A 115,343-nucleotide genomic window follows, 5' to 3' on the forward strand; every position below is an offset into this window, starting at 1 on the left:
TTCAGCACCGTTTTCGGCGGCGGCAAGCACGTCATCGGTGACTTCAAGTCCGGCACCGACCTCATCGCGGTCCAGGGCTACGGCCTCACCGCGGCCCAGGCGGCGGCGAAGGTCACGGTGTCGGGCGGCAGCTCGGTCATCTCCCTGTCGGATGGCACGCAGATCACGGTTGCCGGCGTCACCAACCTGACCTCCAGCAACTTCGCTGTCTGATCAGGCAGCCCCTGCAACACCCGGATAGACCTGCCGAGCGATCGGCAGGTCTATTTTTATGCCGTGCATTTCCCTCGGGCTTCTCCATCATGGGGCGCCCCGAGGGGGCACGGCAGGCGCAGCCCGCCGACACGACCCGGCTGCCCGGCCACGGCCCATCCCGTGCCCGTAAGGGTGATCCGCACGCATGAGTTCCTCGAAAAAGCCGAAACCCGATCCGGGACCTCTGGAGCGCGCCATCGCCGACGGCCGCTGGGCTGAGGCGGAGCGCGAAGCCCGCGCCCTGCTGCGCGATGACCGCAGCCACATACACGGCGCCACTGGCCTGGCCCGCTGCGCCGTCGCCCGCGGCGACCTCGACGAGGCCCTGCGCTGGGCCGAACGCAGCGCCCGCTTCGCACCCAATGACATCGCGCTCAAAGCCTTTTTCGGCGCCCTGCTAATCGCGGCGGACCGCCCCGGTGACGTGCCACCCCTGCTGGAGACGATGGCCGAGCGGGCGGCCACCCCGACCGCGTCGATCGTGCTCGGCCAGGCTCTGGGGCGGCTCGGCGCGATGGACCGCTTCGTCCCGCTCGTCGAACAGCTGCTGCACCGTTTCCCCGTGGGTGTGGCGCCGCTGCTGGCGGACCTCGCCGACCACGCCTTGCGGTCCGGCGACGCCACGGGATGGGCATCGGCCGACCTCGGCCTACGAATCGTCGGCGCCCTGCGCCCGGACCGGGTCCGGGCGGACAGCATCCTGCACGTGGAGTCCGGCCGAGGGGCCCTCCTCGCCCTCGACGGCCCGTCCTTTCTGCACCGCTACGGCCAGCCCGACCCGGCGGCCGGCATCGTCCGCTTCGCCCTGCCCCTGGGACCGGAGGTGGAAAGCGAGACTCTGTCCGTCACGCTGGACGGCCGCCCTTTGCTCGGCACGCCGCTGCACCCGCGCCGTCACGCCGCTGTCGAGGGCAGCGCCGTCATCGAGGGTATCGTGGACGGGGGCTCGCGCCTGTCCGGCTGGGCTTGGTGCCCGGGCGACCCGCCGCAGCGGGTGACGGTGCGGGTCAGCGACTCCGCCGGCCGCTCTGTCACGCTGGCCACCGATCAACCCATGGAGGCCGCCCAGGCCTTCGGGATCGAGGACGGCGACTATGCCTTCGCGTTCGACCTGGACGGCAGCGGGTTCGAACCCGGCCCCCTGTGGGTGACCGCCGGACCGGGGGACGTGCCGCTCGCCGGCAGCCCTCTGCCCTGGCCCGGGCCGGGCCGTCCAGAGCGCCGGACAACACCGGTCGAGCCCCCGCCGGCCCGTCGGCCGGAACAGAGGATTCCTTCCCCCGTCGTGGACGTCATCGTCCCGGTCTACCGCGGCCGGGAGGAAACGCTGGCCTGCCTGCGCTCGGTCTTCGCGGCCGCGCGGGAGGACCGCACGCCACATGAGATCATCGTCATCGACGACGCCGGCCCGGAGCCGGAGCTGGCCCGCGACCTCGCGGCGCTTGCCGCCGAGGGGCGCATCACCCTGCTGCGCAACGAACGCAACCGCGGCTTCCCGGCGACGGTCAACCGGGGCCTCAGCCTGAACCCGGACCGTGACGTGGTCCTGCTGAACGCCGACACTCTGGTCGCCGGGGACTGGCTGGCCCGCCTGCGCGCCGCCGCCCACAGTTCGCACGACGCCGGCACGGTCACGCCCCTGTCCAACGACGCCACCATCCTCAGCTACCCCTCCGGCAACGCCCGCTCGCTCGCCCCGACCCTCGACGAGACCGCGCGTCTCGACCGGACGGCCCGCGCGGTGAACGCCGGCGGCCGAGTCGACCTGCCGGTGGCCGTCGGCTTTTGCATGTACATCCGCCGCGACTGCCTGGAGGAAACCGGCCCCTTCGAGGAACGCCTGTTCGGCCGCGGCTACGGCGAGGAGAACGACTTCTGCCTGCGCGCGCGCCGCTTGGGCTGGCGCCACCTGGGAGCGGCCGACGTCTTCGTCGCCCATGTCGGCGGCCGGTCCTTCGGCCGGCAGAAGGCCATCCTGGCCGCGCGCAACGGCCGCCTGCTGGAACGGCTGCACCCCGGCTACGACGCGCTGGTGCAGGATTTCATCGCCGCCGACCCGCTGCTGGCGGCACGGCGGCGACTGGATCTCTCCCGTTGGATGGCCAGTGAACCGGAGCCGCGCCCTCCGGCCCTCCTGCTGGTTACGCTATCCGGCCGGGGCGGCGTCGCGCGCTTCGTCGCCGAGCGCATCGCGACATTGCGCGCGGAGGGCTGGCGCGTCCTGCGCCTTACCCCGGAGACCGGCGAGGATCCGGACGCCCCGCCCGACGACGAGGACGATGAGGACGGCGGCGACAAGGACGGTCAGACCGGCGCCGCGGCGGAACCGCCGGAGCGGCGCTGCCGGATCGAGGTGGCGGACCGGCCCGAGCTGCGCGACCTGGTGTTCCGCACGCGGGCCGAGTTCGACGAGCTGGTCGCGGTGCTGCGGCAAGCCGGGACGGCGGCGGTGGAGATCCACCACACGCTCGGCCACGATCCCGCTGTGCTCGACCTAGCGGGGCGGCTCGGCGTGCCCTATGACGTCACCGTCCACGACTACGGGCTGATCTGCCCGCGCGTGAATCTGGTAGACGGGGCAGGACGCTATTGCGGAGAGCCGGACCTGGCCGCCTGCGAGCGCTGCACCGCCGACCCGGACGACCGCGCCGACCCGGACCTGACGGTGACTGCGCTGCGTCGGCGCACACGCGCCTTGGTCGCCGGCGCCCGCCGAGTGACGGCCCCGACGCAGGACGTGGCCGCCCGCCTGGCCCGCCACACGGACCCGCGCCCCATCGACGTCCGGCCCTGGGAAGCGGTAGAGCCACCCCGTCAACCCCGGCCGACGCGCCTGCCGGGACGCTGCTGGCGCGTCTGCATCATTGGCGCCGTCGGCATCCAGAAGGGCTACGAGGTCCTGCTCGCCTGCGCGCGGGACGCCGCCGCGCGCGACCTGCCGCTGGAGTTCGTGGTCGTCGGCTTCAGCGAAGAGGATCCACCGCTCTTCGAGACCGGGCGCATCTTCGTGACCGGCCGTTTTGCGGAAGATGAAGCCGTCGACTTGGTGCGGGCGCAGCAGGCCCATCTCGCCTTCCTGCCCTCCATCTCGCCGGAGACTTGGTGCTACGCGCTGTCCACCGCTTGGCGCGCCGGACTGGAGGTCGCCGCCTTCGACCTGGGCGCGCTGGGCGAGCGGATCCGCCGTGCGGGTGGCGGTCATCTGCTGCCATCCGAACTTGAGCCTGCGACAATCAACGACACGCTCCTGGGTATCCTTGACGCTCACACAGTGCATAGCGTAGCAATCGAAAGGCCTACTTCCTTTCGGCCTGATTACAGGCCTTCCGGTCCGATGACGGATTTGGAAGCGCCTGTTCACGATTTTTCAACCTTTCACGCCCGCGGGGGGTCGTCGATGATCGGTAGCGTTGCGTCCGCAGAAGCCACTCAGTCCAGCCAAATCAAGGCCACGGCGCAGACCCTGCCTCTGGCGCCCGGCTTCTATTCCCTCATGGTCACCGCTGGCGGTGCTACCGCGGCGCCGGGCGAGTTCCCGCTGCCGAGCGTGCAGCTGGCCGCCGCGCCCAACAGCCCGGCCGGCGTCACCGTTGAGATGATGTCCAGCGTCCCGGGCAACTGGCTGGCCAAGCCGGGCGACACGATCATCATCAAGGTCGCGGGCGGTACCGCCAACGTGATTCTCAGCTCCTACAAGCACATCGACCGGACGAACGCGCTGCTGTCGCTCCAGTTCGCTCGCATCGACGATGTGCCGGCCGGAGCCGCCCAGCCGTCGGTCGCGGCCCCCGTTGTTGGAGTTCCCGTCGCCGCTCCCGTGGCTATGGCCCCCGCACCGGCCGCCGCCGTCCGTGCGCCGCGCGCGGAGCTCCTGGCCCACGTCCAGCGCCAGGGCGACCTGCGCTTTGCGGATTCCAACTGGGCCGGCGCCGTCGGGCAGCGTCTGTGGATCGAGGCGTTCTCCATCACTCCAGTGGAAGGCCTGTCGCCCGAGGACATCGAGTACAAAGGCCTGACCGCCAACGGCTGGGAAACCCCTTGGATCACCGGCGGCAACATGTGTGGTAGCCGCGGCCTCGGCACGCCGCTGATCGGCTTCTCGATCCGCCTGCGCGGCGCGGCGGCCGAGCGGTTCGACTGCGTCTACGAGGGCGCTTTCGTCAGCGGGTACCGCTCGCCCGCGGGGCAGAACGGCAGCCCCTGCCGGTCGGATGCCATTGGTGATCCGCTGGAAGGCATCCTGCTGCGCCTGGTCGAGAAGCAGGGCGCCTTCGCCCAGCCGCGCTCCTTCTGATCCAGGACGGATCCAGGCCGATGCCCCAGCCTTCCGCGGACCTGACCGGCCTGGAAGCCGCCGGACGGCCGGCGGCGCCCATGCCCCCTCGCAGGACTGTGCTCAACGTCGGGTGCGGTCCGCGGACCATCACCGTCATCGGCACGGTCTTCCCAGCGGAGGAGTGGCAGGAGCTGCGGCTCGACATCGACCCGGCGGCCAGGCCCGACATTGTCGCGTCGATGACCGACATGCCTGCCGTCCCCGACGGGTCGGTGGACGCCGTGTGGTCGTCACACAACTTGGAGCACCTCGACCCGCACGAGGTGCCGCGGGCGCTGCGGGAGTTCCTGCGTGTGCTGCGGCCGGGCGGCCATCTCCTGCTGGCCGTACCCGATATCCAGACGGTGGCGAAGCTGGTGGCAGAGGACCGGGTCGACGAGCCGCTTTACCAGTCCGGCGTCGGCCCGATCTACCCTCTGGACGTCCTCTACGGCTTTGGGCCGGCGCTTGCCGCCGGCAACCGCTTCATGGCCCACCGCACCGGCTTCACGCCGCGGATGCTAGGAGCGCTGCTGCAGGAGGCGGGCTTCAAACCCGCCGCGATCTGGCGCCGGGCCGAAGCGTACGAGCTGCAGGTCAGAGCATACCGGCCGCCGGCGCCCGCCAACGCCCTGGACGGAATCGCCCGGGAATTCCCCACGGCCTGACGGGCCGCTGACAAACGACGACACGGCCCGCAGCGGGCCCCCTGCGGAAGCGACGACGCGCAATGAATTACCTTTTCGTCCATCAGAACTTCCCGGGCCAGTACCAGCACATCGTCCAGCATCTGGCGGCGCAGCCCGACAACCGCGTGGTCTTCATCTCGCACGACAACCCCGTCCAGATCCCCGGGGTGGAGCGCGCGACCTACCAGCCCTTCCGCACAGCGCGGCCGTCGACCCACCACTATCTCCAGGAGCTGGAGCAGGCAGTCGTCTACGGGCAGGGCGTCTACGAGGTCTGCCGGCGCTTGAAGGCTGAGGGCTTCCGCCCCGACATCATGATCGGCCATAACGGCTGGGGCGAGACGCTGTACATGAAGGACGTCTGGCCGGACGTACCGCTGCTCGCCTACTTCGAGTTCTTCTACCACCTGACCGGGGCCGACATCGGATTCGACCCGTCGCTGCCGGTCAACCTGAACGACGGCCCGCGGGTGCGGACCAAGAACGCGATCAACACGCTGGGCTTTGACGCTGCCGACTGGGGCCACACCCCGACCGGCTGGCAGTGGTCGCTCTACCCCGACTACATGCGCTCCCGCATCAGCGTCGTCCACGAAGGCGTGGACACCACCATCGTACGGCCGGAGCCGGACGCCTGGCTGCGCCTGCCCTCGGGCCTGACGCTGACGCGCAAGGACGAGGTGATTACCTACGTCGCCCGCAACCTGGAGCCCTACCGCGGCTTCCACGTCTTCATGCGCGCCCTGCCGGACATCCTGAAGCGACGCCCCAAGGCCCATGTGCTGGTCGTCGGCGGCGACGAGGTCAGCTACGGCCAGGCGGCCCCCGGCGGCCGGCCCTTCCGCGACATCATGCTGGACGAGGTCGGGGCGGGTATCGACCGGGAGCGGGTGCATTTCCTTGGCAAGGTGCCCTACTCCAGCTTCCTGACGATCCTGCGGATCTCCTCGGCCCACATCTATCTCACCTACCCCTTCGTGCTGTCCTGGTCCTTCCTAGAGGCGATGGCGGCCGGCTGCCTGGTCATTGGCTCCTCGACCATCCCGGTCGAGGAGGTGCTGCGCGATCGGCAGAACGGGCTGCTGGTCGACTTCTTCGATGGCGCCGGGCTGACTGACCGCATCGACGAGGTGTTCGAGCATCCCAACCGCATGCAGGCGCTGCGCGACCGGGCGCGACAGACGGCAGTGGAGAACTACGACCTGCGCACCGTCACCCTGCCCCGCTTCCTCGCCCTGACCGACGACCTGATCGCCGGCCGGACGCCGGCCCAGGGAACGTTGGCGAACGAAAGACTTGTCGAAAGGACCCCGGCATGAGCGCGTGGAGCGACGGCTACAACGCCGACATCGCCTACACCCACGGTGCCTACCGGGAATTGGCTCCCGGCTATCTCTCCTACGTCTGTCTGCTGAAGGGCATCCGGCCGCCGCGCACCGACCGGCCTTTCCGCTATTGCGAGCTGGGTTGCGGCCAGGGGATGACCCTGAACATCCTGGCCGCGACGCACCCGCAGGGGCGCTTCACCGGCATCGACTTCAATCCGCTGCACATCGCGGGCGCCCGCCGGCTGGCCGAGGAGGCAGAGCTTCCCAACGTCGCCTTCCACGAGCGCAGCTTTCAGCAGGTCGCTGCGGACGGGTTGCCCGCCGAGGACGCCGGGGACGGGTTCGACATCATCGCCCTGCACGGCGTCTACAGCTGGATCAGTCCGGAGAACCGCCGGGCGGTCGTGGACATCCTGGAACGGATGCTGAAGCCGGGCGGGCTGGTCTACCTCAGTTACAACAGCCAGCCGGGCTGGGCGCCGCTGATGCCCTTGCAGAAGCTGATCCTGGCCCACGCGGCGGCCAACCCGGCGCGCAGCGATCGCCAGTTCGACGCGGCGCTGGGCTTCCTCCACCGGCTGAACGAGGCCGGTGCCGGCTATTTCGCGGTGAACAGCGCGGCCGGGCAGCATCTCGGCATGATGGCGACGCAGGACCGCCGCTATCTGAGCCACGAATACCTGAACACCCATTGGGAGCCGCTGGGCCACGCCCAGGTGGCGAAGGATCTGGCGCGGGCCAAGCTCGGCTACGCCGGCTCGGCGACCATCCCGCAGAATTTCGACGACCTCGCGGTGCGCGCGGAGCTGCGCCCTATCCTGACGGAGATCGCCGACCCCACGCTGGCCGAGACGGTGCGCGACTTCGCGGTGAACCAGGTGTTCCGCCGCGACGTCTTCGTGCGCGGTCCGGAAACGATGCCCCAGGCGGAGGCGGAAGCAGAGATGAGGCGGCTGCGCTTCACCCTGCTGGTCCCGCGCGAGGACGCCAGCTTGGCCGTCCCGGTTCCACTGGGCGAGTTGCGCCACGATCCGGGGCTCGGCCTGCCGATCCTCGACGCGCTCGCCGCCGGCGCACCGAGCTTGGGCGAGATCGCCGCGATGCCGGAGATGGCCCGGCATGACTTCGGCACGCTATCGCGCTTCCTGGCATTGCTGGTGGCCTCCAACCAGGCGCACCCCCTGGTGGACTCGTCGGAGGAGGGCCGCGCGGCGACCGGCCGGCTGAACCGGGCCGTGGCCAGGCGCATGGAACTCGATGAATCGCTGTTCTATCTGGCCGCACCAGCCATCGGGCAGGGTGTGGCGGCGGACTCGTTGGATCGCCTCGTCCTGGCCGGCTTGCTGACCGGCGACCGGAACGGGCAGCCGACGGACGCTCAGGCGCTCAGCGGTTTTGTAGCGAAGGCGCTCACGGGATTTGGGCGGTCCGTGCTGGCCGAGGACGGCAGCCCGGTCACCGACTTTGCGGCCATGCGGGACCGGCTCGCCGTGGTGTTGCCGGACCTGCTGGACCGGAAGCTGCCCGCGTGGCGGCGCACCGGAATTCTTTGACCCCGGGGCTGTCGGAAGGGACTTCAGAAGAGCACGGTGACAACTCCGCCCGCTGAAGCAGGCGGCTTCTCGGTCAAGCTATGCGGCAACCCGCTGGCTTGGCGACCGAAGGCCGTGTCCCGGCCCCTTTCCGTGGACTGCCCGATGCAGAATGACCTTCGCCGCCGCCACATCCCGATCCAGCACGCAGCCGCAGTCACAGCGGTGCGTGCGGTTGGACAGCGTTTTGGCAACGACGGCCCCGCAGTCCGGGCAGGTTTGCGAGGTTCCGCGCGGATCGACGGCGACCAGCATCGTACCGGCGCTTTCAGCCTTGTACGCGATGAACGGCCGAAGTTGGCCCGGCGGATTCAAGCGGTCGTCGCAACAGCCTGCCGAAGGAGGCTGCGATGAAGATATGGAAGCGGCAATCGGATCGATCTGGACGAGCTCCTCTGCGGTCACCTGGCCGGCCTCCCTCAGCACAGCGTGAGGATCGTCGGCAGTTCTGGTCGGCGATTGCAACGGGACAATCGAGCGAGGATGCGGCATCCATAGCAGGCGTGTCGCCCGCGGTGGGGGGACGTTGGTTCCGAGAGGCCGGGGGTATGCCACCAGCGAAGTTTGCGTCATCGGCGAAGCCGCCGTCGGGACGGTACTTGCAGTTTGCGGAGCGGGAGGAGATCGCGCTGCGGCGGGCCCAGGGGCTCGGCGTGCGGGAGATCGCTCGCCAGCTGGGGCGGGCGGCCTCGACCATTTCCCGCGAGCTGCGGCGCAATGCCGCCACTCGCTCGGGCGGGTTGGAGTATCGGGCAACGACCGCGCAGTGGCACGCCGACCGCTCGGCGCGCCGGCCCAAGCCGGCCAAGCTGGTGGTCAATCCGGTTCTGCGCGCCTACGTGCAGGAGCGTCTGGCCGGCACGGTGGTTGCTCCGAACGGAGCGGCGATCCCCGGACCGGCCGTGGCCTGGAAGGCTCGCCGACACGGACCTCGGCAGGACCGGCGGTGGGGCAAGGCGTGGAGCCCCGAGCAGATCGCGCGGCGCCTGCGGCTCGACTTCCCGGAGGACCCGACGATGCGCATCAGCCATGAGGCCATCTATCAGGCGCTGTTCATTCAGGGCCGCGGAGCGTTGCGCCGCGAGTTGACCGCCTGCCTGCGGACCGGGCGGACGCTGCGCGTTCCGATGGCGCGGACCCGCAAGCGGGGCAAGTCCTTCATCACCCCGGAAGTCATGATCAGCCAACGCCCGGCGGAGGTGGCGGACCGGGCGGTGCCGGGGCACTGGGAGGGGGATCTCATCATCGGCTTGGGCGGGTCGGCGATCGGCACCCTTGTGGAGCGGACGACGCGGTTCACGATGCTGCTTCATCTGCCCCCGATGCCGGGGCACGCCAGCGGACCGCGTGTCAAGAACGGGCCGGCGCTGGCCGGCCATGGTGCCGAGGCCGTCCGCGACGCCATTGCGCGCACCATCGCAACCTTGCCCGCCCAGCTCCGCCGGTCGCTGACCTGGGATCAGGGGGCGGAGATGGCCCAACACGCCCATATCCGGATCGACACCGGGCTTTGCGTCTACTTCTGCGATCCGCGCAGTCCGTGGCAGCGCGGCACGAACGAGAATACCAACGGCCTGTTACGCCAGTACTTCCCCAAGGGGACCGACCTCACCGTGCATGACGCCGATACCCTGGCGGCCGTTGCCCTCGCCCTGAACACAAGACCGCGCAAAACCCTCGGCTGGAAAACTCCGGCCGAGGCGCTGGACGAACTGTTCCAATCCATCGATAAGGGAGAGCACCAAGAGGCTGTTGCGACGACCGCTTGAATCCGCCCCCCACGCGGCGTTGTGAACAGCCTTGGCGAGCATCGACCGGGCCAGACGCTCCACGCTCAGGTCTTCCAGGGCGATGACGGCGTAGCGGTCCACCAACGACCGCGAGAGCTTGTGCAGGAAGTCGCGGCGCCGGTTGGCCGTGGCCGCACTGTGGCGCGCTAAGTTCCGCCGCACCGTCGCGCGGCGCTTGGAGCTGCGTTTGCCCCGAGCGAGCGCCCGCTGAAGGCGGCGCTGTTTCCGGGCCGCACGCTTCGTCCACTGCGGCGTCTCGACCGCCTCGCCATCCAACGTGGCGATGAGCGAGGACAGGCCAACGTCAATACCGACCGACGCGCCGTCCTTGTGCGGGATTGCCGCATCGGGAAGCGTGACCTGGAAGCAGGCGAACCACTTGCCGGCGGAACGGGACAGCACGGCGGCGCCGACCGTCGCGCCGGCCGGAAGGTCGCGGTGCCACGTCACCTTGATGTCGCCCGGAATGCCAACGATGCCGAGGCGCTTGCTCTTGCGGAGGGTCAGGCCGTCGCCGACGCGGAACTCCGCGCTGTCGAACATGCTCTTGGCGCGAAAGCGCGGGAACCCGGCTTTCGCGTTGGTCTTCCGGCGACGGAAGAAGGCGGCGAACGCCTTGTCCAACCGACGCAACACCTGCTGTTCGGCGGAGTAGCTGTAGCTGGACAGCCGCTCGTCACCGGCGCGCACCGCCTTCAGTTCGGCCGCCTGATCGACATACCGCAGCGTCCTTCCTTGCCGGCGGTACGCCTCGATGCGCTGCTGGAGGCCGGCGTTGTACAGGTCGCAGAACGCGCCAAGCATCGCCTCCAGCCCGGCGACTTGCGCGCGGTTGGGGTAAAGGCGGTGCTTGTCGCTCAGGACCGGCATCGGTCACTTGCCCTTCTGGCTTTCGATGTAGCGGCGGATCGTCTCGTCCGAGACGCCTCCGACCGTTGCCGCGAAGTAGCTGCGGGACCACAGTGTCGGCAGCCGGGAGCGGAGCGCCGGGAACTCGTCACGAAGGGCTCGACTGGATTTCCCCTTCAGGCGATTGACCATCTCTGCAACGCCAAGCGTCGGATCGGCTTCAACAAAGACATGAACGTGATCCGGCCTGACGTCCAAGGCGTGGAGCGTCATACCGTACTCTTCGGCAACGTCGCAAAGAACCTCCTTCAGCCGATCATCGACCGGCGGTGTCAGGACGGAGCGGCGGTACTTCGGGCACCACACGATGTGGTACTTCAAGGAAAACACCGCTCCGGCGTTTTTGGCGTAGCGCGTTGTCATACGAAGAAGCATGCATCTGGCAGACACATAACACAAGCAGTCTTGGCCTGCGGCCAACCGCGTTTCCTCCGCCGCCTCAAGGCGGCGGTCCCCACGCGGAGGATTTGATGGCTTCGCCGGGTGCCGCCATCGTATGGTGCGGGCCAAAGGACCCGCCTTCTCGACGTTTCCAGGAAGCCTCTATGACCCATCCCGCTGCCCGCGTCCGCGACGCCCTGCTTGAGGCGTCCCGCAACTTTGCCGCCTTCGCCGAGCAGGCAGACTCCGTCGCGGCCGCGGCCGCGCTGATGATCGACGGCCTCAGGGCGGGCGGCAAGGTGCTGTTCTGCGGCAACGGCGGTTCGGCTGCTGATTCCCAGCACCTCGCAGCGGAGTTGACCGGGCGCTACCTGCGCGACCGCCCCCCGCTGGCGGCGGTGGCGCTGACGGTCGACACCTCCGCCCTGACGGCGATTGCCAACGACTACTCCTATGACGAGGTGTTCGCGCGGCAGGTGCGCGGGCTCGGCCGGGCGGGCGACGTCCTCGTCGGCATCTCGACCAGCGGCAACAGCCGCAACGTGGTTGCCGCCCTGGAGGCGGCGCGCGCCATCGGCCTGCGCACCATCGGACTGACCGGCGCCGGCGGTGGGCGGATGAAGGAACTGTGCGACGTCTGCCTGTGCGTGCCCTCCTCCGACACCCCGCGCATCCAGGAAATGCACATCGCCGCCGGCCACATGCTGTGCGAGTTGGTCGAGAACGCCTTCGTCTGACGCGGACTCGCCACCCGCCCGGGCGCAACGGCCAGGGCACCGCGAAAATCCGGGTGGAATGCCAAGCGGATGATGAATAAGGGAGACGTCCCGGCTCCGACCGGGGCGCCGCCTTCATGCGCAACTCATCCGATCCGCTGTTCCGTTTGCGCCCCAATGCCCGGCCGGTTGCGCCCACAGACAACCCGGCGCACCCCTATGGCTTTCGGAATCCGGCAGAGTTACGCCCGCAAACTGGCGCTCTTTCCAAAAGAATAGAAACCGAACCCCCTTAAACACTCCCATCTGGAGGCGAATGCTTCCGGATAGCCTTTCTCTCGAATAATTGTTCTCCTCGAATTCATTCTGAAATAAAGAGCCATCCGCTCCGCGCGGCCCATCTTTGTTTCGGAATACCGAGCGATGAGCGCAATTGATTACACGTATCCCGTATCCGGGGTTACCGCGAGCGGCAACATCACAAGCGATTCCTTGTTGTCGGGCTACAAATGGGGGACAGACGGCACCCCCGGCACGGGCGTTTCCCTGACCTATTCTTTCGGCGTGGCCGGGCTCTCCGCCTACCGCGACGGCTACGCCACGCCGGATCCCAGCAGCGCTTGGACCTTGTCCGGCGCGGCCGAGGCGGCAATCCGCCAGGCGATCGGCGCCTGGAGCACGGTGGCGAACATCAACTGCACCGAGGTCGCCGACACGGCCACCTCCTGCGGCGATCTCCGCATCGGCGGCAGCGCGTCGCCGGCAGTCGCCTACACGGTCATGCCGGGAGCCGACCTGCCCGAAGGGGGGGACGTCTGGTTCGGCACCACCTTCGCCGATCCTTCTCTGTCCTGGAGCGGCGGCTCCTACGCCTACCTCACCGCCCTGCACGAGGTCGGGCACGCGCTCGGCCTGAAGCACACGCACGAGGACGGCGGGGCCGCCTTTCCAGCGGCCCCCACGGCCATCGACAGCCAGCTCTACAGTGTGATGAGCTACAAGTCCTTCGTCGGGGCGTCGCCGACAACGGGTTATTGGCAGGACCGCTTCGCCACCACGCCGATGATCGACGACATCCAGGCGATGCAATACCTGTACGGCGCCAACATGGCGACCAACGCCGGCGACACCGTCTATTCCTGGGCGCCGGGCCAGGCGATCTTCGAGACCATCTGGGACGGCGGCGGGAACGACACCATCAGCTGGGCCAACCAGACGACCGCCGCCCAGATCGACCTGCGCCCCGGCCATTACAGCGACTTAGGACCCGCTTGGTCGTCGGGATTCCTCCTGGAGCCGAGGACGCTCGGCATCGCCTACGATTGCTGGATCGAGAACGCGGTCGGCGGAGCGGGCGACGACCTCCTGATCGGCAACGAGCGCGACAACCTCCTGGTCGGCGGCGCCGGCAACGACACGCTGACCGGCGGCGGCGGCAACGACACGCTGGACGGCGGCGACGGGATCGACATGGCCGTGTTCGAAAACCCGCCCGAGGCCTACAGCATTATGCATAACGGCGCCGGCGAGGTGACCGTCGCGAATTCGCAGGGCACGGTCACCCTGCGCAGCATCGAGCGGCTGTCCTTCGGCGACATGACACTCGCCCTCAACCCCGACGCCCAGGCCGGGACCGTGCCCACCACCTTCTACGCGGTGGCCGACGGCGCGACCGGCAAGGGCATCCTGCAGGAAGCCTCGTCCTATTCCGGTCCCCTGTCGTCCCTGCAATGGCAATGGATCGGCAGCGGCGCCGGCGAGGTGATCGCCGGCAGCGCCGGCAACGACTTTATCAACGGCCTGGGTGGCGACGACGCCATCGACGGCGGGGCCGGCGACGACGTGCTCGACGGCGGCACGGGGTCGAACTTCCTCACCGGCGGCGCGGGCAAGGACACCTTCTTCGTCGACGGCCGCACCGGGCTGCCGGTCTGGTCCACCGTGACGGACCTGGAGGCGGGCGAGACGGTCACCGTCTGGGGCTGGCAGGACGGCCGGTCGACCCTCTCCTGGGCGGAGATGAACGGGGCCGACGGCTACAAGGGCGCCACCGCCCAGATTGACATCGACGGGGACGGGCGCATCGACGCCAGCCTGACGCTGGCCGGCAAGGCGGTCGGCGCGGTCGCGGCGCTGCCTGGCACCGTGCAGGGCAACGGCTATCTCGGGCTTTGGCTGCAAGGATAACCGCGGCACGGGACATTCAGACGCGTTGCCCGGGACGGGCGGTCCCGCTACTCTCCGGCCCGCGCTCCCGCCCTCTTGCAACGTCCAGGACGTCCGCCGCCCGTGCCCAACGCCGCGATCTATTTCCACCCCGAAGGCTATGAAACCGCACGGACGGACCTGAAAGGCCGCCACGTGGCCGGCGAGTCCTTTCTCATCGGCTTCTTCCGGCATTCGGGCCTGGATCGCTTCGCCTGCCACGTCGACCAGCCGGAGCTGGCGCGCCTGTTCGCGGATCTCGCCGCCCGCCACGCGCCGGGGCGGCAGGTCGCGCTCTACCCCACGTCCGAGCCGTCGAAGCTCGCCGCGGTGGGGTGCCTGTTCGTGCCGGGGCCGAGCATCGACCATTTCGCCTGGCGCAGGCGCTCCCGCGATCAGCGTGGCTACAGCCTGTGTGGCATCACCCACACCACGTCAGAATCCCCGGACAACCTAGGCGCCTTGGCGACTGCGCCGCTGCAGCCGTGGGACGCGGTGATCTGCACCTCCCAGGCGGCGCGCGCGTCGGTGGAGGCGGTCCTGCACCCCTACGCGGAGTATCTGCGCGACCGGCTGGGCGCCGCCGAGGTGCCGCTGCCGAACCTGCCGGTGGTGCCGCTCGGCGTGGACACAGACGTCTTCCGCTTCGACCCGGCGGTACGCGCGGCGGAGCGCGCGGCGCTCGGCATCGGCGAGGGCGAGGTGGCGGTGCTGTTCATGGGCCGCCTCAGCTTCCACGCCAAGGCGCACCCGCTTCCCATGTATTTGGCGCTGGAACGCGCCGCCCGCCTGACGGGCAAGCGCATCCACCTGATCCAGGCGGGCTGGTTCGGCAACGACGCCATCGCCGCCGCCTTCACCGAAGGGGCCCGGCGCTACTGCCCCAGCGTCAACGCGATCTTCCTGGACGGTCGCAAGCCCGAGGTGCGGACCCGTGTCTGGGCCGCAGCCGACCTGTTCACCTCGCTGGTGGACAACATCCAGGAAACCTTCGGCATCACCCCGGTGGAGGCGATGGCCGCCGGCTTGCCCTGCGTCGTAACCGACTGGAACGGCTACCGCGAGACCGTGCGCCACGGCGTGGACGGTTTCCGCGTGCCCACCGTCCTGCCGCCGCCGGGCGCCGCCGCCGACTTCGCCGACCGCTACGCCGCCGGGCTGGACAACTACGACCACTACATCGGCCGCACCTCCCAGGTCACCGCCGTGGACGTGCAGGCGGCGGCCGAGGCCTACGCCCGGCTGGTTGCCGACGAGAGCCTGCGTCGCCGGATGGGCGAATCCGGGCGCGCCCGCGCCGCCCTGTTCGACTGGCGGGCGATCATCCCGCAGTACCTGGAGATCTGGCGCCAGCTGGCCGACATCCGCCGCCACGCGCAGGAGCGCGCGCCGCGCGCGCCCGGGGAGGACGGCAACCCGCTGCGCCCCGACCCGCTGCGGATGTTCCAGGCCTACCCGACGCGCGTGCTGGAACCGGGGCTCCGGCTGGTGCGCGCCGACGGCGCCACGCGGGCGGCCGTCGGCAACGCCCTGGCGGCGCTGCAGGCCGACGCGCTGAACTCCCCGGCGCGCGGCATCCTGTCGCCGGGCGCCGACCTCGTCCTGGCGCTGGACGCCCTGGACCCTCCCGGGCGCGCGGTGGGGGATCTCATCGCCCTGGTGCCGGAGGAACGCCGGCTGCTGCTGCTGCGCAGCCTCGTCCACCTGATGAAGTTTGGCCTCATCCGCACGGTCGACCCGCTCGCCGTCCGAGAGGTTTGACGTCGGGCATCCCGGAGAGCGCCTTCGCATGACAACCGACCCGGAAGGCTTCCTCGACACGGTCGGCCGCATGGTGACGGGCTGGGCCTGGTTGCCGGCGGATCCGGGCCGGCGGCTGCGCGTCGAGGTCCTGTTCGGCGCCTCCTCTATGCGGCGGGCCAAGCCGGTGGAGACACTGGCCGACCGGCACCGCTCCGACCTGGAGGCCGCCGGCAAGGGCGATGGGCGCTGCGGCTTCGCCGTGCCGGTCCCCGCAGCCTTGGCCGAGCGGGAGCATGTGGTGGACGTGCGCCTGCCGGACTTTCCCGATGTCCGGCTGCGGGGCACCCCGCGGCGGGCCATCGTCACGCTCGGCCTCGTCACCCTGCGCGCCGTCCACCCGACGGATGCGGATGTGGAACGCTTGCGCGCGTTCCTGGTCGGCATGGTCCAGCTGAACGACGGTTCCGCCGACACTGCTGTTCCCGCCGCGGCGGACCTCCGCGCTTGGCTGGCCGGAGAGGATCGCTGCTGGCTGGTCGCGGAGCGGGACGGCCACATCGTCGGGCACTGCCGGATCGACCCGGACTGGCCCGCGCGCCCCGGCTCGGGGACCCTCGCCCTCGGCATCGAGCTGCACCCGGACGTCCGCGGACTCGGGCTGGGCCGGCAGCTCATGCTGGCGGCGCACCGCTGGGCCACCGGACGCTGCGCGCGGCTGGAGCTGGCGGTCCTGCCGCACAACGCGCACGCCCTGGCACTCTACCGCGGTTTGGGCTACGTCGACCTGGGTCCGGCCGCCCTGCCCGAAACGGGAGAAATCCACCGCCGCATGGGCATAAAGCTGCCCGGGATGTGCGGGCCCGACCGGGCAGTCACTCTGGTGAGCTGAACCCGCCGGGCGGGCTTCACCCCTCCCCAGCCGCGCGGAGTTGGCTGGGAGGCTGGTCGTCGAGCGCGCCGGGCGGCTGGGCGGGCGCCACCCGCTGCAGCAGCATCTTGGCCCGCTCGTCGCCGAGGGCCGCCGCGCGCTCCAGCCAGTTGCGGGCGCGGGCGAAATCCTTCTGGTCGCTCCAATGGCCGTGCAGCTCGCCGAGCGCCGTCATGGCCGACGGCTCCTTATGCTCCGCCGCGGCGGTCAGCCAGCGGAGCGCCTCCTCGATGTTCTTTTCCACGCCCAGCCCCTGCATGCAGAAGCGGCCGAGATTGATCATGGCGCCGACATGCCCCTGCTCGGCGGCCTTGCGCGACCAGAAAGCGGCGCGGGCGTAGTCCTGCGGCACTCCGTCGCCGGCGGCGAGCATGGTGCCGAGCCGGAACTGGGCCAGCACGCTGCCCTGCTCGGCCGCCCGCTCGTACCAGGTCAGGGCGCCCGCCGGGTCGCGCGGCACGCCGAGGCCGAGGCTGTGCAGCGTGCCGATGTTGTAGACCGCGTCGCTGTTGCCCTGCTCAGCCGCGCGGCGGAACCAGTCGAGCGCCCGGTCGTAGTCGCGGGTCACCCCGCGCCCCTCGGCGTACAGCGCGCCGATGCGCAGCTGGGCCTGCGGGTCGCCCTGGCCGGCCGCCCGCTCCAACCAGCGGACCGCCTCCATCTCGTCGCGCGGCACGCCGGATCCGGCGAAATACATCTGAGCGATGATCTTCTGCGCCTCGCGGTGGCCCATCTCGGCCGCCGCCCGGTACCAGGTCGCGGCGTCGAACAGGTTGGGCTGCATCCCGGCCCCCCGGCTGTTCAGGTGGCCGAGCTGCATCATGGCCTCGGTGTCGCCCTGGACCGCCGCCTTGCGCAGCCAAGTTTCGGCGGTGTGCGGGTCGGCCGCCACGCCGATGCCCCGCGCGTGCATCAGGCCGAGCGCCCGCTGAGCGGCGGCGGCGCCGGCCTCGGCGGCGCGGTGGAAGCAGGCGAGCGCCTCGGCCTGGTCCTGCGCCACCCCTACCCCGGAGGCGTACTGGGTGCCGAGATAGTACCAGGCCATGACGTTCTTCTGCTCGGCCGCCTTGCAGAACCACTGGTGCGCGGCTTCCGGGTCGGACGTGCCCCCGTAGCCGCCGGCGAGCAGCGTCCCCAGCCCGAGCTGGGCCGCTGCATTGCCCTGTTCGGCGGCGACGCAGTACCAGCGCTTCGCCTCGGCGTAGTCGGGAGTGATCCCGAAGCCGGACGCGTGCATGTAGCCGAGCATGGCCTGCGCGCCGACGACGCCCTGTTCGGCGGCGGCACGCGCCCAGCGCAGCGCTTCCTTGTAGTCCTGCTCGATCTTCAGGCCGTTGGGGAAGAGGACCGACAGGGCCTCGTCGGTCGGCGTGATGCCCTTCGGCGCGTCGCAACCGTAATAATAGATTTCGGCTAGCCGCGCCTGCGCGTCGCCATGGCCGTTCTCGGCCGCCTGTCGGTACCAGCCGACCGCGTCGACCGCGTTGCGCACCACGCCCTTGCCTTGGTCGTACAGGCGGCCGATCTGGTACTGGGCACCGGCATGGCCGGCGCGCGCCGCCGAAAGCCAGGATTCCAGGGCCGCCTTGTGGTCCTCGCGCTCGTGCGCCTTCAAGCCCCTGGCGTACTCGTCGTCCGGCGAAGCGGCGCCGAACAGCCGCCCGGCTGCCTTGATGAGCTTGCGCATCGGCATCAACACCCTTTCCTTAACTCTTGCCGGAACCAGCCAACCAGCGGCCTTCGGGGAAGCACCGGACCACGTCCTCCGGTCCGGTGTCGGAACCCCGCCGGCGTCTTACGGTTCGCGCATGCCTTCCGAACCATTCCTCAAGGCCCCTTCGACCAGATAGGCCATGATGGTCCTTTCGCCGACCACGATGTCGGCCGTCAGCGGCATGCCGGGAACCAACCGGAAATCGCTCGGCACATCCCGCAGCTTCACGTCGGTCATCTGGATCCGCGCCCGGAAGAAGGGACGCTGCGCCTGGGTCTGGTCCTCGCGCTTGGTGAAGGAATCCTCGCTGATCGTCTTCACCACGCCCTTCGCCATTCCGTGCTCGACGAAACGGTAGGCGTCGAACTTGATCTGCACTTGGTCGCCCGGCTTGACGAAGCCCTGATCGATGCCGGCGATCTCCGCCTCCACTTCCAGCGTCGCGTTCAGCGGCATCAGAGTGTAGATCGGCTGGGCCTGCTCGACCACCGAACCGACGGAGTACTTCCCGACTTCCAGGACCACGGCGTCATCCACAGCGCGCAGCTCGACCAGATCCCGGCGCTTCTGAGCCTTGGCCAGCTCTTCGCGGGCGCGCTCCAGGTCGATCTGCCGGGTCGACAGATCGGTCAGCAGCGTGCTGCGCCATTGCTGGATGTAGACCTCGCGTTCGGCGCGCAGCGCCTCCAGGTCGTGGGTGGCGGTGCGGATGGTGTTCTCGCTGTTGCCGAGGTTGCGCTCGGTCTCCACGCGGGTGTCGCTGGCGATGAGCGAGTTGAGGCGGCTGCCGGTCTGGTTCTTCTCCAGCGTCTGCCGCATCGTCTCGATCTCGCCGACGATCTTCAGGCGCGAGCGGTAATGCTCGGCGTCCGTCTGGTTGCTCTTGATCGTCGCCTGGAGGGTGGCCATGCGCTGCTCGAAGTTCGCCAGCTTGGCCGTGTACTCCGCCTGGCGGTAGCGCCAGATCGATTCCTGCAGCAGCCGGTCCGGATCGTTGCCGCCGGCCGCAAAGGCCTCGTTCCGGGACTCCGCCTGCATGCGGGCGATCTCGGCCGTCAGCTTGCCGACCTGTCGCCCGAGTTGGGCGACGTCGGCCGACGAGAAGGTCGGGTCGAGCGTCGCCAGAACCTGCCCGCGGCGCACGGTGTCACCCGCCCGCACGTTCATGTTGCGGATGATCGAGATCTCCAGCGGCTGCACGACGATGGTGGGCGACTGGGACACCACACGTCCCGTCGTGCTCACCACCCGGTCGAGCTTGGTCACCGAGGCCAGCACGATGAACAGGGCCAGCATGCCCGCCAGGGTCCAGACGACGGCCCGCGCCAGGACGGGCTCGGGCTGGCCGGTGATCTCCGCGGTTTCGCCCTGGAAATCGTTGATGGCCTGCTCGGCGGCCTGATCAGGTGTTTGCTGCCGGCGTAAGAGGAGCGCGCTCATGAGTGCTTCCCGGGGAAAGGTGGCGGTTCTGCTGGAACCAGAGATGCCGATAGACGTCGCAACGCTGGAGCAGCTCGTCATGCTTGCCCATGTCGTAGAGCTTGCCGCGTTCCATCACGATGATCTGGTCGCAGTTCACCAGCGAGGCGAGGCGGTGGGAAATGACGATCATCGTCCGGCCCTGGGCGATGCGCGTCAGGTTGTTGTTGATGATGGCTTCGCTGTCGGGGTCGAGCGCGCTGGTCGCCTCGTCCAGGATCAGGACGCTGGGATCGACCAGCAGGGCGCGGGCGATGGCGATGCGCTGACGCTGGCCGCCCGACAGGTTGGCCGAGCCTTCCTCGATCATCGTCTCGTAGCCGCGCGGCAGGCGCTCGATGAATTCCTCGGCACCCGCGAGCCGGGCCGCCCGCATCACCTCCTCCAGGGAGGCGCTGCGGTTGGCCGCCATGATGTTCTCGCGGATGGTGCCGTTGAACAGGAAGTTATCCTGCAGCACGACGCCCAGGTTGGAGCGCAGGTGGCTGAGGTCGATCTCGCGCAGGTCGACGCCGTCGATCTTGATCAGGCCCTCGTAGTTCTGATGGAGGCCCTGCAGCACGCGCGTGACGGTGGTCTTGCCCGAGCCGGACCGCCCCATGATGCCGATGACGTTGCCGGCCTTAATGGAGAAGGAGATGTTGTCGAGCGCCGGGTTCTGCGAGCCCGAATAGCGGAAACGCACCTCGTTGAAGGCGATGTCGCCCTTGATCTCCGGGCGCACGCCGTGGCGGCCCAGCCCCTGCTCCGGCGCCTGGTTGACCACGGAGGCCACCTGCGCGACGGCGCCGCGGACTTCCTGGAACTGCTGCATCAGGGCGGCGATCTGGACGAAGGGCGCCGTCGCGCGGCTGGCGATCATGCTGAAGGCGACCAGCATGCCGCTGTAGGCGGACCCGCCATCGCTCAGAGCGAGGTAGGCGCCGACCACCAGGGTGCCGGCGTAGATCGACTTCTCCAACGGCTGCAGGATGGTCTGCGGCTGGTTGGACAGGTGCTGCATGGCGGTGTTGGCCCGCACGGCGTCGGCCACGCGGATGTCCCAGTCAAGCCGCTTGCGCCCTTCGAGCGCCAGCGACTTGACCGTGCGGGCGCCGTGCAGGACCTCAATGAGGAAGGACCCCTTGCGCTGCTCCGCCGCGACGACCTTGCCGTAAGCCCGCGACAGCGGGCCGATGTAGACGGCCACCACCACGCACATCAGCAGGGCCACGCCCAGCACCAGGAAGGCGAGGATCGGGCTCATCACGAACATCGCCGGGATCAGCACGACGAGCGTCATGCTGTCGAGCACGGTCCCGAACAGCTGGCCGGTCAGGAAACCGCGGATGCGCCAGACTTCGTTGATCTTGTGGGCGATCACGCCGGTCGGCGTGCGTTCGAAGAAGTCGATCGGCAGGCCGATCATGCGATCGAAGATGTAGGTGTTGATCCGCGCATCCACCTTCGCCGTGCCGACCGCGACCAGATAGCGCCGCAGATAGCCGAAGATGGTGTCGAACAGCAGGAAGAACCCGATGGCCCCGATCAGCACGTAAAGCGTGGACAGGCGCTGGTGGACGAGCACGCGGTCCAGGATGATCATGTAGACCATCGGCGGGACCAGGGCGAACAGGCTGAGGATGAGGGCGGAGACGCCGACGTCGCGGAAGATCCGCTTCTCGCGCAGGATCTGCCCCACTACCCAGCCGAAGCCGAACGGCCGCTCCTCGTCGTTGACGCGGTAGCGCCGCTTGACGAAGATCGCCTCACCGTCCCAGACGGAGGTAAGGCGCAGTTCGTCCACGGCGATGCAAGCCTGGTCGGGGCTCAGCGGATCCTGCAGCATCGCGGCGGGCGCCCCGCCGTCTTGGCGGAAGGCGACCAGCACCATGGTGCTTCCGTCGCGCAGGCGGATCAGGAGCGGCAGGGCCTTGCCCATGCGCGACAGATGCTTCCAGCGCAGCTTCGCCGACCGGGCGGTCAGGCCGTTGTCGTCGGCGATCTTCAGGAGCAGGCTTACCGGTGGCTCGCCGGACTCAACGGCATAGTCACGCTTCAGCTGCTCGACCGAAAGATGAAGCCCATGGTGGCGCGCAACAACGGCAAGCGCATGGAGGCTGGTGGTCCGTGCGGCCTCGGCAGAGGCATTTTGCGGATCTGTGGCGGTCTTGCTCTGCATCTGGCCCCTGTGTTCCAGTCGCTCTTCCGGTGGCGTCCCAATGGCGCGACTGTACGTTACTACCTTCATCGGACACAAGCGCCACGCCGGGGAGCCTCAATTTGGGCGAGCTTTAAAAGGTCATTGGAGCGACGGTATCAGTTGTGACGTATTGTGGGTACTCCGAAAAAATAACCCTTCCCGAGGCCGCCACGCGGCAGGCGTGCGCCAGCGGCCTGGCGCCCGGGCCCATGCACCCGGAAGGGTTACCCCAGGCCGCGCAAGGAGCCGGAACCCAGCTTGTCCACATACCAGCGGTAGGTCCGCGCGAACCCCTCGCGCAGCGGGGTCTGCGCGGTCCATCCCATGGCGGCGAGCCGGCTGTTGTCCATGATCTTGCGCGGCGTCCCATTGGGTTTGGAGGTGTCGAAGCGGAATCCGCCCCGGTAGCCGATCACGCCGGCCAGCAGCTCGGCAAGGTTGCGGATGGAGATCTCATGGCCGGAGCCGAGGTTGACGTGGGGCTCGCCCGAATAGGCCTTCGCCAGGAAGACCAGCCCGTCCGCCAGATCGTCGACGAACAGGAACTCACGCAGCGGGCTGCCGTCGCCCCACAGTTCAACGCTGTCGGTCCCCTCCTCCTTGGCCCGGTGGATCCGGACCATCAGCGCGGCGGCGACATGCCCCTGCTGGACGTCGAAGTTGTCGCCATAGCCGTAGAGGTTGGTCGGCATCGCTGCGATGAAGTCGCAGCCGTACTGCCGGCGGTAGGCCTGGCACATCTTGATGCCGGCGATCTTGGCGACGGCGTACCACTCGTTGGTCGGTTCCAGCGGGCCGGTCAACAGCGCCTCCTCGCGCATCGGCTGCGGCGCCAGCCGCGGGTAGATGCAGGAGGAGCCCAGGAACACCAGCTTGTGCACGCCCACGCGGTGGGCGGCGTGGATGACGTTGGTCTCGATCGCCAGGTTCTCGTACAGGAATTCGGCCGGGCGGCTGTTGTTGGCGTGGATGCCGCCGACCAACGCCGCGGCGAGGAACACGACGTCCGGCCGGGCCTCGGCCATCCAGTCCTCCACCTCCGCCTGCCGGCGCAGGTCGACGCTCTCGCGGCCGACCGTGAGGATCTCGCACGGCTCCCGTTCGAGCCGGCGGACAATCGCCGATCCCGCCATGCCGCGGTGTCCTGCGACCCAAACGCGCTTGCCGTCCAAGGAAAATGCCGTCTCGGCCGTCATGCGTCCCTCCACTACCATCGCGCCAGGATGCCCCTCAGCGGAGCGGAGCGTCCAGGGTCTGTGCATGGTATTCGTCCAGCACCTCGTCCACCGGCCCAAACCGCTGCACCGTGCCCCGTTCGAGCCAGAGAACCTTGTTGCACAGGCGCCGCAGCACGTCCTCGACGTGGGAGGCGACGACCATGATGCTGGAGCGGTTCACGAAGCCCTCGGCCCGGCGCTGGGCCTTTTCGAGGAACTTGTTGTCGCTGACGGCGAGCCATTCGTCCATCAGCAGGATCTCCGGGTCGACCGAGGTCGCCGCAGCGAAGGCGAGACGGAGCGTCATGCCCGCCGAATAGGTGCGGACCGGCAGGTCGAGGTAGTCGCCAAGCTCGGTGAAGGCGGCGATGTCGTCCATCTTCCGCTCCACCTCATTGGCGTCGATGCCGAAATAGGCGGCGCGCATCCGGATGTTGTCGTAGCCCGACGCGTCCATGTCGAGGCCGAGGCCGAGGTCGAACAGCGGCGTGACGCGCCCTTCGACGCGGATCCGCCCGGCCGTCGGCTCGTACACGCCGGCCAGCACGCGCAGCAGCGTCGTCTTGCCGGCGCCGTTGCCCCCGATCAGCCCCACCCGGTCGCCGTGCTCCAGGGTCAACGAAAAGTTGCTCAACGCCTTCACGGTGACGCGGTGATGGGCGTCGTGCTTCAGCACGCCGCTGGTGGAGGTGCGCAGCAGGGTCTTCTTCAGGGAGCGCGCGCTTCCCTGGTAAAGGACGAAATCGACCGAAACGTCGTTCAGGTGGATCGAAGCCATCAGAGCCAGTAGGCGATGCGTTTGCGGAAACGGGCGAAGAAGGCGAAGGTGAACGCCCAGCCGGCCACGGCGAACAGCAGGCCGACCGCCCAGTTCTCCCAATGGGGAAGCTGGCCGAGCAGCGGCGCCCGGATGGCCTCGATCAGGTGGTAGAAGGGGTTGAGCATCATCAGGTAGCGCCGGTCCCCCAGCAGCTCCGGCTTCCACATGACCGGCGTCACGAAGAACAGCAGTTGGATCACGCTGGCGACGATGGGCGGCACGTCGCGGAAGCGCGTGCAGATCATGCCGCACAGGAGCATGATCCAGCCGGCGTTCACCAGCAGGAGCCCGAGCCCCGCAAGGGCCAGCAGAACGCCCGTCACCCCCGGCCACACCCCGAAGATCACCGCCACCACCGCGAAGATAACTATGTTGTGGGCGTAGATGATCAGGTTCCGCCACAGCGCGCGCAGGATGTGCAGCGACATCGGGATGCGCACATTCTTGATCAGCGGCTCCAGGTCGATGAAGCTCGTGCAGCCTTCGTTCAGGAAGGACGCGACGAAGTTCCAGGTGGCCAGGCCGATGGCGAGGAACGGCAGGTAGTTTTCCAGGTCGAGCCGGAACAGCGTCCCGTAGATGAGGCCGAGGCTGGCGACCATGACCGCCATGCTGAGCGTCAGCCAGAAGGGCCCGAGCACCGAACGGCGGTAGCGCTTGCGGATGTCGTGCCAGCCGAGCTTGCTCCACAGCCGCCAACGCCGGCCGCCTTCCAGCAGGTCGTCCCAGGCCCGATCTACCTGGCTGCGGTCGCCGGAATCGTAGACGTCCTTGCTTTGCCGGCGGAACAGGGTGCCGGTCATGCTCTCACTCGTCATTGCAGGCGCTCTGGTTGCAAGCCGCGACCGCACACAGGCGATGCCACGGCGAAGAGGCTCTGGACAACACCACGCGAACTCCGGGGCGAAACAAACCGAACGGCGGTTTGTATACTCCGTTCGTCAGTGGCTTCACAGCCTTAACGCGCGGATGCCAGTCCTCCCGAGGTAGGGAGTCCTTCAGGCGCGGCATCCGGCGTCCCGCCCAAGGCGGGCAAGGTCACTGTCCATCATCTCGCGGACGAGGTCGGGAAAGCTGGTGGTGTGCGCCCAGCCCAGCCTGGCGCGGGCCTTGGACGGATCGCCCAGAAGCACGTCCACCTCGGTCGGACGGAAGTAGCGCGGATCGACCTCGACCAGTACGTCGCCGCTCTCGGCGTCGACGCCCTGCTCGTCCACGCCCGTGCCCCGCCATTCGATCCGGCGCCCGACATGGCCGAAGGCCAACTCCACGAATTCGCGGATGGAGTGGGTCTCGCCGGTGGCGAGCACATAGTCGTCCGGCCGGTCCTGCTGGACGATGCGCCACATCCCCTCGACGTAGTCGCGGGCGTGCCCCCAGTCGCGCTTGGCGTCCAGATTGCCGAGGTACAGCGTCTTCTGCAGACCGAACTGGATGGCGGCGACCGCGCGGGTGATCTTGCGGGTCACGAAGGTCTCGCCGCGGGTCGGGCCTTCGTGGTTGAACAGGATTCCGTTGGAGGCGTGCATGCCGTACGCCTCCCGGTAATTCACCGTGATCCAGTAGGCGTAGAGCTTGGCCGCTGCGTAGGGGCTGCGCGGGTAAAAGGGGGTCGTTTCCGTCTGCGGGATCTCCCGCGCCTTGCCGAACAGCTCGGAGGTGGAGGCCTGGTAGAAGCGCGTCTTGCTCTCCAGCTTCAGGATCCGGATGGCTTCCAGCAGGCGCAGGGTGCCCAGTCCGTCGGAGTTCGCCGTGTATTCCGACGTTTCGAAGCTCACCTGCACATGGCTTTGGGCGGCAAGGTTGTAGATTTCGTCCGGCTGGACCTCCTGGACGATGCGGATCAGGTTGGTCGCGTCGGTCAGGTCGCCGTAATGCATCCGGAAGCGCACGTCCTCCTCGTGAACGTCGCGGTACAGATGCTCCACCCGTTCCGTGTTGAAAGAGGACGAACGGCGCTTGACCCCATGGACCACATAGCCCTTTGCCAGCAGAAGCTCGGCCAGAAAGGCGCCATCCTGTCCCGTAACGCCGGTGATCAACGCAACCTTGCTCAACGCTTGCTCCTGTTTCCGAGGCCCGGCCACACCTTCGTCCGGCCGGTCGGGCCCTGCCCATGAGGCTGCAGCGGTGCTGCGCCCCCGGCAACGCCGCCATGGCGGGAACGCGCGTCCGCATCCCCTCCCAAAGCCGTGCACAAGTGCACCGTGGAACGGTGGACTTCAACATATTTGCTGAGCGTGCCGGTCGGCGCCCATCGATTTATCACCCGCTCTGGGCGTGAACGGTGGCATTCCAAGGCGGCATCCCACGGCCGAAAGCCCACAGGACAAGGCGCCGCAAACCGCACCCCGGCGCTGCGGGTTCGGACGGGTGTGTCTTTTTTCCCGCGCCGGCCGAGGTCGGTAGACACGCTGTCGGGCGTTGGATTACAGGATGCCCGAAGGTTGGAGCCTAGAAACGCTCTTTGACGCAGGACCAAGCAGAGGCGCCATGCACCATGCCCGCGATGGACACGTTTGAGCGGCCACGCCGACGGCCCGACGGCATCACGCCGGACCATCCGGGCCGCAGGCGGACTTCCACCCATCGCAACCATGCGGACAAGCGTTTGGAAGGCTGGTATGCTCCCCCCCCATTCCCCGCGCCTCCAAAGGCCGATGCCCAGCTCCATGAATCCGCTTTTGGCATAAAAGCCAAGCAATGGCCCTATAGACCAAAACCAATAACAAGCCTCGGAAACGAAGCGATCCCGCACCGAAGCCACCCAAGACGCTTTAAATTACATATAAGAGAAACGCTATGCCCGGAGCAGTTGACTTTCTGTCCGTCACGCGAGTTACCGGATGGGTGATCAATTCTGAATATCAGATGGTCGATGTTTTTCTTGGTGACAAGATTTTAGCCAGATTGTCTCTGGAAATCGACAGGCATGACGTCAGCGCGCAATACCAATGGAAGACGGATCGCGTCGGCTTCGAGTATTTTTTCCCGCGCCCTTTGTCCGTCGAGGAAGTGCCGCAGGTGAGCGTGCGGCTCGCATCCGGAGAAGAACTCAAGATTATTCGTGTGCCGTATGTGCAGATGGGCGGGTACACCGAGGTGTGCGACGCCGCCGACCGCACTGACCTCTTTCCAGCCAAGGCAACCGAGCTGCCGGCACCGCCCCTGGCGTTCGGGAGCGCGCTCGGCGACGATGACCGGAAGGCGGCTGAACAAGCCTTCCCACCCGAGATCATCAATGTTGGCGCGGCGCTTTGCCGCTTGGAGAACTGTTTCGTCCTGGGTTCGAAGGGTTGCCTGCTCAAGGGCGACCGCATCATCGGCGACAGCCTATACCTGGTCCATCCACACTTCGACGCCCCTGGGATATTCGTCTCCCAGGATGGCACAACAATGATGTTTGATGAAGGAAAGCGGCAGGTCTATCATCACGCTGGCCCGGTTCTCGCCGTCCTTTCCGGTGGCCATGAAGGATATTACCATTGGATGGTCGATATTCTTCCGCGCCTTTCTATCGGTCTAAAGTTGCTCGCAGGCAAAAATTGTAAAATTATTCTGCCGTATATTGAGCATCGCTTCCAGAGCGAAAGCTTGGCGCTCATGGGCATTCCGATGGACAGGGTTATTTTCTGCCGAAGCCGCGATATTCTTCATTGCAGTGAGCTTTATTACGTCTCATCGCTTTTGCACCAATATGGTGGGGTCGGCGCTTATTACGATGCGCCGGAGGAGACGCTTGTCGCGACCTTGCGGAGTCCGGATCTGTTTCCGATGATGGCCCGAGAGGAGTGCACGGCGCAGCCTTCGGAACGGTGCGTTTACATCTCGCGGGCCGATGCGACAAAGCGGCGCATGACCAACGAACGGGAGCTGGAGCAGCGGCTCGAGGCGCAAGGGGTGGAAATCCTGCGCATGACCGGCGTCCCCCTGGAGCAGCAAATCAAGCTGGTGGAAGACGTGCGCCTGATCATCGCGCCGCACGGCGCCGGCCTGACGAACATCATGTTTACGCAGAAGCCGGCAAACATCGTCGAACTGCACATGAACAACTGGATCAATCCTTGCTACTATCGTCTGGCCGCGGCCTCCGGTCACACGTATCACGCCTTTATCTGCAGTGGGGAGGAAGTCTCAAGGAATGAGCATGAGTCCACATACACGTGCGACATCGATCGGCTGATGGAGTTCGTTGCTCCCCTTATTTCCGATGCACGCTCCGCGCGCTGAAGGGCGCGCAAGACGAGCCCATCGCGCCGCTATCGGCGGCGGCGCCCGGAAGGCTTGAGCGTGCGAAACCGCGGACTCTGGTCCGCCGAGAGCGCCACCGCCAAACCCATGGGCGCTAACACTGCGAGCGTGGTTGAGGCTGGCGGCCCGCCCGCCCGCTCCGAAATGTGAGCCGCCACCGCAACACCACGATGGTTCTGGCCCCAGATCGTTCTGGGCGGCGGCTCCCCAGTGTCTGTATTTTTCTACAACACCCGTCTCTTCGGATGAACAATAGTGCGGCTCGTCCGGGAGCCGGCATTAATCACATTTTTAAGATAACCTTAATCTTATCCGGAGCGTCGTATTAAGCGGCCTCGCGGCTCAGTTCCCTCACGCACGGATTTGTTGAGATTTTTGTTTAAATTTAAGGCTGACACCATACAGTGATTGGGGTAAATAGGCGCGTTGGGCTTCGCTTCGGTATATAGCTATTAACGTATGACACTCGGCAGGATTGCATCAATGCTACATCGGATTTCGCGCCACCATTAGACCTCCGGCCTCCGTTCGCGAAGCTGGACAGCCGCTCTTTTCATAGGAAACGTTATGCGCATAGCGATGATCGGTACAGGCTATGTCGGTCTGGTATCCGGAACCTGTTTCTCGGAATTCGGCGTCCATGTGACATGCGTGGACAAGGACGCGGACAAGATCGCGCAGTTGCAGCGGGGTGAAATCCCGATCTATGAACCCGGCTTGGATGAACTGGTCGCCAAGAATGTCCGTGCGGGACGGCTGACCTTCACCACAAGCCTGGCCCAGGCCATGGAGAACGTGGACGCGGTGTTCATCGCCGTCGGAACGCCCACCCGGCGCGGGGATGGCCACGCGGACCTCAGCTACGTCTATGCCGCCGCCGAAGAGATTGCCCAGCATCTGGATCACTACGCCGTGGTGGTAACCAAGTCGACCGTGCCGGTCGGCACCGGCCGCGAAGTCGAGGCGATCATCCGCCGCGTCCGCCCCGACGCCGATTTCGACGTGGCGAGCAACCCGGAGTTCCTGCGCGAGGGTTCGGCCATCGGCGACTTCATGCGGCCTGACCGCGTGGTCATCGGTGCGCAGTCGGAGCGTGCGCGCAATGTCCTGCGGCAGTTGTACCGGCCGCTTTACCTGATCGAAACCCCGATTCTGGTGACCACGCTGGAGACGGCGGAGCTGACCAAATACGCCGCCAACGCGTTCCTGGCCACCAAGATCACCTTCATTAACGAAATCGCCAACCTGTGCGAAATGGTCGGCGGCGACGTGCACGACGTTGCCAAGGGCATTGGGCTTGACGGCCGCATTGGGAAAAAGTTCCTGCATGCCGGCCCCGGCTATGGCGGGTCCTGCTTCCCAAAGGACACGCTGGCGTTGGCTCAGACCGCCCGGAAGTACGACAGCCCGGTGCGCATCGTGGAGGCGGTGATCAACATCAACCACCGCCGCAAGAAGGACATGGCCACACGCATCGTGGCATCCTGCGGCGGTTCCGTGGCCGGCAAGACCATCGCCATCCTGGGCGTGACGTTCAAGCCGAACACCGACGACATGCGGGACGCCCCTGCCCTGGACATCATTCCGGCGCTCCAGGAAGCCGGCGCCACCGTGCGCGCCTATGATCCGGCCGGCATGCATGAGGCGGAGAAGCTGCTGACGAACGTGTCGTGGTGCTCCGACGCTTACGGCGTGCTGGATGGCGCCGACTGCGTCGTCATCCTGACGGAATGGAACGAGTTCCGCGCGCTCAACCTGACGCGCGTGAAGGCCCTGCTGAAGCAGCCCGTCATGGTTGACCTTCGCAACGTCTACGAACCGGCTGAGATGGTTGCGGCCGGCTTTTCCTACACCTGCATTGGCCGGCCCACCAAGGCTTCCGCCCTCTAGCCTCCTCACGCAGCCAACTTTTCTCTGGCACGTTCAGCCTTTCTGGAGACAGCATGTCGACTTTCCGTGGATACAACAAGCGTGTTCTGGTGACCGGCGGCGCCGGATTCCTCGGCTCACACCTGTGCGAACGGCTGCTCCAGAAAGGCTGCGAGGTCATTTGCGTCGATAATTACTTCACCGGTGCGCGCAGGAACATCACGCACCTGCTGGGCAATCCGCATTTCGAGGTGATCCGGCACGACGTCACCTTCCCGCTCTATGTGGAGGTGGACGAGATCTACAACCTCGCCTGCCCGGCCTCCCCGGTGCACTACCAGCACGACCCCGTGCAGACGACCAAGACCAGCGTCCACGGCGCCATCAACATGCTGGGACTGGCCAAGCGCCTGAACGCCCGCATCCTCCAGGCCTCGACCAGCGAGGTCTACGGCGACCCCGTCGTCCACCCGCAGCCGGAGGAATACTGGGGCAACGTCAACCCGATCGGCCCGCGCTCCTGCTACGACGAGGGCAAGCGCTGCGCCGAGACGCTGTTCTTCGACTACCACCGCCAGCACCGGCTGGCGATCAAGGTGATGCGCATCTTCAACACCTACGGGCCGCGCATGCACCCCAACGACGGCCGCGTCGTCTCCAACTTCATCATGCAGGCGCTGCGGGGCGAACCGATCACGGTCTACGGCGACGGCGCGCAGACCCGCTCCTTCTGCTACGTCGACGACCTGATCGACGGCATGGTGCGGCTGATGGACAGCGACCCCGCGATCACCGGCCCCATCAACATCGGCAACCCCGGCGAATTCACCATGCTGGAACTGGCCGAGCAGGTGATCGCGCTGACCGGCTCGCGCTCGGTGATCGAGCACCGCCCGCTGCCCCAGGACGATCCCCGGCAGCGCCGCCCGGACATCGCCAAGGCCAAGACCCTGCTGAACTGGGAGCCGCAAATCAAGCTTGAGGAAGGCCTCCGCAAGACCATCGAATATTTCAAGAACTTCGTCGGATAAAAATCGCAAAGACGAAATAGAAAGCACAGCGAAAATATTTGCAAAGCAGCAACCGCTTGTTTTCGTAATGCGTACGTGAATTGGAACCAGGGAACCCGTGAGTCTCTCATGAGAAACCAGCTGATTGGCCAAGTTGATGAACATCAATTCGGTTTCATCCGGGGATGGATTTCCTGTCCAGATTCAACAGATAGCGTCGAAATCGACCTCTTCGTTGATGGCGTCCTCACCGGAAGCGTCGTTGCCAACGAGTTTCGGGCCGACCTTCTTCATGGCGGATTGAAGCATGGCTATCACGGCTTCTCCTGGCCAATGCCTTTGGATTGCTATGACGGTAAGCAGCACACCATCCAGATAAGGCCCAAGCACCAGTTCGACATCGTCTTTGCCGAACTCATGTTCACCGCATCGCCCAACGCGGCGATCGGCTGCCTGGAATCCAAGACCGACACGGATCTGGTCGGCTGGATCTTTTTCCCCCGCAAGCGGCAGGAACCGGTCGCCTTGGACGTGTGGGTCGATGGGGAGTTGGTGAAGCAGGTGGTGGCTGACGAGAGCCGGCCGGACGTCAGCGCCAAGATGGATTCCGACGTCCGCTGCGGTTTCCGCGTCCAGTTTACCAACGTGCTGCCCCCCGAGGGCGGTCGCCACAAGGTCGAGATCGCGCCGTCGGGGAATGGCGACCTCAAGTTCACGACCGACGTCGACACCAGCGCGAACGCGCTTTTCGACGATTTCCGCCATGCCGTCCAGCTGGAGAGCCAGGGCAAGGTCGACGAAGCGCTGTCGGCGCAGGAGCATTTGGGCAACGTCTTCGGCGACAATCTGCATTTCCTGCGTCACCAGGCCAGCTGCGTCCGAGCCAGTGCCAGCAACGGCGATAGCAAGGTCGTTTCGGATCTGCTGGACGCCTTGTCCAGCGGCCAGATGTTCAAAGAGAAGCCGCTATTCGAAGCGGCGCTGATCAAACACGCCCTTTCCGCAAAGTGGATGGCCGTTGCCGGCTGCATTCTCAAGCATCGTGAGAAGCTGCGCCACACGGGCACCCTGGCCCTCCTCCATGCTTTGTCCGCGAAGCTGGCCACCGAGTTGAAGGGCGTCCATTCCGACGATCCCGGTTTTGTCGTTCGCCTCACGATGGTTTTCGATGAGGAATATTACACCGAACATTACACCGATGTCGCCCTTTCCTCAGTCGAGCCGCTCGAGCATTTCCTCAATCATGGCTTGATCGAGAAGCGCAATCCGAACGAATATTTTGACACCAATTTCTATTGGTCGACCTATGGAGATGTTGCGGGAAACAGCATCAATCCTCTGTTCCATTATCTTTCCTGGGGCTATCTGGAATCCCGAAAAATCTCCAACAAGTTCAATGTTGGATGGTATTTTCGGAAGTTCATGCAGCATGACGAGGCCACGCAGGTTCTGTTCTCCCCGCTGGAGCATTTCCTGCTGAAGGGCCGCTACGAGGGCGCGTCGCCGACCCGGAAGCTTACGACGCAGGAACTGTTCGTGACCTCGGCGGCAACGCCGGTGCCCGCATCCCTGCCGGCCGCCATCGCCGTGATCGTGCCAGTTTACCGCGACGTTCAGATCACCCTCAACTGTCTGCGCTCGATCATCGCGGCGCCCTCCCGCACACGGATCAAGCTCATCGTCATCAACGACTGTTCGCCCGAGCCGGACATGGCCGCCCAGCTGCAACTGGCTGGCGAAGAGTGGCTGCGCCAGCGTGACCGGTCGTCCGTCAGCGAGTTCCTTCTCTACCGGAACGAGGTCAACAAGGGCTTCGTCGAGACGGCGAACCTCGGCTTCGCCCTGGCGGAGGGCCTCGATCTCATCATCCTGAACAGTGACACGGAGGTCGCCAACGATTGGGTCGACCGGATGCTGTGGCACGCTTACTCAAGGCCGGAGGTCGGCACCGTCACGCCGTTCTCCAACAACGCCACGATCTGCAGTTTCCCGCATTTCCCCGGTGGCAGCGAGTTGCCGGAAGGACTGTCGGTGACCGAAATCGACCAGGTTTTCGCCACGGCCAACCGCGGCCGACAGCTGGATCTGCCGACAGGCCACGGCTTCTGCATGTTCATCAAGCGCACCTGCTTGTCCGAAACCGGCGTGTTCGACCACGAGCGCTTCCATAAGGGCTACGGCGAGGAAACCGATTTCTGCGTGCGCGCCGGCAATCTCGGCTGGAAGCACATCCAGGCTGCGGACGTGTTCGTCCACCATGTTGGCGAGGTCAGCTTCGGCGCCGACGGCGCCAAGCAGCGTTCGGCCGCGGCCGAGATTATGCGCAGCACGCACGCGCAATACGAACGGGAAGTCGCCTATTTCGTTGCCGCGGACGAGGGTCTGCCGTTCCGCGTGACCGCCGCGGCCGAACTGTACCGGCGGTCCGGCAAGCCCTGCATCCTGATCATCACGCACCACCTGGGCGGCGGCATCGCGCGCCACATCAACGACCTTGAGAAGCGGTTCGGCCGCGCGGCCAACTTCCTAATTCTCGCCCCGCAGGCTAACGGGCTTTCGATCAAGACGCTGACTCCATTCTCCGGCCTGGAGATTGCCCTGCCGTCCAACGTGGCGCTCGAAGATCTTGCCGATCTGCTTCGGCAGTTCGGGGTGTCGCGGCTGCATGTGCACAGCCTTCTGCATCAGCCCATCGACGCCCAACGGCTCATCCGCACCATCGGCCTTCCCTACGACGTCACTATCCACGACTATTTCTTTGTGTGTCCGTTCCTGTTCCTAATGAGCGAGCGCGGCACCTATTGCGGGGAGCCTGACGCCCAGGGCTGCAACGAGTGCCTGGATCGCCGCCAGATGTTCGAGACCAACACGATCGAGGCGTGGCGCGGCGCGCACAAGCTGCTGCTCGACAGGGCCGAACGCGTGCTCTGCCCCAGCATGGACGCGATGCGCCGCCTTTCCGGCTACTTCCCGCAAGCGAAGCTCGTCCTGGCCTCCCATGACGAGCTGATCGAGTCGAATTGGACGGCGCAGCGCGTCCAGCATCTGCTGCCGCACGAGAAGCTGCGGGTCGCCGTAATCGGCCATATGGCCCTGCATAAAGGCCAGCAGCTTCTGTTGGACACCTGCCGGGAAATCGACCGGAAGGGAATCGACGCCAAGGTGGTAGTGTTCGGCACCCTCGAAGCCGGCGATTCCGAAAGCCTGGAGGTGCGCGGCGAGTTCAAGGAAGGTGAGCTCCCGGCCCTGCTGGACGAGTTCCGGCCTCATGTCGCGTGGTTCCCCAGCCAGGTTCCCGAAACCTACTCGTACGCGCTCAACCACGCGTTGGCCCGCGGCTTGCCGGTGATCAGCCCCAACATCGGCGCGTTCCCGGAACGGATGGTCGGCACGTTGCTGTCGTGGCAGATTCCGGTGGCCGCGTCCGCGCAGGAGATGGCGGGCCTGATCGACCGCATTCGCGACGTCTTCCTGAACAGCCCGTCTAATGAAGGGGGGGCGCCCCTGCGACTGGCCAGCAACTTCTACAGCACCTATCTCTCGCCGCCGCCCGTGGAGGAAACTCCGCGCCAGGCGCCCGTCAAGCTCGCTCCACACCTGCGCCGTCGTCTCAACGTCGCGGCGGTCCCGTCGCGCTTGCGGCCGACGCTGATCGACGCCTGTGGCTTCATCCGCATGGTCCGTCCGCTCAACCATCCTCCGTTCCAGCACAGGATCTCCAGCCAATTCCTGCCCGCTGAAGCGGCGATGGACGTCGTCAGCGACATCCTATGGCTGCAGCGGAACGCGCTCAAGAACCTGGAGCAGGCGGAACGCGTCATGGCGCGGGCGCGCCGCATCGGCATGAAGGTCGGCTTCGACCTCGATGACGATTTGCCGGCCATGGAAACCAGCCATATCGACGCCGCCGAGCATGACAAGACTCGGGACGCGCTGCTGTACGTCATCGACAATTGCGACTTCATGACGGTGTCGACCGAAGTTCTGCTGGATCGCTATCGCGCGCGGTGCAGGAACATCCATCTCGTGCCCAACGCGCTGGATGAGAACCTGTGGCGAAAGGACATAACGCAGCCCGAAATCACCAGCGGGAACCCGATCCGCATCCTCTACATGGGGACCCTCACCCACGCCGCGGATTTGGACATGATCGCGCCGGCGCTCCAGCATGTCCTGGCGAACGCCCCCGGCCGCGTGGCCTTCGACGTGATCGGCGTGTCGAACAACTTCAAGCGCTATCCTTGGCTGAACATGGTCGAATTGCCGCCGGGCATCGCCACCTCCTATCCGAGGTTCGTCAAGTGGCTGCAGAGCCAGAACCGCTGGCACATCGGTGTAGCACCGCTGGTGAACAATCACTTCAACCGCGCCAAGAGCCACTTGAAGTATCTTGAATACGCGGCTCTCGGCATGGCGCCCGTGGTCAGCAAGCTTGCGCCCTATGATCACATCATCGACCACAACATTAACGGCCTCAAGGTGCTGGGTGCCGTGGACCAGTGGACCGAAACCGTGAGCAGCTTGGTTGCGCGGCCGGAGCAGATCATGAGCCTTGGTTTGCAGGCCCAGAAATTCGTGCACAGGGAATGGACGCTGCACAGCAAGGCGGGAATTCTGTACGACGCACTGGTATCCGCCTGACGCGGATTTGCATTCGCTTCCGATTCACATGGCCGCATTCCCCAACGCGCATCGTCGGGGAATGCGGCGTGCTCGCGATCGGCACGGTGATCGCCGCGTCGATGGGGCGGCCGGCATTCAATTGACGGCCGTTCCGACGGCGGCGCGGCGGGAGCGATGATGCCGGCGGGCGGCCGATCCCGCCTTCAGCGCCGCAGTTCGCCGTTCCGGCAAGGCGCCCTCGGACAGGCTTCCGGACGGTCCCTGTCGGACGCTGAAAGCCGTGTCCATCCCGGTGATGAAATGCCGTTCAAGGCCCGGCGCTGATTGCATTCAGCGGCCGGCCGTGCGTCCGTCATCCCACCAGACGCATCATCGCCTCGTCGTCCTTGGACGCCGCTCCGCTTCCCGGCGCGATCTTCAGCATGTTGCGTATCATCGCCGCCGAGATCGTCTCGTAGTTGAACGCCGCAAAGTTGACGTCTTCCCAGCCGGACGACAGCATTCTCTCCGTGAAGACGGAGCAAGCGAAGTCCGGCCTGACGATGTCGACCAGATCGAAGTCGAAGTCATTCGACCAGACATGGATTACCTTGCGGAAGGACATTGCCAGAAACTTTGACATGACGTGGGCCGAGGACGTACCGAAAAGAACGCAGCTTCCATACTCAGCCTTGCTGTTCTCCGTGCAGGTTACGCGGCCGGTGGCGGTCGACATCACCTTGAGGGACTGGCGCTGGTTGGAGAAAACCACCTTCGGTGCCTGGTCGGGATGGCAGAGCCGTTTGACCTTGGCCATAGCGATGGGACGGACCTTCACCCCCAGGTCTCCGGTGATCTCGTCCGCCACCTCCTTCAGCGCATGACGGGGAACGGGCGCAAAGGTCCGGGTTGCTTCCATCATCAGCGTGTAGAGCAGGAAAAGCGATTCCTCGCTCAAATGGGTATCGTTCGGCCAGCAGACGTCGAAGCTTTGCTTGCTTTCAAAAAGCTCCTGCACCGGGTAAAGGAGCGAGTCCACCCCGAACTGTGCACTGTGGCGGCTCAACTCAACCGCGTAGCGCGCCTCTGTAACATAAAAATCCTTGTCGATCTTCTCCGGATACAAGACGCCACGTTCCGGAGCGATCAGCGAAATATGAGGGATTCCGTAGGACAGGCAGTATTTCTGGCGTAGACGCAAATTTCTCAGCTTACGGATGACCGCTCCATGATCAGGAACAACGGTTCCGTTGAGTTGGTCCATCACCTGGTTGTAGTCGTTGTCGAGGAACAACCAGCCATCCAGGCCTCCAAAACACTTGGCGCCTTCGGGAATATTGTTCAACTTGAACTTTCCGTTGGGAAGGATGTCTCGAGTTCCACTGTAGGTGATTTCGACTTCGTTCTCGCCGTCAATCAAGAATGGAGAGATGTCGCAGATAAAACCGTGCTTTGTATTGCCGAAGGTCGATTTCAGATCCGGACGCTCGTGAGCGCACGGAATCGTCAGACAATGACTTCCACCCACATAAATGTCCAAAGGTACAATTTCAGCTGCATCTTCACTGTTACCAGCCCACCCACTGACAATGCTGGATGCTGAATCGACATAACCAACAAGCATTTTTGCCTCCATTCTCCGCCATACGGATCCGATTACCGCACAACCGCGACCATTCATGGATATACGAAAAACGGTGGAAGCTTTGTCAACAAGCAGAGATTGTCACCGCTTTTACGGGGCGGATGCGTGCCGTCCCTGATGGGGTGATTGCTCACGGGGCTGACGGAGGGGAAAGCGGTCAGGCGACGACCGGTGCAGGCTGGTTGCGGAGCTTCGGAGCGCCCACAGTGTCATACGGCCGGCGCATGAAGAGTTCTATGATCGGCCGGCCGTATGACCCTTTCGCACATGGCGCAGCCATGTGCTGTCGGGTTTGAAACGAAGGTGGAAGTCATCAAACGCCTTCGGTATCACCGCGGTCGATGGCGTATTGCGGCGCTCCTCGGCGGAGCGGCTGGGGAAAGCTTCGTAGAGGTCCCGCAAGGCAGGTTCGTTGAAGCGCTTGGGCCGGACCACTTGCGGCTCGGCCCCATTTCGCAACAATCTCCGGCGCACCCAATAGTTTGCCACGCCTGAAGGCGGGGTGGCTTGGTGCAAAGCCCTTCACCCCACGAGGGGAGAGGGGCTTTCGACAACCACCAAGCCCCTCTCCATAAAGGGGCGTGGCAGAGCAGGGCTAAAGCGAATCGCAACCCGCTTCAAGAATTTGCCTTTTTCAAAACCGCAATATTCTCGCTGTCATTGTGAACGAACAGGGCAACCTCAAAGGGAATCAAGAAAGAGTTGATGCTGCGTGACAGGAACTCGAGTATCCCAACGTCAGACCAAACATGGAAGTGAATTGATACATTGTTTTCAATCATGCCACGGACACGATCGGCGGCCTCCTCAGCAGTCGCGCTCTGCGACAAGGCCGTTTCATAAAAATGCTCGTAATCCTTTACGGGATGTCCGCTGATATGGTCAAGCTGAGTATGTTCGAACGGCGTCATCCGTCTCGTTCGATCAAACGTGTTGCGCATATCGGGAATGGTCAGGAAGAGAACACCCCCTGGCTTGATCACACGTGCGCATGATTTTACAAACCCAATCGGGTCAGGAAGATGCTCGATAACATGATTGGCAATGACAAAATCCTGACTTGAATCATCAACATTCTCCATATATTGAGCATTGCCAACAATATCCGGAGCTTTGATGTTCTTTCCTTGAAGTTCAGGGTAAATACGGCGAAGTTCTTCTATGGAGTATCGATCATAATAACGAACATCAACGCCTGTACGGAGTTGCAGAGGTGAATTCAACCCACCAACTTCGATCCCAGTTCCAGAAAGATAGAAATCAGCAATCTTTCGGCGCAAATACAGAATATTTTCAAAATCTAGATTAAGAGACTGGTCGTCAAACAGCATCGGCGAGTTCCCCAAACTCGTGCCGTTGCGAAACTTTGCTTCAATGATATGTCGTCCGGACAAACGACATGGCAGATCGACAGAAAATCCGCTTTTCTGATGAACGTCCAAAGATTGAATATCTGGCCGCTCTTTGTTCGGCACAGCAGAAGCCACACAATTTCCGTCCACAAAAATGTCGACTGGCCAAACATCTTCGCTCTCCCCTCCAGCCGCCCAGCCAAGGACAACCACTCCATCACAGTAGTCTATTTGACCGAGCATATTTTCCTCTTCAGTTCCACGGAGCGGATCGAAATGTTAGGAGGTTACATCCTTTAAGGCTAAAAGGTTAAAATTCTATTCAATCGTCTTAACGTCTGCCCGAAAGCAGAATAGAGAACTGCGCTTTTCACGGCAAAATCACTCTCCCTCCTGTGGCCCTCCTGTGAAAGGCGCGAGGATACATCTCGACGATGTCTCCCGTCCCTATCCACACAAAGTCAGCAGCGGGCCGCTCCGCCCACCCCACCAACCACGCGCAGCAAGGCCGACAGCGCCGCTTCGGGCGTGACCGGCGCGACGACGAAGCCGTTCGACCAGCAGCGCAGCCGCTCGGCCGGGGCGCCGATGTCGAAGGCCCCCACCGGCAACCCCAACCCGATGACCTCGTCCAGCACGTAGCAGTGGGTTTCCGGCCAGATCGAGGGCAGGAAAACCGCATGGCACCCCCGCTCGGCCAGGAGCCGGGAAAGCTGCTCCGGCTCGTAGCAGCCATTGTCGTGGAAATGCGCTGAGGTCAACAGCCGGTCGATGTTGCCGAACAGTTCGAAGTGGATCGGCAGCCGGTGCGCCTCGGCCAAGCGCACCATGTCCTCCAGGATCCGCGCGCCCTTGGCGACGTTGATCCCGCCGACGACGGCCACGCGGGCGACCAGGCCCGGCACCGGCAAAGGCAGAGGCGCTACGGTCGCGTGGTCGGCCAGATGCGGGATGATCCGCACCCGGTCGTCGCGCAACGTGAAGGCACGGCGCAGGACGGCAAGCGCGCTGCGCGAAAAGACGACATGGCGGTCGGCCAAGTCGAACAGGTCCTGCCACGCCCGGCGGTGGCCGGCCACATCGACGTCGGCGGCCCCGATCGCCGTCCCGGCGGCGCTTCCGTCCCGCCACCGGACATGTACGTTCGCTGGGGCGCAGGTCCGGCAACGCTCCAGCGCCGGAACGCCGCAGAAGCGGTCCTCCGCGTCGATCAGGTTCAGGGACGGGCAGACGGAGAAATAGTCGTGGTGCAGCAGGCGCAGGGGCACCTCCCTGCCGGCATTCCCACCTTGCCGGAGCTCCCGGATGAAGGCCATGACCTTGCCCATATCCGCGTAGCCGACCAGGGAGCTGACCACGACCTCCGCCAACGGTAGGGCAGCCACCAGAGCAGCGAGGTCGGCGAGGTCGTTCACAGGGAAGCGGAAGGCGGCCTCCCGGTGCAGAAGCTCGACGTCCAGCGCTCCCTCGGGCATGCCGAGGACCGGCTGCACCGTCGGCCGCACCAGCAGGACGGTCTGTCCCTGCGCCTGCAGGCGCGCGATCTCCTTGGTGCGGAAGGTGGCGGCCCCGCCCGTGCCCGGGTGGTCGAACAGCAGCACCGTCCGCGGCCGGCCGGGCAGGTCCCGCGCCGACAGGATGCGGAGGGCTGCGGCAGCCCGGGCGGGGCGCAGCGGATCGGCGCGGATAAAGTCCTGCACCTCCGCGTCGAACTCCGGATAGCGCTCCCGAATGACGGCGCCGGCCGCCTCGATCAGGGCTGCCTTCTCCGCGCTGGGAAAACTGCCGCCGTGGCGGTGATGGACGTAGAGGTTGGGCACGATCACATTCGTGAAGCCCCGCCGCATGGCGCGCCGGCACCAGTCCACCTCCTCGCCATAGCCGCGCCCGAAGGCCACCTCGTCGAAGAAGCCGATCTCCCGCAGCGCCCGGCGGTTCAGGGCCATGCAGAAGCCGACGCCGGTCGGCGCCTCGACCGGCGGCAGGCCGGCCATGGCCGCGAAGGCGGCGTCGATCTCCCCGACCGGGGCGTCCAGGAAGGGCGCGTTGTCCTCCGGCATCGCGGGAAAGCCGCAGATGGTGCCGGCGTTGGTGAAGGGGGTGGTGCTGGCGATCGATGGGCTCCGCTCGATCGCCCCGACCAGCCGCTCCAGCCAGCCGGCCGGCACCTCCACGTCGGTGTTCAGCAGGACAACATGACCATCGGGATTGAGGCGGGTCGCCGTCTCCACCCCGTCGATCACGGCCTTCAGGTAACCTTCGTTGCGCGGCTTAGCGACGACCGTCACATGGTCGAGCGAAACGCCGAGTGCCACCAGGAAGGCCGTAACGCTGCGGTCCGGGTTGCCGTCGTCGACGAAGACGATGCGGTGCCGCGGTTCCACCGTTTCGATCAAGGCGTGAACGAGTGGAGTCAGGAACTGCTTGCCGCCGTAGACCGGCACCACGATGGACACGGGCGCGGCGAGCGGCGCAACGTCCCGCGGGGCGCTCGCGAACAGGCCGAGTGCCGCGCACGCCCGGGTCAGCGGCGTCGGAAGGGCGGCGGCGTAGCGCAGGCCGCGTTCGGTCAGGAAGCGGTGCTCCACCGCCGCCGGCCCGCGCTCGCAGCCCACCTCCCAGCTGCGCGACGACAGGCCGGTGCGCAGCATCAGCGGGATGACCTCCTGCTCGCCGCCGGCGGTCAGCCGCAGGACGACGGCGGAGGTGTCGGGAGGCAGCGCCGCCACCACGACGAAGCCCGACCGTTCCGCCATCGGCGTGCCGCGGGCCAGGGCGACGTCCCGCCGGCCAATCTCCCGCTGGACGTGGATGGCGGGCGGACGGTTGCCATTGTCGATGACCATGTCGAAGTGGCAGGGGCCGTGCCGGTCGTGGAAGGCCCAGCCCTCGACCCGCAATTCGGCGCCGACCTCGATACGCTCAATGAAAAACGCGAACGTTCCATGCGTGGTCATCGCATCCTGCTCCTGCCCCAATCCGCCTTCAAATCCGCTTTCATTCCGCGAAAATCCGTTCCCGGTCCTCCGGGGACAGGACCAGGTCGGTGTCCCAGGGCATGACGCCCTGGATGGGTCCGCTCTGCGGGCAACGGACCTCCGTGTAGTCGAGGCCGCGCAGCGTTACGATGAACCAGAAGAAAGTGTCGGGCATACCGGCGGGTGTCAGGGTCACGACTTGCGCACCGGGTGGGGCGAAGGCGATGTTGGTCATCGCCGCCCCCATGACGCCGACGATCCGCGTGGCCCCCTTGAAGAGGGACACCTGCTGGGGCAGCGTCAGGACGTCCGGCTCGACCAGCGTGTACCCGCAAGCCTGGGCGTGGGCGATCAGGTCATCCTCGCCGACGACTCGGCGGAAGCCGGTTGCCCGGCGGGTGACGAACAGCCGCTCTGCCCCCGCCGCCGGAATGCAGCCGGCCAGGGCGTTCACGCTGTCGAAGACGAACGGCGACATGTACCCGCCATGCTCGCTGAGCCCATCCACCAGCAGCAGGTCGGCAAAGCGCCGGGGCGTGTCGTCGGCAACGATGGTTCGGGCCAGGTCGATCCCCAGCATGGACAGCGACTGGGCCATGGAATCGTTCAGGTGCCCCGGCACGTGTGCGACGAGGAAGCGGGCCTCCAGATCCCGCAGGTGGTGGTGGACGAGCCGCGCCTTGGGCAGCATCTCCATCATCCAGTGGCCGTAGTTGCCGATGCCGCGCTTCTTACACAGGAGGACCGGACCACTCGCGTCCGGCTCGGCCTCCGGTCCGCCCCGCCCGATGGCCGCCAGCACGGCCGCGTGGGCTTGGTCGATCTCCCCCTCGGAATGCTGGGTGATGGTCTCGCGGTAGAGATTGCCGTCGCGGTCGAACACCAGCCCTTCCTTGGCCACCCACACGTCGGCGAGGCGCAGGACACGGACCGGCCGCTCAGGGAAACGTGTCGTGTTCCAGGCCCATTCCATGGACTGCAAGATGGGCTCGGGAATCAGCTCCTTGTTGACCACGCGCGGATAGGCGGCGTCGAACCCCGGCGAGGTCATGGTCAGAATAACCGCGTCGTCGGGCAGGCTGATCGGTGTCGGTGGCATGCAGGGGCTTCTGGATGGGCCTTCCGTGGCGGAAGCCCCATCCTATGGCGTCCCAACGTTAAAAAATTATGCAAAGATTGGGCGAAGGCCGAATGACGCGGGCGTGGCCGTCCCTCCTTTACGGTCGGCCGTAATGGTCGTCGATGCGGACAATGTCGTCCTCGCCCAGATAGGCGCCGGACTGCACCTCGATCAGGTTCAGCGGAACCTTGCCCGGGTTTTCCAGGCGGTGCAGCGTGCCGAGCGGGATGTAGACGGACTCGTTCTCGCGCAGCAGGATCTGATCCTCCCCGCGGGTGACCAGGGCCGTGCCGTTCACCACGACCCAGTGCTCGGCGCGGTGATAATGCTTCTGCAGCGACAGGCGGGCGCCGGGCGCCACGGTCAGCCGCTTCACCTGGAAGCGGTCGCCGGCATGCAGCGACTGGTAGTAGCCCCAGGGCCGATGAACGCGGCGGTGCTGGCGCGGCTCGTCGCGCCCCTGCGCTTTCAGATGCTCGACCAGCGGCTTGATGTCCTGCGCTCGGTCTTTCGCGGCGACCAGGACGGCGTCCTCGGTGGCGACCACCACCGCGTCTTCCATGCCAAGCAGGGCGACGAGCGCGCCGTCCTCGCTGCGGACGTAACAGCCGCGGCTATCCCAGGCGATTGCGTCGCCGTGGCAGACGTTCCCACCCTCGTCCTTGGCGCCGATGTCCCACAGCGCCGACCAAGCGCCGACGTCGGTCCAGCCGATGGCGCAGGGCACCACGGCGGCGGCGTCGGTGCGCTCCATCACGGCGTGGTCGATGGAAATGGACGGGGCGGCGGCGAAGGCTTCCTCCTCCAGCCGGAAGAAGTCGAGGTCGGCGCGCCCACCGGCGAGCGCGGCGCGGCAGGCGGCGAGCACGGCCGGCTCCCAGCGCTCCAGCTCCTCCAGGTAGCGGCGCGCGGGCAGCAGGAACATGCCGCTGTTCCAGAAGACGTCTCCCTCGGCCAGGTACCGTTCGGCCTCCGCGCGCGGCGGCTTCTCCACGAAGGCGGCGACGCGGTAGGCGCCCTCCTGCCCGTCCAGGGGCAGGCCCCGGCGGATGTAGCCGTAGCCGGTCTCCGGCGCGGTCGGCACGATCCCGAAGGTGGTGAGCTGGCCGGCGTCCGCGGCCCGGGCAGCGGCGGACACCGCCTGCAGGAAGGCCGTCCGGTCCTGGATGACGTGGTCGGCCGGCAGCAGCAGCAGACGCCCGTCGGGGTCCTGCTCCGCGATGATCAGCGCCGCGATGGCGGCGGCGGCGGCGGTGTTCCGGCCAATCGGCTCCAGCACGATCCGCGCCCCGGCTGGCCCAGCGTCCTGGCCGATCTGGCGCATCTGCTCCGCGATGACGAAGCGGTGCTCCTGATTGCAGACGACGAGCGGCGGCGCGAAGCGGGCCGGGTCGGCAACCCGCAGGGCCGTCTCCTGCAGCATGGAGCGATCCGAGCTGAGCGGCAGGAACTGCTTGGGATACTGTTCCCGCGACATCGGCCAAAGCCTGACCCCGGAACCGCCGGACAGGATGACGGGGACGATGCGGGCGTTCTGCGCAGTGTTGGTCATGGCCGCCGATGGTGTGCGTCGCAAGGGACCACCGCTCGGCTTGCCGTGCGGCAGCAATCCTTTGTGACTACGGGAGGTATCCACCCCCTGTCAACTTGGCCAAAATGGAGCCCCCTTTCGCCTCTCCGACTAACGTTGAGTCGTTTTTAGACGCTCCGGTTCTTCAGCGACATTTCCAAATGGCGCAGGATAAGGTTGGTGTCGTAGTCGGTGGAGGTCCGGACCACCCGCTCCCAGTAGTTCAGCAGCGGGATGCGGGCCGGATTCTTCTGCAGAAGGTCGCGCTTGATGAACGGGAACTCCATCCGGGCGATCAGGTAATCCCAGAAAAAATGCGTCCCGTTCAGCGGCACGCCCGCGTTGATCGTGTGGAAGACCTGCTGGATGAAGCGCTTGCGCACGGGATCCTGAAGGGCGTCGTCGCCCGTGACGTTTCCCTCTACCACCGCCTCAATTAGGGCGGCGGCGGCCTGCCGGTAGGGGAAGGCGGCGCGGCAGTGCAGGCCGGCCCGGCGCAGAGCGCGGGTCAGCCCGATCTCGTACTTGCGCACGATCCACATCTTGGACTGGACGTAGCGCAGCTGGCGCCAGAACGCGGCGAAGGCCGGCGCGGTCAGGGCCGCCTTGTGGAACAGCAGGAAATAGCTCTGCAGATGGAAGGACCGCTCCCAACTGTCGGACGCCCCCCAGACATCCGCCTCCTCCGGGCTCATCCGGTCCAGCAGGCCGGCCAGATGGTACAAGGGGCCATAGACGCTGTCGTTGGCGAGCAGCAGCATGTCCAGAGCGCCCAGTTCAGGAACGGCCGCGATCCCTTCCTTGTAGGCGCCGAAGTCGTAGCCGACGTTGTCGCGCCGGACGATCAGGGCGCAGAGCTCCTGCAGAGCCTCGACCTGGACCAGCCGCGGCGCGTTGCTCACGAAGACGATGGCGAAGCCGAGGTCGTGAAGCTGGCGCAGGTAATGCCGCACGAAGTCGTGGACCACGCCCTGGCGGTCGTAATGGACGAACACCGCCACCCGCCGCGCGCCGGCCAGCGGCCGGTGCCCGTCCCAGCGCTCGCGCACATAGCTTTCCTTGCGGAAGACGCTGGCCGCGTAGGAGAGATAACCCCCGAGCAGCTTGGTCTGCGCGACCAGCCAGAAAAAGCCGATGCGCAGGCGCACAAGAAGGCGGGCCAGAATGCTTGTCATTGGGGCGGTGCCATCCTTGGCGCAATCAAACGGGGAACGCGATCAAACGGGGACAGGGTCACACGGGAAGCCGCTGGGAACGTGCCAGTTGCTCCGCCCGAGCGCGCAGGTCGGCCGGCACCGCCGGCAAGCCGGCCGCGGGGGTGAGGAGCCCGCGCAGCGCGTCGGCTGCCGCCGACTTCTGCCCGGACGCGGCAAGCACCTCGGCCTGGTGATAGAGCGCCGGCCACAACAGCGCGCCATAACGCCCGCCCGTCGCCTCCCCCAGATCGCGGCTCGCCTCATAGGCCTTGCCGAACCAGCCGGCGGCCGACTTCAGCGCCTTGCGGTGGTTGACGCAGAGTATGCCGAGCGCGAAGCCCGCCGAAGCTGTCTCCTCCAGCCCCTGCCCGTCCTCCTGCTTAGCAAGGTCGTCCTCGACGCCTTGGGCGAGCCGGTCGGCTGCGGCGTAATGTCCCAAGTTGACCAAATCCGTGAAGGTTTGCCGGCGCAGGCCAGCCAGAATGGTCGACGGGATGCGCTCGCCCAGGATGGGGCTGGGGTCTCGCGCCAGGCGCTCGACACCGTCAGCCGCCCCCATGGGGTTGCTCCAGGATAGGATCTGTGCGGCGTAGCTGCGGGCGCGCCAGGCGAGGTCGTCGGTTTCGCCGTCGTCGGCGCCGGCCGCCTGCAGCGCAGCGCGCGCGCGTTCGCCGGCCTCCCCCGCCGCCTGGAAGTAGAGGCGGGCCCGCTCGCGATCGTCGTCCTGCAGCCACACGGCCATACCCAGGCAATACAGGATGCCGCACAGGCTGAACGGGGCGCGGGCGTGGAAGCCCGCGATGTCGGCCGGCCAGTCGGCCATGGACGGCAGGGACTCCGGCTTGTCCAGCTCCAGGCCCCAGCGTGCGCGGCAGGCCTCGATCACCGGGACGGCCGCCTCGCGTGCCTCGGCGAAGCGCCCAGCGTGGGTCAGCTCCTTGAAGCGGCGGTAGCGCAGGCCGAGGCCCAGGGGAGTGCCGGCGGCAACGGTCCCTGACCGTTCGGCGAGATAATCAAGATAGCGCGCCCGGTCGAGCCGGCGTGACAGGTCCGCCGTCCCCTCCGTCATCGACGCGGCCGCGCGCAGCGTCGGCCCGTGCTCGACCACCGAGACGGCGGTGAAGCCAGCCCGGCGCAGCAGCGCCTCGAAGCCCTCGCGGCTGTAGAGCGTGACGTGGTAGCCGGGGCTGAGCAGAGGCACCAGGACGCCGGCCGACGTCTCGGGCTTGATCTCGCCGGCGTTGGGCGTGGTCAGCAGCAGCGTGCCGCCCGGCGCCAGGACGCCGCGCAGGATGGACAGGAAGCCCAACGGCTCGAAGATGTGCTCGACCACCTCGGAACAGAGGACGAGGTCGAACGGCTCGGGCCCGGCGTCGGCCGGGGTGCGCAGGTAGATGGACGAGATGTCCAGCCCCAGCAGCTCGCGCCCGGCGCGGGCGGCGAAGCCGGGGTCGATGCCCTGGACCGACCAGCCGAAGACTGTGCGCGCCACGTCGAGCGAGAAGCCGAAGCCGCAGCCGATCTCCAGGTAGCGGCGGACCTTGGACGGGTCGATGGCGGACAGCGGCTCGGCCATCACGTCGATGCCGGCACCCTGCTCCAGGTAGAAGGCGAGCGCGGCGTCAGTCGCCTGCGCGCTCTCGTACTCCGGCTGCTGGAGCGTCGGGAAGAAGGCGGTGCCGCAGCGGCCGCACAGGGCCAGGGGCAGCAGCGGGTTGGGCGGAACGGCCGAGCGGACGTTCAGGCGGACGGACTTCGGGCTGGCATCGGCGCAGGCGGGACAAACCGCGTCGATGGGCGCGGCGCTGCTGGTGTTCCAGTCGATGTGCATCCTGCTCACAACCTGAAAGGGGGCCGTCCGACGATCCTACCGAACGGCGAGGAAAGTACCGCCGCAATAGCAGAATAATCGCCGGACAGGCAACCGCGCTGACGTCACACACCGCCGCAGGATGCCCGCGGGAATCGATTTTCCACCGCCTTTCGAAACGTCTTCCCGCCATCGGCCGCGCGGCGCCGGGAGTCATCAGCCTCTGGGATCAGCCATAAACGGGCCACAGCCCCTTCCAAACGCCCAGGACCTCCACCAGCACGGCCCCGCCCAGGGCCAGGGCGGCGGCGAAGAGGGCAAGCCGCAGGCCCCGGCGCAGCCCGGCGGGACGCCATGCGCCGGCCGCGGCGGCAAGCCCCAGCAGGACCAGCGCGTGCATGGGCAGGAAATAGCGGCCCTGGACGCCGTCCACGGTGGCGGATCCCACCGGCGTGAAGCCGACCCAGAAAGCCGCCAGGACCAGCAGAGCGTAGGCCGGCGCCGGGACGAGGCAGCCGGCCGCGAAGCCGGCGTCGCGCCGGCGCGGGCCGTCGCACAGCGCCAGGGCCAGCAGCACCCAGAAGGCCGGCAGCACCCAGCGGTCGGACGCGTAGCCGTGCCAGGGCGGGGGATGGCCGCCGTAGCGCCCGTAGCCGTCGCGCCACCACATTACCGCCCAGTCGCGCACCGTGTCGGCAAACACCCGCAGGGCCTCCAGCGGGTCGGTCCGCAGGCGGGCAATCTGCGCCGCCGGATCGGCCCCGGTGCCCCAGTAGGGCCCGGGGACGAAGGGATAGGCCGCGTTCCACAGGACGGCAATGCCCAGCGCGACGGCGAGGCAAAGGCCGCCTAGCGCGAAGCGCGACCGCAAGCTGCTGCCGGCCACCGCCGCGGGCAGATAGAGCGCTGCGCCGGCGAAGGGGGCCATGGTGAGCTTGAGCAGGCCGAGCGCCGCTGATAGGGCGACCAGCCCAGCACCTTCCCCCCGGCCGAGCGGCGTGCCGCGGTCGCGCAGGCGCCAGACCAGGGCCAGCATCAGGACGGGCAGAGTCAGGTTCAGGGGATCAGCGCTCAGCGAGCAGGCGCTCTGCAGCGCCACCGGTGACAGCGCCAGGGCCAGAACGGCCACCCGCCCGCCCGGCAGCGCCCGCAGGATCGCCGCGACCATCAGGCCGTAGACGGCCAGGTTGCCGACGCGCCCCGCCCGCATCTGGCCGAGCGGCCCCAGCCCGGCGGCGCGCGCTGCGGCGACGCCCGCCGCCTGCGGCAGGTAGGCGAGCGGCGCGAAGCTGGCCGAGCTGGGAAAGGGCACCACCTCGACGGCCGGCGGCTGGGCGGCGAGGTGGTCGGACAGGGCGTGGGCCTCCACGGGGTCGACCGGCCCGTGCTTCTGGATGCGGTCGATGTGGTAGAGCATCTGGAGGTAGCCGGCCCGGTCGATCGGCCCGCCCCAGGAATTGGGGCCCAGCGTTTCGGCCAGGAGATGGCCGTCGGCGATCTGCAGCACGCGCTGCCAGTGGAAGGCCTCGTCCTGGGCGGCGAAGGGCGGCGTCCGGGCCAGGAGCAGCCCGCCGAACAGCGCAAAGTAGGCGGCGGCCAGGATCGCGATCAGGAGCGGCTCCGGCCGGAAGGCCGCGCCGGCGGGGGTCATGGAGACTCGCTCGACAAAGCCGCGGCCGATGAGCTTACGGCTGGACATCCGCCGATCCCTGTTCCGTTTTTCCATGGGCGGCCGCGATCCGGGGCGGGCCAGGGCGGACAGAACCACAAGGCGGGCTCCGTTGGGAATGGCGGAATGGCGAAGCGTCCTCGCCACGCCGCCGGAGGGCTGTTACAGTGCGCGCCCCGCTCACCCCGCCCGCACACCCCGTCAACGCCGCACCGGTCCCGCCGAAGGCCAAAGGCCGAGGAATGCCCTCCACCCTCCTGCATCTCGATCCCGGCCTCCCTTCCCGCGTCGCGCCCCGCTGCGACACACCGGGCCACGATCTGGTCTGGGGCTTTTCCGGCTGGGCCTGCCGTCCGGGCGCCCGGCTGCGCGCCGCCGTGGTGACGGTCGCCGGGACGCGCTTCCCGGCCACGGGGCTGAACACCGTCCGCCTCGACGCCGAAGCCGCGCAGAACCGCCACGGCCTGACCCCGGATCTCGCCTGCGGTTTCTGGGGGCTGGCCACGCTCCCGGCCACGCTTCCGGGCGCGCGCGCGGGGGAGGCACTGCGGCCCGTGCTAGTTCTGGAGTGGACGGACGGCACGCGGGAGGAGTGGCCGGCGGGAACGGTCGCCGTGGAAGAGCCGGCGGCGGCATCCAATGACGCGCTGCCACACGGCGATGCACCACCGGGCGACGGCCCGCTCGTCGCCATCGCCATGGCCACCTACAACCCCGACCCGGCGCTGTTCCGGGCGCAGGTGGATTCCATCCGCTCCCAGACGCACGAACGCTGGATCTGCCTGATCGAGGACGATGGCTCCAACGACGCCCACTGGCGGGACATCCTGGAGGCGACCTCCGACGACGGCCGCTTTCGCCCGGTGCGCAACGGCGTTAACCTCGGCTTCTACCGCAACTTCGAGCGCGCGCTGGGCCGCGTCCCGGCGGAGGCGGAGTTTGTCGCCCTGGCCGACCAGGACGACCGCTGGGCGCCCGGCCGGCTTGCCGCCCTGATCGCTGCCGTTCAAGGCGACGCCGTCCTGGCTTTCGGCAACATGCGGGTGGTGGACGGCACGGGGCGGGTCGTGTCGGAAACCTTCTGGCCCGGCCTGGACAGCCGCCACGACAGCCTCGACGCACTGCTGATGGCCAACGCCGTCACCGGCTGTGCCTGCCTGTTCCGGGCTTCGCTGCTGCGGCTGGCATTGCCCTTCCCGGCGCTCGGCCGGATCGCCTACCACGACCACTGGATCGCCTGCTGCGCTGCGGCGGAGGGCAGGATCGCCTACCTGCCACAGTCGCTGGGCGACTATGTCCAGCACGGGTCCAACAGCCTGGGCTACCGGCGGCGGCCCGGCCTGCGGCTGGCGGCCAAGCTGGCGGCCTCGCTCGCCCTCGCCCCGGCCCTGGCGCTCGCCGCCCAGTCGACGACGACCCGGCGGCGGCTGGCCGGTCCGCTGCACCTGCTGGTCGGCCTGCCCGATGCCGAGCTGGTCTGCCGCGCCGCCTTCGCCGAAACGCTGCGCCAACGCGTCCCGCCCTGCGGCGACGGCCGGGACCGGGACGACGAGGCACGGCGGACGGCGACGGCCACTTTCCTGCCCGGCCCGCACCCGGGCCGCCGCCTGCTGGCCGCCCTGGTCCGGCGCGGGCCGCGCGGCCGGGCCTTCCGCGGGGTTGCCGCACGCCTTTTCACCGGCCTCGCCATCGGGCGGCTGACGGGCCTTCTGGCCCGGCTGCACCCGCCGCCGGCCAGCCACACCGGCTCGGCGCGGGAACAAAGCTGAGCGGCCCGACCGAGGGGCTTGGCACAGCGACCGGAGTTGCGGTAAGCCCGCTCGCGTCCTGGTTGATCGCCGGCAGGCTGTGAACCGGGACGAACGCGCCTGCGGAGCGCACTACCGGATTGCACCATGAGGTGCGGGAACGCGATGCCGAACCTGCCTGACGACCTCCGGCTTCTCGAAGCGGAATCGATCGCTATCCTGCGCGAGGTCGCGGCGGCCTTCGCCCGGCCGGTCCTGCTCTATTCCATCGGCAAGGACAGCGGCGTGCTGCTGCACTTGGCGCGCAAGGCCTTTCACCCCGGACCGGTGCCTTTCCCGCTATTGCACGTGGACACCGGGTGGAAGTTCCGCGACTTGACATCCTCCGCCGCCTGAAGGCGGCGGATTCCCGAGCCTCACGGCGCAGGTTCCTGCTTCACCGAGGACTGCCCAGAATGCCGAAGCACCCCGAGACTGACACCCTCTCCACAGGCGGTCACCGCCAGTCCGGCGGCCAAAATGTTGCGCGCGGCGTTGTGGTCGCGGTCGTGGTGCGCGCCGCAGTCCGGGCACGCCCAGTCGCGATCCGCCAAGGTGAGCGCATGTCCCGTGGTCCCGCACACGCTGCACGTCTTCGTGGACGGGAAGAAGCGGCCCACCTTGACCAGCGTCCGCCCATACCACGCGGCTTTGTAGGTCAACTGGCGAATTAACTCACCCCATCCCGCATCGGCGATCGCCCGGCTGTGCCGCTTAGCTCTCAGCAGGCCCGTCACCGACAGGTCCTCGATGCAGATCGTTTGGTTGTCACGGATCAGCCGCGTGCTGAGGTGGTGCAGGAAGTCTTGCCGTGCATGGCGCACGGCGGCATGGGCGCGGGCAACCCTGAAGCGTGCCTTCGCCCGGTTCTTCGAGCCTTTCCGTTTGCGCGCGAGGCGGCGCTGTTCGCGGACCAGCCGCTTGTGCCGCTTCGCCAGATGGCGCGGGTTGGTGATCGTCTCCCCGGTGCTGAGGACGGCCAAGTTCGTCAGGCCAAGGTCGATGCCAATCGCGCCCCCGCCTTCCAACCGCTCGGCAAGGACGACGACGCGGCAGGCCACGTACCAACGGCCGTCCGCTTCCCGCGTCACAGTGACCGTGCTCGGCTCGCTGGGCAGCGCGCGCGACCACACCACGATCAGCGGTTCGGTCATTTTCGCCAGCTTCAGTTTTCCGTCCCGGTAGGTGAACGCCGACTTCGTGAATTCGGCGGACTGCGGCCCGTCCTTGCGGCGGACCTGCGGGTACCGCGCACGGCGCTGGAAGAAGTTGCGGTAAGCGGTGTCCAAATGGCGCAACGCCTGCTGAAGCGGGACGCTGGACACGTCGTTCAGCCAGACGAACTCCGGCAGCCTCTTCAGCGCCGTCAGCATCGCGTTCGTCTGGGGAAAGCCGCACCGTTCTGTGCGCTCCGTCCACGCCGCCTCCCGCATCGCGCGGGCCCGGTTGTAGACCACGCGCACGCACCCGAACGTCCGGTTCAGCAGATCGGCCTGCTCCGGCGTTGGATAGAAGCGAAAGCGGTAGGCGCATTCCACCGGTGTCACCATGCCTTGTATGTACTAGGAGTGACCTCCATGTTCAAGTTTTGTTCCGCTGTCGCGGAACTGCGCGCGCGGGTCGCCCGCATCGTAACCTTCGACGGCGATCGGCCGCTGGCGCGGGCCGGCGACGCGGTGACCGTGACGTTGGAGGCGGCGGTGGACGCCGCGCGCGGCGACCTGCTGGCCGCCCCGGAAGAAGAGCCGGAGGTGGCCGACCAGTTCGCCGCGCACCTGCTGTGGATGGCGGAGGAGCCGCTGATCCCCGGCCGCTCCTAGCTACTGCGGGCCGGGGCCCGCTGGGTGCCGGCGACCGTCACCGCGCTCCGCCACGCGGTGAATGTGGAGTCGCTGGAGCACACCGCCGCCGCGACGCTGGCAATGAACGCGGTCGGGCTGTGCAACCTGTCCACAGCGGCGCCGCTCGCTTTCGACGTCTATGCGGCGAACCGCCGCACCGGCTCCTTCATCCTGGTGGACCGCTTCTCCAACCGGACGGTCGGCGCCGGGATGATCCTGCACCCGCTGCGCCGCACCGCCAACGTGCACCGCCAGGAGCTGGCCGTAGCGGCGGCGGAGCGCGCCGCGGCCAAGCGGCAGCGCCCAGCGGTCCTGTGGTTCACCGGCCTGTCCGGCGCCGGCAAGTCCACCATCGCCAACCGGGTGGAGCGGCGGCTGCACGCGCTCGGCCACCACACCATGATGCTGGACGGCGACAACGTCCGGCTGGGGCTCAACCGCGACCTGGGCTTCACCGTCGCCGACCGGGTCGAGAACATCCGGCGCGTGGGCGAGGTGGCAAAGCTGATGACGGAGGCCAGGCTGATCGTGCTGTGCGCCTTCATCACCCCCTTCCGAGCCGAGCGGGAGGCCCTGCGCGCCCTGTTCCCGGACGGCCTGTTCCTGGAGGTGTTCGTGGACACGCCGCTGGAGGAGTGTATGCGGCGCGACCCTAAGGGGCTCTATGCCAAGGCGCGGTCCGGGAGCTTGCGCGACTTTACCGGCGTCGACTCCCCCTACGAGCGGCCAGACGCGCCGGACCTGCGGCTCGACACCACGGCGGAGGACGCCGACACGCTCGCTCTGCGGGTGGTTGAGGACCTGCGCGCCCGGGGCATCCTGGACGCCTGACCCGCCCGCAAAATATCGCGGCCCAAAAATCTGGACATCCGGCCGCAGGCGCGCGCATTCCTCCCCCTCGGAGTCCCGGCCGCCACCCCCGACGACGGCGCCGCCGGAATGGTCCAAACCGTTGCCGAGAGGGGCCCCATGGCCGGAATTCGCAGCTACAATCGACGCGTCCTGGTGACCGGCGGCGCCGGCTTCCTCGGCTCGCACCTGTGCGAACGCCTGCTGGCGCGCGGCGACGAGGTGCTGTGCGCCGACAACTATTTCACCGGGTCGCGGAGCAACATCACGCACCTGCTGGGCAACCCGCATTTCGAGGCGATCCGGCACGACGTCACCTTCCCGCTCTATGTGGAGGTGGACGAGATCTACAACCTCGCCTGCCCGGCCTCCCCGGTGCACTACCAGCACGACCCCGTGCAGACGACCAAGACCAGCGTCCACGGCGCCATCAACATGCTGGGACTGGCCAAGCGCCTGAACGCCCGCATCCTCCAGGCCTCGACCAGCGAGGTCTACGGCGACCCCGTCGTCCACCCGCAGCCGGAGGAATACTGGGGCAACGTCAACCCGATCGGCCCGCGCTCCTGCTACGACGAGGGCAAGCGCTGCGCCGAGACGCTGTTCTTCGACTACCACCGCCAGCACCGGCTGGCGATCAAGGTGATGCGCATCTTCAACACCTACGGGCCGCGCATGCACCCCAACGACGGCCGCGTCGTCTCCAACTTCATCATGCAGGCGCTGCGGGGCGAACCGATCACGGTCTACGGCGACGGCGCGCAGACCCGCTCCTTCTGCTACGTCGACGACCTGATCGACGGCATGGTGCGGCTGATGGACAGCGACCCCGCGATCACCGGCCCCATCAACATCGGCAACCCCGGCGAATTCACCATGCTGGAGTTGGCCGAGCAGGTGATCGCGCTGACCGGCTCGCGCTCGGTGATCGAGCACCGCCCGCTGCCCCAGGACGATCCCCGGCAGCGCCGCCCGGACATCACCAAGGCCAAGAACCTGCTGGACTGGGAGCCGACGGTGCCGCTGCGCGAGGGGCTGGCGCGCACGATCGACGATTTCCGGCGCCGCTTCTTCGCCTGACGCCGGCCGTCACCGGGGCTGGGCCGGGGTTGGAGGGGGGCCTGAGAGGGTTGGAGTCTTGTCGCGCCCCCGGCCCCGCCTCCCCCGCCCGGCGGAACCGCCGGCGCGGAATGTTCCGCCCGACAAGACCGCTTTCCGGCCCACTTCCCGCTCCGGCGAGTCGCGCGGCGAATCGCCGGAGCGCCCGATTCGCCGCAAACCCGCGATTCGCAAGGCTAAATCTGGAGTTTTGTCGCGTCACCCCAAGCGTCCACAGGTGGAACGGGTTATCCCCTGGAGTTTTGTCGCGGGATTCCTGGACTCTTGTCGCGCGACTCGCGATTCTCTACTGGAGTCTTGTCGCTCAAACAAATAGGTGAATCTAATAACCTTACAAATAGTCTGCGCGACAAGATTCCAAATTGCCGCCGTCTACCTGCCGTGTTATGGATCGAAACCTAAGTTGACCTGGAACAAACGGCGAGAACAGCGCGCTATGGGCCAGTTGCATCGCCTGATCAGTCAGGTGGGTCGCGAGCAGGCGAAAGCACTCCAGACCGATCCGGAGCAGCGCTCGCTGATCGACATCGCTGCGGCGGTCTTGGAGGAAGAACGGCAAGAGCTGGGCATTACCTATTCAGGCTTTGCCTTGACCGCTCTTCCGCATCGCCGCCTGCCCGACGACCAGCCTTGGGAAAGGCGAGGCCACCGGATTCGTCTGCTGATCGAGCCCGGTCGACTGCCAGTCCGCGGCGGCGGTTTCAAGCTCTACGGCGTTCCTTATGGAAGCCGCGCACGGATGATCCTGCTTTATCTGCAGACCCGCGCGCTCCAGACCGACAGCCGCGAAGTCGAACTGGGCCGCAGCATGCACGACTGGCTGGACCGCATGGGCCTGTCCGTGGGCGGCCAGACCTACCGCGACATCCGGGAACAAGCCTCGCGCATCGCCGCCTGCAACCTGACCTTCGCCTGGGAAGATGCCAACAGCCTGGGCTTCGAGAAGGACTCGATCGTCAAGGGCGGCATCCATTTCTCGTCGGAGCACAATTCTCCGCAAGGCTCGCTGTGGGAAGACCGCGTCCTGCTCTCCGAGGCTTTCTTCCGCGAACTGAAGGCTCATCCGGTGCCCATTTGGGAACCGGCGCTGCGGCACATCCAGAACAACAGCACGAGCATCGATATTTACATCTGGCTGGCTTACCGGCTGCACAGCCTGAGCAAATCGACGACCATCACCTGGCCGGCGGTGTTCGAACAGTTCGGCGCCGGCTATGCCCGGTTGCGCGATTTCCGGAAGCGCTTCATCGAGGCTCTGCAACTGGCGCTTGCCGTCTACCCCGACGCGCGGGTGGATGTGGAGGAGCATGGCCTTCTCCTGCACCCCTCGCCGCCGCCGATTCCGGAGCGCAAGATGGCGCAGCTCATGCGCTGACCATCACCGTGGGGGGACGCGACAAGACTCCAAGCGCTTTCCCCTGCCCGGTCGCGACAACATTCCAGCCCGCCCGCCCAGACCACCGGTCCCACCACCTCCCCAACGGAAACTCCACCCAGTCTCCATGACGGCCAAACACCGCGCCCAACGGAACGGACGGTACCGGAATCGGTCGCGGTGACCGGTCTCTCGGTCCTGATGCTGAGCCGCTACGGCCGGCTTGGAGCGAGCAGCCGGCTGCGCTTCCTCGCCTACCTGCCGGCCTTGCGCGACGCGGGCTTCCGGGTGACCGAAGCCCCGCTGCTCGACGACGAGTACCTGCGCAGACTCTATGGCGGGGGACCGGCCGACCGGCGCCGGATCGCCGCCGCCTACGCCCGGCGCGTCGCGGCGCTGCGGGCGTCGCGGCGCCACGACCTGGTCTGGCTGGAGAAGGAGGCCCTGCCCTGGCTGCCCTTCGCGGCCGAAGCCGCGGCGGGGCTCGGCCGCGTTCCCTACGTCATGGACATCGACGACGCCTGGTTCGAACGCTACGCCGGCCACCGGCTGGCGCCGGTGCGGGCGCTGCTTGGCGGCAAGTTCGCGACGCTCGCCCGCAACGCGCGGATCGTGCTGGCCGGCAACCCTTATCTGGCCGACTGGGCGCGCGGCGCCGGCTGCCCCGACGTCCGCTTGCTGCCGACGGTGGTGGATCCCGCGCGCTACCCGCTGCTTCCCTTCCCCGGCACGTCTGACGGCCCGGCGACCGTGGGGTGGATCGGTTCGCCGTCCACGGCGCGCTATCTCGGCATGGTCGGCGGGGCGCTCGCCCGGCTCGGGACGGCGGTGCGGCTGCGGGTCATCGGGGCGTCCGAAGCCACTCTGCCGGCGCCCCTGCCCGTGCCGGCGGCCTGCGTGCCCTGGCGCGAGGAGAGCGAGACCGAGGAGCTGGGCCACGTCGACATCGGCATCATGCCCCTGCCGGACAGCCCGTGGGAACGCGGCAAGTGCGGCTACAAGCTGATCCAGTACATGGCGGCAGGCCGGCCGGTCGTCGCCTCTCCGGTCGGCGTCAACACCAGCCTGGTGCGGCATGGGGTGAATGGCTTCCTGGCCGAAGGCGAGGACGCCTGGGCCGACGCCCTCGGCCGGCTGGCCGCCGACTCGGAGTTGCGCGCCCGCATGGGGGCGGCCGGCCGGCGGCTGGTGGAGGAACGCTACGCCCTTCCGGTCACCGCGCCGCAGCTGGCCGCCGCCTTGCGGGATGGGGCCGGCCCCCGACCTTGAACCCCGGGGCGACGGTCGCTATGGTCGCGCCACTGAAAGAAGGGAATCCTGAAGCTTGCTGATCACGCCCTCTGCGAATCCTCTGGGCGCGGGGTTCGGCGCCGGTCCGTCCGCCATGTTCCGCACCGTCTGGCACCACCGGAGCCTGATCGCGCGTCTGGCCAAACGGGAACTGGTCGCCCGCTACCAAGGGTCCCTGCTGGGGATGCTGTGGGCGGTCATCAACCCGCTGTTGATGCTGGGCGTCTACACCTTCGTCTTCACCACCGTCTTCCAGGCCCGCTGGGGAACCGGCGAGGGCGGCAGCCCGCAGTTCGCCCTCCTGCTCTTCTCCGGGCTGATCCTGTTCACGATCCTGTCCGACTGCGTGAGCCGCGCGCCCGGGCTGCTGCTGGAAAACGCCAGCTACATCAAGAAGGTGGTCTTCCCGTTGGAGATCCTGCCGGTGGTCGTGCTGACGGTGGCGCTCGCCAACGCCGGGATCGGGCTGGTCATCCTGCTGCTGTTCCACCTGCTGTTCCTGGGCCTGCCTCCGGCAACGGTGCTGCTGCTGCCGCTGGTCATCCTGCCGCTGTCCCTGATGGCTTTGGGATTGTCCTGGTTCCTGTCCTCGGCGGGCGTTTTCCTGCGCGACATCCGGCAGGTGGTGGGCGTCGGCATCACGGTGCTGATGTTCCTCAGCCCGATCTTCTACCCGGTCTCCGCGGTGCCGGAGCGGTTCCGCCTGTTCATTCATCTCAATCCGCTGACCCCGATCCTGGAGCAGTCGAAGGACCTGCTGTTCTGGGGCCGGATCCCGTCCTTGGTCGACTGGGGCCTGGTCACGCTGGCGGCCTGGGTCATCGCCTGGCTTGGCTATGCTTGGTTCACGAAGACCCGCAGGGGCTTTGCCGATGTCGTCTGATACGGCCGGACAGGGCATGGCGCGGCCCTTCTGAAAAGGTGGGAACGCCTCCAAGGACAAGCTATACACGGGGCACGCGGAAGGGCCGCGGAGTGCGTGAAAGCAACGGAGCCGGCCAGGTGAACGCGATTGGTCCCGTTTGCTGCTCGGCAGCGATGAGGATGTTCGACCGTTGACATCCTCCCGGCCCCGAAGGGCCGGGATTCCCGAGCTTCACGGCGCGGGTTCCTGCTTCACCGAGGACTGCCCAGAATGCCGAAGCACCCCGAGACTGACACCCTCTCCACAGGCTGCAACCGCCAGTCCGGCGGCCAGTATGTTGCGCGCGGCGTTGTGGTCGCGGTCGTGGTGCGCGCCGCAGTCGGGGCACGTCCAGTCGCGATCCGCCAGCGTCAATGTATGCCCGGTCGTCCCGCACGTGCCGCAGGTTTTTGTGGACGGATAGAAGCGGTCGATCTTGACCAGCGTCCGTCCGTACCACGCGGCCTTGTACGTCAGCATACGGATCAGTTCCCCCCATCCCGCATCGGCGATGGAGCGGCTGTGGCGCTTGGCCTTCAGCATTCCCCTCACCGACAGATTTTCAACAGCGATCACTTGGTTTTCGTTGACCAGCCGTCGCGACAGCTTGTGCAGGAAGTCATGCCGCGCATGGCGCACGGCGGCATAAGCGCGGGCGACCTTGAGGCGCGCCTTCGCCCGGTTCTTGGATCCTTTCTGTTTGCGCGCGAGACGACGTTGCTCACGGATCAGCCGCTTCCGGCGCTTGGCGAGGTGGCGCGGGTTGGCGATTTTTTCTCCAGTGCTGAGGACGGCCAAGTCCTTCAGCCCCAAGTCTATGCCGACTTCGGCCCCACCGGTCAGCGGTTCGGCGTGAGTTATGACACGGCAGGACACGTACCAGCGTCCATCCGCCTCGCGCGTCACCGTGACCGTGCTGGGCGCGCTGGGAAGCGCGCGGGACCACACCACGGCCAACGGCTCGGCCATCTTCGCCAGCGTCAGCGTGCCATCCCGGTACCGGAACGCCGACTTGGTGAACTCTGCCGACTGCGGCCCGTCCTTGCGGCGGAACTGCGGGGAGCGGGCGTGCCGCTGGAAGAAGTTGCGGTACGCCGTGTCGAGATGGCGAAGCGCCTGCTGAAGCGGGACGCTGGACACCGCGTTCAACCACGCGAACCCCGGCAGCTTTTTCAGCGCCGTCAGCATGGCGTTGGTCTGCTTGAAGCCGCACCGCTCCTTGCGCTCGGCCCACGCCGCCTCCCGCAGGGCGCGGGCGCGGTTGTAGACCACGCGCACGCAGCCGAATGTCCGGTTCAGCAGATCAGCCTGCTCCGGCGTCGGGTAGAAGCGGAAGCGGTAGGCGCATTCCATCGGCATTCCTTTCATGCAGGGGGATTCACAGATATGTTCATCTTTTGTTCCGTTGGTGCGGAACCGTATTTCCCCCCACACGTGAACGGCTGGGTTTCCATGCGGAGGCTCGGATGAAGGTTCCCTTCAATCTGCCGGTTGCCGCCGGCCGGGAACTCGACCTGATCCGGGATGCCATCGACCGGGGCCAATTGGCCGGAGATGGGCATTACACGCGTCTGTGCCACGGATGGCTATCGGAATTCACCGGTACCCAGGCCGCCCTGCTGACCCATTCCTGCACGGCCGCGTTGGAAATGGCCGCGATCCTCCTCGACGTCGGGCCGGGCGATGAGGTCATCATGCCGTCCTTCACCTTCGTCTCGACCGCGAACGCGGTCGTGCTGCGGGGCGGGGTGCCGGTGTTCGTGGACATCCGGCCCGACACCCTGAACATCGACGAGGCTTTGATCGCCGACGCGATCACTCCTCGGACCAAGGCCATCTGCGTGGTCCATTATGCCGGCGTGGTGGCCGAGATGGACGCGATCTGCGCCATCGCCCGGCGCCAGGGGCTGGCCGTGGTCGAGGACGCGGCGCACGCCTTCGGCTCCAAATACCGGGGGCAATCGGCCGGGGCGATCGGCGATCTGGCGACCTTCAGCTTCCACGAGACGAAGAACATCATCGCGGGAGAGGGCGGCGCCCTGCTTCTGCGGGACCGGACCTACGCCGACCGGGCGGAGATCATCCGCGACAAGGGCACCAACCGGAAGCAGTTCTTCCGTGGTCAGGTCGACAAATACACCTGGGTCGACACGGGCTCCTCCTACCTGCCGGGCGAGTTGATCGCGTCGTTCCTCTATGGCCAGCTGGAGCGGGCCGACGCGATCCAGGCGGAGCGGATGGCGAACTGGATGCGCTACGACGCCGCTTTCGCCGGCTACCGGCATCGCGGTGTTGGGCTCCCCTTCATTCCGCCGCACTGCACGCACAACGCGCATCTTTACTACCTCCTGATGCCGAGCCTGGAGGCCCGCCAGGAGATGATCGCCCGCCTGCTGGACGACCGGATCCACGCGCCTTTCCATTATGTCCCGCTTCATTCCGCCCCCGCCGGGCAACGCTTCGGCCGGGCGTGCGGCGACCTGCCGGTGACGCAGGATGTCAGCGCGCGGCTGTTCCGGCTGCCTCTCTACCCGAAGATGGGCGACGCCGTGGACCGCGTCATCGAACGCGTCAGCCACCACCTTGAGGCGATCCTCTGACGGCCGGCCTCTGACGGCCGGATGGCCGTGACGCCCCGCTCAGGCGCGCTTGCGGGCAACCACCACGCGGCTTCCGCCGGCGGGCCAGGGGGCACCGCGCAGCGACAGGGCCACTTCGGCATCGGTGACGGCGCCTAGCAGGCGATTCATGCCCGGCGAAATCGCGAATTCCGCCGTGTGGGCGGCGCGCCCGGCCGGGCGCAGGCCGGACATCAGGCGGGATGCGAGCAGAAGCGGCAGCAGCAGGGCCACGAAGGACGTCGAGAAGACGATCTCGAAGCCGGCCTTGCCCAGCTTCCGTTCAAGCTCACCGCGCCGGTAGCGGCGCACGTGGTGCGCGACCGCATCGGTCTCGCTCCACAGGAAAGGATGCTGGGGGACGGTGACGATCGCGCCGCCCCCCGGAACGGCGGCGCCGGCCATTTCGGCCAGCACGGCCTCATCCTCCTCCACATGCTCGATCACGTCGAAGGCGCCCACCAGATCGAAGGTGTGCCGAACCGGAATCCGCCGGGCGTCCATCTGCAGGAACTCGGTCGCGGCGCCGAGGCGCGGGCGAGCGTACACCAGCCCGGACGGGTGCAGCTCGCTCCCCACCAGCCGCTCCCAGGACCGCAGCCGGCCCACGGCTTCCAGAACGGCGCCGTTGCCGCAACCAACCTCCAGGAAGCTCCGCGCCTGCGGGAAAAAGCGGTCGACCAACCCGGTCAGAAGGCGGTTGCGGGTGCGGAACCAGAAGTGCCGGCCCTCCTGAACCCGGAGCGCCTCGAAGCCGGCCGGATCGATTCCCGACACGGTATCGGCCAGTTCCGGGGCGAACAGCGGGATGCCGTCAGCCACCGCAACGCCATGGCCGCAGTCGGGGCAGCGCCAGCCCGCCGGCCACAGGGGTTCCCCGCGCAGGATGGGAACCGGCGCGCCGCAGGCCGGGCACACGCGGTGTCCCTGGGCCGGCCCTCCCCCCGGCACGGGCGGCGCGGTCAACGGAACACCGTGTTGATGGCCACGCCGGCCACGATCAGGACCAAGCCGACCGCCTGCATCGCGTTGATCGTCTCGCCCAGGAACAGGACGGCCCCGCCCGGCACCAGAACGAAGCTCAGGGCCATGAAGGGATAGGCGTGGGCGACGGGGAGCGAACGCACGGCGAGCATCCAGCACAGGGCCGCCAGACCGGCCGCCGCAAAGCCGCTGATCACCAGCGGATCGAGCAGCATGCGCAGGAGATAAGAACCGGCGTGCCCGCTCTCGTTGCTTGCCAGCACCCCCGCACGGGCTTTAATGATCAGTTGGCCGTACAGGGTGAAGAGCAGCGTACCGGCGATGAAGAGATAATGGGGCATGAGGTTGACCTGGGAGGGTGACCGGGAGATGGCCTGGGAGATGGTCAGGGTTTGCCGTCGGACGGATCGGTCCACCCGCCCGGAAACGTCGGCTTCATACCATTGGAGCCGCGGACACCGCCAGAGCGACGCCACGCGCCAGTCAACGGGGAGCCGATGAAGGTTTCGATCATCCAGTCCTGCTACATTCCATGGAAGGGCTTCTTCGACCTGGTCGGTCGGACCGATCTCCACGTCATCCTGGACGGCGCCCAGTACGCCAAGAGGCACTGGCACAACCGCAACCGCATCATGACGCCGGGAGGGCCGATCTGGCTGACCATTCCGGTCGTGACGAAGTCGCGCTTCGAGCAGCCGATCGAGGAGGTCGGTTTTGCCGAGCCCTGGGCCGAGAAGCACTGGCGTTCCATCGAACTTGCCTACCGGCGCGCGCCCTTCTTCGCCGAAGAGGCGCCCGCTCTGAAGGCCTTGTACGAGCAGGCGGACCGTCTCACGCTCCTGACCGAGGTGAACGAGCTGTTCCTCACCGCGCTGGTGCGCCGGCTCGGCCTTGCGACGAAGATCGTCCGCGATCGTGCGCTTGACGCGCAGGGGCGGCGCGGGGATCGGCTCCTGGACATCTGCCGCAAGGTGGGCGCCACCCGCTACCTGTCCGGGCCGTCGGCGCGCGACTATCTGGACGAGGCTCCCTTCGAGGAGGCCGGGATCGCGGTGGACTGGATGGGCTACGGTCCCTATCCGGTTTATCCGCAGCGCGGTCCCGCCTTCGACCACGCCGTTTCGGTGATCGACGTCCTCTTTGCGCTCGGCCCCGATGCCGCCGCCCACTGCCGCCCCCTTGCCGAGGTCGCGTCTCCGTGAAGCTTTCCTTTGTCACGACAATCTACCGCACCGCCGGCGACATCGAGCCTTTCGCCGCACGGGCCGCGGAAGCGGCTCTCCGGCTGGGCTTCGAGCACGAGGTCGTGTTCGTCAACGACGGGTCGCCCGACGACGGGCTCGACGTCGCCCTCGCCCTGGCCGAGCGCGACCCCCACGTCGTCGTCGTCGACCTGTCGCGGAACTTCGGGCAGCACAAGGCCCTGTGGACGGGGCTCGGCATCGCCACGGGCGACCTGGTCATGGTCATGGACGGCGACCTCGAGGAGGATCCGCTCTGGGCCGTGGACTTCCATCGGGTGCTGACCGGGAAGCGGGCGGAGGTGGTCTACGGGATTCAGATCCGGCCGAAGGGCAATCCGTTCTACCAAGCCTGCCGCAACGGTTTCTACCGCCTGCTCAACATCCTCAGCGACCTCGATTTCCCGCGCGACGTCGCGACGGCCCGGCTGATGACGCGACGGTATGTCGATGCGCTGCTCTCCTTCGAGGAGCGGGAGATCTTCCTGGTCGGCATCATGCACGTGGCGGGATTCCGCCAGATCCCGTTTCCGATCCACAAGGATTCGCGCTCGCCGACCTCCTACACCGTCAAGAAGCTGCTGCGCCTCTTCCTGATGTCGATCACGTCCTTTTCCATCGCACCGCTGATCGGGGTGTTCCTGGCGGGTATCCTGGTCAGTGCCGGCGCCCTGGTTGCCATCGTCGCCCTGATCGCGCGCTACTTCATCACCGGGATCGGGGTGCCGGGCTGGACGTCGGTGATGGTGGCGCTGGTCCTGTTCTGCGGCTTCCTGACCTTCGTCAACGGCCTGCTGGCCATCTACATCGGGACGATCTTCCTGGAGGTGAAACGGCGGCCGCGCGCCATCGTGGCCTCGGTCCATCGGGTCAGCCCTGCTTTGGAAGAGGTCCGGTCATGACGCGCTCCCCCCTGCTCCACCGCATCGCGGACTATTACGACGGCAAGCTGGCGACGCACGGCGCCACGGCCCGTGGCGTGGACTGGAGGGACGAGCGCAGCCAGGAACTGCGCTTCGCCCGCCTCCTGGATCTGGTCGGCGACGATCCCTCGGGGACCATCGCGGAGCTTGGATGCGGTTACGGGGCCCTGGCGGCCTACCTGCGCCGCACCGGGCGGGCGAACCCGTACCATGGCTACGACATCTCCGCCGAGATGGTCCGGACCGCCCGCACCGTCCAGGCCGGCCTGGACGGCGTGCGGTTCGACGAGGGCGATGCCCCGGCCGAGGCCGACTACGTCGTCGCCAGCGGCATCTTCAACGTCCGCTTCGACGTCGCGGACGACGACTGGCGCGCGTTCGTCCGCGCCACCATCGAAACCATGGCGGGACGGGCCCGGCGTGGCATCGCCTTCAACGTCCTGACCGCCTATTCGGACCGCGACCGCATGGACCCGAGGCTCTACTACGCCTCGCCGTCGGAGATGCTCGACTGGTGCATCGGGCGGTTCGGGCGCCATGTGGCCCTGCGGCACGACTACGGCCTGTACGAGTTCACGGTGCTGGTCCGCACCGCCCCGGAGGAGACCCCATGAGGCCCATCGTCGTCTTCGGTGCCGGCGACATCGCCGAACTCGCCGACTTCTACTTCGCACGGGAAGCCGGCCGGGAGGTCGTGGCCTTCGTCGTGGATGCCGCCTACCGCGACGGGGATGAACGGTTCGGCCGTCCTCTCGTCGCCCTGGAGGAGGTGGCCGCGCGTTTCCCGCCCGACCGCCACGACGCCTTCGTGGCGCTGTCCTACCAGTCGATGAACCGGCTGCGGGCCGCCAAATGCGCGGCCCTGAAGGCGCTCGGCTACCGGCTTGCCAGCTACATCAGCCCGCGGGCGACGGTCTACACCGACCGCATCGGGGAAAACGCCTTCATCCTTGAGGACAACACCATCCAGCCCTTCGTGACGATCGGCGACAACGTCACCCTGTGGAGCGGAAACCACATCGGGCACCACAGCAGCATCGGCGACAACAGCTTCATCACGTCCCACGTGGTGGTGTCCGGCGGCGTGCGGGTCGGCGCGAACTGCTTTGTCGGGGTGAACGCGACGATCCGGGACCACGTCACGCTGGGAGACTTCACGCTGGTCGGCGCCGGCGGCCTGATCATCAAGGACACCGCGCCTGAAAGCGTCCACATGGTGGCCGACCACACGCAGGAGCGGCGCGTCAAAAGCACGCGCCTCAAGTCCATCTGACGCCGCGTCCAGGCCGGGGGCATCGAACAGGCATGACGAACCTTCCCTTCCGGAACGTCTGGCGGCCACTGGGGCGGGTGCAGGGCGGGTCTGCCATCGGTTCCCAGCAGGTCCCTTGGGCCGTCAGCCACGCCAGCTACCCCACGGTTCTGCCGCTGTCCGGTCAGCGGATCCGGGTCTTCTTTTCCGTGCGCGACGCGGACAACCATTCCTCCGTCGCGGCGATCGACATCGGCCTGGACGGCGACCATGTCGAGCCCCTCGGCTCGCCGCCTGGCCCGCTGCTGTCGCCGGGCGCGCGGGGCGCCTTCGACGCGGACGGCGTCACCATGGGCTGCGTCGTTCCGTGGGACGGTCGGCTGTACGGCTTCTATCTCGGCTGGACGGTGCTCCGGACCGTGCCGTTCACCAACTTCATCGGTCTGGCCATCGGCGGTGCCGCCGTGGGCGATCCGGAGGGGGGCGGGAGCTTCGAGCGCGCCTCGCCGGTCCCGGTCGTCGGGCGCAGCCGGGAGAACCCGCTCACCATCGGCTATCCCTGGGTGATCCGCGACGGCGACGGCTGGCGCATGTGGTTCGGCTCGCACCTCTCCTGGGGAGCGGAGGGGCTGCAGATGGTCCATGTGGTGAAGGAGGCGCGCTCCGCCGACCTGATGACCTGGACGCCGTCGGACCGGGTGGTCGTCGGGCTCGCCGGTTCCGCCGACCCCCGGGAGTTCGCGGTTTCCCGTCCCTGCGTGCTGCGCGAGCCGGACGGCACGCTGTCGATGTGGTACGCGCGGCGTCGGCCCGGCTATGCCCTCGGCTTCGCCCGCTCCACCGACGGGGAGACCTGGGAGCGGCACGACGACGGCCTGCGCTTTGTCGGCACGCCCGAGCCCTGGGAGGACACGGAACGGACCTACCCCTGCGTCTTCGACCACGCGGGCCGCCGCTACATGCTGTACAACGGCAACGGCTACGGGCGCGAGGGCTTCGGCCTGGCGATCCTGGAGGAGTGAGGGGGCCTGCCCCGGGGCTGGACCGTCTCGGAGGCCGTCGCAACGGTTCGGGCGTTCGGAACCCGCGATGAAGAAACAGGGGAAGTCATGCTGCAATTCGTGTCTGGGCGGGTCGATGAGGGAGCCCGGAAGAACACCCTTGTCCTCGCGGCCGCCCTGCTGACGGCCATCGCAGCCGCCTTCCTTGGAAGCGTCTTCGACTATGGGTTCGAGTGGGGGGACGTCGGGTCCTACGCGCAGATTGTCGCCGAACTGTACCGCGGCGGGACACCGGCCGATTTCATCGGCTACGGGGTGCTCTGGTACGCCCTCGGGGTCGGTGCCGCGAAGCTGTTCGGGATGAGCTACACGGTCGTGATCCTGACGCTGTACGGCGTGATCCTGGCCGTGGCCGGGCTCCTTTTCCTCGGGACGTATCTGGCGACCAAGCGGATCTGGGCGGCCTTCCTGGTGGCGCTGCTCTTCATCCTCGTGCCCCCCTTCACGGCATCGGCGGTGCGCTCCCTGGCGCTTGGCCTCAACCTGGTCGGACTCGTGGTGCTGGCGCGGGCGCCCCTCCAGCACGGCGGGCGGGCGTTGATCCTGGCCGGGGTGCTGGTCGGCGTCACGTTCATGCTCAGGCCGGATTTCGGCTATTTCTTCGCGCTCTGCCTCGGGGGGCTGGTGGTGGTGCGGAGTTGGTACGAGCACCCGACGGCCGGCGGCCGCCTGCTTGGCCTTCTCCGCTCCAGCCTTCTGATGGCGGCGGCCATCGCCGCGACCATGGCGCCCCTTTTCATCCACGCCCGCCTGCGCGGGTACCTGCCGGCCATCCTCGACGACTACCTGACCTACCCGCGTCGCATCCTTTATTTCATCCTGGAATCCCCCAGCCTGTCGAACATGGCCGGCGGCAAGACCTCCGACGCGGGCTTCCTGCGCATCCTGCCGGTGTCGGCGCTGTTCGGGAGCGACGCCGGCGACCGGGTCTTCGCCTTCCTGATCTACTCGACCATGCTCGGCCTCGCCGCTTTCGCGGCCTACGCCGCATGGCGCTGGATCCGGCGTCCGGGTGACGCGCGGGAAAACCTCGTGAACGTGGCGGTCCTGATGATCGCCGGCAGCCAGTGGCCGATCTTCGCCCTCTTCCGACCGGGCTGGATCCATTTCGCGACCTTCATGCACGCTTACCTGCTGCTGGCCGCGGTTGCCGCTGTCCGGTTGCTGTCCGTGTCGAGGCTTCGCACATTCGGCGCTGCGCGGGCGGCGGCCGGGGCTGCCTTGCTCGTCCTGGCGGCGCAGGCCGGGCTGTTCGTTCTGCACGGCGTCCAGGTGCCGGGGGTCGGCGTCCTGGCGCAGCGCCAGGGCCGCGACGCGCGGATGAGCGTCGGCCCGGGCATCGACGTCATGGTGTCCGCGGCGGAAAAGCAGCAGTACGAGGCGATCAACCGCATCATCCGCGCCAATTCGGGACCGGACGACCGCATTGTCTGCGTTCCCTACTGCCCCGGCTACGCGTTCATGGCAGAGCGGCGAATGCTGTTCAAAGAGCATTACGTCGACGACAACACGCCGAACATCCGTCCGGGCTGGATCGACCAGGCGATTGACCTGACGGCGTCGGTGCGGCCGCCGGTCATCATCGTCCAGGACTGGGCGCCCAACGAGACGGATGCCTCGCGTTTCGTCGTCTGGGCGGCGCGCTACATGGACTTCGTGCGCGAGCGCTACCACACCGTCGTCCCAATTCCCGGGGGCACGGCTTACATCCTGGAGCAGGCGGCGGGGCAGGCTCGGATCGCCCAGATCAAGGCCTACGGCCCGACCGCGACCCCGGCCGGCGTGCCGTTCAACCGGCAGCCCGACGGCAGTTCGGCGCTCTGGTTGTCGATGCCCGGCCTCAGCGGCGCGGCCCAGGTGCGGTTCGACGGCGCGCCGCTGGCGAGCGCGGTGGCCGGCGACGTGGTGTCGGCCCTGGTTCCGGCCGACCGGATCGCCGCACCGGGGCGGCATTGGCTGGAGGTGGTGGATCCGGCGGCCGGCCTGCGGACGGAACCCGTTCCCTTCGACGTGACCGGTCCCTGAGGCGCCGCACCCGTGGGGACGATCGGGCAGCGTCGCGCCACGGCAAGAACGCGGGCGGCCGCCTTGCATTCCCAAGTGTGCCAGCGTATCTCTGCCGCCGATCTCGGGACGGAGGGCATGGCCCGGGGCAATCGGGTTTGACAGCGCGCCTCTTCATAAAGGATATCTGTTCGTCATTTCCAGACAAGCCATGGAGTTCCGGCGGCGGTGTCGGACGAGGCAAGACAAGAGGCGACTGTGGATTTGTACGTGAAGGCTCCGGGATCTGATAATCCGGGCCGCCTGTTCCGACCGATCAGCCTGCTTGATCCTGATCTCGTCACAGCCCCTCCGCCTTGGCTTGGTCATACGCCTTTCGCTTTCTGGATTATGGACGCGCTGCGCCCGGCACGTTTCGTCGAGCTTGGGACCCACAGCGGCAACTCCTACGCCGCCTTCTGCCAGGCGGTGCGGCGTCTTGGCCTGCCGACGGCCTGCGCCGCCGTCGACACCTGGGCCGGCGATCCGCAGGCCGGCCATTACGGCGAGGAGGTCTACCGGACCTTCGCCGCGCACCATGACGCCCGCTACGGCGCCTTCTCGCGCCTGATGCGCATGACCTTCGACGAGGCCCTGGCGGACTTCGCCGACGGTTCGATCGACCTGCTGCACATCGACGGGCTGCACACCTACGAGGCGGTGCGCCATGATTTCGAGGCCTGGCGGCCGAAGATGAGCCGCCGCGGCGTGGTGCTGTTCCACGACATTGCCGAACGCCGCGACGACTTCGGCGTCTGGCGGCTGTGGGACGAGTTGTCGGCGGCGCATCCCTCCTTCACCTTTCTGCACTCCCATGGGCTCGGCGTGCTCGGCGTCGGGGACGACCTGCCCGAGGCGGTTCGCGCGCTGTTTGCGGTGCAGGTGGAGGGCGGCGAAGCGCTGGAAGCGACCCGGCTGCTGTTCCAGCGGCTGGGCGAACGCGTGGTCCGGGCCGAGACCATCCAGGAGATGGAGGAGCAGGGACGGCGGCTGCGCGCCGACGCCGCGGCCGATCACACGGCCTTCCAGGCCGAGACCGCGTCGCTGCACGCCATGATCGCGTCGCTCCGCGAGGAGGCCGCCAACCGGGACCGCGCCATCGCCGAAGCCGAAGGCTGCCTGCGCCGGCAGGAGCGTGACCTGGCGATGCAGGAGCGGACGATCGACGAACTGCGCGATCTCCTTGCGCAACGGGAACAGCAGATCGGCACCCTCCTCGCCTCGACGTCCTGGAGGCTGTCGGCCCCCGTACGCCAGTGCGGCCGCGTCTACCACGAGGTGAACCGCGCCTACCGCCGCTGCGTCCACCGGATGACGCTGGTGCCGCACAGCGACGTCAAGCCGACCGCCGACGGCGGCTACGAGAGCACCGGCGGCGATCCCGCCTTCCTGCTGCAGTCCAGCCTCGGGTGGCTGCCCAGCCGCTGGTGTGTGATCTCCTACAAGGTGCGGCACGCCTCCGCCCCGCTCACGCCCCTTCTCTACGCGGACGGCGGGCAGGGTTTCGACGAGCGGACGGCGATCCGCCTGCCGGTGGACACCATCGGGGAGGTCAAACAACTCGCCCTGCTGCCGCCGAAGACCCTCGCGTTGCGCTTCGACCCGGCCACCCGGCCGATGTCCTTCGAAATCGCCGATTTCACGATCCGGGAGATCGGGCGGACCCACCTGCTGCTGGATTACGCCCGGCGCAACCCACGGCGGCTGCTGGCACACCTCGTGCGGCACGGCTGGCAGGCGACCAAGCAGCAGGTCGCCCAGGATTTGCTGCCGGCCCGCCGGGCCGCCGATTACGAAACCTGGGTACGGCTGTACGACACGCTGGATCCCGAGGAGCTTGCGGCGATCCGGGCCGACGCGGCGCGGCTGGCGCGGCGCCCGCTGATCTCCGTGGTGATGCCGGTCTACAACACGCCGGAAGCCTACCTGCGCGAGGCGCTGGACTCCGTGCTGGCGCAACTCTATCCCGACTGGGAGCTGTGCATCGCCGACGACGCCTCCACGGCGCCGCACATCGCCCCGCTGCTCGCCGAATACCAGGCTCGGGACCGCCGCATCAAGGTGGTCCGGCGCCCCCGGAACGGCCACATCTCGGCCGCCAGCAACAGCGCCCTGGAGCTGGCGGCCGGGGAGTTCGTGGCCCTCATGGACCACGACGACCGCCTGACCCCGCACGCGCTCTACATGATCGCGGTCGAGCTGAACCGCCATCCCGACGCCGACATCCTCTATTCCGACGAGGACAAGATCGACGCTGAGGGGCGGCGTCACGACCCGCATTTCAAGTCGGACTTCAACCTCGACCTGCTGCACGGCCAGAACATGGTCAACCACCTCGGCGTGTTCCGCCGCTCCCTGATCGAGCGGGTCGGCGGCTTCCGCGAGGGGTTCGAGGGCAGCCAGGACTACGACCTGACTCTGCGGGTGGTGGAGGCCACCACGCCGGAGCGCATCCGCCACATCCCGGCGATCCTGTACCACTGGCGGGTCTTTGCGGAGTCCGCCGCCTTCTCCACGGTCGACCTGTCGCGGGCCACGGCGGCGGCCCACCGCGCGCTGACCGAGCATTTCCAGCGGCGCGGCGTCCAGGCCAGCGTTGAGGCATCGCCCTCCACCCACCGTTTCACCCGCATCCGTTACGCCTTGCCCGACCCGTTGCCCCGCGTGTCGTTGATCGTGCCGACGCGCGACAAGGTCGGCCTTCTGAAGGGCTGCGTGGACGGGCTGCTCCAGCGCACCGACTACCCCGACCTCGAAATCATCATCGTCGACAACAACAGCGAGGAGGCGAAGACCTTCGCCTACTTCGACACGCTGAAGGACGAGCCGCGGGTGCGCATCCTGCGCTACGAGGCGCCCTTCAACTACTCCTCCATCAACAACTTCGCCGCGGCGCAGGCAACCGGTTCGGTGATCGGCCTGATCAACAACGACATCGAGGTGATCGGGGCCGACTGGCTGAAGGAGATGGTGAGCCACGCGCTGCGCCCCGAGGTGGGGGCGGTCGGCGCCAAGCTCTACTACGCCGACGGAACCATCCAGCACGCCGGCGTGATCACCGGGATCTGCGGCGTGGCCGGGCATGGGCACAAGGGGCTGCCCCGCGACGGGCACGGCTATTTCAGCCGCGCCCAGCTGACGCAGGACCTGTCCTGCGTGACCGCGGCCTGTCTGATCATGCGCCGGTCGGTGTTCGACGAGGTCGGCGGCCTGGACGAGGCGAACCTGGCCGTCGCCTTCAACGACGTGGACTTCTGCCTGCGCATCCGCAACCGGGGCTATCTGGTCGTCTGGACGCCCTTCGCCGAGCTGTACCATCTGGAATCCGCCTCGCGCGGTCCCGACACGGCGCCCGACAAAGTCCAGCGTTTCCTGAGCGAGGTCAATTACATGCGCCGGCGCTGGGGCGATCGTCTGGCGCAGGACCCGTACTACAACCCAAATTTGTCCTTGGACGCCGAGGATTTCGGACTGGCCTTTCCTCCCCGCGTCCTCAAGCCCTGGCTCGACAAGGAAAGCACCTGACCGATGGATGTCACCGCTCTCGCCATCCCCGACGTGAAGATCATCCGGCCGAAGAAATTCGGCGATCATCGCGGCTTCTTCTCGGAAACCTACAGCAAGAAGGCGTTCGAGGCGGCCGGGCTGCACTACGAATTCGTGCAGGACAACCAGTCCCTCTCGGCGGAGGTAGGCACGGTGCGCGGCCTGCATTTCCAGCTGCCGCCCTTCGCGCAGGACAAGCTGGTGCGCGTCGTCCGGGGCGCCATCCTGGACGTGGCCGTGGACATCCGCCGGGGCTCGCCCACCTTCGGCCAGCACGTCAGCGCGATCATCAGCGCCGAGGAATGGAACCAGATTCTCGTTCCCATCGGCTTTGCGCACGGATTTTGCACACTGGAACCTAATACCGAAGTGGTATACAAGGTCACGAACTTCTATTCGGCCGCGCATGACCGCGGTCTGCTGTGGAACGATCCGGATTTGGGCATCGCGTGGCCGGTCACGGCGGACAAGGCCCTGCTTTCGGACAAGGATCTCAAGCATCCGCGGCTGGCGGAATTGAGCGAGTGTTTTTGACGCGGTGTTGACGACTTGTTGGCAAAGGGGGCAGGTGTTTTGATGAAGCGTATCCTCGTCACGGGTGGGGCCGGGTTCATTGGCTCGGCCGTCGTCCGCCAACTCCTGGCCGAGACCGACGCCTTCGTCGTCAACGTCGACAAGCTGACCTACGCCGCCAACCTGTCCTCGCTGCCGGGGGCGGCCGACAACCCGCGCTACGCGTTCGAGAAGGTCGACATCTGCGACGGCGAGGAGCTGCGCCGCGTCTTCGCGCAGCACCGGCCGGACGCCGTCATGCACCTGGCCGCGGAGTCCCACGTGGACCGCTCCATCGACGGGCCGGGCGAGTTCATCCAGACCAACGTCGTGGGCACCTTCCGCCTGCTCGAGGCGGCGCGCGGCTACTGGATGGGGCTGCCGGCCGACGAGCGCGCGGCCTTCCGCTTCCACCACATCTCCACCGACGAGGTGTTCGGCACGCTGGGCGACGAGGGCTTCTTCACCGAGACAACGGCCTACAGCCCGAACTCGCCCTACTCGGCCAGCAAGGCGTCCTCCGACCATCTCGTCCGGGCGTGGCACGAGACCTACGGCTTGCCCGTGGTCCTGACCAATTGCTCGAACAACTACGGCCCCTACCATTTCCCGGAGAAGCTGATCCCGCTGATGATCCTGAAGGGTCTGAAGGGGGAGCCGCTGCCGGTCTACGGCAAGGGCGACAACGTCCGTGACTGGCTCTACGTCGAGGACCACGCCCGCGCCCTGCGGCTGGTGCTTGAGAAGGGCGTGATCGGCGAGAGCTACAACGTCGGCGGCTACAACGAGCGCACCAACCTGGACGTGGTGCGGACGCTGTGCGCGCTGCTGGACGAGCTGGCCCCGGCCGGCGCGCCGCACGACCGGCTGATCACCTTCGTCGCCGACCGCCCGGGCCACGACAAGCGCTACGCCATCGACGCCTCCAAGATCACCCGCGAGCTGGGCTGGACGCCGCAGGAGACCTTCGAGACCGGCCTGCGCAAGACGGTGGAATGGTACCTGGAGAACCGGTCCTGGTGGGAAGCCATCCTGAACGGCTCCTACCGCGGCGAGCGCCTGGGGCTCGACGCGGCATGAAGATCCTGATCCTCGGCACCAGCGGGCAGGTCGGCACCGAGCTGATGCGGGCCGCTTGGCCGCAGGGCACGGAGCTGGTCGGGCTGGCCCGGCCGGACGTCGACATGGCCCGGCTGGAGACGGTGGAGGCCGCGGTGGCGGAGCACGCCCCCGACCTCGTCGTCAACGCCACCGCCTACACCGCCGTGGACAAGGCCGAGAGCGATCGCGACGCGGCCTTCGCCGTCAACCGCGACGGCCCGGCCCGGCTGGCCGCGGCCTGCGCCGCGCGCGGCGTGCCGCTGATCCACATCTCCACCGACTACGTGTTCGACGGCACCAAGCCGGCGCCCTACACGGAAGACGACCCGGTCGCCCCGCTCGGCGCTTACGGCGCCAGCAAGGAGGCCGGCGAGGCGGCGGTGCGCGCCGCGCTGCCGCAGCACGTCATCCTGCGCACCTCCTGGGTCTACGCCGCGCACGGGGCCAACTTCGTCAAGACCATGCTGCGCTTCGGGCGCGAGCGCGACGAGATGCGCGTGGTCGCCGACCAGCACGGCGCGCCGACGGCGGCGGCCGACATCGCCGCCGCGATCGTGGCCATCGCCGGGCGGATCGCCGCGGGCAGGAACGAAGGGGCCGACGTGCCCTGGGGCACCTACCACTTCACCGGAACGGGCGAGACGACCTGGCACGGTTTTGCCGAGCGCATCTTCCAGCGGCTGGAGGCGGCCACCGGCCGGCGCCCGCGCCTGCAGGCCATCACCACGGCCGACTACCCCACCCCCGCCCGCCGCCCGGCCAATTCCCGGCTGGACTGCGCGCGCATCCGGACCGCGTTCGGCATCGAGGCCCCGCGCTGGGAAGACAGCCTGGACCGTGTGCTCGACGTGTTGCTTTCCTCCCCGGCATCCTAAGAAGACTTCACGACAGGCGGCGCGATCATGAAGGGCATCATCCTGGCCGGCGGGTCCGGCACCCGGCTTTATCCGGTGACGCGGGCGGTCAGCAAGCAGCTCCTGCCGATCTACGACAAGCCGATGATCTACTTCCCGCTCAGCACGCTGATGCTGGCGGGGATTCAGGACATCCTGATCATCACCACGCCGCACGACCAGGCGCTGTTCCAGACCGTGCTCGGCGACGGGTCGCAGTGGGGCATCAACCTGAGCTACGCGGTGCAGCCCTCCCCCGACGGGCTGGCGCAGGCCTTCATCATCGGCCGCGCGTTCGTCGGCAACGACAGCTGCGCGCTCGTGCTGGGCGACAACATCTTCTACGGCCACGGCCTGACCAACCTGCTGCGCGCCGCCGGCGAAAACACCCAGGGCGCCCGCGTCTTCGCCTACGGCGTCCGCGACCCGGAACGCTACGGCGTGGTCGAGTTCGACGAGCAGGGCCGCGCGCTCAGCATCGAGGAGAAACCGGTCAACCCGCGGTCCAAGTGGGCGGTCACCGGGCTGTACTTCTACGACAACGACGTTCTGGACATCGCCGCGGCGGTGAAGCCGTCGCCGCGCGGCGAGCTGGAGATCACCTCGGTCAACGCCGCCTACCTGGAGGCCGGCCGGCTGTCGGTCGAGCAGATGGGCCGCGGCTACGGCTGGTTCGACACCGGCACGCACGACAGCCTGCTGGAAGCGGCGGAGTTCGTCCGCACCATCCAGCACCGCCAGGGCCTGCAGATCGCCTGCCCGGAGGAGATCGCCTTCATCTCCGGCTGGATCGACGCCGATCAGGTGCGCCGCCTCGCCGAGCCGCTGAAGAAGAACGAGTACGGCCGTTACCTGCTGAGCCTGACCGAATAGGAACGGCGCGGGCTTCCGCGCCATCCCCGCCCTCTTCCCCATCCCCGCTCCCACCCCGGCCCAGGATCCGGCACGGCTTCCGGCCCATGACGAAAGCGTTTGGTGGAATCCATCGGGCGCCTTCGGTAAAAGCGTGTCGGCGCATGGCACCGCCATGGGGGAGAGGGGCATGCGGGCCGCCGATCGCGCAAGCGATCCATGCGCCGGCCGCAGGACGCCCGCGGGCGTCTTTTCTTTCCAAGCCTTTCCCCGTGGCACGGCGTCCGGTGGTCGGTTTGAAACGTCGCAACAGAACGGAACGTTGACTCTATGCGCGCTCTGCTTCCTTCCTGGCTGGGCCGGTCCGCGGTCGTCGCCTCCGCCGCCGGAACGGGCAAGACCAAGGAGACGCCCGGGATCGCGGCTCTGTTCGACGTGGACTTCTACCGGGCGTCCAATCCCGACGTCGCCGCGGCGGGCACGGATCCCCTGGAGCATTACCGGCTGTTCGGCTGGAGGGAGAACCGCAACCCGCACCCGCTGTTCGACCTCGCCTTCTACCGGGGCGCCAACCCGGATGTCGCCGCAGCGGACGCGGATCCCCTGGAGCATTACCTGACCTCCGGCTGGAAGGAAGGGCGCAACCCGCACCCGCTGTTCGACGTCGCCTTCTACCGGGAGTCCAACCCGGACGTGGCCGCGGCCGACGTCGAGCCGTTCGGCCATTACCTGACCTCCGGCTGGAAGGAAGGGCGCGACCCGCACCCGCTGTTCAGCGTCCGCTTCTACCAGGACAGCAACCCGGACGTGGCCGCCGCCGGCGTCGAGCCGCTCGGCCATTACCTGGCGTCCGGCTGGAAGGAAGGGCGCGACCCGCACCCGCTGTTCGAGACGGACGTCTACCGGGGGGCCAACCCGGACGTGGCGGCGGAAGGCGTCAACCCGCTCGTCCATTACGCCTTCTTCGGCCGCCGCGAGGAGCGGACGGCGACCCGCATCGCCCCGGTCGCCGGCTTCTCCGACCGGGAGACCGCCGCCGACCTCCTGCCCTTCGCGCTGCCGCGCCCGGCCGCGCCGGAGGTGTCGGTCCCCGAGGTGTCGGTCATCGTGCCCGTCCACGGCAAGCTGGACCTGACCGTGCGCTGCCTGCACGCGCTGAGCCGCCACCGGTCCCGGCACGGGTTCGAGGTGGTGGTGGTCGACGACGGCTCCGACGCGGAGACCCGGGACGGGCTGGCGCGGATCGACGGCCTGGTCCTGCACCGGAACGAGCAGGCGGGCGGCTTCATCGAGGCCTGCAACCGCGGGGCGGAGCTGGCCTCCGGGCGCTACCTGCTGTTCCTGAACAACGACACGGTGGTGCTGGACGGCTGGCTGGACGAACTGGTCGACGCCTTCGCGGTCCTGCCCCAGGCCGGCGCCGTCGGGTCGGCGCTGATCTATCCCTCGGGCCGCCTGCAGGAGGCCGGCGCCGTCGTCTGGCGCGACGGCACCGCCGCCAACCTGGGCCGCAACCGGGACCCGCAGAACCCGGCCTTTTGCCACGCGCGGGAGGTCGACTACTGCTCGGGGGCCAGCCTGATGGTGCCCGCCGACCTGTTCCGGCGGCTGGGCGGCTTCGACCGACGCTACGCCCCGGCCTACTACGAGGACAGCGACCTCTGCCTGCGCATCCGCGAGGCCGGGTTCCGTGTCTACTGCCAGCCGCTGTCGGCCGTCGTCCACATCGAGGGCGGGACCGCGGGCACCGACCCGTCGCAGGGGATGAAGCGGTTCCAGGCCGTCAACCGCGCGACCTTCGCCGAGCGGTGGGCGCCGCTGCTGGCCACCCTGCCGGCTTCGCACCCCATCGACGCCCACCGCCTGAAGCGCCCCGGGCAGCGCCGCGTGCTGGTCATCGACCACGACCTGCCCCACCCCAACGCCGACGCCGGCTCCGTCGTCACCATGGAGATGATCCGGCTGTTCCAGCGTCTCGGCTACGCGGTGGTCTTCGCGGCGGTCCGCATGCCGCAGGGCCGCGGCGACGACGTCCGCGCGCTGGAGCGCCTGGGCGTGGAAGTGGTGCGCGCGCCCTACTTCACCTCCGCGGCCGACTATGTCGAAGGTTACGGCGACTCCTGCGACCTGGTCTTCATGGTGCGCTACGTGGTCGCGGCGATGATCCTGCCGCACATCGGCCGGCTCGCCGTGCGGCCGAAGACGATCCTCCTGAACGCTGACCTGCACTACCTGCGGGCCGAGCGCCAGGCGGCGCTCTACAACGACGCGGCTCTCGCCGTGGCGGCCGTGGAGGAGAAGGCGGCCGAGCTGGCGACCTTGCGCGCCGTGGACGCGACCATCACCCACAGCGACGTGGAGCGCGAGATCCTGCGCGTCGAGGCGCCGGGCACGCTGGTCGAGGTGCTGCCCTGGATCGCCCGCCCGGTCGAGGACGCCCCCGGCCCGGCCGGCCGCCGGGACATCCTGTTCGTGGGCGGCTTCGGCCACGCCCCGAACGTGGACGCGATGGTCGCCTTCGTGGTCAACCTGTGGCCGCGCCTGCGCGCCCGCCTGCCCGGGGCGCGGCTGCGCATCGCCGGCAGCCACGCCGGGGCCGCGGTTCACGCGCTGAAGCAGGAGGACGTGCTGGTGCTCGGCCATGTCGAGGACCTGCGGGCGGAGATGGACCGCGCGCGCGTCTCGATCGCGCCGCTGCGCTGGGGCGCCGGGCTGAAGGGCAAGGTGGCGACGGCCATGGCCTTCGGCCTGCCCTCCGTCATCAGCCCGATCGCCGCGGAAAGCATGGGGCTGGTCGACGGCCGCGACGCGCTGATCGCGGAACTGGACGACGCCTTCGTGGAGGCCGTCGCGCGGCTCTACGAGGACGACGCGCTGTGGACGGACGTGGCGCGCAACGGCCGGGACTTCGTGGCCCGGCACTGGTCGCCGGAGCGGGGGCTCGCCACGCTGCGCCACCTCATGACGCGGGCCAAGATTCCGCCCACCCACACGATCAGCGACCAGATCGAAGCCATGGCCCGTCAGCGCGCCGGGGCCGACCGATGAAGCCGAGCCAGCAGATGAGCCCGAGCCCGATGCCTCCGTACGACGTCTTCGTGTTCCCCGTCATCGACTGGACCTTCCGGCACCAGCGGCCGCAGCAGCTCGCCCTGGAACTGGCCCGCCGCGGGCACCGCATCTTCTATCTGACGGTGGACTTCGCGCCGGCCGACACCGCGCGCCCCTATCTTTTCTGGGACCAGCCGGAGGAGAACGTCTTCGTCGTGCAGCTCCGCTGCCCCGGCGAGCCGCCGTCGATCTACAAGCAGATGCCGACGCCGGAGCAGACCGCGGCCCTGCTCGACGCCATCGACGCGCTGCGCCGCAACTGCGGCGTCGGCACGACGGTGTCCATCGTGGACCTGCCCTTCTGGCGGCCGATCGCCATGGCGATGCAGGGCAACCTCGTCGTCTACGACTGCATGGACTACCATCCGGGCTTCCTCAACAACGACGCCTCCATGCTGGTCGAGGAGGACCGGCTGATCCACGAGGCGGACCTCGTGCTGACCACCGCGGCGGGGCTGTCGGAGATCGTCGGGCGCCTGCGCGAGAACGCGCTGATCCGCAACGCCTGCGACGTGACCCATTTCCTGCGCCGGCCGGGCCGCCCCGTGCGCCGGCTGAGCGAGCGGCCGGTCGTCGGCTATTTCGGGGCGATCGACCACTGGTTCGACGTGGACCTGCTGGTGGCCTCCGCCCGTGCTTACCCGGACTGGGACTTCGTGCTGATCGGCAATTCCCACGGCTCCGACATCTCCCCGGCGCGGGCGCTGTCCAACGTCCGGTTCCTGGGGGAGATCCCCTACGCCGTCCTGCCGGAATACGCGCACGGCTTCGACGTCTGCATCATCCCCTTCCTGATCACCGAGCTGACGCTGAACACCAACCCGGTGAAGATGTACGAGTACCTCGCCACCGGGCGGCCGATGGTCGGGACGGCGATGCCGGAGATCCGGATCGACCGCGACGGGCTGGTCTTCGTCGGCGAGGATCATCAGGACTTCATCGCCAAGCTGGGCCAGGCCATGGCGGTGCACGACGATCCCCGGCTGGTCGAGGAGCGCGTCGCCTACGCCACGGCGCAGACCTGGTCGGCCCGCATCGCCCAGTTCGACGAGGCGCTCGCCCCCTTCTTCCCGAAGGTCAGCGCCGTCGTTCTGGTCTACAACGGGCTGGAGCTGACCCGCCGCTGCCTGGACAGCATCGCGGCCAACAGCCACTACCCCAACCTGGAACTGATCCTGGTCGACAACGCCTCGCCCGAGACCGAGGTGCGCGACCTTCTCGTCGACTTCGCCAAGGACCGGCCCTGGGTCAAGCTGGTGCTGAACGAGCGCAACCTCGGCTTCTCCGGCGGCAACAACGCGGGGCTGCGCGTCGCCACCGGCGATTACCTGGTCCTGCTCAACAACGACACCCAGGTCACGCGCGGCTGGATCTTCGACCTGCTGCGGCACTTCCGCCGCGACTCGGCGATCGGCATGGTCGGGCCGGTGACGAACAACATCGGCAACGAGGCGAAGATCGAGCTGTCCTACGACGGCCACGAGGCGATGTGCGCCGCCTCGCGCCCCTATGTGGAGGCCCGGCGCGGCCGGACCTTGCCCTCCGACACGGTGGCCTTCTTCTGCGTGATGTTCAGCCGCGCGGTGTTCGAGGCGGTCGGCGAGCTTGACGAGATCTTCGGCATCGGCATGTTCGAGGACGACGACTATTGCCGCCGGACGCGCGATGCCGGCTTCAAGGTGGTGATCGCGGACGACGTCTTCGTCCACCACGAGCTGTCGGCCAGCCTCAACGCCCTGGGGCTGGAGCGGCGGCAGAAGCTGTTCGAGGAGAACAAGCGCCTCTACGAACAGAAGTGGGGCGCCTGGGTCCCGCACAAGTACCGCGAACCCGAAACCCCGCAATCCGTCTGAGCCGTCCCAGACCTTGCCCCAGCCTTTCCCGGATCGAAGCGACCCCATGACCAAGACCATCCTCTGCATCGTCGGCACCCGGCCGGAAGCCATCAAGATGGCGCCCGTGATCCTTGCGCTGCGCCGGGAGCCCTGGGCCAAGGTGGTGGTGGTCGCGACCGCCCAGCACCGGGAACTGGCCGACGAGGTGCTGAGCCTGTTCGGGATCGAGCCCGACGTCGATCTCGATCTGATGCAGCCCAACCAGAAGCTGGCCGACCTGACGGCCCGCGCCCTGGTGGGGCTGGACCGGGTGATCGGCGACACGTCCCCGGACATGGTGATCGCCCAGGGCGACACGACGTCGGTGATGGCCGCGGCGACCGCCTGCTTCTACCGCCAGGTGCCCTTCCTGCACGTCGAGGCGGGGCTGCGCAGCTTCGACATGCAGAATCCCTTCCCGGAGGAGTTCAACCGGATCGTCGCCAGCCGGATCGCCACGCTGCACTTCGCCCCGACGGCGAGCGCGCGCCGGCACCTGCTGGACGAGAAGGTGCCCGATGGCGACATCGTCGTCACCGGCAACACCGTGATCGACGCGCTGCACATGGTGGCGGCCCAGGACCTGCCCCTGCCCGTCGACATCGACCCCGGCCGCCGGCTGGTGCTGGTGACGGTCCACCGCCGCGAGAATTTCGGCGAGCCGATCCAGGGCATCTGCCGGGCGATCCGCACACTGGTCGAAGAGCACGACGACATCGAGGTGCTGTGGCCGGTCCACCCCAACCCGAACGTGACGGGCGTCGCGCACGAGACGCTCGGCTCCAACCCGCGCATCCACCTCGTCAAGCCGCAGCCCTACGGCGGGTTCGTCGCGGCCATGAAGCGGGCCCACCTCATCCTCAGCGATTCCGGCGGCGTGCAGGAGGAGGCGCCGGCCCTGGCGCGCCCGGTCCTGGTCCTGCGGCGCGAGACGGAGCGGCCGGAGGCGATCGAGGCCGGCGTGGTCCGGCTGATCGGCACCGACGCCGACGTCATCCTCCGGCACGGCCGGGAGCTGCTGCGCGACTCCAATGCCTACCGCCGCATGGCCCGGGGCGAGTCCCCATATGGGGACGGGCACGCCAGCGAGCGCATCGTGGACGCCATCAAGGCCCGCTTCCTGGCGCTCTGAGCGGCCCGACCGGCACCGTCATCTGAGGAACAGCATGTCTCATCCCGTCTCCAGCGCCGTCGCGGACCTGCTTGGCCGGTCGTCGATCTACCGGACGCCCGGCTGGCTGCCGGAAAGCACATGGCACATGCACATCCCCTTCGCCTTCCTGCTGATGGACCTGCTGCGCCCCGGCCGGCTGGTCGAGTTGGGAACGCAGAAGGGCGCTTCCTACTGCGCCTTCTGCGAGGGGGCGGCAGCCTTCGGCACCGGCACCCGCCTGTCCGCGGTCGACCATTGGGACGGCGACCACCAGACCGGCGCCTACGCCCGCGACACTTACGACGTCCTGCGGGCGCACCACGACCCGCTCTACGGCGGCTTCTCGACCTTGCTGCGGGAGTCCTTTGACGACGCGCGCCCGCGCTTCGAGGACGGCTCAGTCGACCTGCTGCACATCGACGGTCTGCACACCTACGAGGCGGTGCGTCACGACTTCGAGACTTGGCTGCCGAAGGTCAGCCGGTCCGGCGTCATCCTGATGCACGACACCGAGGTGCGCACCGGCGATTTCGGTGTCTGGCGCTTTTGGGAGGAGGTGCAGGCCCGCTATCCCACCCTGAACTTCCCCTTCGGCTACGGCCTGGGCGTCGTCGCGGTCGGCGAGGCGGTGCCAGACGCCCTGCTCGCGCTCTGCCGTCTGCCGGGGGCGGACAAGGCGGCACTCTACGCCTTGTTCGAGGCGCTCGGCGACCGCGTCCGGCTGCTCCACGAATTCCAGGAAGCCAACCGCCACGCCGCGACCTACCTGGAGCAGGGGCTGCAGATGCAGAAGGTCTATGAAGGCTACAAGACCTCCGCAGCGGAGCAGATCGACCTAGCCATGGCCCAGTACCAAGCCGTGTTCGCACAAGCGACCGCCCTCCAGGGTGAGGTGGCCGCGCTGATCGGGGAGCGGGACGCCCTGCTGGCCGAACGTGCGGCCAAGAAGTCGCTGTGAGAAGCACCGGTATGGAACGTTGAGGAGCCTGCCATGCTGATGGCCCTGGCGCGCTACAACCTGGTCCAGGTTCTTGCCTACGGCTTGGATTATGGCGTCTTCTGGCTGGTCCTGGCGCTCGCTCCGGGTCAGCTCGTCACGGCGAACATGGCCTCCAAGCTTGCGGCCGGCATCTTCGCCTTCGTCCTGCACAAATACGTCACGTTCCAAAAGCGCGGCACCCAGCGTATCATCAAGGAGCTGGCCCTGTACTTCGCGCTTCTGGGGCTCAACACTGCAACGGCGACGGCCCTTCTGGGCGTTTTGACGGCGTTCCTGCCGCCCCTGGCCGCAAAGCCGGTCGCCGATGTGCTGTGCATGGCCGTGACCTTCGTCCTCACCAAGGTTTTCGTGTTCAAAGATCATGGCCCTGTCGTCAGCATCCGGGAATGAGCCGGAAAACGGCCACCTTCTGGTGACGGGCGCGGCCGGTTATATCGGCCGTGTCCTGGTCGCCCGCGCGCTCGCCGCCGGCTGGCGCGTCACGGCGCTGTCGCGCACGGCGCCGGGCGGGGCGGCGGGACGGCGCTGCCGTTTCATCCCCTACGATCTGGCGCGGCCGATCGACGCGGCGGCCCTGGACGGGGCCGGCAAGGTGGATGCGGTCGTCCATCTGGCGGCGGACACCCGGATCGACGAGCAGGGTCCCGGGCTTTCCGAGGAGGACGAGGTCGCGGCGGCCCGCGCCCTGCTGGCGGTCGCGTCAGCCGGGGGTGCGCGTTTCATCTTCGTGTCCAGCCAGTCTGCCGGTGCGGGCGCGGAGACGCGCTACAGCCGCGTGAAGCGGCGCATCGAGGAAGTGGTCACCGGCGCCGGCGGTTATGTCGTCCGCCCCGGCATGGTCTACGGTGGCCCGCAGGCGGCTGGCCTCTTCGGGATCCTGTGCGGGCTGGTTGCGCGGTCTCCGGTCATCCCGGCGCTTCGCCCAGCGCCGCAGGTCCAGCCCATTCACGTCGCCGACCTGTGCGACGGGATGCTGACGTTGGCCGGGGTGTCGGCTCCGCCGCCCGGGCGCTATGACATCGCCGATCCCGACCCAGTTCCGTTCGACCGTTTCCTGGCCGCCATCGCCCGGCATCGGGTGAGGCGGTCACCCCTGCTCGTGCCGGTGCCCTACGCGCTCCTGGTGGCCGCGGCCCGCATCGCGGCGCGCGTGCCCTTCCTGCCCACGCTCGATTTGGGCCGGGTTGAGGCGTTGCGGCGTCTGCCCGCCATGGACACCCGACCATCCATGGTGGCGCTCGGCCTGATCCCCCGCCCGCTGGCCGACGGCATGCGCCCGAGCGGGCGTTCCCGCCGCCGCCTCGCTGCCGAAGGGGCCGCCCTGTTCCGATACCTTGGCGCCGCCGCACCGGGGAAGGGGCTGGTGCGCCGTTATGTCCGGGCCATCGAGTCGGTGGACGACGGCGTCCCCTTGGGCCTGCCGGCGCCCATGCTCGCAATGCCGGCCCTGCTGCGGCCCATTGACGCCTTTCCTGGCGCGACCGGCTGGCTTCGGCTCCGCCTGAACATGGCGGCCACCCTGCTGGAGGCCACGCCCGCGGGCGACGCGCTGTTCGTGGCCCGACGCCCACGGGGCATCCTCCCGACCGCGATCGACATCGGCCTCACGCTGGTCGCGGACGGTCTGGCCCTGGTCCTTTCTCCTCTCGCGAAATGGGTCTGGGCGAAACGGGCCGGCCCGGATGGAACGCATCGTGTGCGCTGATCGTACCCTCATCTCCCTTCCGGACGGAGTCTCGGCCGACATCGTCGTCATCGGCGCCGGGCCGGCCGGCGTGGCGGCGGCGTGCGCCGGCCTAGACGCCGGCTTGTCGGTTGTCCTGGTGGATGGCGGCGGGCCGGGGATCGAAGCCGTTCCCGACCGTGGGCTGGTTGAGGTCCGGAGCCGCGATCCCGAACAGTGGCGCGTCCTGGTCGGTACCGACTTCCACGCCTTGCGGGGAGACGGCGCGGCAACGCCGAAACTGCGCGCGCCGACGAACCGCCATGTCTTCGCCGGCTATGCCGACGCCTATGGGCTGCGCGAGGACGATTTCCTTGCCCTGGGGTCGCTGTCCGGCGGCGGATTGTCGAACGCTTGGGGTGCCGGCGTCGCCTGCTACGACGCGGACGACCTCGCCGGATTTCCCGTCGCCTTGGCCGAACTGGAGCCCTCCTTCCGCACCGTCGCGGCCCGTATCGGGATCAGCGGCTGCGTCGAGCCGGACGATGCGATGGCGGCTTTCTTCGGCACGGCCGTGGATGTACAGCCGGCGCCGGACCTGAACGAGAACGCACGCCGGCTGTTGGCTCGCTATGGCCGCCGGCCGCCACCCGGCCTGCGCCTGGGGCGGTCGCGCAACGCGATTCTGACGCGGGACCACGCCGGGCGGCAGGGCTGCAACCGGTGCGGCTGGTGTCTCTGGGGCTGCGGCCGGAAGTCCATCTACTCGGCGCGCTATGACCTGGAGCGTCTTCATGGGAGAGCCGGCTTCCGCTACATCGGGGACGCCTTCATCGAGCGTGTGCTGCCCCGGTCGGAGGATGACGGGATGTGCCGGGCGGTCGGGCGGGTGCGCTCGACGGGCTCTGCGCTGGTCGTGCGTGGCGCGCGCATCCTGGTCGCCGGCGGCGCGATCGGTACGGGACGGATCGTCCATGACTCGCTGGGGCGGCGCGGCCGCCCGATTCCGCTGCTGACGACCCCGGCGGTCGGCTTCGCCCTCTGGATGCCGGAGCGGTTCGGCGCCGCCGCCGAGCCCCAGCCCTTCGGCTTGGCCCAGCTCTCCTTCCGGTTGACCGATCCTGAACGGGCCGATGGCTACGTGTTCGGGAACATCTTTGGCACCGACGCCCTGCCCGCTTCGGAACTGGTGCGCCACGTGCCGCTGTCGCGCCCAGCCGCGATCCGGCTCATCCGCGGGCTGATGCCGTCCCTTCTGGTCGCTAACCTCTTCATGCCCTCCGACCACGGGGCGCATCGGCTGGAGATCCGGGCCGACGGGGGGATCGACGTTGTCGGCCGCTACGACGAGGACGGTTTCCCGGCGAAGCTGGCGCGTGTCCGCAAGGGCTTGGCCCGGGCGTTCCGGCGCTGTGGGGCGGTGATGCTGCCGGGCAGCTACAAGCCCACGATTCCCGGAGCGGACGTGCATTACGGCGGAACCGTTCCGATGCGCAGCGCCCCGCAGGTCGGCGAAGCTTGGCCCGACGGGCGCGTCGAAGGGTTGCCGGGCGTGCACGTCGTCGACGCGGCGGCCTTCCCCCGGCTGCCGGCTAAGCCGCACACCTTCACGATGATGGCCAACGCGGACCGCATCACCCGCCTAGTCGCCCGATCCCTGGCGAACGGGGATGCGTCCCGGCCGGCATCGCCCGCGCCGATCCTGTAACGCGAACGACGTTCCCGCCGGGGTGTCTCATCGGCAGCTTTGATGGGTAACGGAGCAAGAAGGCTTCTGGAAAACGAGAACTTTATGGGTAGTTCTCGCATGAACATGCAATTTTCAGGGGTGCTGAGAACCACAAGGTGACTGTAAGGAGTGGTGGACGGCCTATTTGGTGAGGTCCGTGGGGAACGACTCCCTGACCGGCGGGGCAGGCAACGACACCTTCCGCCTGTCCACAACCTCCGGGCGCCCCTACACCGCAGATTGCGGACTTTACCGTCGGCGACCGCATCGACCTGTCGAGGCTGGGCGCAACCTTCATCGACGATGGCAACGATCTGCTCGGTGGCGGGGGCGGCGACGACCTGGTCAGCGGGGACGCCGGGAACGATGTCCTGGTCGGGGAGGACGGCAATGACACGGTCATTGGGGGCCTCGGCGACGATCGTGTCTTCGGAATGGGCGGGGCCGACCTCCTGACCGGCGATGCGGGCAACGACACGCTGTTCGGTGGGGCTGGCGACGACTGACTGATCGGCGGGGCCGGGCGCGACCTGTTCGTCATCACGTCCGGCAGCGGCAACGACACCGTGTTCGGGTTCAACCCGGATGAGGACCGGCTGGTCCTCTCGGTCCCCGGCCTCACCGTCGAGCAGGTGATCGCGAGCGCACGGGCGGTCGGCGGCAGCACGGTGCTGACGCTCTCGGACAAGAGCACCGTCACCATGGTCGGCGTGAGCGGCGTCACGGGTGCTTGGTTCGGCTGACCGTGGTCAGGTCGTTTCAGCGGTTCACGCCCGGCGCCGCAGGACGACGATGTGGTGGAGCGCCAGGATCGGGAGGATGGGGCGGATGAGCCGCTCCACCGCCTTGATGGCGGGAACGCCGGCGTCCGGCACGAGCTGCCGGAAGTTCAGCCCGCCCGACAGCAGGTAGCGCAGCAGATTGCCCAGCGGCTCTTCGTGGACGATCTCCAGGCCTGGAAAGCTGCCTTCGAAGGCCGCCCGGTCCCGGACGAAAACGATGTGGCTGAGGGCTTGGTTGGCGCCGTTCATCGGGCCTTCGCTCGGCGCCTCCCAGCCCGGCATGGCCTTGTCGAAGCCTTCTGAGGCGAACAGGCGCTTGTAGAGCTGGCTGGCGACCGGACCGTAGTAGGGCTCGATCAGAATGACGCCGCCGCCCGGTGCCACCACCCGCTCCACCTCGGCGAAGAACCGGCGGGGCTCCGGGAAATGGTGGAAGCAGTTCTGTCCATACAGCGCACGCACGCTGTTGTCCGGCAGGTCCATGGCCTGCGCGTCGAGAACGCGGTCGAGGTAGGGCGCGTCCACCACGTCGGTGGCCAGGACATCCGGGTAGCTGTCCCGCACCGGCGCGACCCCGGCCCCGATCTCGACGCGTAGGCCGTCCGTCGTGCCGAAATAACGCTCGTCCAGCGTCCGGAACAGGTGATGGAACTCGGTAAAAACCTCCCGCAGCATCGGTTTACGCGCCAGGACGGCGGCGTGGCGGACGATACGGTCGTCGGAATCGACGTTGATGTCGGCGACATCCGGCAGAGCGAGCAGTCGGGTGAGCATGGCGGAACTCGGCAGGATGGATTCGCGGAAAACGTGCCTCCGGTGCAGATTAGCCGTCCTTGCGGACGGATCGCAATCCGCACCGAGGGACCTTTATGGGCGCATGAACGCGAGCCGTCGAAGGGAGACCGGCCTGATCGGATCGCCATTGAAGAACACGAAGGCTGTGCGCGCTGCCGCAGGGGCGGCCAAGCTGACCGTGCTGGTCTTAGCCTCCGGTCCCGTGCAGTCGTCCGGACGAATGAACACGTCGATGATCCGTCCCGAGGCGTCGAGCCAGTTGACTTGCAGGCGGGCCGTTGCCGGTTCGCCCGCGCAGGCGAATGTTGCCGCGTAGACTAGGGTTTCCCCAGACTCCACAGGCGTTGCCTGAGCGATGATCCCTCCGGGAGGAACGACGAGGGGTCCCGGTCCCACCGGCCCGGCGAAGCCGGCGTTGTCCCATTGCGCCAAGCCTTCAGCGAAATCGGAGTTGGCCAGCAGGTTGAGGCCACCCTCCATCGTGATGGAGACGCCATACAATACGGCGTCCCCGACCTTCGCCACAGGTGTGCCGGTCTTCTGGAGCAGCCGAGCGACCGGTGTGTCTGGGGGCACGGCGCCCGGCCTCCAGAAAACGTGGGTGATCCCGTTCCGGTGGAGGGCCGCAGCCGCCTTTTCGACGGTGTTGGCGAACGCCAATTCCAGGCTGACCTTTGGGTTGTACCAGTTTCCGTAAACGGGCGTGCCGGCCAGACCCGCCCCCACCGGCTGGCCAAGGATCAGGACGCGCGCCTCGGGGCCAGCCAGAGCGTTCACCGCCTTGATCAGGCCGCGATAGGGAACGCGGCCTTCGACGAAGGACTCGCGATCCCGAGCGGTGACGACGATGTTGGTATCGAAGCTGGACAGGATCCAGCCGGCCGACGGCAGAAAGGCGATGCCCGATCCGATGATGAGGGAGCCGAGAGCCAGTGAGCCGAAGGTCAGGTCGGATCGCGGTCTTGCTGGAGTTGTGTGCCTGCCTTTGTTGTCGAACGGGCGTTCAAAGGCACGAAGTCCGCTGGCGCACGCCACGAGAATCAGTGGAAGGGCCGGGTAGAAATAACGGAGATACTGGGTGACCGGGGCCAGCAGCACTGCATAGCCGAGCCCCGCGGCCGCAGCGGTCAGCGCCATGCGGTCGCGCCGCGCGGCCGCGACGGCGAGGCCCGGCAGCAGCAGCCCGAGCACCGCGAAGCCGAGCGCGCCGTCGTGGCCTTCCATGAAGCGGCTGGAGTGGAAGGTCCACAGATAGGGTAGGAATGGGGACAGCTTGCCGGTCCAGTTTGTGTCGGCGAAGTTCGCCGTGCTGTCGAAGAGTGGCGATTTGAAGACGGCGTTGAACCAGGGAAAAATCGGGTTTCCGGTCACCAAGTAGGCGTGCAGATACGGCTGGCAGGCTAGCAGTGCGGTGAGGACGGCCGACACCGCCAGGATCGTCAGGGCGCGCCGGGGCGCGTGGCTGCGCAGCAGCACCGCCGTGAAGATCAGCCCGAAGGCCAGGATGAAGAAGGCGGCGTGCAGCTTCACCAAGGCGCCGCCGGCGAGCAGGACCGCGACGGCCGCACCGTCGCGTAGCCCCAAATCCCGGTGGGACCGCACGAGCAGGAGCGTGGCGGCCAGGAAGAAGACCGCCAGGGCGTTTTCGGCGAACAGGCTGGCGGTCTCGATGAAGGCCAGCGGCGTGCTCACCAGGAGGGCCGCCGCAAGAAAGCCGCATGCCCGGCCATGCCGCCACGCGACCGCGTTGCCGAGCAGGCCGCAGAGCAGGGCCAGAAGAGCGAAGTTCGCGAGCTTGGCGCCACTCTCCCCGGCAAGGATGTAGCACACCGCGAAGAGCCAGTTGGCGCCTTGCGGCCAGACCGCGTTGATGAGCTGGGCCGGATCCGGGGTCCAGGCGCCATGCTGGGCCATGGTCGTAGCGACCAGCAGGTGAACGCCGAGGGCGTCATGGTATTGTTCGGGCAGGGCCGCGTACACGCTCTGGGTGGCGAGCGCGAAGACCAGCAGCGCGCAGGCTGCGTATTCGCGCAGGCCCATGCTTCCGGACCGCGCCAGCCACGAGGCCGCGCCCGCCGCATAAAGCCGGAGCCGGCGCCGCCCTGCCAGCAGCAGCAGGCCTAGGGCCGCGGCATAACTGGCCGTGGTGTGGACCGGCAGGGCCGCCACGAGCCCGATGACAAGCATAAGTAAGGCCAGCCCGACGCAGGTCGCCAACAGGCCGGCAGTCGCCAAGCCGAAGCGTGCGCGCCAGAGCGGACCGAACAGGAGGTCGCCCACCGTCAGGCAGGCGAGCCCGACGATTGTGACCGATGCCACGGGGCCGACGCCGAAGGCCGCCACGAGCCACAGCCCCCCGGCCGCGCCGATGGCAAGCAGCCGGCGCGGTGCTCCCGCGCAGGCGGCACCGGCGGCGACAATCCCAGACAAGCCGGCAAAGATCAGGAAACGCGTCAGTCCGGCGTCGCTCCAGAACGAGCGGGGGGTGAGACCGGTCTGGAGAAATCCGTAGACCAGCAGGCCGAGGCTCAGGGCGGCGATGCCCGCCGTTCCCACCCCGATCATCTGCCCCGCCATCCGGTTGCGCAGGGCGGGGGCGTGCGTGTCGGCGTCGTTGGTGATCATCATGCCGGCGTTCCGTGGAGTGGCCAGTGGGGCGGCTCAGGGGATGGAGGCGAGACGGTCCGCCGGGCGTCAGGTCCGAGCGGCGATGCGCCCGATGCCTGTCTCCGCCCCGCTCACGGGACATGCCCCGGCTGGCGCGCGCTTTCCACCTCGAGCGCGATGTCGAGCATGGGAATGCCGACGAGACCGCGGGCGACGTGGCTGGAGTGGACGCGGAAGAACAGCGCGTCGTCCACCCAGTGATGCTGGACGTGGTCGTGCTGCGTGCCCTCGGCGATGGCGGCCACGACCGCGAAGTCGCCGACCGGCAGATAAGGCATCTGGAAGCGGAAGCTTGCCGAGAACTCCTGCCCCGGCTCCACTATCAGCGGGCGGTCGCTGTAGGAGAGATAGGTGTTGTCCCCGAACAGGTTCTGCCCCAGCCGGTCCTTGATGTAGAAGCCGATGATCGGACCGTGGATCGGCTTTTCCGCCCGGCAGACGACCTTCAGGACAACCTGTTCCCCGCCATCCAGCGAAGGCAGGAGGTTTCCGGCCAAATCCAGGAGATGGACGCCGACGATCCGGGCTCCCTGCACGCCGTACCAGGGGCTCGCGTCGTTGAACTCAAAGATTTCGATGCTGTTGCGATGCTGGGAGGACTTCAGAAGCTCGTCGCGCGGGTCCTGGACCGGCGTCGTGGCGGCCGGCGCCGCGCGGCTGCCGCCGATGCGGAAGCTGTTGGAGGTGTCGCGTTCGCTGTGCAGGTCGGCGATGTAGTGGTAGCAGACATCCTTGGCCGCGCCGACCTCGCGCACCTCGCCGTTCTCCAGCCACACGGCGCGGTCGCACAGACTGACCACCTGGGACGTGTCGTGCGACACGAAGAACAGCGTGCCGGTTTCCCGGAACTTGTGGATGAAGCGCATGCATTTCTGCGTGAAGGCGGCGTCGCCGACGGCGAGGATTTCGTCGACGATCATGATGTCGGCGTCGACGTGCGCCGCCACGGCGAAGGCAAGCCGCGCGTACATGCCGCTGGAGTAGAGCTTCACCGGCTGTTCGATGAAATCTCCGATGCCGGCGAAGGCGGCGATCGAGTCATAGCGCTCGTTGATCTGCTCGTTGGACAGGCCGAGCACGGAGGCGGCGAGATAAACGTTCTCGCGGCCGGAGAATTCCGGATTGAAGCCGGCGCCCAGCTCCAGTAGGGCCGCGATCCGCCCGTTGACGGTGATCGAGCCATGGGTCGGCGTCAAGGTGCCGCACACGAGTTGCAGGAAGGTCGACTTGCCCGAACCGTTGCGGCCGATGACCCCGATCGTCTCGCCCCTGGTCACGGTCAGGTCGATGTTCCGCAGCGCCCAGTATTCATCGTAATACTTGCGCCGCCCGCGGCAGATCATCTGCTTCAGGCGGTCCTGCGGCTTGCGGAAGATGGGGTAGGCCTTGCCGAGGCCAACGGCCTGGATGGCGATCTCGGGGGCGGTTTCGGGAGTGGCCCCGGGAATGTTGGTCTCAGGCGGCATCGGCGAAACCCTCGCGCGTCTTCAGGAAACGGGTGCCGTCGATCCGCTGGCCGCCGGTCCGGGAAACATGCGCCCACCGCAGCTTGGCTTGCCATTCCTGGCTCTGGGCTTGGGCGAACGCACCGATGTCATGGCCGGCTGCCGTGGCTTCCAATGATTGTCCGCTCAACAAGGTCGAGAAATCCTCATGCCGCACCGGGCGTGCGGGCGCGGCACTCTACTGCGCGGCCCTTGCGATGACAACCACTACCAGCCCACGGGCAGGCGCTGGACGGCCCAGAAGCGACGGACCAGAAGCCCTACGGTTTGCATTTGGGGAGAGGGCTCGCTATAGATGCGCTCGGATCGAAGGAATTTGTTCGATCGCGAAAAGCGCCGGATGCCGGTGTAGGTCCACTTGGATTGTGGGAACTTTGACCATGACTGCGATGCCGAAGCCCATGGAGCAAGGTGGAGACTTTGCCGTCGCCGTGGTTATTCCCTGTTATCGGGTGAAGCGCCACATCTTGTCGGTGATCGAGCGCATCGGGCCCGAGGTCCGGGCGATCTATGTCGTCGACGACAAGTGCCCCGACCAGTCCGGCCAGTTTGTCCTTGACACCTGTAAGGATCCCCGTGTCCGCGTCCTCTTCCACCCCGTCAACCAAGGTGTCGGGGGAGCGGTCATCACCGGCTACGAGGCGGCGATCGCCGACGGGGCCGACGCCATCGTGAAGGTGGACGGTGACGGGCAGATGGACCCGGCGCTGATCCCCCTGTTCGTCGCTCCCATTCTCGACGGCACGGCCGATTACACGAAGGGCAACCGCTTCTTCGACCTGACCAACATCTCGAGCATGCCGCCCGTCCGGATTTTCGGCAACGCCGTGCTCTCCTTCATGTCGAAGCTGTCGAGCGGCTATTGGGACATCTTCGACCCGACCAACGGCTACACGGCCATCCACGCGCGGGTTGCCGGCATTCTGCCCCTGTCGAAGATCAGCCGGCGCTATTTCTTCGAGTCCGACATGCTGTTCCGGCTGAACACGGTGCGGGCCCGTGTCGTCGATGTGCCGATGGACGCCGTCTACGGCGACGAGGAAAGCAACCTCAAAATCAAAAAGATTCTGCGCGAGTTCCTGACCAACCATCTCCGGAACATCATCAAGAGGGTCTTCTACAATTATTTCCTGAGAAATTTCACGGTTGCGTCCATCGAGCTGCTGCTCGGGCTCGCTCTGCTGGTGTCCGGTACGGTCTTCGGCGGGCTGTCGTGGATCCGCTCGGCGTCCGCGGGGGTGGAGACCACCGCCGGGACCGTCATGTTGGCGTCCCTGCCGATCATCGTCGGGCTGCAATTCCTGCTGGCGTTCGTGTCCTACGACATCGCCTCCATGCCCGCGCGCGCCCTGCATCCGATGCTGGCCCTCCGCAACCGCGTCCGCCAGAAAATGACAAGCCAGCCATCGGCTGAGAGCTTGGAGACCTCATCCCTCTGAACATGGGCCTTTGAGAGCGGGGGGCAGTGCCCCCCGCATTTGGTCTGAACTCCGCGGACTCACCGCGCGAATATGGCCCCCAGTTTGCTGCAGCCCGTGTCGGGGCGGGCATCGTTCAAAATGATCGTTCCGCCATCCGTGCCGTGCGCCAGCACACACAACAGCGGCGTCTTCTCCAGCGGAACCGGGGAGCGCAGCGTGACCCTGAACCCGGCCAGCATGCGGTCGTTCGCCGGGAAAGCGGCCAGCAGGTCGTCGCGCGTTTCGGTCTCGCTGTCCACGACGTCTAACGGCGTGCCGCTCAGCACTTCAATGCCCTGCCCCGGTGTGACGCCAGTCCAAGGCGCCCAGCCGCGCAGCCGCACCAATCCGCCCTCGACCCGGACCTCATCCAAACTTCCGCCGGGTGCGAAGGGGGCGCCGGGGCCGGGCTTGAGAAGGACCTCCACTTTCCGCGCCTGCGGTGGTTGGGCGACGGCGTCGCGCGGCAGGTGGATTTGGTCGAGATAAGGAACCATGGGCTCCGCCACTGAGTTCGGCGTGATGTGGGCGTAGCGGTTGAACACCCACCGAAACCGCTCCTCCGGCATGTCCGGGAACTGGGCCCGGAAGAAGTCCATTTGAGGGGCGATCAGCGTGTGCGTGATTGCATGATAACCCCAGCCTGCGAGGACCGCGCCGGTGAACAGGGGGAGTTTTTCGACCAGCCAGCCCTTCTCATGCTGCTCCTGGAGATTGCGGAGGTGCTGGGAAAAGGCGGTCTGTGGCCGGTCGAAGATCGGTTTGGCCGACTGGATCGGATTGAACTGCCCAAAGGTGAACAGGTTGGTCGCCGCGGCGGCACTGGCCAACAGGGTGCCGGCCGGCAACGCCGGCGCCCAACGCCGCAACGCCAAAGCGCCGGCCAACACTACGAGGATCACGCCATCGAAGGGGCTTGTCCAGGGCGCCACGCCACCGAGCCATTTGGAGATGAGCCAAGCCATGAGAACTGTGGCGGTGAACAGCCCGACGCGCAGGTGGGTGATGCGCCAATCCACCGTTTTGGCGAGCACGGCCGTGGCAACCAGGGCCATCAAACCGATAATGACGATCATGCGGGGTGGGAACACCCGGTCCCACAGCAAGGGCATGCCGACCCACGACGGGATGGGCAGCAACATCCAGGCTGTTGCCAAGGCAATCCCGGCCAGGAGAACGCCCAGTGCCACGCTCAGTTGCGGATTGGTGTTGCGGGCCACGCTCCGCCAGTCGGCGAAGACCAGAAGGAGCAGAGGCCAATAGCTGCTCATCGCTCCGGTTTCAACTAAGTTGTGCACAATCAAGCTGTCGAAGCCACGCGTTGTGATGAAGGGCAGAACGGTGGACAACCAGATGCGCCAGTCGCCGCTGCCGCCGTCGCTGTGCCGCTGTCCCGGATAAACGGTGGCGGCCATTACCTGCAGCGGCTCAGCGAGGTAGGCGTAGGTCGTGCCCGCAGCCAAGCCGGCCGCCACGGCCGCCACAGCGAGTTCAGACCAGCGCAAGACGTCCCGGCGTAGCGCCAGCACGAGGACCACTCCGGCGAAGCCCAGCGACAGAATAATGGGCGGATAGAAGTGCGACAGCAGCCACACCGTTGCGATCCAATACAGCAGCGGCCCTTTCGCCGCGAGTGGCAGGCGAGAGAACAATATCAGCAGCATCCAAGGAAAAATGGCGAGCAGAGGCCCCGTTGTCGTCCAGGCGAATTGTGTGTAGCCGGTGAAAAACATCATCAGCGAAAAACATATTGACAGTCCCGGCGATACACCAAACGCTCGAGCCAGCCGCTGGTAACCGATCAGGAACAGCGCGGCAAAGGCAACGTGATAGATCGCATATGCATGTGCCGGGTCGACCAGGAAGAAGGCCCAGTACTGCGGCTTGAAAGGGAGTGCCCAGTCCCATAGAGGCAGCGCATTAAAATTGCGCAAGTCTTCATAGTAAGGCGCGTTGACGTTGTGCCGGGCAAAGTGGTTGTTTACGGCGATCTGGACATACGGGGTCCAGACGGCCCATTCGTCGCTGCGGATCTCGCGGGGCTTGCCAGCTACGAGGCCCGGCCGATCCGTTGCTCCCATCTGCGTGAGCGCCACGCCGTAGGACGACGGCGTCCAGGCAAGCGCGGCGTACAACGCCGATAGCCCCAGGACGAGGGCGACGAAAAGGCGGCTTGGAGAAGCGCGACCCAAGAATCTCATGAAAGGCGTTCCATCAACGGACGGTGTCGCGGGTCGGAGACGTACCCGGGACGGGGATGGCGAGGTAGCCCATGCGCTTGGCCTTGCGGCGGCCCAAGGTGACGGTGTCGAGGATGAGGCCGCAGGTCAGGTACAGCGGCTCGCGGCGGACCACCGCGCCGGCGGCCTTCGCCACCTTCACCGTGCGGTCGGAGGGGTTGTTGTCATACACGTAGAGCGTGGCGTCGGGCAGCGCCGCCCGGAAGTCGCGCATGACCGAGGCGATCGCCGCCTCCTCGTTGTAGCAGGGGATCAGCACCGCCACCGCGGGCGCCGAGCCCGGCAACACGGCCTGGACCGGCGCCGTTGCCGAGGCGGCGCCTCTCGAAGATTCAGCGCTTGCGGGCCCGGTAATGGTGGGCGGTATGATGGAAGTGTTTATCATTGAAAGTGTATCGCGGTGTGGATATGAGGTGCTCAGTCGAACCTCTTCGGATGGTCGAAGGTAGCCGACTGGTGGGTGGGCAATCAATCGCGGTTTTACCTGCTCTCTCCCATTATGGCTTCATAGTCACATAAAAGATCCGCGTTCAAAGGTGGAGAAAACAAGGGCATGCCTTATCGCGCTTTGCTGCTCGACCGTGATGGCGTGGTGAACATCGATCACGGCTATGTCGGCCATCGCGACCGATTTGAGTTCGTGGACGGTATCTTTCCTTTGACTAGGCACGCGGTGGACCGTGGGTTCCGCGTCGTCGTGATCACCAACCAGGCCGGCATCGCCCGCGGCTACTACACCGAGACCGAGTTCCTGGACCTGAGCGGTTGGATGCGGGACGTCTTCAAGAGCCAGGGGGTGGACCTCGCCGGGGTGTTCCACTGCCCGTACCATCCCGACGGCGTGGTGGAGCGCTACGCCCGAGACAGCTTCTGGCGCAAGCCCAATCCCGGAATGATCCTGGAGGCGGCCCGCCGGCACGACCTTGCCTTGCCCAGTTCGGTGTTCCTGGGCGACCAGCCGACCGACATGGCCGCGGCGTTGGCAGCCGGCGTGGAGCGGCGTGTCCTCCTGGCGGAGGCCGGCCGCGTTCCCCAGGGAACGGCAGCGACCCTGACGATTGCCCGTCCCGCAGACCTGATCCCGCACCTGTCCTGACGGCGCCGGGCGGGTGACGCCGGTCCCGTGACCGGCGTCCTGACGGGGCGTTTGGAAAGGGCTTTGCGGAAAGCGCGGGCTGGTGTGGGGCGGTTCACAGCCGTGGTTTCCGGCTTTGGGTAAGGTCTGGTCATCGACGGACGCCGCGGCCGAGAGCCCCGGCCCCCACCCCCAGCCTTCCTCCCTCAGCCCCAGGAGCCCCCCATGATCCGCACCTCGCTGCTCGCCGGTTTTGCCACGCTCGCTCTGCTGTCGGCCCCGGCCATGGCGCAGAACATCACCAGCCTGAACAACACCGCGGCCGGTGTGGGCAACGTCGCCAAGCAGAACGCCTTCACGGTGCAGAAGGGTGGCGGGTTCTTCGGCGGCCCGAACGTGATCACGATGGGCAACACCGCGGCCGGCGTCGGCAACCTGGCGGTGCAGAATGGGACGGTGATCCAGAAGACGCCGAAGGTCGGCCCACTCGGCGTGCCCTTCGGCGGCGGCAACCAGTTCCAGGCCAACAACCTGGCCGCTGGCGTCGGCAACTTCGCCAAGCAGAACGCCTTCGGCATCCAGAAATAAGGAGACCCGCGCTCCTTCCCCTCCCCTACCGTCTCCCCCAGGCCCCCCGACCGGACCCTCCGGCCGGGGGGCCACCGTGTGTGGGGAACAGCCATGCTTCACGGTGCCTCACCGGCCATCCCTTTATACCGTCACCTGTGAGGCGGGCCACAGCGGCCCGTTGCCGGCCCGACTAGCGTGGGGTGCATGAACCATGCTGGAGCGTCGGGCTCCGGCCGCACAAGGAGGTTTCGCATGCTCTACCGTTCCCTGGGCGCAGCCGTCGCCGTGCTTGCCCTGCTGTCCGCCCCAGCCATGGCCCAGAACATCCCCAACGGCCTGGTCGGCACCAACGTGACCAATTCCATGAACCTGGCCGCCGGCATCGGCAACACCGCCAAGCAGAAGACCACGAGCCTGCAGGCGTCGCCGTTCGGGTCCCTGGTCAACACCAACGTGGCCAACTCCACCAATGTCGCCGCCGGCATCGGCAACACCGCCAAGCAGAAGACCACGGGCATCCAGGGCAACGGCGTCCATGTCGGGCTGAACTTCACGGGCCGGGGGCCGCTGGTCAGCACCGACGTGAGCACCGCTGCCAACGTCGCCGCCGGCCTCGGCAACGTCGCCCAACAGCGGAACCTCGGTGTCCAACGCTAACCTCCCGGCAGATGGCCGACCGGTCCCAAGGCAAGGGGCCGGTCGCCGCGCTAGTCTTGTTCCTATCCCGAACCAGGAGGCGTCCATGCCCAGGATTGCCGCTCTCCTTCCCGTCGCCGTTGCCGCGCTGCTGTCGTTCGGCGCCCATGCCGAAAGCCTGAGCTGCCAGACGGTCAACGGGCAAACCATGTGTATGCGCGGCTCAGGGTCGATGAGCTGCCAGACGGTCAACGGCCAGACCATATGCCAGCAAGGGTCCGGCTCCCTGACCTGCCAGACCGTCAACAAGCGCACCGTCTGCTCGTCCGATCCCAAGGGCGCCCCTGGACCGGAGGCCATGCCCCAACTCCCGCCCGATCTGAAGGGCAGCCTCGATCAGGACGTCACCGTGGAGCAGGACGGCGGCAAGCTTCGCGTCCGCGCGGGAGGGGTTAACGTGCGCATCGATTGACATCTTCCCGGCACTGAAGGACCGGGATTCGCAGACGCCGCAGTCCGGGTTCCAGCGTCATCGAGAACGGGCCAACGTGCCGAAGCGCTCCAGGACGGACCGCCTCTCCACAGGCGGCGATCCGCTGTCCACGGGCCAGTGTGTTGCGGGTGGCGTTGTGGTCGCGGTGCGTGCCGCAATCCGGGCACATCCATGCGCGATCTGAGCGCATGTCCCGTGGTTCCGCGCGCTGCACGTCTTTGTGGCGGCTCCCGGAGCCGTGCCCGGTGCGCGCCATCCAGGAGTGTCTAACGCAATCCAGCATCGGCACCGTCGGCGGACTGGTCTTCTGCAAGATCGAACCGACCGGGAGCCTGGCGGCAAAGCCCCTGCACGCGACCGCAGTGGCCCGGATTATCAAGGAGTGGGCCGCCGGGCTGTCGTTGAGCGAAATCGGCCCCCAGTCGCCGATTACGTCTGCCCGGAGGTGCTGGACTGGTGCGAAGGCCGAGGGGGCCGACGACGTGCTCGACCTACCGACCAGCCGCACATTGCCCCACCATGGGACCGCGCTGGAGGCCAGCACCGTCGGGTGTAGTCGGCCCCTTTCATCAGCACGTCGGGGCGCAACGCCCGGATCAGGGCTTCCAGCGTGTCCTCCGCGAAGATCGCCACTTGGTCCCCCTTGCGCGGATTACGCCAGTGTGCCGAATGCTGCGGGCCGACTCCTCCTCACCTCCCGAAACTGAGGGGCGAAGCGGTCCGACTGTTATCTGCGGTGCTTGGTGAAGTAGCCCAAGCTTCTAAACGGTCCGTAAATGGCGCCCGTGGGGCGCGTTTTCACGCCCCCATGAAAGCGAGTGAAGAGCAGGGCACCAAGCGCCCTGCTTCTCCTCACACACGGCGGAACCAAAGGCTGCTGCCGCCGAACACGCTCCGCCCGGTCCCCGCGAACAAGCGAGCGCACTCCCCCTGAAGTTCGCGATCCACGAACTGGTTGGCGATCTCAATCTGGAAGGAGTTATTGAATGCCAGAAACGCCATAATTAAGTACTGCTCGTTCCAGAAGATTTGGTGCCTCTCGACCCATTCTCTAGCGTAATCCCATGGGAAGAAGATATCGTGCACATGGCACCAGACACCAGTACTCACCTTCGGAAGAATGGTGAAAACCTCGTGATTGACATCCGAGCCGACCTTCGACACATGGCTGGAATCAATAAACAAAATATCGTTCGCGGCAAGCGCGGCGAAGATCGTTGGGTCGGCGTCCTGCACCTTGCTTTCAACTAGGCGCACGACGCCGGCCGATCTTTCAACCAGCTTCAGCAGTTTGGGCATGGGATAGGGCTCAACGCAAACCATCTCCCCGAACCCGTTGCGGGAAAGTGCTTGCGCGGCAAGGAAGGTCGAAAAGCCACTCCCAATCTCTATAATCCGCGCCGGTTTCAGATGGCGGATCAGGCAATAGTAGAGTACAGCGTCGCCGTAGGAAAACGCTGTGTTGTTCCAGAAGTAGACAGGCTCGTCGCCATTGTAGTCGGCTGGGAAATCGGCCATCTCGTGGGCGTACGCCGACAGGAGTGCCAGCGTGTCGAGGTGCCGCTCTCGGCTGATCTCAAGCCCTGGAATGGTGTCGTACCGGCGATCGTAGACGGTCTTGTCGATTTCGTTAATGGACGGAATTGGGCTATAGAAATGTACCGGCAGAAAATGGGCGCCGAATTTTTCCGCGTCTGAAAAGATGCGTACTCGTGCATCGCCGTTGGCAAACGATACACGCGCAGCGGCAAACAAGAGTTTTTGGCACAAACTGTTTTGTTCATCGGGCGTCAGAGATGTTTTTGCATGCTCAGCAATTTCTACGTATTGCGCTTCAATGTCTCTGATAAGGTTGCTGATTTTTGAGTCCATAATTATCCCTTCCGGCCCCTCGCGGCCGCGGCAGTTTAGCCGGCCTGGGCTACTCACTCCATGGGGTTGTTCAGCTTGCACACGATTTCATCCTGGTTAGCCCACTGACCTGCCTCCTCACCCGCCCACGCGCCTTGGCCGCCCGCAATCCGGCCTTGGTGTGCTCGCGGATCAGCGCGCGCTCCAGCTCCGTCGCGGCGCCCAGCACCCGCAGGGCAAACTTGCCCTGCGGCGTGGAGGTGTCGATCGGGTCGCGCAACGACTTGAAGTGGGCGCCGACCGCCTCGAGCTCCTCAATCACATTGAGCAGGTGGAGAGCGAGCCTGCCAGACGATCGATGCGCGCCACCACGAGGATGGCGCCGCGCTTCACCTGGGCAATGGCCTTGGCCAGCTCCGGCCACACCCGGCTACCGTGTCGCCGCAGAGTAGTTGACATCCTCCGCCGCCTGAAGGCGGCGGATTCCCGAGCCTCACGGCGCAGGTTCCTGCTTCACCGAGGACTGCCCAGAATGCCGAAGCACCCCGAGACTGACACCCTCTCGACAGGCGGTCACCGCCAGTCCGGCGGCCAAAATGTTGCGCGCGGCGTTGTGGTCGCGGTCGTGGTGCGCGCCGCAGTCCGGGCACGCCCAGTCGCGATCCGCCAAGGTGAGCGCATGTCCCGTGGTCCCGCACACGCTGCACGTCTTCGTGGACGGGAAGAAGCGGCCCACCTTGACCAGCGTCCGCCCATACCACGCGGCTTTGTAGGTCAACTGGCGGATTAACTCACCCCATCCCGCATCGGCGATCGACCGGCTGTGCCGCTTGGCTCTCAGCAGGCCCGTCACCGACAGGTCCTCGACGCAGATCGTTTGGTTGTCACGGATCAGCCGCGTGCTGAGGTGGTGCAGGAAGCTTTGCCGTGCATGGCGCACGGCGGCATGGGCGCGGGCCACCTTGAGGCGGGCCTTCGCCCGGTTCTTCGAGCCTTTCTGTTTGCGCGCGAGGCGGCGCTGTTCGCGGACCAGCCGCTTGTGCCGCTTCGCCAGATGGCGCGGGTTGGCGATCGTCTCCCCGGTGCTGAGGACGGCCAAGTCCGTCAGGCCAAGGTCGATGCCAATCGCGCCCCCGCCTTCCAACCGCTCGGCAAGGGCGACGACGCGGCAGGCCACGTACCAACGGCCGTCCGCTTCCCGCGTCACAGTGACCGTGCTCGGCTCGCTGGGCAGCGCGCGCGACCACACCACGATCAGCGGTTCGGTCATTTTCGCCAGCTTCAGTTTTCCGTCCCGGTAGGTGAACGCCGACTTGGTGAATTCGGCGGACTGCGGCCCGTCCTTGCGGCGGACCTGCGGGTACCGCGCACGGCGCTGGAAGAAGTTGCGGTAAGCGGTGTCCAAATGGCGCAACGCCTGCTGAAGCGGGACGCTGGACACGTCGTTCAGCCAGACGAACTCCGGCAGCCTCTTCAGCGCCGTCAGCATCGCGTTCGTCTGGGGAAAGCCGCACCGTTCTGTGCGCTCCGTCCACGCCGCCTCCCGCATCGCGCGGGCCCGGTTGTAGACCACGCGCACGCACCCGAACGTCCGGTTCAGCAGATCGGCCTGCTCCGGCGTTGGGTAGAAGCGAAAGCGGTAGGCGCATTCCACCGGCGTCACCATGCCTTGTATGTACTAGGAGTGACCTCCATGTTCAAGTTTTGTTCCGCTGTCGCGGAACCGCATTTCTTCTGCCGGCTGAAGCCGGCAGTCTCCATGCCGAGGCCCTGATGAGCGGGATGAGCGGGCCTGTCTTCCCGCCCCGGACATCGTCGCGCCGGCACGCCCTACCACAGGATCGTTGAAAGACCTGCGGTGTACGCAAGGAAGTCAATCGCCGCAATGGCGAGCAGCAGTATCAGGTCAAAAGCAACCGGAAGCATGGTTGAGGCCATCTTGTGCTTGTCGCGGAATATTTGCCGGACCATCACGCGCATGTCGACGCAACCTCCCTTCTGGCGCCCCTCGCTCGTCGTGGGGCGGTTCGGGCCAGTTTGACCATTCTGCGGCATCAAGTTTGTTGGCTAGAGCAGTATTCGTTCAGGTTGATCCGGTCTGCTCATGGGGCTCGGAATGTTGAGGTGTCAGGTTTGAATGCTCAACCTGATCAGGCCCCGCCCTAGCTGAACCAGATCTGGAACATCAGCCGGTCGCGGTCCGTCGGCGGCATCGCCCGGTGATAGCAGGACGTGTCCTCCAGGAAGCCGGTGCCGGCCGGCCCTTCGACCACCAGCATCCGCTCCTGGCCGAAGCGGGCGACGACCTCCTCCTCCGGAGCGTTGGCGGAGCCCAGCAGCATGCGGAGCGACTTGCCGCGGTGCGACCCGCAGACCAGCGCGTGCGCTCCGGCCCCGGCGGTCACGTCCGTCAGGTAGAAGGACGCGGAGCAGAAGTGGAAGTCGTGCACGTCGAAATGCCAGTCGATGGTCTGGCCCAACCGGCGGCGCTCCTCGTCCGTCGCGTCGGTGACGAAGCTCCAGAACAGCCGCGGGATGATCTTCGTCGGCGCGTAGCCGAGGAATGCGGCCACCGCGCTCAGCAGCGCCGGGTCGCGGCACACGCGACGGATGATAGCGCAGTCCACTGGCTCTGGGACCATCGCCAGTACCACGGGAGTGCCGTCGGGCAACCGGCCGTCGCGCACGTCCGACTTCCGGAACAGCCGGTCGTCGCCGCGCGCCTTGACCGGCGTGGTCTCGGCGAAGTCTAGGATGTCCCGCACCGTGTCGGCGGGAAGGTCGAAGCCGAAGGCGATGGAGTGCCGCCGCAGCGCGGTGACCACCGCCCCAGGCTTCACCCTCGGGAACAAGGTCTCTGGCCGTATCCCGATCGGGGCCGAGGGCCAGAATGAGCCGTTTCGTTTGGGAACGAGCCGGCGAAGCGCGCTGTACCCGAGCCGGATGCTTTCAAAGCGCCCAAGCGCATAATGAAGCTCTCCGGCGGCGAAGCGCCGGGCAATGTTGGCGACGTTCATAGAGGCGCCTCCCCGTGCGTCCCACGGAATTCAGAAGCTTTTCTTCATTGAATGGATTTTATGAAATGGTGATTTCATTTGGAACAATTCTTCGGGCGCATGATCAACCGGGTGCAAAACGTCACCTGAGGCAACTCTAAGGGCAACCTCACGGTAGCCTCCATGAGCAGCGATCCCATGTATGGGGCCGGGACACGGCCTTGGAGCGCGAAGCGGGCCGGTTGCGGCGTAGCTTGCCTCAGAAGCCGCCTGCTTCAGCGGGCGGAGTTGTCACCAAACGATAAAACGCTTTGCTCGCAGCCGCATCGTCGCGGACGCCCGTCAGACAACCGCCCCGCCGCGCCATGGCCTCGCCGACGAGCACGGCTCGTCGGTTGAGCCGCCGATCCCCGAGATCGACCGCCCCGTATTGCCGCTGCGCCCAGGCCGCCGGATCATTCAGGTCCACCATCGCTGCCTCCATCGCTCCGCTTCAGAGTCGACAGCGTGGACGGCCGATGGTCCCTGGTGATTGCATCCCCTGCCACGATTCCACGAAACAGCCGGAATCCGGGCAACAGTCAGCCCTGAAGAGCCGAGCTTCCGCGCTTCGCAACGCGGCGTCCCTGCTTCCGACCGCCAGAGCGGTTCGATCTACAGACCACCCCCGGAAGTCCTCCGGTTTCGAGACCGCGCCTTCGTCGCGCTGACCTCTCGAAGTCCACGCCCCGCGTCCTGAAGATGGCGCCGTCGCTCACAGCTGGTATTACCAATTATGGGCAAAAAAAATGCCGCGGCCAGACACGAGGTCGGCGCGGCAGCCTAATGCTCTTGGAGCATTATGATGTTTTTGGTTTCCTCCCCAGACCTCAAGGCCTTTGTTTTGTGGGAGGAAAGTTCCACAGACGGCCAACCGAAGTCAATTGTATTGAGCGGAGTATAACTTTAAGCCTACGGACCTCTTCCGATGCGCCAGTCCGGTTCATCCCCATCGTTCGGAGCCCGTCCGAGCCCAACCATTCGGGCCAAACGCAAAAAAACTTGAGCGTGGGGGCAAACAGAGGCTTGCATTGCACCGCCCGCCTGAGGTATCTCCCTGCCTCCTTCGTTGGAGCGGCGCGGGCGTAGCTCAGGGGTAGAGCACAACCTTGCCAAGGTTGGGGTCGAGGGTTCGAATCCCTTCGCCCGCTCCATTCTCACGAAGCGCACATTCCCCTTTCATGCTTAGCCTTGGGCATCCTTGGCCCGGCCTCCGGCACCGCCGGTCGCAAGAGCCCCGCAAGACGGCGGAGGCCGTCCGGATTGCTTCTTTCCGGCTCGTCTCTTGTGCGGCGGGCGTCCTGCGTCTTTTATGGCGTGGACGGGAAGCAACGGACAGCAAGGCCGGAGGGACAGCATGGAGCGGGTGGACTGCGTGGTGGTCGGGGCCGGGGTGGTCGGGCTGGCGATCGCCAGGCGTCTAGCCAGGGCCGGCCGCGAGGTGGTGATCCTGGAAGCGGCGGACGCCATCGGCACCAGCACCAGCTCACGCAATTCCGAGGTCATCCACGCCGGCATCTACTACCCCACGGGCAGCCTGCGCGCCCGGCTGTGCGTCGCCGGGCGGGACGCTCTCTACGCGTTCTGCCGGGAGCACGGGGTCGCGCACAGCCGCATCGGCAAGCTGATCGTCGCCACCGAAGACGCGCAGTTGCCCCGGCTGGATGCCATCCGGGCCCAAGCGGCCGCCAACGGGGTCGACGACCTGCGCGCCATCACCGCCGCCGAGGCCATGGCCATGGAGCCCGCGCTGCGCTGCGTCGGCGCGCTGCTGTCGCCGTCGACCGGGATCATCGACAGCCACGGGCTGATGCTGGCCCTGCAAGGCGATGCGGAGGAGGCCGGCGCCATGCTGGCCCTGCTGAGCCCGCTGGAGCGCACCCACCGGACCAGTGATGGCTTCGAGCTGGAGGTCGGCGGGGCGGAGCCGATGCGGATCGCCTGTTCCACCCTGGTCAACGCCGCGGGCTTAAGCGCCTGGGCCGTGGCACGCGGACTGGAGGGCTTTCCGACCGACCACACCCCACCGCGGGTGCTGGCCAAGGGAAATTATTACGCGCTGGGCCAGGGCCGCTCGCCCTTCTCCCGGCTGGTCTACCCGGTCCCCGTGGAGGGAGGCCTGGGCGTCCACCTGACGCTCGACCTCGCCGGACAGGCCCGTTTCGGGCCAGACGTTGAATGGCTGGCGCCGGAGGCGTACGACCGCATCGACTACGCCGTCGATCCTCGGCGGGCCGACGCCTTCTACGGCGAGGTGCGGCGCTACTGGCCAGGCCTGCCCGACGGCGCGCTGGTCCCCGCCTACGCGGGCGTCCGGCCCAAGCTGAGCGGACCGGGCCAGCCCCAGGCTGACTTCCTGATCCAGGGGCCGGAGGCGCACGGCCTGCCCGGGCTCGTCAACCTGTTCGGCATCGAATCGCCGGGCCTGACCTCCTGCTTGGCCATCGCCGACGCGGTGACGGCACGGCTGGCCTGAGTCGATCGGAGCCCCAACCCCGCCGGCCCGTTTCCCAAATTTTAACCGACTGATAGGGGTATCGGGCTAAGGTCGGTCGGATTGGCTTCAGAAGACGACAGGTGCGACCGCCGTGACCATGCCGCGCGACCGTGTGAATGAAACGCCGACCGGGGGCCCGCAAGCCGGCTTCGACCTGCTGGACGGCCGTTCCATCCTAGTCACCGGCGGCACCGGATCCTTCGGGCGCCGCTTCGTGGAGACGGTGCTGCGCCGCGCCAAGCCGCGTCGGGTCATCGTCTTCTCCCGCGACGAGTTTAAGCAGTACGAGATGCAGCAGCAGCTCGGTCCCGACTGGGCTGCGACGCTGCGCTTCTTCATCGGCGACGTGCGCGACCGCGAGCGGCTGGAGCTGGCCATGCGCGAGGTGGACGTCTGCATCCACGCCGCCGCGCTGAAGCATGTGCCGGCCGCCGAATACAACCCCATGGAATGCATCCACACCAACGTCTATGGGGCGGAGAACGTGGTGCGCGCCGCGCTGAACACCGGCGTGCAGCGGGTCGTTGCCCTGTCCACCGACAAGGCGGCCAATCCGGTCAACCTGTACGGCGCCAGCAAGCTGGCGTCCGACAAGATCTTCATCGCCGCCAACAACCTGTCGGGCTCGCTCGGCACGCGCTTCTCGGTGGTGCGCTACGGCAACGTGGTGGGCTCGCGCGGGTCGGTCATCCCGCTGTACCGCCGGATGATTGCGGAGGGGGCGGCTTTCCTGCCGGTCACCGACGAGCGGATGACCCGCTTTTGGATCACGCTGCAGCACGGCGTCGACTTCGTCGCGTCCTGCGTGGCGATGATGCAGGGTGGCGAGATCTTCGTGCCCAAGATCCCCAGCATGCGCATCGTCGACGTGGCGCGCGCCCTGGCGCCCGGCCTGCCGCACAAGCTCATCGGCATCCGGCCGGGCGAGAAGCTGCACGAGGTGATGATCACCGAGGACGACTCCCGCCAGACCTTCGAGCTGGCCGACCGCTACGTGATCGAGCCGACCTTCGCTTTCTGGACGCACGAGCCCTACCAGCGCCTGGGCGCCCGGCCGGTCGCCGACGGGTTCCGCTACGCCAGTGATATCAACGACGACTGGCTCGACAGCGACGGGCTGGTCCGCCTGATCGCCGAGGCCCCGTGAGCCCGCTTCCCTTCCTGCCTTACGGCCGGCAGGACATCGACCAAGCCGACATCGACGCGGTGACCGCGGTGCTGCGCGGCGACTGGCTGACCCAAGGCCCCACGGTCGAGGCCTTCGAACGCGCCCTGGCCGGGCGCACGCAGGCGACCCACGCCGTCGCCTGCGCCAACGGCACCGCCGCTCTGCACTTGGCCTGCCTGGCGCTCGGCCTCGGGCCGGGTGACGCGGTGGTGGTGCCAAGCGTGACCTTCCTGGCCACCGCCAACGCCGCGCGCTACGTCGGGGCGGAGGTCGCCTTCGCCGACGTCGACCCCGCCACCAGCCTGATGGGGCCGGAGCAGGCCGAAGCCGCGATCGCGCGCGCTGAGGCCGCCGGCTGGCGGGTGCGCGCCCTGGCCCCCGTGCATTTCGCCGGGCAGACCGCCGACAGGGCAGCCCTCGGCGCGCTCGCCGTGGCCCGCGGCCTCGCCATCATCGAGGACGCCTGCCACGCCATCGGCAGCGCGGACGTCACGGCGGACGGTCGGGTCGTGCCGGTCGGGTCCGGCGCCTTCGGTCCTTCCGCCGCGATGACCGCCTTCTCCTTCCACCCCGTGAAGACCATCGCGGCCGGCGAGGGCGGTGCGGTCACGACCAACGACCCGGGTCTGGCCGCGCGCCTGCGCCGCTTCCGCAACCACGGGATGGAGCGCGACCCGGCCGGGTTCGAGGATCACGGGGCCGCCTTCGACAACGACGGCACCGCCAACCCCTGGTACTACGAGATGGCCGAGCCGGGCTTCAATCACCGGCTGACCGACATCCAATCGGCCCTGGCGCTCAGCCAACTGGCGCGGCTGGACACCTTCGTGGCGCGCCGCCGGCATCTGATGGACCTCTACGCGTCGCGGCTGGCCCCGCTCTCGCCCCTGGTCCGGCCCGCCGCCCGCGTGCCCTGGTGCCGGCCGGCCTGGCACCTGTGCGCGGTCCGCATCGACTTCGCCGCCGCCGGCCGGCCGCGAGCGCGGGTGATGGCGGAACTGCGGGCGCGCGGCATCGGCACGCAGGTCCATTACATCCCCGTGCACCGCCAGCCCTACTGGCGCCGCCGGTACGGCGCCCTCGCCTTGGGCGGCGCCGAGGAGCACTACGCGCAGACCCTGTCGTTGCCGCTGTTCCCGGCGATGGCCGACGCCGACGTGGACCGGGTGGTGGCCGCCCTGGCCGAGGCGCTGGGCATTCCCCCATCCGCGAAGCCCGGTTGAATAAGGGACCGCGCGGAGGTTTCCTCCCTGGCGAAAATGCGCTATTCCAGCGGCATCTGGAACGCTTCGGAGCAGAGTCATGGCCGAGGGTACTGTGGACTATTACGCGATGGTCGAAGAGGCCTGGCAGCTGAGCGACGCAGCCCGCGACTACGTCAAGAACGCTGGCCGCGACGTGGACAACGCCGAGCTTTGGGAAAAGCTGTTTGCCACATCCCCGCTGATCGACCTGGAGCGCACCCGCGCCGAAGGCGGGCAGCCGCTCCAGAAAATCTTCTTCAAGAATCCCTACGGCCTGCAATACCGCGCCGACCACAAGGACTGGATCCCCTTCCGCCACGGCGCCCTCGATCCGGCCTACCTCCAGGCGATCTGACGCACGCGGCCCAGTCCCCTTGCCCGGCCCCTTCCCCCGGCGGCCCGGGGCGGGGGGACTCTTTCCCAGGCCGGTGGGATGCCGCTCCTCGCGGCCTCACCCGCCATGGCCCGCCGCCAGACGGGGGCGGCGCACCAGCGTGTCCCAATCGGCGCCTCCCCGCTTGCATGGGGCAATAAGCCACGCACGACGCCTTTCCCATTCAGAACCGGTCCACAAGAAAGCCTCCCGATGAAGAAACCTGTGCGCAAGGTGGTGTTCCCCGTTGCCGGTCTTGGCACGCGCTTCCTGCCGGCCACCAAGGCGATCCCGAAAGAGATGCTGCCGCTGGTCGACCGTCCGCTCTTGCAGCACGCCGTGGAAGAGGCGCGGGCCGCCGGCATCGAGGACTTCGTGTTCGTCACGGGCCGCAGCAAACGCGCCATCGAGGACCACTTCGACGCCGACACCGAACTGAACCGCACGCTGGAGGAGCGCGGCAAGGCCGACGCCCTGGAGGTGGTGCACGACAGCGAGATCGCCCCCGGGCGCTGCTTCTACACCCGCCAGCAGGTGCCGCTCGGCCTCGGCCACGCGGTGTGGTGCGCGCGCGCGGTGATCGGCAATGAACCCTTCGCCATCGTCCTGCCCGACGACTTCGTGCAGGGCGACACGCCCTGCCTGAAGCAGATGGTCGAGGCCTACAACGAGGTCGGCGGCAACGTCGTCGCCGTCGTCGACGTGCCGCGCGAGCGGACCAGCAGCTACGGCATCCTGGACGTGGAGAAGGACGACGGCCGCCTGGCGACGGTGCGCGGGCTGGTGGAGAAGCCCAAGCCGGAGGAGGCGCCCTCGACGCTGTCGATCATCGGCCGCTACATCCTGCAGCCGGAGGTGTTCGACCACCTGGAAAAGCAGCAGCGCGGCGCCGGCAACGAGATCCAGCTGACCGACGCGATGGCCAAGCTGATTGGCAACCAGCCGTTCCACGGCCTGCGCTTCGAGGGCACCCGCTACGACTGCGGCGACAAGGTCGGCTTCATTGAGGCCACGCTGGCCCACGCGCTGAAGCGCCCGGACATGGCCGGCAAGGTTCGCGAGATGCTTCGGAAGTATGCCTGACGCACCACGACCGGGCTACGACCCGCGCCCGCCGTTCCCGTTGACCCCGGGGCGGCGGGCGTCGCAGTTTCAGGGGCGTTCCAAACCAAAGGACAAGACATCCATGAGCGACGTGCACATTTTCCACCCGACCGTCCTGCGGGAATACGACATCCGCGGCATCGTCGGCGAGACGCTCACCCCCGCCGACGCCCGCGCCGTCGGCCGTGCCTTCGGCACCATGGTCGCTCGGGGTGGTGGAAAGACCGTGTGCGTGGGCTATGACGGGCGCCTGTCCTCGCCGGACCTGGAAGCCGCCCTGGTGGACGGGCTGGTCGCCTGCGGGCTGCACGTCCTGCGCATCGGGCTGGGCCCGACGCCGATGCTGTACTTTGCCACCCGCGACCGCGAGGCCGCGGCCGGCGTCATGATCACCGGTTCGCACAACCCGCCGGAGTACAACGGCATCAAGATGATGCTGGGCAAGGGACCGGTCTACGGCCAGCAGATCCTCGATATCGGCGCCATCGCGGCCAAAGCCGATTACGCGTCGGGCCAGGGCTCGTCCGAACAGGTCGACGTCAAGGACGCCTACGTCGAGCGCCTGCTGAAGGACTATGATGGGGTGCGCGACCTGAAGGTCGTCTGGGATGCCGGCAACGGCGCCACCGGCGAGATCCTGCGCCGCCTGACCGCCCGGCTGCCGGGCACCCACATCCGCCTGTTCGACGAGATCGACGGCACCTTCCCCAACCACCACCCCGACCCGACGGTCGAGCGGAACCTGGTGGACCTGAAGAAGGCGGTCGCGGAGCACGGCTGCGACATCGGCATCGGCTTCGACGGCGACGGCGACCGCATCGGCGCCATCGACCACCAGGGCCGCGTCGTGTGGGGCGACCAGCTGGTGGCGATCTACGCCAGCGACGTGCTGAAGAGCCACCCCGGGGCCACCATCATCGCCGACGTGAAGGCCAGCCAGACGCTGTTCGACGAGATCGCACGGCAGGGCGGCAAGCCGCTGATGTGGAAGACTGGCCACTCGCTCCTGAAGGCCAAGATGGCCGAGGTGGGCTCGCCGCTCGCCGGCGAGATGTCCGGGCACATCTTCTTTGCCGACAAGTGGTACGGCTTCGACGACGCGCTGTACTGCGCGGTGCGCCTGATCGGGCTGGTCAGCAAGCTGGGCGTGACGCTGGCGGACCTGCGCGACCGTCTGCCGCCGGTGGTCAACACGCCGGAAACCCGTTTCCAGGTCAGCGAGGAACGCAAGTTCCAGGTTGTGCAGGAGGTCAAGGAGCGCCTGACCGCCGCGGGGGCCACCGTCAACGCCATCGACGGCGTGCGCGTGAGCACGCCGGATGGCTGGTGGCTGCTGCGCGCCTCCAACACCCAGGACGTGCTGGTCGCCCGTGCGGAGTCCGGCACGCCCGAAGGGCTGGAGCGGCTGAAGGCCATGGTTGTCGAGCAGCTGGAAAACTCCGGCCTGCCGGCCCCCTCCTTCGAGGACGGCGGCAGCGCGCACTGACCCGCCGCTTCGGGGCAAATGGAAAAGCCCTCTCCCACGGCCGGTGGGAGAGGGCTTTTTCTTGGCCTCGGGCTGGTGAGAATTCTCACCGTTCTTCACCGGACGACAGAATGGTGAGAATTCTCACCACTCTCACCACGCACCGCCGGACAACAGGGCGGTGAGAATTCTCACCGTCAGGCTGGCTCACCGTCGAGGATCGTGTCGATGGCGGACCGCAGGTCACGCAGCACCTCGCGGTCCACGTCCTCCAGCCGCTTGGGCTTTTCCTGGAAGGCGTGCAGCGCCTCCCGCGTGCGCAGGATGTTGCGCGAGACCCGCAGGCTGAAGGCGCTCAGCACCGCCTCGGGCTCGTCCCTCGGGGCCGTTGCGCGGGCCGAACCACACGCCGGGGTGTCGCCGAGGGCAGGGGGTTCAGTCGCCGACTGGTCGCTGGACAGCGACTCCCACAGGCGCATCTGCTCCTCAGGAGCGTCAAGCGCCGCGATCTGGTAGAGCTTGTAGCGCGCGACCTTCTTGGGCGCCCCCTCGTAGCGCTCCCGCACCGCGGCCGAGACCTTGGTCAGCGCGATGGTCTTGGTGATCTCCGCCCGGTCGCGCCCCATGATCTGCCCGAGATCGGCGTGGGAGTAGCCGTGCTTCTCCACGAGCGCCACGAAGGCGTCGGCCTCTTCGAAGGGGGTCAGGTCGGCGCGCAGCACGTTCTCCACGACCGCGACCTCGGCCGTGTCCACTCCGTCGGGCACCAGGATGCAAGGCACCGTCTGCTGGCCGAGGGCACGGACCGCGCGCAAGCGCCGCTCCCCGAACACCAGCTGGAATCGGCTCGGCCCCAGTTCCCGAACGCCAATCGGCTGCTGGAGGCCGTACTTGCGGATGGACTCCGTCAGTGCGTCCAGCTCCGCCGGGTCGAAGCGGCGGCGCGGCTGGTCGGGGTTGGCCTCGATCCAGTCCACGTCCGGATAGACCATGCGGACGCCCTGCTCCGGCTCCGCAAAGACGGCGAGCGCGCCGCGGCTCATGGCGTTCAGCCGGGCGAGGTTCCCAGTCCCGAGCTTACGCGACATGGGCCACCTCCACGCGCTTGCGACGTTCTGCGGCGATGGCGTCGGCGAGCGTGCGGTAAGAGGCCGCCCCCGGCGCGTCCGGCACCGCCTCCAGCGCGGCGCGGCCGGCAAGCGCTGCATCTCCGTAGATCGTCGCCCGCGGCACCGGCGGGAAGATGCGCAGCGTGCTGCCCAGCGCCGAATGCAGCTGCTCCAGCGTCACCTGGTGCTGGTTCAGGCGGGCGTTGTGCATGGTCGGCAGGATGCCCAGCACCGCGAGGCTGGGGTGGCAGCGCCGCTTCAACTTATTAATCGTCTTCAGCAGGTGGTTCACGCCGATGGAGGACAGGTATTCGGTCTGGCAGGGGATGACGATGACGTCCGACGCCACCAGTCCATTGGCCGTGCACTGGCCAAGGTTCGGCGGGCAGTCGACGAAGATGAAGTCGTAGACCTGCCGCGCCTCCTGCAACCGTTCACGGAGCGCCATCGGACCGCTGGGATCGGCGGTGAGCTCCACCTCGACGGAGGCCAGCTCGATGCTGGACGGCGCGATCTCCAGGCCGATGTCGCCGACCGGGACGGTGATGTCCTCGATGGCGACCTCCTCGCGCAGCACGTGGGCGAGCGACTTGCGGCGCCCCTCCTCATACTCGATCAGGTCGATGCCCAAGTGCGCGGTGGCGTTCGCCTGCGGGTCGGCGTCGATGATCAGCACGCGGTAGCCTTCGCGCGCCAGGATGCTGGCGGTGTTGACCGTGCAGGTGGTCTTGCCGACGCCGCCCTTCTGGTTGGCGAGGCAGACGACGAGCGCCGGGCCGTGCCGGCCGTCCACGACCGCCGTCTCCTTCAGCAGGAAGCGGACGACCGCGTCGGGGATCTTCTCGCTGTTGCTTTCCCAACGGGAAATCTTGGAGCGATCGTAGCGCCGCTCCAGCCGCTCGTTCAGCCAAGCCGCGAAATCCGGCTGTGAGAGTTTGCGCTCCTCGCGCAGGAGCCTCATGTCTTCGCCACGCACGGTCAACCTCCACAGCGAATGCGCTTGCCGTGTTCAACCGATACGATGGACGCCCGACTCGGTCAAGGTTGACGGTCCCCTCTGGTGCATCAACACGGATCATCAACAACGGAGTGATGCAAAAAGGCCTCCGGCCCCGGGGCGCAGTGCCCTGGAGCCGGAGGTTCGGCAAAGTCAGATGGAGGCTTCTCGGCGGCTCAGAGATTGATGAAGGCGATGTAGTTATTGCCGTCCGAGTTGCCGGTGGTGAAGGTCATGGACCCGACGCTCTTGCCGGTGAAGGTCATGCTGGCGTCGATGGTGCCGTTGCCATCGATGTCGACGTGGGCCGTGGCGCCCTTGTAGCCGTCGGCGCCGCCCATCTCCTCCCAGGTCAGCTTGGACGTGCCGGGGTTGTAGCCCCACAGCGTCGCCCATTCGCCTTTGTCCAGGTCGGTGACGGTGGACCAGGTGGTCAGCCCGCCGCGCGCATCGACGAAGAAGGTGTCGTTGCCCGCCCCGCCGGTCAGGAAGTTGGAGCCCGCCCCGCCGTCCAGCACGTCGTCGCCCGCCTGGCCGTTGGCCGCGTCGTCGCCACCGAGCATGTTGATGAAGTCGTTGTCGACCGACCCGCTCAGGGCTTCGCCGCGATCGTCGCCCATGAAGCTCCACTTCAGCGACGACACCGGCCCGCTGTAGGCACTGGCCTTCACCGTCTCGGCGACGCCGCCTACCGTGCGCTGCATGTCGGTGGATGGGGTGCTGTCCGTCGGCGGGGTGGTGGTGGGCGGCGTGGTCGTCGGCGGAGTGGTGTCCGGCGGGGTGGTCGTCGGCGGGGTGGTGTCCGGCGGCGGCGTGGTCGTGGCGGTCGCCAGCGTGATGGTGTCGCCGCTCACCTGGAACTGGCCCGCCGTGAAGCTGCCGGCGAAGCGCAGCGTGACGTCGCCGCCGGCGGTCGCGTCCGTGCCGATGTGCAGCAGGGTGACGCCGTTCACCGTCTCCGCCTGGGCCTGCCCGGCGGTCAGGGTCGCGCCGTTGCCGGAGCCGACGGTGCCGCTCATCGCGGTGCCGGCGATCTTGAAGACATCACCGACCCGGGCCCCGGACACGCCCTCGGTGAAGCCGTTGGCCTGCGCCGCGGTCATGGTGATGGTGTGGAGCGGCGTCCCGACCAGATCCAGCCGCTCGACGCTGGTCAGCCTCATGCCGGAGATGTCGATCACCGGCGTGGCGACGGTGTCCATCTTGGTCGTCGTGGGGTAAAGCTCCGCCTCCGTATCCTTCACGGCGACCGAGCTGATGCGCAGCGTGTCGGTGCCCGTCCCGCCGTCGAAGGTGACGGTGCCCGCGTCGCTCTGGCCGGCGATGATGTAGGTATCGTTGCCGGCCCCGCCGGAAATGCTGTCGGCCTCGTCGTAGGTGGTGCCGTCGGCAAGGCTGTGCTCACCGGAATAGAAGGTGTCGTCGCCGTCGCCGCCGATCATCGTGTCGGCGTCCCAATCGCCGACCAGCGTGTCGTTGCCGGCACCGCCCTCCATGGAGTCCGCACCGCCGCCGCCGCCGATCAGGTCGTCGCCGGCATCGCCGAACAGCGTGTCCAGGTCCGCACGGCCGAAGATGTGATCGTTGCCGGCCCCGCCGTAAATAGTGTCGTTGCCGTCACCGCTCTCCAGCGTGTCGTTGCCGGCCCCACCGTACTCCAGGTCGTCGCCGCCGTGGCCCCAGAACCAGACCGGATCGTTGCCGGCCACCATCGTGTCGTTGAAGGCACCGCCGATCCAATGCTCGACGTTGGTGAAGGTGTCGCCGGCCGCCTCGCCGGTGCTGGTGCCCGGGTTCAGCAGGTCGAGCCGGATCGGGGTGGTGGAGTCCTCGTAGGTGACGGAGTCGAAGCCGTCGCCGCCGTCGATCTGGTCGGCGCCGAGGCCGCCGTTCAGCGTGTCGTTGCCGCCGCCGCCGATCAGCGTGTCGTTGCCGGCCCCGCCGACCAGCGAGTCCGCGTCGGCCCCGCTGACCAGGGAGTCGTTACCGGGCGTGCCCGGCACGACCGCAAGGACGTGCGCCCAAGTCTCCGCCCCGACGAAGGGAGAGGCAGCCAGGACCGGCGCCGTCCGCACATCGAGCTGCCAGGAACCGCCCTGCTCGGCAGAACCGACCGGCCGCGACGAGGCGGCGACGGTGGCGCCGGTGGCCGCCGCAAGGCGGTTCAGGAAGGCCCGGCCG

The 115,343-nt window shown here is 67.4% G+C and carries 89 protein-coding genes, 1 tRNA gene and 3 pseudogenes (1 of these 93 running past the window's edge); 55 read left to right on the forward strand and 38 right to left on the reverse strand.

Going from position 1 to position 115,343, the window contains the following annotated elements; translation table 11 throughout:
- The 5 genes and pseudogenes from M2351_RS26815 to M2351_RS26835 form a co-directional block, all read left to right on the forward strand.
- Nucleotides 1–213 (forward strand): annotated as a pseudogene (locus tag M2351_RS26815) (calcium-binding protein); the annotation flags it as partial.
- 187 nt (nucleotides 214–400) lie between these two features.
- Nucleotides 401–4,549: a glycosyltransferase gene (locus M2351_RS26820; protein WP_264659111.1), complete on the forward strand. Its 4,149-nt coding sequence runs from the start codon at nucleotides 401–403 to the stop codon at nucleotides 4,547–4,549.
- A gap of 20 nt (nucleotides 4,550–4,569) precedes the next feature.
- On the forward strand, nucleotides 4,570–5,238 hold the full coding sequence (locus tag M2351_RS26825) for a class I SAM-dependent methyltransferase (RefSeq protein WP_264659112.1): 669 nt from the start codon (nucleotides 4,570–4,572) through the stop codon (nucleotides 5,236–5,238).
- A gap of 62 nt (nucleotides 5,239–5,300) precedes the next feature.
- The gene (locus M2351_RS26830) at nucleotides 5,301–6,578 is read left to right on the forward strand and encodes a glycosyltransferase family 4 protein (protein WP_264659113.1); all 1,278 of its coding nucleotides are present in this window, start codon (nucleotides 5,301–5,303) and stop codon (nucleotides 6,576–6,578) included.
- On the forward strand, nucleotides 6,575–8,140 hold the full coding sequence (locus M2351_RS26835; protein WP_264659114.1) for a class I SAM-dependent methyltransferase: 1,566 nt from the start codon (nucleotides 6,575–6,577) through the stop codon (nucleotides 8,138–8,140). Before M2351_RS26830 ends, M2351_RS26835 begins: the two co-directional genes overlap by 4 nt.
- Nucleotides 8,141–8,218: 78 nt before the next feature.
- Here the strand turns inward: M2351_RS26835 and M2351_RS26840 are convergent, their stop codons facing one another.
- Entirely contained in the window at nucleotides 8,219–8,584 is a 366-nt protein-coding gene (locus M2351_RS26840) for a transposase (RefSeq protein WP_264659115.1), read from the reverse strand.
- Here M2351_RS26840 and M2351_RS26845 point away from each other — a divergent pair.
- Nucleotides 8,530–9,948, forward strand: coding sequence for an IS30 family transposase (locus tag M2351_RS26845; RefSeq protein WP_264658083.1), 1,419 nt, complete (start codon nucleotides 8,530–8,532; stop codon nucleotides 9,946–9,948). The two genes, M2351_RS26840 and M2351_RS26845, sit on opposite strands and share 55 nt — an antisense overlap.
- A gap of 18 nt (nucleotides 9,949–9,966) precedes the next feature.
- Here M2351_RS26845 and M2351_RS26850 read toward each other — a convergent pair.
- Both M2351_RS26850 and tnpA read right to left on the reverse strand, forming a co-directional pair.
- Nucleotides 9,967–10,839: pseudogene (locus M2351_RS26850) on the reverse strand (RNA-guided endonuclease InsQ/TnpB family protein); the annotation flags it as partial.
- A gap of 3 nt (nucleotides 10,840–10,842) precedes the next feature.
- On the reverse strand, nucleotides 10,843–11,241 hold the full coding sequence (gene tnpA, locus M2351_RS26855; protein WP_264659116.1) for an IS200/IS605 family transposase: 399 nt from the start codon (nucleotides 11,239–11,241) through the stop codon (nucleotides 10,843–10,845).
- Between the two features lie 182 nt (nucleotides 11,242–11,423).
- Between tnpA and gmhA the strand changes: the two genes are divergently transcribed.
- The 4 genes from gmhA (at nucleotide 11,424) to M2351_RS26875 (ending at nucleotide 16,812) form a co-directional block, all read left to right on the forward strand.
- Nucleotides 11,424–11,996, forward strand: coding sequence for a D-sedoheptulose 7-phosphate isomerase (gene gmhA, locus M2351_RS26860; RefSeq protein ID WP_264659117.1), 573 nt, complete (start codon nucleotides 11,424–11,426; stop codon nucleotides 11,994–11,996).
- 474 nt (nucleotides 11,997–12,470) lie between these two features.
- Complete coding sequence (locus M2351_RS26865; RefSeq protein WP_264659118.1) at nucleotides 12,471–14,162, forward strand: M10 family metallopeptidase; 1,692 nt, start codon at nucleotides 12,471–12,473, stop codon at nucleotides 14,160–14,162.
- A 102-nt stretch (nucleotides 14,163–14,264) separates the two neighbouring features.
- Nucleotides 14,265–15,941 carry a glycosyltransferase family 4 protein gene (locus M2351_RS26870; RefSeq protein ID WP_264659119.1) on the forward strand — a complete coding sequence of 559 codons (1,677 nt, stop codon included), beginning with the start codon at nucleotides 14,265–14,267 and terminating at the stop codon, nucleotides 15,939–15,941.
- A 28-nt stretch (nucleotides 15,942–15,969) separates the two neighbouring features.
- On the forward strand, nucleotides 15,970–16,812 hold the full coding sequence (locus M2351_RS26875) for a GNAT family N-acetyltransferase (protein ID WP_264659120.1): 843 nt from the start codon (nucleotides 15,970–15,972) through the stop codon (nucleotides 16,810–16,812).
- Nucleotides 16,813–16,828: 16 nt separating this feature from the next.
- Here M2351_RS26875 and M2351_RS26880 read toward each other — a convergent pair whose 3' ends face one another.
- The 7 genes from M2351_RS26880 to gmd all read right to left on the reverse strand — a co-directional run bounded on the left by M2351_RS26880 (nucleotide 16,829) and on the right by gmd (nucleotide 26,320).
- Nucleotides 16,829–18,544 (reverse strand): SEL1-like repeat protein, encoded by a 1,716-nt coding sequence (locus M2351_RS26880; RefSeq protein ID WP_264659121.1) that lies wholly within the window; start codon nucleotides 18,542–18,544, stop codon nucleotides 16,829–16,831.
- Nucleotides 18,545–18,646: 102 nt separating this feature from the next.
- Nucleotides 18,647–20,005 (reverse strand): HlyD family type I secretion periplasmic adaptor subunit, encoded by a 1,359-nt coding sequence (locus tag M2351_RS26885; RefSeq protein WP_264659122.1) that lies wholly within the window; start codon nucleotides 20,003–20,005, stop codon nucleotides 18,647–18,649.
- Nucleotides 19,968–22,205 (reverse strand): peptidase domain-containing ABC transporter, encoded by a 2,238-nt coding sequence (locus M2351_RS26890; protein ID WP_264659123.1) that lies wholly within the window; start codon nucleotides 22,203–22,205, stop codon nucleotides 19,968–19,970. The genes M2351_RS26885 and M2351_RS26890 overlap by 38 nt, the downstream gene beginning before the upstream one ends.
- Before the next feature lie 245 nt (nucleotides 22,206–22,450).
- Nucleotides 22,451–23,422, reverse strand: a complete 972-nt coding sequence (fcl, locus tag M2351_RS26895) for a GDP-L-fucose synthase (RefSeq protein ID WP_319801927.1) — start codon at nucleotides 23,420–23,422, stop codon at nucleotides 22,451–22,453.
- Nucleotides 23,423–23,456: 34 nt separating this feature from the next.
- Entirely contained in the window at nucleotides 23,457–24,221 is a 765-nt protein-coding gene (locus M2351_RS26900; protein WP_264659124.1) for an ABC transporter ATP-binding protein, read from the reverse strand.
- Nucleotides 24,221–25,066, reverse strand: coding sequence for an ABC transporter permease (locus tag M2351_RS26905; protein WP_264659125.1), 846 nt, complete (start codon nucleotides 25,064–25,066; stop codon nucleotides 24,221–24,223). The genes M2351_RS26900 and M2351_RS26905 overlap by 1 nt, the downstream gene beginning before the upstream one ends.
- A gap of 195 nt (nucleotides 25,067–25,261) precedes the next feature.
- Nucleotides 25,262–26,320, reverse strand: a complete 1,059-nt coding sequence (gene gmd / locus M2351_RS26910; RefSeq protein ID WP_264659126.1) for a GDP-mannose 4,6-dehydratase — start codon at nucleotides 26,318–26,320, stop codon at nucleotides 25,262–25,264.
- 745 nt (nucleotides 26,321–27,065) lie between these two features.
- Here gmd and M2351_RS26915 point away from each other — a divergent pair.
- From M2351_RS26915 to M2351_RS26930, 4 genes are all read left to right on the forward strand, one after another.
- Nucleotides 27,066–28,493 carry a glycosyltransferase family 61 protein gene (locus M2351_RS26915; protein ID WP_264659127.1) on the forward strand — a complete coding sequence of 476 codons (1,428 nt, stop codon included), beginning with the start codon at nucleotides 27,066–27,068 and terminating at the stop codon, nucleotides 28,491–28,493.
- 588 nt (nucleotides 28,494–29,081) lie between these two features.
- Nucleotides 29,082–30,404: a UDP-glucose dehydrogenase family protein gene (locus M2351_RS26920; protein WP_264659128.1), complete on the forward strand. Its 1,323-nt coding sequence runs from the start codon at nucleotides 29,082–29,084 to the stop codon at nucleotides 30,402–30,404.
- 53 nt (nucleotides 30,405–30,457) lie between these two features.
- Nucleotides 30,458–31,414: a UDP-glucuronic acid decarboxylase family protein gene (locus M2351_RS26925; protein WP_264659129.1), complete on the forward strand. Its 957-nt coding sequence runs from the start codon at nucleotides 30,458–30,460 to the stop codon at nucleotides 31,412–31,414.
- A 108-nt stretch (nucleotides 31,415–31,522) separates the two neighbouring features.
- On the forward strand, nucleotides 31,523–36,034 hold the full coding sequence (locus tag M2351_RS26930; RefSeq protein ID WP_264659130.1) for a glycosyltransferase: 4,512 nt from the start codon (nucleotides 31,523–31,525) through the stop codon (nucleotides 36,032–36,034).
- Nucleotides 36,035–36,368: 334 nt separating this feature from the next.
- Here M2351_RS26930 and M2351_RS26935 read toward each other — a convergent pair whose 3' ends face one another.
- The 8 genes from M2351_RS26935 to M2351_RS26970 all read right to left on the reverse strand — a co-directional run bounded on the left by M2351_RS26935 (nucleotide 36,369) and on the right by M2351_RS26970 (nucleotide 49,365).
- On the reverse strand, nucleotides 36,369–37,619 hold the full coding sequence (locus tag M2351_RS26935; RefSeq protein ID WP_264659131.1) for a hypothetical protein: 1,251 nt from the start codon (nucleotides 37,617–37,619) through the stop codon (nucleotides 36,369–36,371).
- A 638-nt stretch (nucleotides 37,620–38,257) separates the two neighbouring features.
- On the reverse strand, nucleotides 38,258–39,235 hold the full coding sequence (locus M2351_RS26940; RefSeq protein ID WP_264659132.1) for a class I SAM-dependent methyltransferase: 978 nt from the start codon (nucleotides 39,233–39,235) through the stop codon (nucleotides 38,258–38,260).
- Between the two features lie 218 nt (nucleotides 39,236–39,453).
- Nucleotides 39,454–41,949 (reverse strand): glycosyltransferase, encoded by a 2,496-nt coding sequence (locus M2351_RS26945; protein ID WP_264659133.1) that lies wholly within the window; start codon nucleotides 41,947–41,949, stop codon nucleotides 39,454–39,456.
- 40 nt (nucleotides 41,950–41,989) lie between these two features.
- On the reverse strand, nucleotides 41,990–43,069 hold the full coding sequence (locus tag M2351_RS26950; protein WP_264659134.1) for a glycosyltransferase family 61 protein: 1,080 nt from the start codon (nucleotides 43,067–43,069) through the stop codon (nucleotides 41,990–41,992).
- A 118-nt stretch (nucleotides 43,070–43,187) separates the two neighbouring features.
- Nucleotides 43,188–44,642 carry a mannose-1-phosphate guanylyltransferase/mannose-6-phosphate isomerase gene (locus M2351_RS26955; RefSeq protein ID WP_264659135.1) on the reverse strand — a complete coding sequence of 485 codons (1,455 nt, stop codon included), beginning with the start codon at nucleotides 44,640–44,642 and terminating at the stop codon, nucleotides 43,188–43,190.
- A 146-nt stretch (nucleotides 44,643–44,788) separates the two neighbouring features.
- On the reverse strand, nucleotides 44,789–45,835 hold the full coding sequence (locus M2351_RS26960; protein WP_264659136.1) for a rhamnan synthesis F family protein: 1,047 nt from the start codon (nucleotides 45,833–45,835) through the stop codon (nucleotides 44,789–44,791).
- 58 nt (nucleotides 45,836–45,893) lie between these two features.
- A complete protein-coding gene (locus M2351_RS26965) occupies nucleotides 45,894–47,687 on the reverse strand; it encodes a class I SAM-dependent methyltransferase (RefSeq protein ID WP_264659137.1) in 1,794 nt (597 codons plus the stop codon).
- A 208-nt stretch (nucleotides 47,688–47,895) separates the two neighbouring features.
- Nucleotides 47,896–49,365 (reverse strand): DUF2142 domain-containing protein, encoded by a 1,470-nt coding sequence (locus M2351_RS26970; RefSeq protein WP_264659138.1) that lies wholly within the window; start codon nucleotides 49,363–49,365, stop codon nucleotides 47,896–47,898.
- A 212-nt stretch (nucleotides 49,366–49,577) separates the two neighbouring features.
- Here M2351_RS26970 and M2351_RS26975 point away from each other — a divergent pair, with 212 nt between their 5' ends.
- Nucleotides 49,578–51,104, forward strand: coding sequence for a glycosyltransferase (locus tag M2351_RS26975; RefSeq protein ID WP_264659139.1), 1,527 nt, complete (start codon nucleotides 49,578–49,580; stop codon nucleotides 51,102–51,104).
- A 144-nt stretch (nucleotides 51,105–51,248) separates the two neighbouring features.
- Nucleotides 51,249–51,461, forward strand: a pseudogene (locus M2351_RS26980) (phosphoadenosine phosphosulfate reductase domain-containing protein); the annotation flags it as partial.
- 38 nt (nucleotides 51,462–51,499) lie between these two features.
- Here M2351_RS26980 and M2351_RS26985 read toward each other — a convergent pair.
- Nucleotides 51,500–52,660: an RNA-guided endonuclease InsQ/TnpB family protein gene (locus tag M2351_RS26985; protein ID WP_264659140.1), complete on the reverse strand. Its 1,161-nt coding sequence runs from the start codon at nucleotides 52,658–52,660 to the stop codon at nucleotides 51,500–51,502.
- A gap of 39 nt (nucleotides 52,661–52,699) precedes the next feature.
- Here M2351_RS26985 and M2351_RS45000 point away from each other — a divergent pair, with 39 nt between their 5' ends.
- The 6 genes from M2351_RS45000 to M2351_RS27010 all read left to right on the forward strand — a co-directional run bounded on the left by M2351_RS45000 (nucleotide 52,700) and on the right by M2351_RS27010 (nucleotide 58,479).
- The gene (locus tag M2351_RS45000) at nucleotides 52,700–52,942 is read left to right on the forward strand and encodes a hypothetical protein (protein WP_319801928.1); all 243 of its coding nucleotides are present in this window, start codon (nucleotides 52,700–52,702) and stop codon (nucleotides 52,940–52,942) included.
- A 3-nt stretch (nucleotides 52,943–52,945) separates the two neighbouring features.
- Nucleotides 52,946–53,794, forward strand: a complete 849-nt coding sequence (gene cysC / locus M2351_RS26990; RefSeq protein ID WP_406567447.1) for an adenylyl-sulfate kinase — start codon at nucleotides 52,946–52,948, stop codon at nucleotides 53,792–53,794.
- A gap of 138 nt (nucleotides 53,795–53,932) precedes the next feature.
- Entirely contained in the window at nucleotides 53,933–54,892 is a 960-nt protein-coding gene (locus tag M2351_RS26995; RefSeq protein ID WP_264659141.1) for a UDP-glucuronic acid decarboxylase family protein, read from the forward strand.
- Between the two features lie 475 nt (nucleotides 54,893–55,367).
- Nucleotides 55,368–56,306, forward strand: a complete 939-nt coding sequence (locus M2351_RS27000) for a replication protein RepA (RefSeq protein WP_264659142.1) — start codon at nucleotides 55,368–55,370, stop codon at nucleotides 56,304–56,306.
- 180 nt (nucleotides 56,307–56,486) lie between these two features.
- Nucleotides 56,487–57,575, forward strand: a complete 1,089-nt coding sequence (locus tag M2351_RS27005; RefSeq protein WP_264659143.1) for a glycosyltransferase family 4 protein — start codon at nucleotides 56,487–56,489, stop codon at nucleotides 57,573–57,575.
- Nucleotides 57,576–57,630: 55 nt separating this feature from the next.
- The gene (locus M2351_RS27010) at nucleotides 57,631–58,479 is read left to right on the forward strand and encodes an ABC transporter permease (RefSeq protein ID WP_264659144.1); all 849 of its coding nucleotides are present in this window, start codon (nucleotides 57,631–57,633) and stop codon (nucleotides 58,477–58,479) included.
- Nucleotides 58,480–58,692: 213 nt separating this feature from the next.
- Here the strand turns inward: M2351_RS27010 and M2351_RS27015 are convergent, their stop codons facing one another.
- Nucleotides 58,693–59,934: an RNA-guided endonuclease InsQ/TnpB family protein gene (locus M2351_RS27015; protein ID WP_264659145.1), complete on the reverse strand. Its 1,242-nt coding sequence runs from the start codon at nucleotides 59,932–59,934 to the stop codon at nucleotides 58,693–58,695.
- A 32-nt stretch (nucleotides 59,935–59,966) separates the two neighbouring features.
- Here M2351_RS27015 and rffA point away from each other — a divergent pair, with 32 nt between their 5' ends.
- The gene (gene rffA, locus M2351_RS27020; RefSeq protein ID WP_264659146.1) at nucleotides 59,967–61,100 is read left to right on the forward strand and encodes a dTDP-4-amino-4,6-dideoxygalactose transaminase; all 1,134 of its coding nucleotides are present in this window, start codon (nucleotides 59,967–59,969) and stop codon (nucleotides 61,098–61,100) included.
- A 39-nt stretch (nucleotides 61,101–61,139) separates the two neighbouring features.
- On the opposite strand, the gene M2351_RS27025 is transcribed toward rffA, so the two are convergent.
- Nucleotides 61,140–62,084: a methyltransferase domain-containing protein gene (locus M2351_RS27025; RefSeq protein ID WP_264659147.1), complete on the reverse strand. Its 945-nt coding sequence runs from the start codon at nucleotides 62,082–62,084 to the stop codon at nucleotides 61,140–61,142.
- Nucleotides 62,081–62,443: an EamA family transporter gene (locus tag M2351_RS27030; protein WP_264659148.1), complete on the reverse strand. Its 363-nt coding sequence runs from the start codon at nucleotides 62,441–62,443 to the stop codon at nucleotides 62,081–62,083. Before M2351_RS27030 ends, M2351_RS27025 begins: the two co-directional genes overlap by 4 nt.
- 156 nt (nucleotides 62,444–62,599) lie before the next feature.
- Here M2351_RS27030 and M2351_RS27035 point away from each other — a divergent pair, with 156 nt between their 5' ends.
- The 20 genes from M2351_RS27035 (at nucleotide 62,600) to M2351_RS27130 (ending at nucleotide 86,839) form a co-directional block, all read left to right on the forward strand.
- Nucleotides 62,600–63,304: a WbqC family protein gene (locus M2351_RS27035; RefSeq protein ID WP_264659149.1), complete on the forward strand. Its 705-nt coding sequence runs from the start codon at nucleotides 62,600–62,602 to the stop codon at nucleotides 63,302–63,304.
- The gene (locus M2351_RS27040) at nucleotides 63,301–64,245 is read left to right on the forward strand and encodes a glycosyltransferase family 2 protein (protein WP_264659150.1); all 945 of its coding nucleotides are present in this window, start codon (nucleotides 63,301–63,303) and stop codon (nucleotides 64,243–64,245) included. The genes M2351_RS27035 and M2351_RS27040 overlap by 4 nt, the downstream gene beginning before the upstream one ends.
- On the forward strand, nucleotides 64,242–64,880 hold the full coding sequence (locus tag M2351_RS27045) for a class I SAM-dependent methyltransferase (protein WP_264659151.1): 639 nt from the start codon (nucleotides 64,242–64,244) through the stop codon (nucleotides 64,878–64,880). The genes M2351_RS27040 and M2351_RS27045 overlap by 4 nt, the downstream gene beginning before the upstream one ends.
- Nucleotides 64,877–65,539 (forward strand): acetyltransferase, encoded by a 663-nt coding sequence (locus M2351_RS27050; RefSeq protein WP_264659152.1) that lies wholly within the window; start codon nucleotides 64,877–64,879, stop codon nucleotides 65,537–65,539. Before M2351_RS27045 ends, M2351_RS27050 begins: the two co-directional genes overlap by 4 nt.
- Nucleotides 65,540–65,571: 32 nt before the next feature.
- Nucleotides 65,572–66,540 (forward strand): glycoside hydrolase family protein, encoded by a 969-nt coding sequence (locus tag M2351_RS27055; protein ID WP_264659153.1) that lies wholly within the window; start codon nucleotides 65,572–65,574, stop codon nucleotides 66,538–66,540.
- 87 nt (nucleotides 66,541–66,627) lie between these two features.
- Entirely contained in the window at nucleotides 66,628–68,604 is a 1,977-nt protein-coding gene (locus M2351_RS27060) for a hypothetical protein (RefSeq protein WP_264659154.1), read from the forward strand.
- A gap of 369 nt (nucleotides 68,605–68,973) precedes the next feature.
- On the forward strand, nucleotides 68,974–72,147 hold the full coding sequence (locus M2351_RS27065) for a glycosyltransferase (protein ID WP_264659155.1): 3,174 nt from the start codon (nucleotides 68,974–68,976) through the stop codon (nucleotides 72,145–72,147).
- A gap of 3 nt (nucleotides 72,148–72,150) precedes the next feature.
- On the forward strand, nucleotides 72,151–72,702 hold the full coding sequence (gene rfbC / locus M2351_RS27070; RefSeq protein WP_264659156.1) for a dTDP-4-dehydrorhamnose 3,5-epimerase: 552 nt from the start codon (nucleotides 72,151–72,153) through the stop codon (nucleotides 72,700–72,702).
- Nucleotides 72,703–72,744: 42 nt separating this feature from the next.
- Nucleotides 72,745–73,800, forward strand: coding sequence for a dTDP-glucose 4,6-dehydratase (gene rfbB / locus M2351_RS27075; RefSeq protein ID WP_264659157.1), 1,056 nt, complete (start codon nucleotides 72,745–72,747; stop codon nucleotides 73,798–73,800).
- The gene (rfbD, locus tag M2351_RS27080; protein ID WP_264659158.1) at nucleotides 73,797–74,696 is read left to right on the forward strand and encodes a dTDP-4-dehydrorhamnose reductase; all 900 of its coding nucleotides are present in this window, start codon (nucleotides 73,797–73,799) and stop codon (nucleotides 74,694–74,696) included. The genes rfbB and rfbD overlap by 4 nt, the downstream gene beginning before the upstream one ends.
- Nucleotides 74,697–74,723: 27 nt before the next feature.
- Nucleotides 74,724–75,587, forward strand: a complete 864-nt coding sequence (gene rfbA / locus M2351_RS27085) for a glucose-1-phosphate thymidylyltransferase RfbA (RefSeq protein ID WP_264659159.1) — start codon at nucleotides 74,724–74,726, stop codon at nucleotides 75,585–75,587.
- A 309-nt stretch (nucleotides 75,588–75,896) separates the two neighbouring features.
- Nucleotides 75,897–78,614, forward strand: a complete 2,718-nt coding sequence (locus M2351_RS27090) for a glycosyltransferase (protein ID WP_264659160.1) — start codon at nucleotides 75,897–75,899, stop codon at nucleotides 78,612–78,614.
- A 29-nt stretch (nucleotides 78,615–78,643) separates the two neighbouring features.
- On the forward strand, nucleotides 78,644–80,530 hold the full coding sequence (locus tag M2351_RS27095; protein ID WP_264659161.1) for a glycosyltransferase: 1,887 nt from the start codon (nucleotides 78,644–78,646) through the stop codon (nucleotides 80,528–80,530).
- Nucleotides 80,531–80,576: 46 nt separating this feature from the next.
- Nucleotides 80,577–81,683 (forward strand): non-hydrolyzing UDP-N-acetylglucosamine 2-epimerase, encoded by a 1,107-nt coding sequence (gene wecB / locus M2351_RS27100; RefSeq protein WP_264659162.1) that lies wholly within the window; start codon nucleotides 80,577–80,579, stop codon nucleotides 81,681–81,683.
- Between the two features lie 34 nt (nucleotides 81,684–81,717).
- A complete protein-coding gene (locus tag M2351_RS27105; protein WP_264659163.1) occupies nucleotides 81,718–82,662 on the forward strand; it encodes a class I SAM-dependent methyltransferase in 945 nt (314 codons plus the stop codon).
- Nucleotides 82,663–82,695: 33 nt separating this feature from the next.
- Entirely contained in the window at nucleotides 82,696–83,094 is a 399-nt protein-coding gene (locus tag M2351_RS27110) for a GtrA family protein (RefSeq protein WP_264659164.1), read from the forward strand.
- Nucleotides 83,066–84,409, forward strand: a complete 1,344-nt coding sequence (locus M2351_RS27115) for an NAD-dependent epimerase/dehydratase family protein (RefSeq protein WP_264659165.1) — start codon at nucleotides 83,066–83,068, stop codon at nucleotides 84,407–84,409. Before M2351_RS27110 ends, M2351_RS27115 begins: the two co-directional genes overlap by 29 nt.
- The gene (locus tag M2351_RS27120) at nucleotides 84,399–86,075 is read left to right on the forward strand and encodes a GMC family oxidoreductase (RefSeq protein ID WP_264659166.1); all 1,677 of its coding nucleotides are present in this window, start codon (nucleotides 84,399–84,401) and stop codon (nucleotides 86,073–86,075) included. The genes M2351_RS27115 and M2351_RS27120 overlap by 11 nt, the downstream gene beginning before the upstream one ends.
- 317 nt (nucleotides 86,076–86,392) lie before the next feature.
- Nucleotides 86,393–86,602, forward strand: a complete 210-nt coding sequence (locus M2351_RS27125; protein WP_319801937.1) for a hypothetical protein — start codon at nucleotides 86,393–86,395, stop codon at nucleotides 86,600–86,602.
- Between the two features lie 60 nt (nucleotides 86,603–86,662).
- On the forward strand, nucleotides 86,663–86,839 hold the full coding sequence (locus M2351_RS27130; RefSeq protein ID WP_264659167.1) for a hypothetical protein: 177 nt from the start codon (nucleotides 86,663–86,665) through the stop codon (nucleotides 86,837–86,839).
- Nucleotides 86,840–86,863: 24 nt separating this feature from the next.
- Here the strand turns inward: M2351_RS27130 and M2351_RS27135 are convergent, their stop codons facing one another.
- The 4 genes from M2351_RS27135 to M2351_RS27150 form a co-directional block, all read right to left on the reverse strand.
- Complete coding sequence (locus tag M2351_RS27135) at nucleotides 86,864–87,652, reverse strand: class I SAM-dependent methyltransferase (protein ID WP_264659168.1); 789 nt, start codon at nucleotides 87,650–87,652, stop codon at nucleotides 86,864–86,866.
- 93 nt (nucleotides 87,653–87,745) lie between these two features.
- Nucleotides 87,746–90,301 carry a glycosyltransferase family 39 protein gene (locus tag M2351_RS27140; RefSeq protein WP_264659169.1) on the reverse strand — a complete coding sequence of 852 codons (2,556 nt, stop codon included), beginning with the start codon at nucleotides 90,299–90,301 and terminating at the stop codon, nucleotides 87,746–87,748.
- A 110-nt stretch (nucleotides 90,302–90,411) separates the two neighbouring features.
- A complete protein-coding gene (locus tag M2351_RS27145) occupies nucleotides 90,412–91,806 on the reverse strand; it encodes an ABC transporter ATP-binding protein (RefSeq protein ID WP_264659170.1) in 1,395 nt (464 codons plus the stop codon).
- Nucleotides 91,796–91,978 carry a hypothetical protein gene (locus tag M2351_RS27150; protein ID WP_264659171.1) on the reverse strand — a complete coding sequence of 61 codons (183 nt, stop codon included), beginning with the start codon at nucleotides 91,976–91,978 and terminating at the stop codon, nucleotides 91,796–91,798. The genes M2351_RS27145 and M2351_RS27150 overlap by 11 nt, the downstream gene beginning before the upstream one ends.
- 247 nt (nucleotides 91,979–92,225) lie before the next feature.
- Between M2351_RS27150 and M2351_RS27155 the strand changes: the two genes are divergently transcribed.
- Entirely contained in the window at nucleotides 92,226–93,284 is a 1,059-nt protein-coding gene (locus M2351_RS27155; protein ID WP_264659172.1) for a glycosyltransferase family 2 protein, read from the forward strand.
- A gap of 59 nt (nucleotides 93,285–93,343) precedes the next feature.
- Here the strand turns inward: M2351_RS27155 and M2351_RS27160 are convergent, their stop codons facing one another.
- Both M2351_RS27160 and M2351_RS45505 read right to left on the reverse strand, forming a co-directional pair.
- Nucleotides 93,344–95,506 (reverse strand): DUF7657 domain-containing protein, encoded by a 2,163-nt coding sequence (locus M2351_RS27160; RefSeq protein WP_264659173.1) that lies wholly within the window; start codon nucleotides 95,504–95,506, stop codon nucleotides 93,344–93,346.
- A 13-nt stretch (nucleotides 95,507–95,519) separates the two neighbouring features.
- The gene (locus M2351_RS45505) at nucleotides 95,520–95,834 is read right to left on the reverse strand and encodes a glycosyltransferase (RefSeq protein WP_454464594.1); all 315 of its coding nucleotides are present in this window, start codon (nucleotides 95,832–95,834) and stop codon (nucleotides 95,520–95,522) included.
- A gap of 264 nt (nucleotides 95,835–96,098) precedes the next feature.
- Here M2351_RS45505 and gmhB point away from each other — a divergent pair, with 264 nt between their 5' ends.
- From gmhB to M2351_RS27185, 4 genes are all read left to right on the forward strand, one after another.
- Nucleotides 96,099–96,641, forward strand: coding sequence for an HAD family hydrolase (gene gmhB, locus M2351_RS27170; RefSeq protein WP_264659174.1), 543 nt, complete (start codon nucleotides 96,099–96,101; stop codon nucleotides 96,639–96,641).
- Between the two features lie 204 nt (nucleotides 96,642–96,845).
- A complete protein-coding gene (locus tag M2351_RS27175) occupies nucleotides 96,846–97,208 on the forward strand; it encodes a hypothetical protein (RefSeq protein WP_264659175.1) in 363 nt (120 codons plus the stop codon).
- A 234-nt stretch (nucleotides 97,209–97,442) separates the two neighbouring features.
- Entirely contained in the window at nucleotides 97,443–97,847 is a 405-nt protein-coding gene (locus M2351_RS27180) for a hypothetical protein (protein ID WP_264659176.1), read from the forward strand.
- An 85-nt stretch (nucleotides 97,848–97,932) separates the two neighbouring features.
- Nucleotides 97,933–98,298 (forward strand): hypothetical protein, encoded by a 366-nt coding sequence (locus tag M2351_RS27185; RefSeq protein WP_264659177.1) that lies wholly within the window; start codon nucleotides 97,933–97,935, stop codon nucleotides 98,296–98,298.
- Nucleotides 98,299–99,171: 873 nt separating this feature from the next.
- On the opposite strand, the gene M2351_RS27190 is transcribed toward M2351_RS27185, so the two are convergent.
- From M2351_RS27190 to M2351_RS27215, 7 genes are all read right to left on the reverse strand, one after another.
- Nucleotides 99,172–100,191, reverse strand: coding sequence for a class I SAM-dependent methyltransferase (locus tag M2351_RS27190; RefSeq protein WP_264659178.1), 1,020 nt, complete (start codon nucleotides 100,189–100,191; stop codon nucleotides 99,172–99,174).
- A 70-nt stretch (nucleotides 100,192–100,261) separates the two neighbouring features.
- On the reverse strand, nucleotides 100,262–100,492 hold the full coding sequence (locus M2351_RS27195; protein ID WP_319801930.1) for a recombinase family protein: 231 nt from the start codon (nucleotides 100,490–100,492) through the stop codon (nucleotides 100,262–100,264).
- The gene (locus M2351_RS45005) at nucleotides 100,489–100,629 is read right to left on the reverse strand and encodes a recombinase family protein (RefSeq protein WP_319801931.1); all 141 of its coding nucleotides are present in this window, start codon (nucleotides 100,627–100,629) and stop codon (nucleotides 100,489–100,491) included. The genes M2351_RS27195 and M2351_RS45005 overlap by 4 nt, the downstream gene beginning before the upstream one ends.
- A 34-nt stretch (nucleotides 100,630–100,663) precedes the next feature.
- A complete protein-coding gene (locus tag M2351_RS27200; protein WP_264659179.1) occupies nucleotides 100,664–101,836 on the reverse strand; it encodes an RNA-guided endonuclease InsQ/TnpB family protein in 1,173 nt (390 codons plus the stop codon).
- A gap of 164 nt (nucleotides 101,837–102,000) precedes the next feature.
- A complete protein-coding gene (locus tag M2351_RS27205) occupies nucleotides 102,001–102,150 on the reverse strand; it encodes a hypothetical protein (RefSeq protein ID WP_264659180.1) in 150 nt (49 codons plus the stop codon).
- A gap of 182 nt (nucleotides 102,151–102,332) precedes the next feature.
- Nucleotides 102,333–102,995, reverse strand: a complete 663-nt coding sequence (locus M2351_RS27210; RefSeq protein WP_264659181.1) for a phytanoyl-CoA dioxygenase family protein — start codon at nucleotides 102,993–102,995, stop codon at nucleotides 102,333–102,335.
- Between the two features lie 430 nt (nucleotides 102,996–103,425).
- Complete coding sequence (locus tag M2351_RS27215) at nucleotides 103,426–103,638, reverse strand: IS4/Tn5 family transposase DNA-binding protein (RefSeq protein WP_264659182.1); 213 nt, start codon at nucleotides 103,636–103,638, stop codon at nucleotides 103,426–103,428.
- 646 nt (nucleotides 103,639–104,284) lie between these two features.
- Here M2351_RS27215 and M2351_RS27220 point away from each other — a divergent pair.
- From M2351_RS27220 to pgmG, 7 genes are all read left to right on the forward strand, one after another.
- Nucleotides 104,285–104,359: transfer RNA gene (locus M2351_RS27220), tRNA-Gly, on the forward strand.
- 203 nt (nucleotides 104,360–104,562) lie between these two features.
- Entirely contained in the window at nucleotides 104,563–105,681 is a 1,119-nt protein-coding gene (locus tag M2351_RS27225) for an NAD(P)/FAD-dependent oxidoreductase (protein ID WP_264659183.1), read from the forward strand.
- A gap of 118 nt (nucleotides 105,682–105,799) precedes the next feature.
- Nucleotides 105,800–106,849 carry a UDP-N-acetylglucosamine 4,6-dehydratase (inverting) gene (gene pseB / locus M2351_RS27230; protein WP_264659289.1) on the forward strand — a complete coding sequence of 350 codons (1,050 nt, stop codon included), beginning with the start codon at nucleotides 105,800–105,802 and terminating at the stop codon, nucleotides 106,847–106,849.
- The gene (pseC, locus tag M2351_RS27235) at nucleotides 106,846–108,093 is read left to right on the forward strand and encodes a UDP-4-amino-4,6-dideoxy-N-acetyl-beta-L-altrosamine transaminase (RefSeq protein WP_264659184.1); all 1,248 of its coding nucleotides are present in this window, start codon (nucleotides 106,846–106,848) and stop codon (nucleotides 108,091–108,093) included. The genes pseB and pseC overlap by 4 nt, the downstream gene beginning before the upstream one ends.
- A 79-nt stretch (nucleotides 108,094–108,172) precedes the next feature.
- Nucleotides 108,173–108,469 (forward strand): hypothetical protein, encoded by a 297-nt coding sequence (locus M2351_RS27240; RefSeq protein WP_264659185.1) that lies wholly within the window; start codon nucleotides 108,173–108,175, stop codon nucleotides 108,467–108,469.
- Between the two features lie 231 nt (nucleotides 108,470–108,700).
- Nucleotides 108,701–109,570 carry a UTP--glucose-1-phosphate uridylyltransferase GalU gene (gene galU, locus M2351_RS27245; protein ID WP_264659186.1) on the forward strand — a complete coding sequence of 290 codons (870 nt, stop codon included), beginning with the start codon at nucleotides 108,701–108,703 and terminating at the stop codon, nucleotides 109,568–109,570.
- 103 nt (nucleotides 109,571–109,673) lie between these two features.
- Nucleotides 109,674–111,077 (forward strand): phosphoglucomutase/phosphomannomutase PgmG, encoded by a 1,404-nt coding sequence (gene pgmG / locus M2351_RS27250; RefSeq protein ID WP_264659187.1) that lies wholly within the window; start codon nucleotides 109,674–109,676, stop codon nucleotides 111,075–111,077.
- A 176-nt stretch (nucleotides 111,078–111,253) separates the two neighbouring features.
- Here pgmG and M2351_RS27255 read toward each other — a convergent pair whose 3' ends face one another.
- The 3 genes from M2351_RS27255 to M2351_RS27265 all read right to left on the reverse strand — a co-directional run.
- Nucleotides 111,254–112,144, reverse strand: a complete 891-nt coding sequence (locus M2351_RS27255) for a ParB/RepB/Spo0J family partition protein (RefSeq protein ID WP_264659188.1) — start codon at nucleotides 112,142–112,144, stop codon at nucleotides 111,254–111,256.
- On the reverse strand, nucleotides 112,134–113,141 hold the full coding sequence (locus M2351_RS27260; RefSeq protein ID WP_264659189.1) for an AAA family ATPase: 1,008 nt from the start codon (nucleotides 113,139–113,141) through the stop codon (nucleotides 112,134–112,136). Before M2351_RS27260 ends, M2351_RS27255 begins: the two co-directional genes overlap by 11 nt.
- A 197-nt stretch (nucleotides 113,142–113,338) precedes the next feature.
- Nucleotides 113,339–115,343, reverse strand: partial view of a DUF4347 domain-containing protein gene (locus tag M2351_RS27265; RefSeq protein WP_264659190.1) — the 3' portion only. 296 nt of this gene lie beyond the right edge of the window; 2,005 of the gene's 2,301 nt are visible here — the last part of the coding sequence; its start codon lies beyond the right edge, outside the window; it ends in the stop codon at nucleotides 113,339–113,341.

Origin of the sequence: Azospirillum canadense (assembly GCF_025961225.1) — a bacterium.
Classification (GTDB): domain Bacteria; phylum Pseudomonadota; class Alphaproteobacteria; order Azospirillales; family Azospirillaceae; genus Azospirillum; species Azospirillum canadense.

Excerpts from the sequence above, each read along its gene's own strand:
- M2351_RS27035 (WP_264659149.1), top strand. The coding sequence starts at position 62,600 with ATGAAGGTTTCGATCATCCAGTCCTGCTACATTCCATGGAAGGGCTTC.
- rfbB (WP_264659157.1), top strand. The coding sequence starts at position 72,745 with ATGAAGCGTATCCTCGTCACGGGTGGGGCCGGGTTCATTGGCTCGGCC.
- M2351_RS26925 (WP_264659129.1), top strand. The coding sequence starts at position 30,458 with ATGTCGACTTTCCGTGGATACAACAAGCGTGTTCTGGTGACCGGCGGC.
- M2351_RS26825 (WP_264659112.1), top strand. The coding sequence starts at position 4,570 with ATGCCCCAGCCTTCCGCGGACCTGACCGGCCTGGAAGCCGCCGGACGG.
- M2351_RS27135 (WP_264659168.1), bottom strand. The coding sequence starts at position 87,652 with ATGCTCACCCGACTGCTCGCTCTGCCGGATGTCGCCGACATCAACGTC.
- M2351_RS26885 (WP_264659122.1), bottom strand. The coding sequence starts at position 20,005 with ATGAGCGCGCTCCTCTTACGCCGGCAGCAAACACCTGATCAGGCCGCC.
- pseB (WP_264659289.1), top strand. The coding sequence starts at position 105,800 with ATGCCGCGCGACCGTGTGAATGAAACGCCGACCGGGGGCCCGCAAGCC.
- M2351_RS26905 (WP_264659125.1), bottom strand. The coding sequence starts at position 25,066 with ATGACCGGCACCCTGTTCCGCCGGCAAAGCAAGGACGTCTACGATTCC.
- rfbA (WP_264659159.1), top strand. The coding sequence starts at position 74,724 with ATGAAGGGCATCATCCTGGCCGGCGGGTCCGGCACCCGGCTTTATCCG.
- M2351_RS26920 (WP_264659128.1), top strand. The coding sequence starts at position 29,082 with ATGCGCATAGCGATGATCGGTACAGGCTATGTCGGTCTGGTATCCGGA.
- M2351_RS27215 (WP_264659182.1), bottom strand. The coding sequence starts at position 103,638 with ATGGTGGACCTGAATGATCCGGCGGCCTGGGCGCAGCGGCAATACGGG.
- M2351_RS26880 (WP_264659121.1), bottom strand. The coding sequence starts at position 18,544 with ATGCCGATGCGCAAGCTCATCAAGGCAGCCGGGCGGCTGTTCGGCGCC.
- M2351_RS27060 (WP_264659154.1), top strand. The coding sequence starts at position 66,628 with ATGCTGCAATTCGTGTCTGGGCGGGTCGATGAGGGAGCCCGGAAGAAC.
- M2351_RS26960 (WP_264659136.1), bottom strand. The coding sequence starts at position 45,835 with ATGACAAGCATTCTGGCCCGCCTTCTTGTGCGCCTGCGCATCGGCTTT.
- M2351_RS27175 (WP_264659175.1), top strand. The coding sequence starts at position 96,846 with ATGATCCGCACCTCGCTGCTCGCCGGTTTTGCCACGCTCGCTCTGCTG.
- M2351_RS27000 (WP_264659142.1), top strand. The coding sequence starts at position 55,368 with ATGGGCCAGTTGCATCGCCTGATCAGTCAGGTGGGTCGCGAGCAGGCG.
- M2351_RS27255 (WP_264659188.1), bottom strand. The coding sequence starts at position 112,144 with ATGTCGCGTAAGCTCGGGACTGGGAACCTCGCCCGGCTGAACGCCATG.
- M2351_RS26820 (WP_264659111.1), top strand. The coding sequence starts at position 401 with ATGAGTTCCTCGAAAAAGCCGAAACCCGATCCGGGACCTCTGGAGCGC.
- M2351_RS27090 (WP_264659160.1), top strand. The coding sequence starts at position 75,897 with ATGCGCGCTCTGCTTCCTTCCTGGCTGGGCCGGTCCGCGGTCGTCGCC.
- M2351_RS27050 (WP_264659152.1), top strand. The coding sequence starts at position 64,877 with ATGAGGCCCATCGTCGTCTTCGGTGCCGGCGACATCGCCGAACTCGCC.
- rffA (WP_264659146.1), top strand. The coding sequence starts at position 59,967 with ATGAAGGTTCCCTTCAATCTGCCGGTTGCCGCCGGCCGGGAACTCGAC.
- M2351_RS26975 (WP_264659139.1), top strand. The coding sequence starts at position 49,578 with ATGCCCTCCACCCTCCTGCATCTCGATCCCGGCCTCCCTTCCCGCGTC.
- M2351_RS27055 (WP_264659153.1), top strand. The coding sequence starts at position 65,572 with ATGACGAACCTTCCCTTCCGGAACGTCTGGCGGCCACTGGGGCGGGTG.
- M2351_RS27095 (WP_264659161.1), top strand. The coding sequence starts at position 78,644 with ATGCCTCCGTACGACGTCTTCGTGTTCCCCGTCATCGACTGGACCTTC.
- M2351_RS26950 (WP_264659134.1), bottom strand. The coding sequence starts at position 43,069 with ATGCCACCGACACCGATCAGCCTGCCCGACGACGCGGTTATTCTGACC.
- M2351_RS45000 (WP_319801928.1), top strand. The coding sequence starts at position 52,700 with ATGTTCAAGTTTTGTTCCGCTGTCGCGGAACTGCGCGCGCGGGTCGCC.
- M2351_RS27180 (WP_264659176.1), top strand. The coding sequence starts at position 97,443 with ATGCTCTACCGTTCCCTGGGCGCAGCCGTCGCCGTGCTTGCCCTGCTG.
- M2351_RS27160 (WP_264659173.1), bottom strand. The coding sequence starts at position 95,506 with ATGAGATTCTTGGGTCGCGCTTCTCCAAGCCGCCTTTTCGTCGCCCTC.
- gmhB (WP_264659174.1), top strand. The coding sequence starts at position 96,099 with ATGCCTTATCGCGCTTTGCTGCTCGACCGTGATGGCGTGGTGAACATC.
- M2351_RS26890 (WP_264659123.1), bottom strand. The coding sequence starts at position 22,205 with ATGCAGAGCAAGACCGCCACAGATCCGCAAAATGCCTCTGCCGAGGCC.
- M2351_RS26940 (WP_264659132.1), bottom strand. The coding sequence starts at position 39,235 with ATGCTCGGTCAAATAGACTACTGTGATGGAGTGGTTGTCCTTGGCTGG.
- M2351_RS26935 (WP_264659131.1), bottom strand. The coding sequence starts at position 37,619 with ATGCTTGTTGGTTATGTCGATTCAGCATCCAGCATTGTCAGTGGGTGG.
- M2351_RS27155 (WP_264659172.1), top strand. The coding sequence starts at position 92,226 with ATGACTGCGATGCCGAAGCCCATGGAGCAAGGTGGAGACTTTGCCGTC.
- M2351_RS45005 (WP_319801931.1), bottom strand. The coding sequence starts at position 100,629 with ATGTCAACTACTCTGCGGCGACACGGTAGCCGGGTGTGGCCGGAGCTG.
- M2351_RS26955 (WP_264659135.1), bottom strand. The coding sequence starts at position 44,642 with ATGACCAACACTGCGCAGAACGCCCGCATCGTCCCCGTCATCCTGTCC.
- M2351_RS27240 (WP_264659185.1), top strand. The coding sequence starts at position 108,173 with ATGGCCGAGGGTACTGTGGACTATTACGCGATGGTCGAAGAGGCCTGG.
- gmhA (WP_264659117.1), top strand. The coding sequence starts at position 11,424 with ATGACCCATCCCGCTGCCCGCGTCCGCGACGCCCTGCTTGAGGCGTCC.
- M2351_RS26945 (WP_264659133.1), bottom strand. The coding sequence starts at position 41,949 with ATGACCACGCATGGAACGTTCGCGTTTTTCATTGAGCGTATCGAGGTC.
- M2351_RS26830 (WP_264659113.1), top strand. The coding sequence starts at position 5,301 with ATGAATTACCTTTTCGTCCATCAGAACTTCCCGGGCCAGTACCAGCAC.
- rfbC (WP_264659156.1), top strand. The coding sequence starts at position 72,151 with ATGGATGTCACCGCTCTCGCCATCCCCGACGTGAAGATCATCCGGCCG.
- M2351_RS27140 (WP_264659169.1), bottom strand. The coding sequence starts at position 90,301 with ATGATGATCACCAACGACGCCGACACGCACGCCCCCGCCCTGCGCAAC.
- M2351_RS27110 (WP_264659164.1), top strand. The coding sequence starts at position 82,696 with ATGCTGATGGCCCTGGCGCGCTACAACCTGGTCCAGGTTCTTGCCTAC.
- M2351_RS27105 (WP_264659163.1), top strand. The coding sequence starts at position 81,718 with ATGTCTCATCCCGTCTCCAGCGCCGTCGCGGACCTGCTTGGCCGGTCG.
- M2351_RS26965 (WP_264659137.1), bottom strand. The coding sequence starts at position 47,687 with ATGCACATCGACTGGAACACCAGCAGCGCCGCGCCCATCGACGCGGTT.
- M2351_RS27205 (WP_264659180.1), bottom strand. The coding sequence starts at position 102,150 with ATGCGCGTGATGGTCCGGCAAATATTCCGCGACAAGCACAAGATGGCC.
- M2351_RS27145 (WP_264659170.1), bottom strand. The coding sequence starts at position 91,806 with ATGCCGCCTGAGACCAACATTCCCGGGGCCACTCCCGAAACCGCCCCC.
- M2351_RS27225 (WP_264659183.1), top strand. The coding sequence starts at position 104,563 with ATGGAGCGGGTGGACTGCGTGGTGGTCGGGGCCGGGGTGGTCGGGCTG.
- M2351_RS27045 (WP_264659151.1), top strand. The coding sequence starts at position 64,242 with ATGACGCGCTCCCCCCTGCTCCACCGCATCGCGGACTATTACGACGGC.
- wecB (WP_264659162.1), top strand. The coding sequence starts at position 80,577 with ATGACCAAGACCATCCTCTGCATCGTCGGCACCCGGCCGGAAGCCATC.
- fcl (WP_319801927.1), bottom strand. The coding sequence starts at position 23,422 with ATGACGGCCGAGACGGCATTTTCCTTGGACGGCAAGCGCGTTTGGGTC.
- pgmG (WP_264659187.1), top strand. The coding sequence starts at position 109,674 with ATGAGCGACGTGCACATTTTCCACCCGACCGTCCTGCGGGAATACGAC.
- M2351_RS27115 (WP_264659165.1), top strand. The coding sequence starts at position 83,066 with ATGGCCCTGTCGTCAGCATCCGGGAATGAGCCGGAAAACGGCCACCTT.
- tnpA (WP_264659116.1), bottom strand. The coding sequence starts at position 11,241 with ATGACAACGCGCTACGCCAAAAACGCCGGAGCGGTGTTTTCCTTGAAG.
- M2351_RS27065 (WP_264659155.1), top strand. The coding sequence starts at position 68,974 with ATGGACGCGCTGCGCCCGGCACGTTTCGTCGAGCTTGGGACCCACAGC.
- M2351_RS26995 (WP_264659141.1), top strand. The coding sequence starts at position 53,933 with ATGGCCGGAATTCGCAGCTACAATCGACGCGTCCTGGTGACCGGCGGC.
- M2351_RS26930 (WP_264659130.1), top strand. The coding sequence starts at position 31,523 with ATGAGAAACCAGCTGATTGGCCAAGTTGATGAACATCAATTCGGTTTC.
- rfbD (WP_264659158.1), top strand. The coding sequence starts at position 73,797 with ATGAAGATCCTGATCCTCGGCACCAGCGGGCAGGTCGGCACCGAGCTG.
- M2351_RS26835 (WP_264659114.1), top strand. The coding sequence starts at position 6,575 with ATGAGCGCGTGGAGCGACGGCTACAACGCCGACATCGCCTACACCCAC.
- M2351_RS26900 (WP_264659124.1), bottom strand. The coding sequence starts at position 24,221 with ATGGCTTCGATCCACCTGAACGACGTTTCGGTCGATTTCGTCCTTTAC.
- M2351_RS27200 (WP_264659179.1), bottom strand. The coding sequence starts at position 101,836 with ATGGTGACGCCGGTGGAATGCGCCTACCGCTTTCGCTTCTACCCAACG.
- galU (WP_264659186.1), top strand. The coding sequence starts at position 108,701 with ATGAAGAAACCTGTGCGCAAGGTGGTGTTCCCCGTTGCCGGTCTTGGC.
- M2351_RS26970 (WP_264659138.1), bottom strand. The coding sequence starts at position 49,365 with ATGTCCAGCCGTAAGCTCATCGGCCGCGGCTTTGTCGAGCGAGTCTCC.
- M2351_RS27190 (WP_264659178.1), bottom strand. The coding sequence starts at position 100,191 with ATGGACTCAAAAATCAGCAACCTTATCAGAGACATTGAAGCGCAATAC.
- M2351_RS27030 (WP_264659148.1), bottom strand. The coding sequence starts at position 62,443 with ATGCCCCATTATCTCTTCATCGCCGGTACGCTGCTCTTCACCCTGTAC.
- M2351_RS26845 (WP_264658083.1), top strand. The coding sequence starts at position 8,530 with ATGAAGATATGGAAGCGGCAATCGGATCGATCTGGACGAGCTCCTCTG.
- M2351_RS26915 (WP_264659127.1), top strand. The coding sequence starts at position 27,066 with ATGCCCGGAGCAGTTGACTTTCTGTCCGTCACGCGAGTTACCGGATGG.
- M2351_RS26875 (WP_264659120.1), top strand. The coding sequence starts at position 15,970 with ATGACAACCGACCCGGAAGGCTTCCTCGACACGGTCGGCCGCATGGTG.
- M2351_RS27185 (WP_264659177.1), top strand. The coding sequence starts at position 97,933 with ATGCCCAGGATTGCCGCTCTCCTTCCCGTCGCCGTTGCCGCGCTGCTG.